This window comes from Streptomyces sp. NPDC030991, from assembly GCF_055571235.1.
The window spans coordinates 1-113,655 of sequence record NZ_JBVIFR010000004.1; the positions used below are offsets into that span (position 1 = coordinate 1).

Here is a 113,655-nt window from a genome sequence, read left to right on the forward strand (position 1 = left end):
CACCGCTGGGCGGTCGTCGGGGACACCTGGAAGCGTTCGGCCGCCTGTCGCAGGGGCCAGCCGTCCTCGACCACGCAGCGGGCCAGGCGAAGGCGTCCGGTCTCGGTCAGGGGTGCATTACGGTGGGGCATGAGGGCCTTCTGCTGGTTGGTGTAGATGTCGCAATCCACACCGAACCCGGAAGGCCCTCACCCGTTCAAGATCCCTAAGCCGAGACCTGCATCACCCGTCCACAACCTCCCGCGGCATTACACCTAGCGGCTCCGGCTCCGGTTCTCGTTCCGGCGGCTCCGGCTCCGGTTTCCTTTCCGGCGGCTCCACTTCGCGGTGCGGCCCGGTCTAGCGGCCGGGCCGTTGCCCGTAGCGGCGCTCGAAGCGCTCCACCCGGCCGGCGGTGTCCAGGACCCGCCGGCTGCCGGTGTGGAAGGGGTGGCTGGCGTCCGAGATCTCGACGTCGACGACGGGGTACGTGTTCCCGTCCTCCCACCGGACGGTCCGCTCGCTCGTCGCCGTGGAGCGGGTGAGAAAGGCGTGGTTCGCGGCGCGGTCGCGGAAGACGACCGGGGCGTAGGCGGGGTGGATGGCGTTGTTCATGGTCAGCGCTCCTCTCGGAAGTCGACGTGCCGGCCGGCGACCGGGTCGTACTTGCGCAGGGTCACGCGGTCGGGGTCGTTCCTGCGGTTCTTGCGGGTCACGTAGGTGTAGCCGGTCCCCGCGGCGGACCTGAGCTTGATCACTGGGCGGAGTTCGTTGCGTGCCATGCAGGCAGTATACGAACATGACTGTCGTTTTCAATAGGGCAGCGGCCCGCACGGCTGAGACATGCGTCACCACCGCCGCCGCCTCGGGTAACGGCTGGTAATTTGCTCCGGCGGCTCAGGACGACAGCAGCGAGTACCGACGTAGGGGGATGTTGTGCGCATCAGGAAACACGTGATCGCGGGCGTCGCGGCCGTGGTGGCGGCGCTGGCCGTGACCGGTTGCAGCAGTGACGGCGGCGACGGGGGCACGGCGAAGGACGACGCGTCGGACAGCGGCTCGCCGTCCTCGGCGGGTCCGACCGGTTCGCCGGGGTCGGCCGGGTCCGGCAAGGACATCGAGGGGATCTGGAGCGCCACCACCGGCGGGCAGGCCGTCGTCCTCGTGGTCGGCGGCGAGCAGGCGTCGCTGAGCACGGGTGACGGACATCTGTGCACCGGGACCGTGACGGGCACGGGCAAGCCCGCGCTGAGCCTCAAGTGCGCGGACGGGGACACCGACCGCACCGCGGGGGCGGTCGAGTCCAACGACGGCACGACCATGAAGGTGTCCTGGGGCGCCGGGACGGACGACACGTTCACGAAGTCCACGGACGGGAAGCTTCCCTCGGGGCTGCCGACGGGCCTGCCCAGCGGGTTGCCGACGGGCTGACCCGCGTCGCTTCGGCACCGCTGACGGGCTGACCTCGGGGCTTCACTTCGGGACTGATGACGGGCTGACCCCCGTCGCTTCGGGCTGCCGACCGGCTGGATCGGCGGGTTGCCGACGGACTGAGCCCGGGTCCTCGCACGTGACGGGCCGCGCGGCCGCTACGAGTCGCGCGGCTCGTCCGGTTTCCGCTCCCCGCCCGCCGTTCCCTCCGCCGTCCCGGCCTCCTCCCTCGGCTTCACCGTCATCGGCGGTACGTCGGTGTCCAGCGCGTCGGAGAGCGCCTCCAGACTCTCCACGAGCATGCCCGCGCCGCGCCGGACGACGCGGTCCGGGACACCCTCGCCATCCCAGGCGTCGAGCGCCTCGCGGACCGGTTTCCAGCCGGGGAGGCGACGTTCGCGGATGGCGCGGGCCCCGTCCCGGGTCGCACCGCGCAAAGCGTCGGCGAGGGCGGCCGCCGCGGGGACGGGGGTGGCGTCCCGCTCGGGGAGGTGGGCCTCCATGAGCATCGCGACGCGGCCCAGGTGGTGCAGGGCGTGCGCGGCGTCGTCGGCGGCGGCGTTGGACAGACCCCGGTGGCGTACGGGTTCGGTGCGGGCCCGGTCCACGGCGTCCTGCCAGGCGATGTGCGCGTCCCGCGCCTTCAGCAGGGCCGCGCGGACGTCGGGGCAGGCCTTGCCCGCCGGGTGGGCGTAATGGTCGACGACCACCGCCGCGTACTCGCCGAGCGCGACGAGCCAGTCCGCGAGGCGGGTGCGCAGGCGCGGTGTCTCCCAGGCCGGGTAGAGCGCGTACGACAGCGTCGCGAGGAGGCCGCCCGCGAGGGTCAGCCCGAGGCGTTCGGGGACCGTCTGGCTCCAGGTCTGGCCGCCCATGCCGAGCAGGAAGACGACGTACGCGGCGACGCACGCCTGGGCGGCGAGCTGACCGGTGCGCATGAGCAGGTACATCAGGCCCGCGCACAGGACGGCGAGGGCGGCGGACAGCTGGGTGCCCGGGTGGGCGAGCTGGACGACGGCGGTGGCCAGGGCGACGCCGACGAGGGTGCCGCCGAAGCGGGCGACGGCGCGTGAGTACGTCTGCGAGAAGTCAGGCCGCATGACCATGACGGCGGACATGGGGGCCCAGTAGCCGTGCCCGAGCGGCAGCAGGTCGCCGATGAGGTATCCGGCGAGGGCGACGGCGGCGACGCGGGTGGCGTGCCGCAGGATCGGCGACCCCGGACGGGCCTCGCGCCGGATGGCCCGCACGGCGACGGGGACCAGCTGGAAGAGGCTGGGGCGGCGCAAGGGGCGACCGGGGTCGGGGGGCGGGGGTTCGGGGGACGGGGTTTCGGGCGGGGGCGCTTCCTCGGCCGAGGGGGCTGTGGGGGTCGAGGCGGTCGTGGGGGTCGAGGCGGTCGCGGGGGCCGAGGGGACTGTAGGGGGCGAGGGGGTCGAGGCAGTCGCGGGGACCGAGGGGGCCGAGGGGGCCGAGGGGGCCGAGGGGACTGTCGGGGGCGAGGGGGTCGAGGCAGTCGCGGGGGCCGAGGAGGTCGCGGGGACCGAGGAGGTCGCGGGGACCGAGGAGGTTGAGGCGGTCGAGGAGGTTGAGGCGGTCGAGGAGGCCGAGGGGGCCGGCGTGCGGCGGCGACGCGGGTGCAGGCGGGTCGGCAGGGGCGGGGAGAGGCGGTCGCGGAGGGCGGGCGGCGCGGTCGGGACGCCGCCCGCCGTCTCCAGTACGTCCTTGAGGAGGGGGCCCAGGCGGGTCGCCGCTCGCTGGGCGGGGCCGGAGAGGATCGCCCCGGTGTCGGGGGTGGTGACGGCGGCGAGCGCGCCCGGCGGGACGGAGACGGGCGTGCCGTGCCGGATGGCGCGGGCCGCGGCGTCCAGGATCGAACCGGCGGCGGCCAGCAGTTCGCGGGCCCGGTCGCGTTCGGGGCCCTCCGCGGGCACGCCGACCGCCGGGTCGGCGAGGGAGGCGAGGACGGGCCTGATCCGCTCGGCCACCCCGCGCGTACCGCGCAGCTGGGCGGGGCGGGTGCGGGCCTGGCGCGGGGTGAGCGCGGCGGCGCTGCGGGCCAGCATCAGCGGCGCCGGGTCGAACTCGGCGACCGGGTCGTGGCGCAGGCGGCGCGCGTAGTCGGCCTCGGCGGCGAGCGCGTCGGCGAGCGCGTCGCGCTGCGCTCCCCAGCGGCGTACCGGGAAGAGGATCACCAGGGCCGCCTGGACCAGGCCGCCGAAGACCATCATCGCCGCGTGGCCCGCCGCCTCGGCGATCGACGTCGGCAGGGTGATGGTGACCAGCATCATCGCCACGTTCGACGACGCGATGATGCCGATGGTCGGGCCCGCCGCCCAGGACAGGCCCGCCAGGAACGTCCAGACGGCGAGCAGTGGCAGGAACAGCAGCAGGTGGGAGCCGGTGAGGTAGCCGACGAAGGTGGAAACGCCGAGGCTCGCGCCGGAGGCGAGGGCCAGTTCGGGCCGGGGCCGCCAACTGCGCTGGAACGTGGCGATCGCCGCCTGGAACCCGCCGAACGCCGAGCCCGCCGCCACCACCGGGCCGAACAGCGCCAGGCTGACGGCGATCACGACGGCCAGGCCGACCGCGCCGCGCAGGGCGATCAGGGGTTCAAGGCGTTTCCGCTCGACGGTCAGGCCCGAGCGGGTGGTGTCCTTCAGCGCCCGGAACCAGCTCACTCCGCCAGAATACGGTCATCTTGCCCATTACCCCGCAATGAGGTCAGACTTCCGCGCCGTCACGGAGGACCAGGGCCAGCAGGCCGGGGAACCGCTCGTCGAACTCGGCGCGCCGCAACCGGTTGAACCGCTTGGGCCCCGCGTCCCGCTGCTCCAGCAGACCGGACTCGCGCAGCACGGAGAAATGCCTGCTCAGGGTCGCTTTGGTGACGGGCACGTCGAAGGTGCCGCACGTACGCTCCCAGTCGCCGGAGCCCGCCAGCTCGCGCACGAGCGCGCGGCGAACCGGGTCGGAGAGCGCGAGCAGCGCCGTCTCCAGGGAGACATCCGCGGGGTCCTTGTGCACGGGCATCGGGCGGTGACTCGCCGCCGCCGTCGCCGTCCGGTCAGTAGGGCTCGCCTGCGTCGCCATGCCGCGGCTCCTTGTCGAGGGTTCGATGCCGTGCGCACACTCACGCCTTACCGAGTGTTTGCTCCACGGCGAACAGCCTATCGGGCTCTCGGACTCTTGGGCTCCCAGTCTCTTGGGCTCTTGGGCCCTTGGGCTCTTGGGCCCTTGGTCCGCTCCCTGCCCTGCCATCGAAAGGCCCTGCCATAAGGGCCGAGACCGGAACCACCCACGGCGTCCACCCTCCCGGCCCTCCCGGCCCTCCCGCCCTACGACGCCCCACGCATCCGAGCCCGCTCCGCCGCGGCAGCGCCCTGCGTCCAGCCCGCCTCGTCCGTGACCCCCCTCATCCGGGTCGTCACCGTCTCGGGGAACATCTCCTCCGCGCGGCCGGTGACCGCGACGTCCCGGGCGGCGAGGACCGGCAGCAACTCACCCTGCTCGTCCGCCACCTGTCCGGTGACCGCGGCGAGGCGGTCGCCGATGCGGTGGGCGTACGCCGCCAGGAACGACTGCCGGAACGTCTTCGTGCGTTTGCGGCCCGCCGCCCGCTGCTCCGCCTCGGCCCGCGTCATGGCGGCGGACGCCTGCACCAGCAGCGACGTATAGAGCACCTCCACCGCTTCCAGGTCAGGATCGAAGCCGACGACCGTCGAGAAGCCGAACGCGCTGTTCCACACGGCGCGGCACCGGTTCGCGCCGGCCACCGCGTCGAGCAGCACCGCCTTCGCCGTCTCGTACGGGGCGTCGACACCGATCCGGCACGCGGCCGGCGCGTCCTTCGCGTGCGTACGGGAGGCGAGCAGCGCCTCGTCGACGGAGTGCCGGGCCATCAGCTCCTGCGCCTTGGCCGACAGCGCCTCGGCCTCCGGCGGGTATCCGGTCGCCTCCGCCTTCGCGAGCAGCGCGCGGATCCGGGCGAGGGCGCGCGGCTCGCCCGCGACGGGCACGGTGACGGACTCCCCCGGCACCGGGCCGACGGGTTCGATCGCGGGCAGCCGCAGCAGCAGCTTGTACAGCTCCAGGGTGGTGGTGGCGGCCGAGAAGCGGTCCTGGCGGGCCTCGTCGGCGGGCAGCTCCGCGAGCTGCCCGGACCAGCGCGGCGGCAGCGCCCCGTACCGGCCGGTCTCCGCGCGGATCAGCCGGGCGGCGAGCCCCGCGTGCTCCGGGGCCAGTTCACGTACGACCATCCGGATCACGTCGGCGGGCTGCCAGCCGCGCTCCCACGCGCGGCGCACGAACTCCCGCCCGCGCAACGCGAGTTCGGCGTCGGCCGACGGGTCGGCCGCGAGCAGGGACGCCCCGGTGTCCAGGTCGCTGTCGGCGGTGAACAGCGCGGCGGCGAAGGCGCGCTCGACCGTACTAGTGCTCATCCGCGTCCCAGACGGCCCGGGCGGCGGTGATGGCGGGCTTGTGGCCGCGGGACCAGTCGGCGAGGCCCTTGATGAGGTGCGTGAGGCTGTGGCCCATCTCCGTCAGCTCGTACTCGACCTGCGGCGGGATCGTCGGGTACACGGTCCGCGTGACCAGCCCGTCCCGTTCCAGACGCCGCACGGTCAGCGTCAGCATGCGCTGCGAGATACCGGTCACCGCGCGCTGCAACTCGCGGAATCGCTTCACTCCTGCGGCGAGTTCGACGACGACGAGCACCGACCACTTGTCGCCGAGCCGGTCCAAGACGTCACGGATCCCGCAGTCGTCATGATCGTCACAGCTGACGACCGGGTCGGGGGTGGTCACCCCAGGCTCGGGGGTGGTCACCCCAGGCTCGGGGGTGGTTACCCCTGGCTCGTGGGTGGTTACCCCTGGCTCGTGGGTGGTTACCCCTGGCTCAGGAGTGGTTACCCCCGTGTGCCCCACTGACATCGAAGTGCCTCCTTACGCGCCCGCCGCCCCGCCTCGACGATGGTCTCAGCATCCACGACGCACCACACGAGGGGGACCTTCCATGCTGCTGGTCACAGGGGCTTCCGGCGAACTGGGCAAGCTGATCGCGGAGCGGCTCGCCGGCCGTGCCGACGTGCTGCTCGGCACGCGCGATCCGGGCGCCGGGGCCGGACGGCGCCGCATCGACTTCGACGCGCCCGACACGCTCGCGCGGGGCTTCGCCGGGGTGGACACGCTCCTGATGATCTCGGCGGGCTACGGCGAGGACGACGAGGTCATCGCGCGGCACGAGGCGGCGATCGCCGCGGCGGAGAAGGCGGGCGTGCGGCACGTCGTCTACACGAGCCTGTCCGGCGACGGCGACCACCTCGCGTACGCCCTGCCGCACCGCTGGACGGAGCGCCGCCTGCGGAAGTCCGCGCTCGACTGGACGGTGCTGCGCAACGGCCTCTACGCCGAGCTGCTCGCCTTCCTCGCGCCACCCGCGGCGGACGGAACAGACAGCGCGGGCGGGGCGAACGCTGTGATCACGGCGCCGCTCGGCACGGGGCGGCTCGCTGCGGTGGCCCGCGACGATCTGGCGGAGGTGGCGGTGCGGGTGGCCCTCGATCCCGGGCGGCACGCGTCCCGCACGTACGAGCTGGTCGGCGAAGTCCCGGCCGGCGGGGCCGAGTTGGCGCAGGCGGCGGGCGTCGCGTACCGGCCGTCCACCCTGGCCGGGGCACGGGCGCGGCTCACGGCGTCCGGGGCGCTCCCGTTCCAGGTGCCGATGCTCGTGGGGACGTACTCGGTGATCGCGGCGGGCTTCATGGACGGCTCGGCCATCGCCGCGCCGGACCGGGGCGCGCTCCGCCAACTCCTGGGCCGCGCCCCGCGTCCGGCGATCGACGCCTACAGGGAGGCCGTCGACTATATGGCGGCCATCAACTCGGCCGCGCTCGCGACCAGTTGATTGTCGGGCGTGGCGTCCTTGGCGGGCTTCGTGGTGAGCACGGACAGGACGACGGGGGCGCCGGAGGGGGTCCAGGCGACGCCGACGTCGTTGGCCGTGCCGTAGGAACCCGTGCCGGTCTTGTCGGCGAGGACCCAGTCGGTGGGCAGACCGGCGCGGAACCGGTCGCCGCTGGTGGTGTTGGCGAGCAGCCATCCCGCGAGCCGGGCCCGGTCGCCGGGGTCCAGGACCCGGCCGAGGACGAGCCGGGCGTACGTGGACCCGATGGCGCGCGGCGTGGTGGTGTCCGTGAGCCGGCCGGGCTCGGCCGAGTTCAGCTCGGGCTCGAAGCGGTCGAGCCGGGTCACCCGGTCCCCGGCCGAGCGGGCGAAGCGGGTCACCGCGGCGGGTCCGCCGAGCCGGTCCAGGAGGAGGTTGGCGGCGGTGTTGTCGCTGTAGGAGATGGCGGCGCCGCACAGCGCGGCGACGGTCATGCCGTGGGCGAGGTTCCGGGGGCGGCCGGTGATGGGGGCGCCGCCCGCCCGGTCGATGTCGGCCTGCGTGTAGTGGATGCGGCGCGCCAGGAAGCGGCCGTCCCGGTCGAGGTCGCGCAGCACCGCGGCGACGGCGAGGGTCTTGAACGTGGAGCAGAGCGGGAAACGTTCGTCCGCCCGGTGTGTGAGCACCGCCCCGGTCCGCAGGTTCTGCGCGAAGACGCCGAGGCGGGCCCCGTGCTCGCGCTCCAGCGCGGCCAGGCGGCGGCCGAGCCCGCCGGTGGCGTACGCGGTACCGGTGGCGGTACCGGCTCCGAGCAGGGCGGTCGCGCCCAGAGCGGTTCCGGTGGTCAGCAGGGTGCGGCGGCTGATACGCAAGACGTTCCGACCTCTTTCGGTGCGGGTGCTGGGGCAACTGGTGCGGCTGGTGCGTCTGGGACGGCTAGTGCGTCTGGGGCGGCTAGTGCGTCTGGGGCGGCTGAGGCGTGCGGTGCCTGAGTGGTCTCTGTGACCGTTTCTGTGCCGTCGAGTGAAACAGGGCCGCCGCCGCCCCGGGCGGTGACCTCGCGATGTGGCCGAAATGTTGGCCGCAGGGAAATGTCAGTGGCGGGTGTGACACTCGGCGATGTGAACGATCGCTGGGCCCTCGCCCCCACCGAGCACGGCGGCGCCGACGTCGTGCCGCTGGGCCCGGACGGGCTGCCCGCCGGTCCGGTGGTCCGGGAGCCCGACCTGGCCGGGGCGGTGCGGAGCCGCCCAGGTGTGGCCCGGTGGGTGTGGCGGGACACGCACGCGGTGTACCCGCGGCTGCTCGCCGCCGGGATCGGGGCCGGGACCGGCGTGGAGCGCGCCTACGACATCGAGGCCGCCGAGAATCTGCTCCTCGCCCACGAGGGACGGCACGGCGAGCCGCGCTCCGCCGCCGCGGCCCTGGCCAGGCTCCGGAACACGCCCGTCCCGCCGGATCCGCCGCCCCGCGTCGCCGAGCCCGGCTCCCAGTCGTCGCTGTTCGAGCCGCGCCCACCCGTGGACGTACCCCTGGCCGATCTCGTCGAGGTCTACGCGGACCAGCAGCGCAGACACGCGGCGACGGCCCTGCCGGACCGGATGCGGCTGCTCACCGCGTCGGAGTCGGCGGGCATGCTGGTGGCCGCCGAGATGCACGCGGCCGGGTTGCCGTGGCGCGCCGACCTGCACCGGGACCTGCTGCACGAACTGCTCGGCGAGCGGTACGCGGGCCGGGGCGAGCCGCGCAGGCTGGCCGAGCTGGCGGACGAGGTGTCGGCGGCGTTCGGCCGGCGGGTCCGCCCCGAGCTGCCCGCGGACGTGGTGAAGGCGTTCGCGGAGGCCGGGTTCAAGATCGCGTCGACCCGGCGCTGGGAGATCAGATCCCTCGACCATCCGGCCGTGCGACCGCTGCTGGAGTACAAGAAGCTGTACCGGATCTACACCGCGCACGGCTGGTCGTGGCTGCAGGACTGGGTGCGGGACGGGCGGTTCAGACCCGAGTACCTGCCGGGCGGCACCGTCTCGGGCCGCTGGACGACGAACGGCGGCGGGGCGTTGCAGATCCCGAAGGTCATCCGCCGCGCGGTCGTCGCCGACCCGGGCTGGCGGCTCGTCGTCGCCGACGCCGCGCAGATGGAGCCGCGGGTGCTCGCCGCGATCTCCCGCGACCCGGCGTTCATGGAGGTCGCGGGCCAGGACGGCGACCTGTACCAGTCGGTCTCGGACCGCGCGTTCGCCGGCGACCGCGGCCAGGCCAAGCTCGCCGTGCTCGGCGCCATGTACGGGCAGACGTCCGGGGACGGCCTGAAGAACCTGGCGCTGCTGCGCCGCCGCTTCCCGAAGGCGGTCGCGTACGTCGACGAGGCCGCCCGGGCCGGTGAGGAGGGCAGGCTCGTGCGCACCTGGCTCGGCCGCACCTGCCCACCGGCCGTGGGCGCGGCCGAGGCGGAGGAGGCGGGCCTGCCGCAGGACGTACCCGACGGCGCGGGCCCGGACGGCGACCCGGCGCAGTCAACCGGGTCCGGCACCCACGGCCACGGCTACGGCGCGTACGGCTACGCGTCGTCGAACTCGCGGGCCCGCGGCCGCTTCACCCGTAACTTCGTGGTGCAGGGCAGCGCCGCGGACTGGACCCTGCTGGTCCTCGCCGCGCTGCGCCAGGCACTCGCCGGGATGGCGGCCGAGCTGGTCTTCTTCCAGCACGACGAGGTGATCGTGCACTGCCCCGAGCACGAGGCACCCCGGGTGAGCGAGGCGATCCGGGAGGCCTCGGAGCTGGCGGGACGCCTGACGTTCGGCGAGACGCCGGTGCGGTTCCCGTTCACGACGGCGGTGGTCGAGTGCTACGCCGATGCCAAGTGACGCGGGGTCGGGCTTCTGGCTGCCGACCTTAGGCCCCTGGCCTTTGGCCGCGGACCTTGGCCGCCAGCCTCCGACCCCCGACCTTCCTACTCCCGGCCTTCCTACTTCTGGCGCCACTTCTCCGAGATCGCGATTTTCCGCAACTCGGCCACGGTGAGGGCAGGTTGGGGTCGGGTGGCGTCGGTCGTCTGCGACCCGGAGTTGAACGCGGACACCACGACCCGGAACCCGTCCGGGCGCATTACGTCGGCGGTCCACATGGCGAGGCCGGAGCCGCCCTTGTCGTCCCCCGAGCCCGTGCGCGTGGCCACGCGCGTGCCGTCCGGCAGCGTCTCGTCGCCCGCTTTGAACAGGTCCTTCGCCACGTCGCCCATGTCGGACTGCACGTTGATCTGGACGAATGACGCGCCCTTGCCGTCGTCGACGACCACGTACGCGTACCCGCCGTCCTCGCCGCCGGTCGCGGTGACCCGCACCCGCTGCGGCAGCAGCGACCTGAGCTTCTTCAGGACCGCCGCCTTGTCGGTGCCCTGCGCGGGCGGCTGCGCGACCGGATCGTCCGGCGCCACGCCGAGCGCCCGCATCACGGGGCGCCACTTGGCCGAGGTGACGAGCGCCTTCAACTGGGGGATGCTCAGCGGCGGTTCCGGCCTGGAGACGGGAGCACCCTTCTGCGCCGCCGCGTTCCACTCCCCCGCGTCGACGGTGTAACCCTCGGCCGTCACCAGGTAAGCGTGCCACCACTTGGTGGGGGCCTCCTTGTTCGGGTACTCGTAGCCGCGCATCAGCAGCAGCCGCGATCCGTCCGCCAGGGTCTCGCGGTCGCACGAGTCGTACGGTACGAACCGCTGGTCGGGGCAGTCGAGTTGCTCCTCGGCCGCGGCCCCGTCCGGGTCCACCGCGCCTACGGTGACGCCGATGGCGCTCTTGCCGTGCCCGTCGTCGTGGACGACGTGCGCGAGCGGTCCGCCCTGGTCAGCGGTACCCCGGCCGCGCCCGGCGCTCACCTTCCCCTGGGGCAGCAGCCCTTCGAGGATGCCGAGGACCTCGTCCCCGCTCAGCTGTCGGCCGCTGCCGCGCGGGCTTTTCTTCCCGTCCGGCGCGGCGGTCGACGCGGCGTTCGACTCGGCGTTCGACGACGCGCCGCTCGGCCGCGCCGCGACGCCGCCCCGCAGATCGGCGGTGCCGCTGTCGAAGGCCCCGGCGGCGTACGACGAGCCGAGCCCGACCACGGCCAGCGCCGCCACACTCCCGGTCACCGCGCCGACCCGTCTGCGCCGCAACCGGCGGCGCCCGCGCAGCACCCCGCCGTCCACCAATGCCCGCCCCTCTGTGGAGAAGCCCTTCCCGGTGCGCCGCAGCGCCACCGAGAGACCGTCCTCGAAACCGTCCCGGCCGTCGTCCGCTCCGGACACCCCGACCACTCCCTTCGGCCTGTACGTATGGTCTGGCTGTGCGCATGAACCGTTAGCGCGCTCGGACTGCTTGTCCGCTCGGGCTGCTTGTCCGCTCGGACTGCTTGTCCGCCCGGGCTGCTTGTCCGCCCGGGCTGCTTGTCCACTCGGACTGCTTGTCCGCTCGGGCTGCTTCGCTTGGTCAGTAGGCGGCGAACTCGGTGACGTTGCCGCCGAGTAGTTCGCGCAGCCGGGCCAGGGCCCGATGGCTGCGGCTGCGCACCGCGCCCGAGCTGAGGTGCAGCGCGTCCGCGGTCTCCTCGATGGACCGGTCCTCCCAGTAGCGCAGGACGACAACGGCCCGGTCCTTCGGCGGCAGTTGGCGCAGTGCGTCGAGGAGCGTCAGCCGCAGGGACGTGTCCCCGGGCCCGGCCACCGCCGACTCGGGAAGATCGTCCGAGGGGCGTTCGCCCGCCGAGCGGCGGCGCTGATGCGCGAGGAAGGCCCGGACCAGCACGGTCTGCGCGTACGCCGCCGGGTTGCCGAGCCGCACCGCGGGCCGCCCCCATACGACGTACATCCGGCCCAGGGTCTCCTGCACCAGGTCCTCGGCGAGATGTGTGTCGCCGCTGGTCAACAGGCACCCGGACCGGTACAGCTGACCTGTGCGCGCCTCGGCGAACTCGCGGAAGGCCCCTTCGAGCGACCGTCTCATCCCCGGTGTCCTCCCCCAGTCGTTCCCCTACACCTGATAGATGCGGCGACCCCGGCGAAATGTTGCACGGGCCCGGGAACGGGCGGACGAACGCGGCACGCGGCACGGGAAACGTGAGTGGCCCCGCTCCCAGGAACTCGTCCAGGAAGCGGGGCCGCCACGACCTCACCGATCTCTCGGCCTGACGTCAGGCCGATGTCAGGCCGACGTCATACCGGTCTCAGTCTCAGTGGTCGTTCCTCAGTGGTCGTTCCTCAGTGGTCGTTGAGGAACTTGTAGTCCTTGCACTCGCCATCGGGCGACCGGCAGAACTTGAAGCCGATGTAGGTGTTCTCCGGCAGGTTGTACGAGCCACCCATCGACGCCTTGCGCGTGTTGGTGTTGCCCTCGCCGCCGACGCTGAACGAGTAGCGCGGGTTCCCGGTCGGGGAACCGACGTACACGTTCATCGTGACACCACGGCCGTCGGCGTCGTTGTCCTTGATCGTTACGACGTCGCCGTTCTCATTGAAGAAGCCGGTTCCGCTCCAGTCGACACCGGGAACGTCTCCCCAGGCATCGCCCGTGCGCATGGTGTGGTCAGCAGCCATGGCGGAGCTGGAGATCCCAAAGACGAGCACAGCGCTCGCGGCGGCTACACCGGCTATACGTGCCAACTTCAAGTGGTTCCCCCTGTTTATGCTTTGCCCTCCGCAAACGCGGAAGTCGGCGCGATCGTAGGTCGCAATGATCACCCGAGGCAACCCGTGCGCCTTACCGCCTGCCGAACGTGAGGTCTCGACGTCGGTCAGCGCATCAATCTGCTGATCACTCATCATGGTGGTCCGTTCTTCGACGCAGAACCTTGAGTCGGCGCCAGGAGTTCCCGATCTCGGCACACTCCGCCGCAACAAGGGCCGTTCATGGACATGCGCTCAACAGCCCGGACCATCGCAACTCTCGCTGCCACAGCAGCACTCGCCGTCTTACCGACATCGCCGGCACACGCCACCGCCGTCGGTTCCACTCCCGTCGCCACCTTCGACTACCAGGTCGGAGGCGTGACCATGAAGGTCCCGACAGGCTGCGTGTTCACCCACATCATCCGCGGCGGCGGCAAGAAGATCACTTATCAGAACGCCGGGGTCGACTGCGGTTTCGTCGGCGCTCTGAACAGCGGCTTCTGCAACTGGCACATCGACTTCACCTACGCGAACACGAACAACAGGACGTACCGCACCTCCAGGGGCAGGACCCACACCGAGTGCAAGATCGACCCGATGCGGAACAACGCGCCGCAGAGACTCCCCCGCTACGGCAAGGCATGCGCTCACCTCGTCGTCAACGGCGTGCGGCGAGTCAGCCAGTGCCACCACATCACCAAGTGAGCCGCACATGACCCCCGATTCCCCACCCCGAGACTCCACCCAAGAAGCGAAACACCACCGCGCCGGCCTCATCGCCTTCGCCATCGGCGCCGCCGCCTCGCTCTTGTTCTTCGCGTTCTGCCCCGGCCTGCCCCACGTCATCGACTGGGGCGCCATCCTCGTCTCCCTCGCCGTCGGCGCCCTCGCACGCTGGGCCTGGCAAGCCCGGACGCGGAGGAGGCACACCAGCGAGGGGTAACTCGGCGCGCCCCCTCCCACAACTGACGCTGCCACGCGCGTAGGCGCCCGCCGAGCCCGTCCCCCTCAAGCCGGACCCGATGTCCAGGCTCGCCTGCACCCCCACAGTCCGGCTGTGCAGGCGAGCCGCTCTAGGGCATCGGCCGCGCCCTACTTGGGAGGCCAGTTGCCGGCGGCCCGGAGGGCCAGGTACTCCTCCGTCGGTGGGTACGTCGGTGCGAAATGCGCCGGTGAGCCGTCATGGGGGACGACGATCAGCGAGCTGAAGGGTGCTTGGGCGAAATCGCCTGTGTCGATGTGCTCCTGGAAGTCGAATCGCACGGTCCAGGCATACGGGAAGTCGTTCGCCGTTTCCGGCAGCATCACCACGGAACCAGCCCGGTCCGGATATGCGACATTCTTCAGGAACTTCTCTGCGGCCGTCACGGCCTCGTCCTTGGTCACCATTTATGGAGTTCCGTATCGGTAGGGAACATGCAATCCGTCGCTGAAGGCATCGGCGTGCGCGGGAGCGCAGGCGGGCAACAGCTCGACGAGCCCGCCGTACACCTCACCGAGCCACTCGGTCGCGCGCTGAGCGGGGCCCGCCAGGCCGGGACTCGTCATCGTTTCGCCTCCCTGCAGGTCAGGCGGCATCGTCCCAGACAGCAGCCAGCGCGCTGATGCGACCCTCGTACTCCAGCGCCTCGCGCCACTCCGGCGGCCAGTACGTGAGCCCGTACCTGGCACCGGCGAACGCGCCTGCCAGCGCGGCGATCGAGTCCGAGTCGCCGGACGAGTGCGCGGCGCGCGCCACCACCCCGCGTGCGTCGCCGCCGCCGACGACAAGGAAGCAGTACAGGGCCGTAGCGAGGGCTTCCTCGGCGATCCATCCGGCGCCGACCGCCTCCGACGGATCACGGCTCACGTCCTTCACGCGCAGGGCGGCAGCAGCGGTGTCGAGAGCGCGCAGGCATTCGTCCCAGCCGAAGGCGATGAAAGCGCGCGGATCAGGGGCGCCGGACCGGGCGGCCAGGTCGCCCAACCACTCCGCGTGGTACGTGTGCCGGGAATCCTGTGCGTAGGTCCGCAGCCTGGGCAGCAGGTCACCGAGTTCACAGCCGTGCGCGAGCAGCCACGTGGCGTGGGCCGTCAGGTCGCTGGCCGCGAGCGCCGTGGGGTGGCCGTGAGTGAGTGCCGCCTGCAACTGTGCGATGCCCGCGCGCTGTTCGGGGCCGAGGCCGGGGACGAGGGCGACAGGCGTGACCCGCATGTTGGCGCCGCAGCCCTTGGAGTCCATGACCGTGGCGTCCTGCCAGCGAATGCCGCGTTCGAGAGCCGCGCATGCGCGGAGACACGTCTGGCCGGGGGCCCTGTTGTTGTCGGGGTCGTGCAGCCAGGCGACGAAATGCTTGCGCAGCGCGGCTTCGACCGTGGCAGGAGTGAGAGCGGTCGCGGCAGTGTTCACCCCACGAGGCCTACGGGCGCCCGGCTCACCGGCACCGGCCTCCACCAGTGCCTCACCGACGGCCAGTGCCATCTGAGTGTCATCAGTCACCCGAACGACGTCGCCCGCGGAAAGCGGCAGCCCCATCCTCTCCCACGGGCCGAACTTGGCGGTAATCTGCGCCATGTTCAAGAACTCAGTGGGATAACCCATGGCGTCACCGATGGCCAGACCGAACAGGGACCCGGCGGCTGTCTTCCAGACGCGCTTCACCGTGGAGTGGCCTGCGAGCGCCTCCAACGCCGCCGAACTCCTCGCCTCGGCGAGAGGGCCCCTGACGATGTGGGTGGACCCGGCAGTGGGCCACTGCTCGATCAGCTCGGACACGGTTTGGGAGGGTGTGAGGCCGCGGGCCTTTCCCGCGTCCAGGCGGAAGGTCCATACCGCCCCGAGGCTCCTGGCGCGTGCGCCTCCCGATGCGAGCGGCGTCCAGTCCGCGGCATCGTCCTCGTCGTTGAACCAGAGGTAGCCGAAGACCTCGCCCTGGTCGTCGGCCAACTCCACGAACTGCACGGGATGGTCCGTGTCGAACGCGTAGCGCGGCGGCCCCCCGGGCACGACGACCCCGGGACTCTCCTCGAAGTGAGGGCTGGTGACCCGCTTGACGAATCGGGGTGCTGCGTCATCGCGCTCAAAGTTCATGTGCCCAGCATCCTCACACTCGCGCGTTGCCGATCGCAATCAGACAAGGCGAAGCCCGGATGCCGGGTCGCAGTGTCGCGGGCGGTCGAAAGCCTGCCCGCCGAACCCCCAGCTGGTCTCGCCAGCTCCATCGCGGCCTGCGCCGTCAGCCTGCACCGTCAGCCTGCGCCGGCCGTCCCTCGTACCCGGGAGTTCTCGTTCCTACCCGCCGTAGTCGCCTGACAGCGCGTCCCACGGTGCGCACGTCGAGGGGCCCTCCGCGCTCATCCGCAGAGGGCCCCTCCATACCGAGAAAAAGCAAAAGCCCCAGATCACGGCGAGTGAGTTCTGGGGCTTCCACAGAGCCGCCTTCGGGATTCGAACCCGAGACCTACGCATTACGAGTGCGTTGCTCTGGCCATCTGAGCTAAGGCGGCGCCGCCGCGCGCACCGGAGTGCGTCAGCAACGTCGCCAATCCTACACGCTCCCCCGGGATGCTCCGCCCACCCTTTTGTCGCCCAGGACAGGCGGCGCCGCCGCGGGCACACCCATCACGAGCAGCGCTTTCCGTCCTTCGGTGGGGTGCCGGTGAGCAGGTACGTGTTGATCGCGCCGTCGATGCAGTCGCTGCCGCGCCCGTACGCCGTATGGCCGTCGCCGTCGTAGGTGAGGAGGTGGCCGGAGGAGAGCTGGCCCGCGAGCGCCTTGGCCCAGGGGTAGGGGGTGGCCGGGTCGCGGAGGGTGCCGACCACCACGATGGGCGCGGCCCCCTCGGCGGTGATGCGGTGCGCCTCGCCCGTCGGCTTCACCGGCCAGGAGGCACAGTTCAGGGAGGACCAGGCCAGGCCCGCGCCGAAGACAGGGGACGCCTTCTCGAAGGAGGGCAGGGCGTCCTCGACCTCCTTCGCGGAGGTGAAGGACGGCGCCTGGTCGAGGCAGTTCACGGCGGCGTTGGCGAACATCAGGTTGGCGTACGTGCCGTCGGGGTCGCGCTCGTAGTAGCTGTCGGAGAGGGCGAGCAGGCCCGCGCCGTCGCCCTTCTTCGTCGCCGAGGTGAGTGCCTGTCGCAGTTGTGGCCAGGCCCCCTCGTCGTACATCGCGGCGATCACGCCGGTCGTCGCGAGGGCTTCGCCGAGCTTGCGGCCGTCGGGGTCGCCGGTGCCGATCGGCGCCCGGTCGAGCTTGGTGAAGAACGACTTCAGCCGCCCGCCCGCCTGGTCCGGGGTGCCGGTGCCGAGGGGGCAGTCGGCGCGGGCCACGCAGTCCTTCGCGAAGGAGGTGAACGCGGTCTCGAACCCGGCGGTCTGCTGCCGGTTCATCTCACGGGCCGGCAGCGACGGGTCCATCGCCCCGTCGAGCACGAGCCGCCCGACGCGCTCCGGGTAGAGGCCCGCGTAGGTCGCGCCGAGGAACGTGCCGTAGGAGGCGCCGACGTAGTTCAGCTTCTCGTCGCCGACAGCGGCGCGCACGAGGTCCATGTCGCGGGCGGCCTCGACGGTGGAGACGTGCGGCAGGATTCGGCGGGAGACCCGGTCGGCGGTCTGGCAGCCGGACGCGAACTTGTCGAAGGCGGCGGTGAGTTGCTTCTGCTCACCGGCGTCGTCCGGGGTGACGTCGGTCTGCGTGTACGTGTCCATCTGCTTGCCGTCGAGGCAGGTGACGGGCGCGCTGCGGGCCACGCCGCGCGGGTCGACGGCCACCATGTCGTAGCCGGCCCGGATCTTCTTCGGGTAGCCGATGCCCGCGTACGACTGGAGGTAGCCGACGGCGGAGCCGCCAGGGCCGCCCGGGTTGACGAGGAGCGAGCCGAGGCGCTTTCCCGGGCCCGTGGCCTTCTTGCGGGAGACCGCGAGGTCGATGTCGCCCGAGGTCGGCTTCTCGTAGTCCAGCGGCGCCTTGAGCGTGGCGCATTCGAAGCCGGGGGCGCCGCACTTGCGCCACTTCAAGGTCTGGCCGTAGTAGGAACTCAACCGCGTCTGGTCGGAGCTGGGCAGCGCGGCGAGCGCGACGTCAGAGGAGGCCGAACTCCCCGGAGAACAGGCCGAGATGCCTGCCAGCAGCAGTCCGGTGGCGGCGGCGAGCAGGGGCGTGCGGGAGCGGGCGGTGAAGAGGTGGCGCCTGAAGTCCATCGAGCGAGCGTAACGCTCCGCGCGCGCCGGGTCACTTTAAGTGCCATGAAGCTCCTGGCGGCTTCCCCCTCGGCGTGGGTACCAGCAAGCTCCTGGCCGCTTCAACGTCGGCCTGGGCACCGCCACGCCCCCGAAGGGCCCTGTGCGCGTCCGCCTACCCGGCGCGCAGTGCCAACGTCATCGCCTCGACCGCGAGCAGCGGAGCCACATTGCGGTCCAGGGCGACCCGGCAGGCCCCGATCGCCTCGATGCGTCTGAGCGTCGACTCCGGTGACGTGTTCCGCGCCAGCCGGTCCAGGGTGTCCTGGATCTCGGTGTTGGCGAGCGCCACCCGCGAGCCGAGCTGAAGGGCGAGCACGTCCCGGTACACGCCGGTCAGCTCGGTGAGCGCCAGATCGAGCGAGTCGCGCTGCGAACGCGTCCGGCGCCGCTTCTGCTTGTCCTCCAGGTCCTTCATGATTCCGGCCGTGCCGCGCGGCATCCGTCCGCCGCTCTGCGCGCCGAGCGCCGCCTTCAGCTCGTCGGTCTCCTTGGTGTCGACCTCCTCGGCGAGCTGCTTGGAGTCCTCCGCCGCCGCGTCGACCAGCTCCTGCGCCGCCTTGAGGCAGCCCCCGACGTCCTCGACGCGCAGCGGCACCTTCAGCACCGCGGCTCTGCGCTCCCGCGCGCGCGGGTCGGTCGCCAGGCGCCGGGCCCGGTCGATGTGGCCCTGAGTGGCGCGGGCGGCGGTGGCGGCGACAGCGGGCTCGATGCCGTCGCGCCGTACGAGCATGTCGGCGACGGCGTCCACGGCGGGGGTGCTCAGGGTCAGCAGACGGCAGCGGGAACGGATCGTGGGCAGCACGTCCTCCACCGAGGGCGCGCACAGCAGCCACACCGTGCGCGGGGCGGGCTCCTCGACGGCCTTCAGCACGGCGTTCGCCGACTTCTCGTTGAGCCGCTCGGCGTCCTCGACGAGGATCACCTGCCAGCGGCCGGTCGCCGGTGACGTGTACGACTTGCGGACGGTGTCGCGCATGTCCTCGGCCAGGATCTGCGTACCGACCGCGGCGACGGTCGAGACGTCGGCGTGCGTGCCGAGCAGGGCGGTGTGGCAGCCGTCACAGAATCCGCAGCCCGGGGCGCCGCCGAGCGCCCTGTCCGGTGACACGCACTGCAACGCCGCGGCGAAGGCGTGCGCGGCGGTGACCCGGCCCGCTCCGGGCGGCCCGGTGAACAGCCAGGCGTGCGTCATCCTCGACCCGGCGGGCGGCGGCGTCCCTGATCCGGCCGCGGTCACCAGGGCGTCCGCGTCCCGCGCGGCCGCGTCCAGCTCCGCGATCGTGCGCTCCTGACCGACCAGGTCGTCCCATACGGCCATGTGGACACCGCCCTTTCTCGTGCTCCCGCCATTGTGCCGGGCGCCACTGACAACACCGTCCGCACCGGGTTGGCTACGCGGATGACTGATCTCCGTATCGAGACCCTGAGCGGCGACCCGGGCGCCGGGGGCGACCGTGCCCTGATCGCCGACTGGCAGCACGTGCACAACACGATCGTGCCGGTCGCCTCGGCGTACCTCTCCCTCGACGACGTCACCGAACGCGCCGGGCGCAACGTCCTGGAGGTCGCCTACGACGGGGATGTCCTCGTGGGCTGCTCCACCGTGCGGGCCCCGCGGGACGGGGTGGCCACGGTGATCTCACGGGTGCTGCCCGAGCACCGCGGGCGCGGATTCGGCAGGGCCCTGTACGAGCGCGGGCTCGGCAAGGCCCGCGCTCTGGGCGCCGAGCACATCGAGACGGTCGTGCTCGGCTCGAACTCGGCGGGGCTGCGTTTCGCGGAACGGGCCGGGTTCACCGAGGAGGTCGACCGGTACCGGCTGGCCGGCGACACGGTGGACTGGGTGGAACTCAGGCTGGCCTGAACTCCACCCAGCCAATCGAAACAGCTACCGCCACGGCCGACTACCGACGCCGCCCCTTCCGGCCCTTGCCGTTGTCGTCGTCCTTGCCCCGCGCCTCGCCCTGAGCGTCGTAAGCAGCGTCGGCGTCGTCAGTGGCGTCGGTCTCGTCGGCCGGTACGCCCAGCAGCTCGTCCGCCAGCGTCGGCAGATCGTCCAGCGGCGTCTCCTCCGCCCAGTCGGGGCGGGGGCGACGGCGCGGTCGGCCCTCCTCGTCGAGCTGCGGCAGCTCCGCCGTACGCTCCGCGCCGCTCTCGGCGGGCGGTGCGGCCTGCTCGTCGCGGAAGTACCCCCGCGGCGCCCTGTCCCTGGGCGCGTCGGAGAACTGCGGCAGGACCGCCGTCTCATCGGCGGCACCGGCCGGCGGCCGCGGCAGCTGTGCCGTCTCCTCGGCGTCCCGCACGGGCGGCAGCACCGCGGTCTCCTCGGCCTCGGACGGCGTCTGCGGCCGCACGATCGGCGTCGGCTGCGTCGTCTCGTTGTCCGGCACGGACGGCACGGACGGCGCGGACGACGCGGACGACGCGGACGGCGCGGACGGCGCAAAAGGCTTCTCCGACGCAGCCGACCCGGCAGCCGCAGCCGACCCGGCAGAGGCACCGGACGCCTCAGGCGCGTTCGGCGCGGCCGGAGCGGCAGGCGCAGTCGGCTTCCGCAGATTCGCGGCCGCGGCGCGCGCGGCCGTACTGGCCCGCGCCACCTGCGCGGCCTGAGCCGCCTGCGCGGCCTGGGCGGCGAGCCGTCGCGCCTCTTCCGCGCGCAGCAGGGCCTCTTCGGCCTTGCGCTGCTTCTCCACACGCCGTTCCTCGGCCTCCGCGCGGAGCCGCGCCTCCTCCTCGGCCTGCTTGCGGCGGCGCTCCTCCTCGACGGCGCGGGCCTGCTCCTCGGCGAGGAGACGGGCCTGCTCGGCCTCGGCCTTGCGGCGGGCCTCCTCGGCGCGCTGCCGGGCCTCCTCCGCCTGGCGCTCGGCCTCGATGCGCTGCGCCTCCTCCAGCTCGCGGCGCTTGCGCTCCTCCTCCTCGGCGCGCAACTTGGCGAGCTGCTCCTGGCGCTCGCGCTCGATCCGCTCTTCCTCGGCCTTGCGCGCGGCCTCTTCCTCGGCCTTGCGCCGCGCCTCTTCCTCGGCGGCCTTGCGGGCCTCTTCCTGCGCCTTGATCTCGGCTTCGGAGAGCGGCAGGAGGACATCGAGACGGTGGCGCAGGACAGTCGTCACGGCCTCCGGCTCCTGGCCCGCGTCGACCACCAGGTAGCGGCCGGGGTCGCCCGCCGCCAGCGTCAGGAAACCGGAGCGCACGCGCGCGTGGAACTCCACCGGCTCCGATTCGAGGCGGTCGGGCGCCTCGGTGAACCGCTCGCGGGCGGTCTCCGGGTCCACGTCGAGCAGCACCGTCAGATGCGGTACGAGCCCGCTGGTGGCCCACCGGTTGATCCGGGCGACCTCGGTCGGCGACAGGTCGCGGCCCGCGCCCTGGTAGGCGACGGACGAGTCGATGTAGCGGTCGGAGATGACGATGGCGCCGCGCTCCAGGGCGGGCCGTACGACGGTGTCGACGTGTTCGGCGCGGTCGGCTGCGTACAGCAGGGCTTCCGCGCGGTGCGAGAGTCCGGCGGAAGAGACGTCCAGCAGGATCGAGCGCAGCCGCTTGCCGACGGGCGTCGCCCCGGGCTCGCGCGTGAGCACGACCTCGTGTCCCTTGCCGCGGATCCACTCGGCGAGCGCTTCCGCCTGCGTCGACTTCCCGGCGCCGTCGCCGCCCTCCAGGGCGATGAAGAAGCCGGTGGCGGCGGGGGCCTGCGCCGGGTCGTTGCCGCCGAGCAGCGCGTCCTTCAGGTCGTGCCGCAGGGGTACGCCGCTGCGGTCGTCGGCCTTGGCGAGGACCAGCGCGGCGACGGGCAGCAGCAGCGCGCCCACCAGCATGAGCGTGAACGCGGCGCCGCCGTGCGCGAAGACGAACTTGCCGTTCTCCACGCGGTGCGGACCGATGAGCGCGGCGAGCACGGGCGCCACCAGGGCGCCGAGCGCGACGCTGACACGTACGACGGCCTGGAGGTGCTCGGTGACGCGGGCCCGCCGGTACTCCTCGCTCTCCTGGTCGAGCAGCGTGTGCCCGGTGTTCGCGGCGATGCCCGCGGTGACACCGGCGACGGTGACGACGAGGATCACGGTGGTCACGTCCGGGACGAGCCCGGCGGCGAGCAGCGCGAGGCCGGTCAGCGCGATGGCGAGGGCGAGCAGGCGGCGCCGGGACAGCGTCGGCAGCACGGTCTGCGCGGTGCGGATGCCGACGACGGTGCCGCCGGTCAGGCCGAGGACGAGCAGGCCGAACGTCACCGGGCCACCGCCCAGGTCCTTGGCGTGCAGCACGGACACGGCGACGGCGGCGGCGATCGCGGCGGCGACGGCGGCGCAGGCGAGGACGAGCAGCGGGATGGCGCCGGTGCGGCCCTTGTCGACGCCGCTGCCGGTCTTCGGGCGGCGCAGCCCTTCGAGCGGCGACCGCGCGCGGGGGGTCTGCGCGCCGGGCAGTTCGAGGAGGAAGACGACGGAGAGCGAGGCGGCGAACAGCCCCGCGCCCACGTAGGAGGCCAGCGCGACCTGGTGCTGCGCGAACCAGTCGACGCCCGCCCCGATCAGGTTCTCGATCAGCGTCACGACGACGAGTACGGCGGCGGCCAGCGGGATCGCCACGAAACCGGTCCGCAGCGAGAGCCGGCGCAGCGCGTCCATGTGGTCCGGCAACGGCCGTACGGCCGCGCCCTCCAGCGGCGGCGCGGGCAGCAGTGACGGCGCCGCGCTCTCCTTGGCGACGGTCCAGAACCGCTCGGCGACCCCGGCGACGAACGCCGTCACGAGGATCAGCGCCGGCGCGTTGTCCGGGGTCCAGTCGATCCACAGCGGCGCGACGATCAGCAGCGCGGCGCGCAGCCCGTCGGCGCCGACCATGGTCCAGCGCCGGTCGAGGGGCCCGCCCGGGGCGGTCAGCGAGGTCAGCGGTCCGAGGAGGACGGCGCCGAACAGCAGCGTCGACAGGATCCGCGCGCCGAACACCGCGGCGACGGCGAAGGCCACACCCCGGTACCCGCCGCCGAACGACCCTTGTGTGATGGCCGCCTGGAGCGCGAGCACGACGAGCACAAGCAGCCCGAGCGCATCACCCACCCCGCCGACGAGCTGCGCGGACCACAGTCGCTTCAACTGAGGTACGCGCAGGAGGGCGCGCACGGCGCGCTCTCGGGAGTCCGCTACCAGGGCGTTGTCTGGGGCCGTGTGGGGGGCCGTTGGCTGCTCGGCACGGGTCATTCGTCCAGCCTATCGGGACGGACCGACAGTCCGGGCGCCCACCCGAACAAATGGACGCCTCCGGGATCGGATCCCGGAGGCGTCCCCTCCACATAAGCCGCGAACCGCCGCCCGCTTCCTGCCTACTGCTCAGCCGGGGCCGTCTTCTTGGCGGGCGCCTTCTTGGCAGCGGTCTTCTTGGCGGTGGTCGTCTTCGCCGCGGTCTTCTTGGCAGCCGTCTTCTTGGCGGGGGCCTTCTTCGCGGGTGCCTTCTTGGCGGCCTTCTTCGCCGTCTTCTTGGCAGGTCCCTTGGCCCGCTTCTCCGCGAGAAGCTCGTAGCCGCGCTCGGGCGTGATCTCCTCCACGGAGTCCCCGGAGCGCAACGTGGCGTTCGTCTCCCCATCGGTGACGTACGCGCCGAAGCGGCCGTCCTTCACCACGACCGGCTGCCCGCTGACCGGGTCCGCGCCGAGCTCCTTCAACGGCGGCTTGGCGGCCGCGCGCCCGCGCTGCTTGGGCTGGGAGTAGATCTCCAGCGCCTCTTCGAGCGTGATGGTGAAGAGCTGGTCCTCGGTCTGCAGCGAGCGGGAGTCCGTGCCCTTCTTCAGGTACGGCCCGTACCGCCCGTTCTGCGCGGTGATCTCGACGCCCTCGGCGTCGGCGCCCACCACGCGCGGCAGCGACATCAGCTTCAAGGCGTCCTCAAGGGTGACCGTGTCGAGGGTCATGGTCTTGAAGAGCGAGGCGGTACGCGGCTTCACCGCGTTCTTGCCGGTCTTCGGGGTGCCCTCGGGGAGCACCTCGGTGACGTACGGGCCGTAACGCCCGTCCTTGGCGATGATCTGGTGGCCGCTGGCCGGGTCGGTGCCCAGCTCGAAGTCGCCGCTCGGCTTGGCGAGCAGTTCCTCGGCGTACTCCACCGAGAGTTCGTCGGGGGCGAGGTCCTCGGGGACGTCGGCCCGCTGGTGGTTCTCGGAGTCGCGCTCGCCGCGCTCGACGTAGGGGCCGTAGCGCCCGACCCGGAGCACGATGTCGTTGCCGACCGGGAAGGACGAGACCTCGCGGGCGTCGATGGCGCCCAGGTCCGTGACGAGCTCCTTGAGGCCGCCGAGGTGGTCGCCGTCCCCGTTGCCCGCGTCGGCCGCGCTGGGGTCGGCGCTCGCGGCGGCACCGCTGTCGGAGGCCGCGGCACCGAAGTAGAAACGCTTCAGCCACGGCACGGACTGTGCCTCGCCCCGCGCGATGCGGTCGAGGTCGTCCTCCATCTTGGCGGTGAAGTCGTAGTCGACGAGCCGCCCGAAGTGCTTCTCCAGGAGGTTGACGACGGCGAACGACAGGAAGGAGGGGACCAGCGCGGTCCCCTTCTTGAAGACGTAGCCACGGTCGAGGATCGTGCCGATGATCGACGCGTACGTCGACGGGCGGCCGATCTCGCGCTCTTCCAGCTCCTTGACCAGCGAGGCCTCGGTGTACCTGGCCGGCGGCTTGGTCGCGTGGCCGTCCACCGAGAGCTCCTCGGCGGAGAGCGGGTCGCCCTCGGTGACCTGCGGAAGGCGCCGCTCGCGGTCGTCCAGCTCCGCGTTCGGGTCGTCGGCGCCCTCGACGTAGGCCTTGAGGAAGCCGTGGAAGGTGATGGTCTTGCCGGACGCGCTGAACTCGGCGTCACGGCCGTCGCTGGAGCGGCCCGCGATCTTCACGGTGACCGAGTTGCCGACCGCGTCCTTCATCTGGGAGGCGACGGTGCGCTTCCAGATCAGCTCGTAGAGCCGGAACTGGTCGCCGGACAGGCCGGTCTCGGCAGGGGTGCGGAAGCGGTCGCCGGAGGGGCGGATCGCCTCGTGCGCCTCCTGCGCGTTCTTGACCTTGCCGGCGTACGTACGCGGCTTGTCCGGCAGGTAGTCGGCGCCGTACAACTGCGTGACCTGGGCACGGGCGGCCGAGACGGCCGTCTCCGACAGCGTCGTGGAGTCCGTACGCATATAGGTGATGAAGCCGTTCTCGTACAGCTTCTGGGCCACCTGCATGGTCGCCTTCGCACCGAAGCCCAGCTTGCGCGAGGCCTCCTGCTGCATCGTCGTCGTACGGAAGGGGGCGTACGGCGAGCGGCGGTACGGCTTGGACTCGACCGAGCGGACGGCGAACGCCGTGTCCTGGAGGGCGGCGGCGAGCGCTCGCGCGTTCGCCTCGTCCAGGTGCAGGGTGTTCGCCGAGTTCCCGCCCTTGATCTGGCCGAGCGAGTCGAAGTCGCGGCCCTGTGCGACACGCTTGCCGTCGACGGCGCTGAGGCGCGCGACGAGCGACGACGGGTCGGAGGGGTCACCGGCGCGGCCGGTCGCGAACGTGCCGGTCAGATCCCAGTACTCGGCGGACCGGAAGGCGATGCGCTCGCGCTCCCGTTCGACGACGAGCCGGGTGGCCACGGACTGGACGCGGCCCGCCGACAGCTTCGGCATGACCTTCTTCCACAGGACCGGCGAGACCTCGTAGCCGTAGAGGCGGTCGAGGATGCGGCGGGTCTCCTGCGCGTCGACCATCCGCTTGTTGAGCTCGCGCGGGTTGGCGACGGCGCTGCGGATCGCGTCCTTGGTGATCTCGTGGAAGACCATCCGGTGGACGGGGACCTTGGGCTTCAGGACCTCCAGGAGGTGCCACGCGATGGCTTCGCCCTCGCGGTCCTCATCGGTGGCCAGGAAGAGCTCGTCGGAGTCCTTCAACAGCTCCTTGAGCTTCTTGACCTGTGCCTTCTTGTCGGCGTTGACGACGTAGATGGGCTGGAAGTCGTTGTCGACGTCCACGCCGAGGCGGCGCACCTCACCGGTGTACTTCTCGGGGACCTCGGCCGCCCCACTGGGGAGGTCGCGGATGTGCCCGACGCTCGCTTCGACGACGTACCCAGGGCCGAGATAGCCCTTGATCGTCTTCGCCTTGGCGGGCGACTCGACGATGACGAGTCGGCGGCCGCCCTGTGCGGTCTCGCTGGTCGGGGACAACTTCGCTCTTCTCTCCGGTCGGCGGTTGAGGCTGTTTTTTTGACGGTGCTCCGTCGGTGACTACAGCGCTGCTGCGGAGTGTGACGGTACCTCCCGCCGGTGTGTCAAACGGGAAAAGCACGCAGCAGCCACTCGGAACGGTAACCCGACTCCTCGTGATCCTGCCCCCGGACCCGGGAGCGGACCCCTCGCCTCCGGGTAGCCACAAGATCACTGTGTGTGCCGCGGGGGGACACGTTCCTGTCACGAAAGTCCCTGTTGTGCCCCGGTCCCGCTCCCTCCCTCCCTTCCCTTATCTGCTCCTGACAAGATGGCGGCACGGCTGGGGGAGCCCGAGGGAAGCCCCGGCTCGTCCCCACCGGCATCCCGACCCAGGAGCAGCTCCATGTCCGACAGCAACCCCTACGGCCAGCAGCCCCCGCAGGAGCAGCCGGGCGCCAACCCGTACGGCTACCCGCAGCAGGGCGCGCAGCCCGGGTACGGCGCCGCTCCGGGCCAGCCCGGTCAGCCGCCCCAGGGCGGCCAGCCCAACTACGGCTACCCGTACCCCGGCTCCGCGCCGGCCGGTGGCGGCTACCCGCCCCAGCCCGGCATGATGCCCGCCGCCTACGACCCGTCGGCGCCGTACGGCTACGACCCCTACGGCCGCCCGTACTCGGACAAGTCGAAGATGACGGCCGGTCTGCTCAACATCTTCCTGGGCACCTTCGGCGTCGGCCGCTTCTACACCGGCCACACGGGCCTGGCCGTCGGCCAGCTCCTCGTCGGCGTGCTGACCTGCGGGATCGGCGGTCTGTGGGGCTTCATCGACGGCATCGTCATGCTCGCCGGCAGCAACACGACCGACGCGCAGGGCCGCATCCTGCGCTCGTAGTGATGGCCGAGCCGCACACCGTCCCCCGCGCCCCGGCCGCGGCGCCCCTCGCGGTGTTCGCCGCCGGGGCCGCCGGGGCCGTGTACCTCTACGGCACGGACCCGCACGAGCCGGGCCACTGGCTGCCCGGCTGCCCGTTCCGCGCGCTCACCGGGCTGCTCTGCCCCGGCTGCGGCGGCACGCGCATGGCGTACGACGTGCTGCACGGCGAGTTCGTCACGGCCTGGCACGACAACGCCCTGCTGCTGGCCGCGTCCCCGTTCGTCCTCTACGCGCTGGGGCGCTGCCTGTACGAGGGGGCGCGCGGGCGCCGGTGGCGGCCCGCTCCGCGCCCCCGTACGCAGGTCGCCCTGCTGAGTGTCGCCGCCCTCTGGGCCGTGCTGCGCAACGTGATCTGACCCCGGGACGACCGGTCCTGATAGCGCGTCAGCCCGGCTCGCGCAAGGTCACGAACGCGCCACGATCGGCGCCCTGTCTCCTGGCACCCGCCCGTCCCCCCTTACGCTTCGGACTCCCGAGGCCACGCCGTGTCCCCACCGGTGCGTCGCTCTCGGATCTTCCGCTCATTGGCCCGGCATCGCCGCGCCGATTTTTCGTCCCTAGGAGCAGCTCCCATGTCCCAGCCCTTCCCCGGCGCCACGCCCGAGGCCCCGTTCGGTGTCGACCCGCAGGGCCGCCCGTTCTCCGACAAGCAGAAGCTGGTCGCCGGCCTGCTCGGTATCTTCCTCGGCTCGTTCGGCGTCGGGCGCTTCTACGTGGGCGACACCAAGACCGGTGTCTGGCAGCTCGTCGTCTCCGTCCTGACCTGCGGCGCCGGCGGCCTGTGGGGCTTCATCGACGGCATCCTGTTCCTCACCAGCAACGACCGCACGGACGCCCAGGGCCGCCTCCTGCGCTGACGCCCCGCGCGCACGCTCCCGTACGGGGACGCACGTAGCCGTACGTTTCTGCACGCGGACGCGTATAGCTGTGCGTCCCTGAACGCGGATGCACGTGGATGCACGTGGATGCACGTGGATGCGCGTAGATGCACGTAGATGTACGTGCCTGTACGCGTCGATGCCCGCCCCGGACCGCTCCGGAGGCGGGCGTCGCCGTGTACGCCGCAGCCGTCACCCCTGCGAGAGACGCTGTCGGTTCACTCCCTCCGCGCGGCCTGCCCCGCCCCACCTGACCCCGCGTCACACCTGGCCGAAGCACCAGGCGGCGAGCGCCAGGCAGCCCAGGCCGGCCGCTCCGGCGACCACCGCCGACGCCACCGGGCGCGCGCCGTACGCCACCGGCTCGCGGTGCGCCGTACGCGCCCCCGTCCACACCACGAGTCCCGCGCCGAACAACGCGAACACCGTGCCCGCGAAGACCGCAGGTGCACTCTCCATCGCCTTGCCTCCCCGACGTCCGGGCAGCTGCCGCCGCCCAGCCCGTGACGCTGGCACGGGAAGCGGAACCCCGGGTGAACTCCCGGGCAGCACAAGGCGAAGAGGAGCTATCTGGGCTGTTCCGCGCGGCCGGCGGGCCGCAGGAAGCCCTGCTCGACCAGCGTCCGGATCTGACCCGGAGTCCGGTCGCGCAACAACACCTGCTCCTCGCCGACCAGTTGGGCGATGGCGTCCAGGATCCGCCCGGCGCTGAGCGTCCCGTCGCACACGCCCGCGAACCCGGCGCCGACCGTGTCCACCTTCGTCGCCCGGCGCATTCCGCGCCCCTGCCGCAGCACGACGTGCTCGGGGTCCTCGGCGCCCGGCAGCCCGACCTGCTCCTGCACGACCTCGCCGACGAGCAGGAACGAGGACTCCAGCAGCGCCGCGTCGTCGTGCGTGCGCAGCCAGTCGATCCGCTCGAAGTGCGCCCGCACCGTCTCGCCGAGCGGCTGTTCGACCGGGTGCGGCCACTCCTCGACGACGATCGAGGGCTCCTCGGAACCGGTCTTCCTGAGCGTGATCCACCCGAACCCGACCGCGGTCACCTTGCGCGCCTCGAACTCGTCGAGCCACGCGTCGTACCGGGCCGCGTACGCCGCCGGGTCCGCACGGTGGTCGCCCGCGTCGCGCAGCCACAGCTCGGCGTACTGCGTGATGTCCTGCACCTCGCGCTGGACGATCCAGGCGTCACAGCCGCGCGGCACCCACGAGCGCAGCCGCTCGGTCCACTCCTCCCCCTCCACGTGCTGCCAGTTGGCCAGGAACTGCGCGTAACCCCCGTCGTTCAGGTGCTCCCCCGCCTCCTGAACGAGCGAGCGGCACAGATCGTCCCCGCCCATCCCGCCGTCGCGGTAGGTGAGCCGCGCGCCGGGGGAGATGACGAAGGGCGGGTTCGACACGATCAGGTCGTACGTCGCGTCGCCCACGGGCCCGTACAGCGACCCCTCGCGGAGCTCGGCGGCGGGCACACCGGACAGCGCGAGGGTGAGCGCGGTGATGTGCAGGGCACGGGGGTTGAGGTCGGTGGCGGTGACCCTGGTGGCGTGCCGCGCCGCGTGCAGCGCCTGGATCCCGGAGCCGGTGCCGAGGTCGAGGGCCGACGCGACGGGCGTACGGACGGTGATGCCGGCGAGCGTGGTGGACGCCCCGCCGACGCCGAGCACGACGCCTTCCTCGTGGCTGCCGATGCCGGCGGCGCCGCCGACCGCGCAGCCGAGGTCGGAGACGATGAACCAGTCCTCGCCGTCGGGCCCGCCGTACGGGCGTACGTCGACGGTGGCGGCGACGGCGGTGGCCGCCCCGTCACCGCTCTCCCGCAGCCACCCGCTCTCCCGGCAGGCGTCGAGGGGCAGCACCCCGGCGACGCGCTCGCGCGGCACGGGCTGTTGCAGCAGGAAGAGCCGGACGAGCGTCTCCAGGGGCGAGTCCCCCCGGGTGGCGCGGAGCGCGGGCACGGTCTCACTGCGGGCGAGCGCCGCGTAGGCGGGCGCGCCGAGCAGTTCGAGCAGCCCGTCCGCGGTGAATTCGGCGGCGAGCAGGGCGTCGCGCAGAGCGGCGGCGACGTCGTCACGGTCAGCGGCGGGCAGGGCGGGGGCAGCGGTAGAACTCACGCCCCCATTGTGACGGCTCCCCGCTCCGCACAGGCGCTGCGCGCGGCAACGCCCTCGGAGCCGCGCGAAAGAGGCGCGGCACCGAGGGCGCCGGAGAAGGTCGGTGTGCCGGTCGGTACTAGGACCCGGACGGTGTGGCGGACGCGCTCTTGCAGCTCTCCTGCTTGGCCATCGCCTTGCCCACGTCCCCCTCCTCCAGGTTCTTCAGGGCGTCACTGCCGGACTGGCTCAGCTTGTCGAGCTCGCCCGCGATGTCCTTGAGGCCCTCGGCGAACTTCGCCTGGTCGCCGGTGTTCAACTTGTCGACCTGCTTCTTCAGGTCGGCGTACGACGTCGAGATCTTGTCCAGCTCCTTGACGGCGTTCTGCTGCTTGGTCTTGCCGTCGTCGACGTTCGGGGCGCCCGCCTTGTCGACGGCGTCACCGATCGCCTTGTACGCGTCGGACATGTCCTGGAACGCCTGCGAGTCCGTCTTCTGGACGTCGGCCGGGGCGCTGTTGTCCGACGTCTCCTTCTGGATCGCGGCGTTGGCCGACTCGATCTTCTTGGCCTGCGGCTGGACCGCGTCGCAGACCTGCTTGGCCCAGGAGTCCAACTTGTCGTTGCCGTCGTCACCACAGCCCGACAAGGCCAGTACCAGTACCGCACCGCCGGACAGTGCGGCTGCGAGCTTCTTGTTCACCGGATCGGTCCCTTCCATGGCTCTCGGCCCCGGAACTTACACGCCGAGCACACGACAATCGCATCTCAGCCGTCCTATAAGACCGCTTTATTCACCTTTAGCAGCCATTTGCACCAAGGGAGAGAAGGCTCACGGAAGAAATGGGCGGACAGCCCGTCAAGAACGGCTGTCCGCCCACCTGTTGCACGTGCCGCTAGGTATTCGCCAGGAGCGCGGCCATCTCCGGGGCCGCTACGTGCGGGACGGCGCCACCGCCGGGTCCGCCGGCTTCGGCACCTGCCCCGCGCCCTGCCCGCCGTCGCCTTCCTCGTCGTCGCCGACCGTGATGCCACGCCGTTTGGAGACGTACACCGCGCCGATGATGACGCCGAACGACACGACGGCGACCACGACCCGCACCAGCACGCTCGCGTCCTCCCCGTAGCTGAACTTGACGACCGCGGGCGCGATGAGCAGCGCGACGAGGTTCATCACCTTCAGCAGCGGGTTGATCGCGGGGCCCGCCGTGTCCTTGAACGGGTCGCCGATCGTGTCACCGATGACGGTCGCCGCATGGGCCTCGCTGCCCTTGCCGCCGTGATGCCCGTCCTCGACGAGCTTCTTCGCGTTGTCCCACGCGCCGCCGGAGTTGGCGAGGAAGACCGCCATCAGTGTTCCGGTGCCGATGGCGCCCGCGAGGTAGGCACCCAGCGCGCCGACGCCGAGGGTGAAGCCGATCGCGATCGGTGCCAGGACGGCGAGCAGCCCGGGCGTGGCGAGCTCCCTGAGCGCGTCCTTGGTGCAGATGTCGACGACGCGCCCGTACTCCGGTTCCTCGGTGTAGTCCATGATCCCGGGGTGCTCGCGGAACTGCCGGCGCACCTCGTAGACCACGGCGCCCGCGGACCGTGACACCGCGTTGATGGCGAGCCCGGAGAAGAGGAACACCACCGCGGCGCCGGCGATGAGCCCCACCAGGTTGTTGGGCTGTGAGATGTCCATCACCAGGTTCATCGGCCCGCCGTCGCCGACTTTCTCGCCCACGTCCCCCGCCGCGGTGAGAATCGCGTCCCGGTACGAGCCGAACAGCGCCGCGGCCGCGAGGACGGCGGTGGCGATGGCGATGCCCTTGGTGATGGCCTTCGTCGTGTTGCCGACGGCGTCCAGATCGGTGAGGACCTGCGCGCCCGACCCCTTTACGTCGCCGGACATCTCGGCGATGCCCTGCGCGTTGTCGGAGACCGGCCCGAAGGTGTCCATCGCGACGATGACGCCGACGGTGGTGAGCAGTCCGGTGCCGGCCAGCGCGACCGCGAACAGCGCCAGCATGATCGACGTGCCGCCGAGCAGGAACGCCCCGTACACGCCGAGCCCGATCAGCACCGCGGTGTAGACCGCCGATTCGAGGCCGAGGGAGATCCCCGCGAGCACGACGGTCGCGGGCCCGGTCAGCGATGTCTTGCCGATGTCCCTGACCGGGCGCCGGGTCGTCTCGGTGAAGTAGCCGGTCAGCTGCTGGATCAGGGCGGCCAGCACGATGCCGATCGCCACGGCGACGACCGCGAGGATCCGCGGATCGCCGTCCTTGGCCTGGATGACCTTGTCGGTGACGCCGTCCAGATCGCCGTACGAGGACGGCAGGTACACGTAGACGGCCACCGCCACCAGGGCGAGCGAGGTCAGCGCGGAGATGAAGAAGCCGCGGTTGATGGCGCTCATCCCGCTGCGGTCGGAGCGCCGGGGTGCGACGGCGAAGATGCCGATCATCGCCGTGACGACCCCGATGGCGGGCACGATCAGGGGGAAGGCGAGCCCGGCGTCGCCGAACGCCGCCTTGCCGAGGATCAACGCGGCGACCAGCGTGACCGCGTAGGACTCGAAGAGGTCGGCGGCCATCCCGGCGCAGTCCCCGACGTTGTCGCCCACGTTGTCGGCGATGGTCGCGGCGTTGCGCGGGTCGTCCTCCGGGATGCCCTTCTCGACCTTTCCGACCAGGTCGGCGCCGACGTCGGCGGCCTTGGTGAAGATGCCGCCGCCGACCCTCATGAACATCGCGATCAGCGCGGCGCCGAGACCGAATCCCTCCAGGACCTTGGGCGCGTCGGCCGCGTAGACGAGCACGACACAGGAGGCGCCGAGCAGACCGAGCCCCACCGTGAACATGCCGACGACGCCGCCCGTGCGGAAAGCGATCTTCATGGCTTTGTGCGAGACGGCGGTGAGATCCTTTTCCGGCTCGCCTTCCGCCGGCGTTGCTTCCCGGGCCGCGGCCGCGACGCGCACATTGCTGCGCACTGCGAGCCACATTCCGATATAGCCGGTGATCGCCGAGAAACCGGCGCCGATCAGGAAGAAGATCGAACGTCCGGCGCGCTGATTCCAGTCGTCGGCGGGAAGCAGCATGAGCAGGAAGAACACCACGACGGCGAATACGCCGAGGGTGCGCAACTGTCGGCCCAGATAGGCTTTCGCGCCTTCCTGGACCGCGGCCGCGATCTTCTTCATGGATTCCGTTCCCTCACCGGCCGCGAGCACCTGGCGCACCAGGACCCCGGCGACGGCGAGCGCCGCGAGCGCGACGACGGCGATGACGATCACGATCAGACGGTTGTCGTCCGTCAGGACTGCGGCTGCGAAGGTAGAGCGCTCCGCCATTCGTCCTCCTTGACGCTTGGGCTGAGCTCAAGATGTGGACGGATTGTAGGTAGCGGAACCTGATCAAAACAGTGCGCGGCAAACGTTGATGTTCTTTCTTCCGCGACGTGGCCAATAAATTCGCTAACACCCACGAGCCATTACCGAAGATCAGCGATCTAGGAATTGAAGATCGCCGGTCCGGGAAATTCGCGTATCGCCGCGTTCTCACACGCATCAGGAAACACAGAAGAGGCCCTGTTCACCACGGGGGCGAACAGGGCCTCGTCAAAGATCAGCACGGGAGCCGGGAGAACGGCTCCGGGGGCTTAAGGAAGCGTCAACGGCACGATCGGCCATGTCATCCGAAGGAGACCGCCGGACTCGTCGGCGGTGACCTCCACATCGTCCACGAGGCCACTGATGACGGCGAGACCCATCTCGTCCTCGCCCTCCGCCTCGAGCTCTTCGCCACCGTGTGCGCCGGGCGTGTCGGGGTCGACGACCGTGCGGGGCGCCTCGTCACCAACCTCGATGGAGAACTGCTTCTCCTCCTCGATCAGCGCGACCCGCACCGGCGCCGAGATGTCGCTGCTCTGGTGCAGCCCCACGGCACGGGTGCACGCCTCACCGACGGCGAGCCTGACCTCGTCGAGGACCGCCTCGTCCACACCCGCCCTGCGCGCCACGGCGGCCGCCACGAGACGGGCCGTCCTGACGTGCTCGGGCAGAGGGCTGAAGCGGAGTTCGACGGTGGCCATGCATCCCCCTCGGACGTACAGGCGTGCTCTCGGGGGACGGACCGGCCAAGGCCCGGCCCCCAACCAAAAACCGGATCAACCGGATCATGGCCGGCCAACCCGGTCCACCGGACCGGGCTGACCAACCTGATCAGCCGGTTCACCCCGCTCAGTCGGACAGACCTGCTCAGGTCTGACCCGATCAGGCGACCAGACCTGCTCAGTCGGTCGCCGCGACGGCTTCCTCGACCGAGGTGTGGATGGGAAACACCTTGGTCAGACCCGTAATCCTGAAGATCTTGAGAATGCGCTCCTGGTTGCAGACCAGGCGCAACGAGCCCTCATGGGCCCGCACACGCTTGAGACCGCCGACCAGCACGCCGAGCCCGGTGGAGTCGAGGAAATCCACGCCCTCCATGTCGACGACAAGGTGGAAACTGCCGTCGTTCACCAGCTCGACCAGCTGTTCGCGCAGCTTGGGCGCGGTATATACATCGATTTCGCCACCGACCTCGACGACCGTACGATCGCCGACGGTACGGGTCGACAGGGACAGGTCCACGGATCCTCCAGCACCTTGCTATCGAGCGGTCGCCCCGCAGGGATACCTCGGCTTGATCCCCGGGACGGTTCGCCAGCCGCGATGGCATTCAATCACTTACCGGCAGGCGTGCACGACGCCTTGGGAGCATTGTCCGTCACGCCAGTGACACACTCGGTGCCGATGGCCAAGAATCACCGACCCGATCGACCCCTGCCGTCCGCTGCCTCCCGCCCCACTCCCAGGGCGGTTCTGGAGCGGCTCGCCTCGGGTCCGAACAGGGCTGCGCGCATCACTCATACGGAGCACTTGCCCCCTCGCCCGGGCCGTCATGCAGTCTGGCCGGATCGGATCCGATCCGAGGTCATCGCGGCGGTGCAGGAAGCGGGCATCGAACACCCCTGGGCCCACCAGGCACGCGCGGCGGAGCACGCCCTGGACGGCGAATCAGTGATCGTCGCCACCGGCACGGCCTCCGGAAAGTCCCTCGCCTACCTGGTCCCGGTCCTGTCGAAACTGCTCGAGGGCTCCGAGGCACCCAACGGGCGCGGCGCGACCGCCCTGTACCTCGCCCCCACGAAGGCCCTGGCCGCGGACCAGTGCCGATCGGTGAAGGAACTTTCACAACCTCTGGGCACGTCGATCCGCCCCGCGGTCTACGACGGGGACACCCCGTTCGAGGAACGCGAGTGGGTACGCCAGTACGGGAACTACGTCCTGACCAACCCCGACATGCTGCACCGCGGGATATTGCCCTCCCACCCGCGCTGGTCCTCCTTCCTGAAAGCCCTCAAGTACGTCGTCATCGACGAGTGCCACACCTACCGCGGCGTCTTCGGCTCGCACGTCGCCCAGGTGCTGCGCCGCCTGCGCCGTCTCTGCGCCCGTTACGGCTCCTCCCCCGTCTTCCTCCTCGCCTCGGCCACAGCGGCCGAACCCGCCGTCGCCGCCGGCCGTCTGACCGGTCTGCCGGTCGTCGAGGTCGCCGACGACGCCTCGCCCCGCGGCGAACTCGTCTTCGCCCTCTGGGAGCCCCCTCTCACCGAGATGCGGGGCGAGAAGGGCGCCCCCGTCCGCCGCACCGCCACCGCCGAGACCGCGGACCTGCTCACCGACCTGACCGTGCAGGGCGTCCGCTCGGTCGCCTTCGTACGCTCCCGCCGGGGCGCCGAGCTGATCTCGGTCATCGCCCAGGAACGCCTCGCCGAGATCGACCGCTCCCTGGTCCGCCGCGTCGCCGCCTACCGCGGTGGCTACCTCTCGGAGGAGCGCCGCGCCCTCGAAGCCGCCCTGCACTCCGGCGAACTCCTCGGTCTCGCCGCCACCACCGCCCTCGAACTCGGCATCGACGTATCAGGACTCGACGCCGTCGTCATCGCCGGCTACCCGGGCACGCGGGCCTCCCTGTGGCAGCAGGCGGGCCGCGCGGGCCGCTCCGGGCAGGGCGCCCTCGCCGTCCTCGTCGCCCGTGACGACCCGCTGGACACCTACCTGGTGCACCACCCCGAAGCCCTCTTCGACCAGCCGGTCGAGTCGACGGTCCTGGACCCCGACAACCCGTACGTACTCGCCCCCCACCTGTGCGCCGCCGCCGCCGAACTACCGCTCACCGACGCCGACCTGGACCTGTTCGGCCCCGCCACGACGGACCTCCTCCCGCAGCTGGAGGCGGCGAGACTGCTGCGCCGCCGGGTGAAGGCCTGGCACTGGACGCGCCGCGAGTCCGCCGCCGACCTCGCCGACATCCGCGGCGAAGGCGGCAACCCCGTCCAGATCGTCGAAGCCGCCACCGGCCGACTCCTCGGCACCGTCGACGCCGGCTCCGCGCACACCACCGTCCACGACGGAGCCGTCCACCTCCACCAGGGCCGCACGTACGTGGTGAAACACCTCGACCTCGACGACGACGTCGCCCTCGTCGAACCCGGAAACCCCACGTACTCCACCACTGCCCGCGACACCACGGCCATCTCCATCCTGGAGACGGACGTCGAAGTCCCCTGGGGCGAAGGCCGGTTGTGCTACGGCTCTGTCGAAGTCACCAACCAGGTCGTCGGCTACCTCCGCCGCCGCCTCATCACCGGCGAAGTCCTGGGCGAGACCAAACTCGACCTCCCCCCTCGCACCCTGCGCACCCGCGCCGTGTGGTGGACGGTCACCGAGGACCAGCTCGACGCCGCCCGCATCAACCCCGAGATCCTCGGCGGCGCCCTGCACGCCGCCGAACACGCCTCCATCGGCATGCTCCCCCTCTTCGCCACGTGCGACCGCTGGGACATCGGCGGCGTCTCGATCCCCCTCCACCCGGACACGCTGCTCCCCACCGTCTTCGTCTACGACGGTCACCCCGGCGGCGCGGGCTTCGCCGAGCGCGCCTTCCACACCGCCAAGGAATGGCTGACCGCCACCCGCGCGGCCATCGCCTCCTGCGAATGCGAGGCCGGCTGCCCCTCCTGCATCCAGTCCCCCAAGTGCGGCAACGGCAACGACCCGTTGCACAAGCGGGGTGCGGTACGGCTCCTTTCGATATTGCTGAAGGGGGCGGAGGCGGACGCGGGGGCCGGGCAGGGCGGGGGGCCGAGCGAGGCACCCGGGGCGGGCCCGAAGCAGGCCGGGGCGCCCGGCAGGGTCTGAGACCGGCGCAGGCGTCCGGGGTGGGTCTGAAGCCACCCGAGGCGCCTCGGGTGGCCTGAGGTCGTCCGAGGCGCCCCAGGGCGGTCTGAGGTCGTCCGAGGCGCCCGGCGGGGTTCTGGGGTCGCCGTAGGGGCCAGGCGAGGACTGAGGCCGCCCCAAGGGCCCGGCGGGGTCTCGGGGTCGGCGCAGGAGCCCGGCGGGGTCGGGGCCGGCGCAGGAGCCCGGCGAGGACTGAGGCCGCCCCAGGAGCCCGGCAGGGTCGGGGCCGGCGCATGGGCCAGGCGAGAGCTGAGGCCGCCCCAGGAGCCCGGCGGGGTCGGGGCCAGCGCAGGAGCCCGGCAGGGTCGGGGCCGGTCATGACGGGGCCCGTGCCCTCGGCGCCGCTTGAGGGTCCCAGGGCCCGGCGGGTTCGCCGGAGCCGGCACGACCGCCGGGCAGAACCGAACCACCGGCCCCTATCGACCCCGCAGGCCCCGCAGCTTCTGCAGGCCCCGCTCGGGCCCTGACCTGTGCCGTGAACGCCCAGGTGCCCGCCGACGCGGTGACGTCGGACACCTCCCCGAACACCGCGCACCGCACGATCGTCGCCCCCTGGGCCCGTGCCACTCGCCCGGCGAGGGCGCACGCGTCCGCTGTTCCCTCCATCCAGTGATCGGCCGCCGCGAGCGCCGCCAGATCGGCGGCGCCGCCCGCGCTGTGCCGTGCCTCGACCGCTCGCCCCAGGGCCAGCACGCCACCGAAGAGCGACCCGATCGCGGCCAGCGCCACCGCCACCCACACCGTCGCGGATCCCCGGTCCGAACCCGCCCGGCCGGGCCACCACCTCCGCCTGCCCCGCCTTTCGCTCAACTTCATGCCTCCCCCACCGTCTCCTCCGCGGCCGCCACGGCTTGCGCGCCGAGTTCGACGCCCAGCGGGCCCGGGCCGGTCGAGCGTGCCCGTACCGTCACCCGCACCAGGTCGCCCTCCCGCCCCACCTCGATCCGCGCGCCCGACGGAGCCGCCTCGCGCGCGGCGATGATCGCGGCCTCCCTCGGCTCCTGCCGGGCCACCGCTCTGGCCCCGGCCCGCGCCGCGTCCACGCATCGGATCTGCGCCGACGCCGCAAGGAGCGTCCAGAGCAGCGCCATCGTGAACGCCACCAGCACCGGCAGCACCACAGCCGCCTCGGCCGTCACCATGCCCCGGTCACGCCGTCGCCCGAGCACCGCCTCAGAACGACCCATGGAGCGCCTTCGCCACCAGGGACTGCAACGCCGACTGCACGACATCGCTCGTCACCACCTGGTAGAGCAGCCCGGCGAAGCCCACCGCCGCGATCAGCCCCACGGCGTACTCGGCGCTGACCATGCCCGCATCCCGGCGTGCCGTCCGCACTGTCCGCACCCAGCGCGCCACTCCTGTGCGCAGCCGCCCGTACGTCCGTTCCCTACGCGTTCCTGACGTCCCCATCACAACCCCTCGATCCCTTTGCCGCACAACGTTGTTCACCCCTCGCCCGTACGGTCGGGCCACACCTCCGGGCGTCGGCTCAACGCCCGCCCAGCACCCCGTCCGCCAGGCCGATCACCACCGGCAGCACACCGATCACGAGGAACGCGGGCAGGAAACACAGCCCCACCGGCGCCGTGATGACCACCGCGGCCCGGCGCGCCACGGCCGTCGCCCGACGCCCGCGCTCGGCTCTGCACTCCGCGGCGAACCGCGCCACGGGGACCGCCGCCGGCGCCCCGGACTCACGCGCCCGCTCCAGCAGCCGGACCAGCGCACCCGCTCCCTGTATCGCGGCCAACTCCCGCCACGCCACCGCCGGTTCACCGCCGAGCCGCACCTGCGCGGCGCCCCGCGCCATGGCCCGACCCACCGGTCCGCCCACCGATTCCCCGACGGCATGCGCGGCTCCCACCGGTTCCGCGCTGGCTGCGACGCATGCCGCCAACAAGTCGGCCAACAGGGGGAGTTGTCGGGCCGCCTCGGCACGCTCGGCAGCGCTCACCGTCGTGGCTGCTCCCGCCCGCGTCTCTCTGCCGTGCCACCAGCGCCACACGACGCCACCGGCGATCGCCCCGACCACCAGCCCGGCGGCGCCGCCGACGAACACGTACCCGGTGCTCACCGCCCCGGCCACCGGAGCCCAACGCCGGACCACCCCGGGCAGTCGCCATGTGCGCGGCCCGGGCCGACCGGGCCGCTCGGCGACCGCCGCCAGTACGAGCCGGACCCGGCGCCGCACTGCCCGCTCCCGCCGGCGCGCTCCGACCTCCCCCACCAACCAGGCCACCAACGCGGCGACACACAGCACTACCCCCAGCCTGTGGAAAACCTCCATCGCCCCTCACTCCCTCGATCCACACATCGCCGCCCTCACGCCTCCGCCCCCCGCACGATCCGCACCGCCCACCACATCCCCGCCGCCTCCAACGCCCCGCCCACCACCAGGCACCCCGCCCCGGCCCCTGTGTGCAGGAGCACCCGCAGCGGATGGGCTCCCAGCGCCGAGCCGAGGAGCAGCCCGAGCGCCGGCAGGCCCGCGAGCATCACCGCGGTCGACCAAGGGCCGGCCAGCTGGGCTCGCAGATCGGCCCGCTGGTCCCGCTCCGCCCGCAACGCCGCCGCCAACCGCTCCAGCCCGGCCGCGAGCCCGGCGCCCCGGTCCACGGCCACCCGCCAACACGCCGCGAGTCCGTGCAGCCCCTCCGCCCCGGGCTGTCCCGCCGCCTCCCGCAGGGCGCCGGACACATCCCCGCCGAACCGGGCCGCCGCCACCACGGCCGCGCTCCCCGCGCCGGGCAACGCGGCCGACTCCCGCACCGCGACGACCAGCGCCTCTCCCGGCTGCCGCCCCGCCCGCACCTCGCCCGCCATCAGCCCGCACAACCGGATCACCGCGTCCCCGCGCCGCTCCCGTTCCCGTCGCGCGTCCCGGGCCCGCCGCACCCGCGCCGCACCCGGCACAGCGCAGACCCCCATCGCGAGCGGCACCAACGAGGCGCCGACGAGCCCGATCACCAGCCCGGCGACCGCACACCCCCATTCGGGCCGCGCCCGGCCCCGCCTCCACCACCGCTCGACCACACACCGCCACCCCGACGCCCTCTCACCCGGCACGACGCCCATCACCGCCCGGGCCCGCCGCACCTCGGCGTCCCGACGCCCGGCGGCCCACAGCACAGCCACCACTCCCAGCACCCCCACGGCCGCTCCCGCCACCACCCCGCTCCTCACGGCGACCGCACCCCCAGCAGCTCCCCGAGCCGCGGCCACCCGTCCCCCGGCACGAACCCCCGTTCGCCCCACTCCAACGCCGGCACCGTCCGCACCCACCCCGCCGCGTCCCGCTCCAGCACATGGACCTGCGCGATCCGACGCCGCCCTGCCCGGTCCCGTACGAGGTGCAGCACCACCGACACCGCGGCCGCCAGCTGGCTGTGCAGCGCCGCGCGGTCGAGCCCCGCCGCCGTCCCCAGCGCCTCCAAGCGGACCGGGACATCGCTCGCCGCATTGGCATGCACGGTCCCGCAACCCCCTTCGTGCCCGGTGTTGAGCGCGGCGAGCAGCGAGACGACCTCGGCTCCGCGCACCTCTCCGACCACGAGCCGGTCGGGGCGCATCCGCAGCGCCTGACGGACCAGGTCCGCCAGCTCGACGGCCCCGGCGCCCTCCTGATTGGCGGGCCGTGCCTCCAGCCGCACCACGTGCGGATGATCCGGCCGCAGCTCGGCGGAGTCCTCGGTCAGCACGATCCGCTCCTGCGGCCCGACCAGGCCGAGCAGCGCGCTCAGCAGCGTCGTCTTCCCGCTGCCCGTACCGCCACTGATCAGGTACGACAGCCGCGCGTCGAGCAGAGCCCGCAGTACCCGGTCGCCGCCCGGCGGCACGGTCCCCGCCGCCATCAGTTCCTCCAGGGTGAAGGCCCGTGGCCGTACGACCCGCAGCGACAGACAGGTGCAGCCCCCCGCGATCGGCGGCAGCACCGCATGGAGCCGGGTCCCGTCGGGCAGCCTCGCGTCCACCCAGGGGCGTGCGTCGTCGAGGCGTCGCCCCACCACGGCCGCGAGCCGCTGTGCCAGCCTCCTCACGGATGCCGCGTTCTCGAAACGCACCCCTGTCAGCTCCAGGGCACCGCCTCGGTCGACCCACACCTGATCCGGCGCCGACACCAGGACGTCCGTCACCGACGCGTCGGCGAGCAGCGGCTCCAGCGGCCCCGCTCCCACCAGTTCGGACCGCAACTGCCCTGCAGCACCCAGCACTTCGGCGTCGCCCAGGATCCGCCCCTGCGCCCGTAGCGCCTCGGCCACCCGGGCGGGCGTCGCCTCCGCCCCGTTCTCCGCGAGCCACTGACGTACCCCGTCCAGCATCCGCGCCCCGACCACGCCGCTCACCCCGCTCACCCCGACCACTCCACACACCCCGCTCACCCCGCTCACCAGCCATCCCCCGCACTCATCTCGAACACCACCCGCATCACAACCACCCCATCCACCTCGGCCACCACCCAGCCACGACTCCGACTCCGACTCCGGTCACTTCGACCACCACCCAGCCACCACTCCGGTCACTTCCACCCCGGCTACCACCCCCGGCCGCACGCTCCATCACCCCGCCACCACTCCGGTCACCCCCCTCATGGCCCCCCGCCCTCCTCCGACCCCGACCCCGACCCCGACCCCGCCGGCAGCCGCCCCCAGAACTCCGCGCAGAACCGCCCCAGCGGCCCCCCTGAGCCGAGCCCCGGCCCCGCGCCCGCCCCTCTGTCCATGGGCAGTTCACCGGCGAGCGGCAGTCCGAGCAGCCGTGCCACCTCGTCCCCGTCGAGCACCCCGGGCCCCGCACCCGGACCCATGCCGGGCACCGGCGCCGTCACCACGCGAAGATCCCGCAGCACCATCCCCACCGCCCCGGCCACCCGCCGGGCAGCCGCGACGGCCCGTAGCTCCGGTGGCACCACGAGCAGGCCCAGGTCGAGCTGGGCCAGCGCCTCGACCGATCCGGCGTCGACCCGGCGCGGGAGGTCCACCACGACGACGCCGCCCCTGCGCCGACCGGCCGCGAGCACCGCCCGTACCGCCTCGGGGGGTACTGCCGCCAGCTCGCCGCGGTCCCAGCTGAGCAACCGCAGATCGTGCAGCCGGGGCAACGACTCCTCCAGCGCGGTGCTGCCGACGCGCCCCCGTGACTGGGCGAACGCCGGCCAGCGCAGGCCGTCCACCGCCTCCCCGCCGAGCAGTACGTCGAGCCCGCCGCCGAGCGGATCCGCGTCGACCAGGAGCGTGCGCCGACCGGCCCGCGCGGCGGTCACCGCCAGCGCGCAGGCCAGGGTCGAGGCTCCGGCGCCGCCTCGGCCGCCGATCACCCCGACGGTCAGCGCGGGTCGTCCCACGCCTTCGGCCACATCCGCGATCCGGTCCATCAGCCACTGCTCGCCGTCGGGCAGCATCAGCACGTGGTCGGCGCCGATCTCCACCGCCCGCTGCCACACCCCGGAATCGTCCTGATCGCGCCCGACGAGGACGACGCCCCGCCGTCGGGCCGCCCCGCGCAGTCGTCCCGCGGCGTCGTCCCCGACCAGCACCAGGGGCGCCGCCTCCCAGCTGCCTCTGTCCGCGGGCGCCCCGTGCCCGACCTCGGGCCGCACACCTGCCGCGGCGCACAGCCGCAACAGGTCGTCGAGCAGCTCCACGTCCTCGGTCACGATCAACGGTGCGCGCCGCACGGCCCGCGCCTCACACGCCACGGCTTCCGCCATGATCCGGCCCCCTTCTCTCCACACAGGCCCGCACCCGCGGGCCGTCCGATCCGTCGCGAAGCCCGGGCACCGAGGCGCCGAATACCAGCCGCCCCGGCACGGCTCGGCCATAACGAACCGGCCATGAACACCGATCCGGACTTCGCGTGTGGAATCACCGTGCAGCGATCCCGTAAATCGTGTGGATCTTGGTCAATAACTGTGGACGCGAGAAGGCTTGTGAATATCCCCATCACTCATACCGGTGACACAGTGAAGTCGGGGCGGAACTGAAGTGGAACCTCCGCAGAGCACCCTCTCGGTCACACAGCGTGACGATCTCGGTGCGCGCCGACTCCCGGCCCGCAGAGCTGGAACCAGCCGGGATCATGGCGAGAAGGCAAGAAAAAAGGACCCGAAAACGGGTCCGGACATGCGACGACCCCCGCCGGGGGGGAGAGCGGGGGTCGTCCCCTCGGTCTGACTCGGGGGGGGAGGAGCCAGACCGGGGTTAGCACGGTCGCGAACGATCCGTGACTTCCATGGTGTACCCGAGAGGCTTCTCAAGCAAACCCACGCGCCACAGCTTACGCCGAATGGTGGGCGCCTATGCTCAAACTCGTGGAAATCCAGTCCTTGAACCACTCCATGCCGCGCACAGCGGCCTTCTTTGACCTGGACAAGACGGTCATCGCTAAGTCGAGCACGCTCACCTTCAGCAAGTCGTTCTACCAAGGCGGGCTGATCAACCGCAGGGCCGTGCTGCGTACCGCGTACGCGCAGTTCGTCTTTCTCGCCGGCGGCGCCGATCACGACCAGATGGAGCGGATGCGCGCGTACCTCTCGGCCCTGTGCCGCGGCTGGAACGTGGAGCAGGTGAAGGAGATCGTCGCCGAGACGCTGCACGATCTGATCGACCCGATCATCTACGACGAGGCGGCGTCCCTCATCGAGGAGCACCACACCGCCGGGCGCGACGTCGTCATCGTCTCGACCTCGGGCGCCGAGGTGGTCGAGCCGATCGGCGGGCTGCTCGGCGCGGACCGGGTGGTGGCCACGCGGATGGTCGTCGGCGCCGACGGCTGCTTCACGGGCGAGGTGGAGTACTACGCGTACGGGCCGACGAAGGCCGAAGCGATCAAGGACCTGGCCCGCACCGAGGGGTACGACCTCGCGCGGTGCTACGCGTACAGCGACTCAGCGACGGACGTGCCGATGCTGAGCGCCGTGGGGCACCCGCACGCGGTCAACCCGGATCGGGCGCTGCGGCGCGAGGCGCTCGCGCGCGAGTGGCCGATTCTCGATTTCCACAAGCCTGTGCGGCTCAAGCAGCGGCTGCCGAACCTCTCCGCCCCGTCGCGTCCGGCCCTGGTCGCCGCGGCCGCCGTGGGTGCCGCGGCGGCCACCGCCGGCTTCGTCTGGTACGCCAGTCGGCGCCGGACGCCGACCGCTTCCCGGTAGGGCCATGGAGCGGTCCAGTGGGGGCCGCCCGTTTTACGACTGTTTGATCGTAAAAGTAAAAAAGCGCATCCAGGGCTTCCGCTTCCCCGAGGGGCGGAGTACAAAGGAGTCAACGGCCCGCGAGACCAAGGACATCCGAGAGGATCACCTTCAACCGCAGTAAGGCCCCACGGACCGAAGCATGAACGCCGGGCACCCACGCGACGTCGACCCGTCGATTACGGGCCAGCCGCACCAGGCCACGGGCAACGTCCCGACCTGATGGGCATATATCGAGGACGCTTGGTAACCCGGCGCGTCATGTTGGCGGCGGTACGAGGACTCGTACCGCCGCACTCTTGTCTCAGAGACTTCCCGGACGTCTCAGGCGGCGCCGCGCTGGAGTGCCTCGCACACCGCGGTCGACTCCCTGACGCCGAACACGACCGCCTTGCCGCAGTGGGCGATCCAGGCCGCCATCCCCTCCGGCGTGCTGGACACATAGCCTTCGAGCGCGGCGGCGTACGCCGCACGCCCCAGCTCCGCGTGGCCCACCTCGGCGGGGCAGATCGACTTCGGGTCGAGACCGCTGCCCACCAGGACGACGCGTTCGGCAGCGCGCGCGACCAAGCCGTTGTGCGAACCGAAGGGGCGCAGTGCCAGCAGTTCGCCGTGGACCACGGCCGCGCTCACCAGGGCCGGCGCCGCGCTCCCCCCGATGATCAGCTGCGAGAGTCCTTCGAGCCGGCCCGCCACCTCGTCCGCGTCCGGCAGCGGAAGCTCGATGAGCGGCTCGTCGACCTGCTCGCCCCGCGTACGCGGGCGCCCGACGGCATCGCCGCGGTCGGCCGCCGCGACCAGGTGCAGCCGCGCGAGCACCCGGAGCGGCGACTGCCGCCAGATGGACAGGAGCTGCCCCGCCTCGGCGGTCAGCCGCAGCGCCGCGCCGACCGTGGGAGCCTCGGCGTCGCCGTCGCCGCCGCTGAAGTCGGTGCGCCTGCGCACCTCTTCGAGCGCCCAGTCGGCGCCGGACAGGGCCGCGCTGCCCCGCGCGCCGCGCAGTGCGGCCTCGGAGGTGACCTCGTTGCTGCGGCGCCGCATGACCCGGTGCCCGTAGACCCGGTCCACGGCCTTGCGCACGGAGTCCACGGAGTCGCTCACGCCGGGCAGCGTGCCGAGCGTGGCAAGGGGATCGGCTGTCGTACTCATGAGTACGACCCTACGGGCCGGGGGCCTCCGCCCCACGAAGGAGTGGTCTTCTTCACGCGCGTGAAGCACGTGACGCGATCACCCCACTACGCTAGGTGAACATGAAGATCGCTTTCGTGGGGAAGGGCGGCAGCGGCAAGACCACGCTGTCCTCGCTCTTCGTCCGTCACCTCGCCACCACCGGATCCCCGGTCATCGCCGTCGACGCCGACATCAACCAGCACCTCGGAGCCGCGCTCGGGCTCGACGAGGACGTCGCCGCCGAACTGCCCGCCATGGGCGCGCGGCTGCCGCTCATCAAGGACTACTTGCGCGGCTCGAACCCGCGGATCGCCTCGGCCGACACGATGATCAAGACGACGCCGCCCGGGGAGGGCTCACGGCTGTTGCGCGTGGGCGAGAACAACCCGGTGTACGACGCCTGTGCGCGGCCCGTGGAACTCGACGGTGGCGCCGTACGTCTGATGGTCACCGGCCCCTTCACCGAGGCCGACCTCGGTGTCGCCTGCTACCACTCCAAGACCGGAGCGGTGGAGCTCTGCCTGAACCACCTGGTCGACGGCAGAGGCGAGTACGTGGTGGTCGACATGACCGCGGGCTCCGACTCCTTCGCCTCGGGCATGTTCACCCGCTTCGACATGACGTTCCTCGTCGCCGAGCCGACCCGCAAGGGGATCTCCGTCTACCGCCAGTACAAGGAGTACGCCCAGGACTTCGGCATCGCCCTGAAGGTCGTGGGCAACAAGGTGCGGGGCGAGGACGACGCCGACCTCGACTTCCTGCGCGCCGAGGTGGGTGACGACCTGCTCGTCACCGTCGGCCAGTCGGACTGGGTGCGCGCCATGGAGAAGGGGAGCCCGCCCCCCTTCGAGCTCCTGGAGGAGGCCGACAGGGACGCTCTGCGGACCCTTCAGGCCGCGGCCGACGCGACGTACGAGGCCCGCGACTGGGAGCGGTACACGCGCCAGATGGTGCACTTCCACCAGAAGAACGCGCAGAGCTGGGGCAACGAGCGGACCGGGGCCGACCTGGTGGCGCAGATCGACCCCGGTTACGTGCTTCAGGAGAGCGTCACGGCGCCCGCCTGACCCCGGATCACGGTTTGGCGGCCCGCGTGCCCGGCGCCCCCTTGGGTGCCGGGGCCGGCTTGTCGTCGAGGAAGGCCGCCCAGCCGTGTTCGGGTGCCTTGCCCACCTCCAGGCCGGTGAGCTTCTCCAGGACCTTCGGGTCCTGCGCGTCGAGCCAGTCGGCGAGCTGCCGGAAGGAGACGCACCGGACCTCGGGCTTGTTGCAGACCGTCTGGACCGTCTGCTCGACGGCGCGCATGTAGACGCCGCCGTTCCAGGACTCGAAGTGGTTCCCGATGATCAGGGGCGCGCGATTGCCGTCGTAGGCGCGCTTGAAGCCCGCGACCAGGCTGTCACGCATCTGGTCGCCCCAGAACTGGCGCTTGCCGGGGTCGCCCTGCGTGGCGCCGCCCGACTGGTTGACCATGAAGTTGTAGTCCATGGTGAGCTGCTCGTAGGAGTGCCCGCGGAAGGGGACGAGCTGCATGGACAGGTCCCACAGGCCGTGCTTCTTCTTGGGCCACAACTGGGTGTTGACGCCGCTGGTGTCGTAGCGGAACCCCATGTCGTGCGCGGCGCGCATGAAGTTCTCCTGGCCTTCGAGGCAGGGAGTGCGGGCGCCGACGAGCTCCTTGTCGTAGTCGAAGGGCAGCGGGTCGGCCTTCTTCAGGCCCGTGTTGGTCTTCCACGCCTTCACGAAGGACTTGGCCTGCTGGATCTCGCTCTTCCACTCGCCCACCGACCACTGGCCGACGCCCCCGTCGCTGCCGCAGAAGTGGCCGTTGAAGTGGGTGCCGATCTCGTTGCCCTCGAGCCAGGCGCCGCGCAGTTGCCGGGCGGTGTCGCGGATTCCCTCGGCGTCGTTGAAGCCGATGTCCGAGCGGCCGGGCGAGTGCTGCGGCGGGTGGTACAGGTCCTTCTTGGCCCCGGGCAGCATGTAGACGCCGCTGAGGAAGTACGTCATGGTCGCGTTGTTCTTCTTGGCGACCTTGCGGAAGTACGAGAACAGCCGCTGGCCGTCCTCGCCCGCGCCGTCCCAGGAGAAGACGACGAACTGCGGCGGTTTCTGGCCGGGTCTGAGCCTTTCGGCTCTCGGCAGATGCGGCTGCTGACCGGTGTACGCGGTCGAGCCGTCCCCGATCAGCCGGACCGCCTTGTGCGGGGCGGCGGGGACGGCTTTTCTCGGGCCGGGGGCGCCGGGGTCGCGTTCGGCGCCCGTGTGACTGTTCGCGCATCCGGCGAGGATCGTGGCGCATGTCGCGGCGGCGCCGATGGCCGCGGTGATCCTCAGGGTGGCGATCCTCTGGGTGGCGGCCATCTTCCGCCCACCTACTTCCTTGGAGTCGGCCTGCAAGACGGTGAATGCCAGAAATGCCCGCTATGCGCGGGTGGCACCGTCAACATCGCACGAGATCTCCGCACGATTTGTACGACAAGCCGACCAATATTCTTATTCACTCCTCGGAGTGAATTCTTACCCCATTTGCCTGATTAATCCCTCCACAACCTTTACTCTGCATTACGATCCATTTACCGAGCGTTGTATTTCATCCCGCCGCTGCACGCCGTGAACCACGGCCGCGATCGACCCCCACCCACCGCTGAGGGGTCCCCCCACATTCCGCGACCGCGCTGCACCCCGGAGGAGACGGGAACATGTCAGCCTGCGTACCCACCCGATCCAGCGACCCCAACCGGACGGACGAGCCGACAGCCGCCGCCCGCAAGGCGCACAGTCCCCCACCGGCGCCCCGCCGCCGCTTCCGCGTCGCGGGCGCCGACCTCTCGGCGTCCATCGCGGTCTTCCTGATCGCTCTCCCCCTGTCCCTCGGCATCGCCCTGGCGACCGGCGCCCCACTGGAGTCGGGGCTCGTCGCCGCCGCGGTCGGCGGGCTCGTCGTCGGCCTGGTGGGCGGCGCACCGCTCCAGGTCAGCGGCCCGGCCGCGGGCCTCACCGTGGTCACCGCCGAGCTGATCCAGCGCTACGGCTGGCGGACCACCTGCGGGATCACCGTCCTCGCGGGCCTCGCCCAACTCGGGCTCGGCTGCCTGCGAGTGGCCCGTACGGCGCTCGCCGTCAGCCCCGCCGTCGTGCACGGCATGCTCGCCGGCATCGGCATCACCATCGCCGTCGCCCAGCTGCACATCGTCCTCGGCGGCACCCCCGAGAGCGCCGTGCTCGACAATCTGGCGTCGCTGCCCGCCCAGCTGGCCGCCGCCCAGCCCGCCGCCTACGGCGTGAGCGCCCTCACCCTCGCCGTCCTCTTCTCCTGGCCGCGCATCCCGGGCCGGGCCGGCCGCATCGCGCGCAAGGTGCCGGCCGCGCTCGTCGCCGTCACCTCAGCGACCGCGGTCACCGCCCTGTTCGGACTGACCCTGCCCAAGGTCGACCTGCCCTCCTGGAGCAGCCACGCGCTGGCCGGGCTCCCGGACGGGCCCGTGCTCGGGATCGCGGCCGCGGTCCTGACGACCACCCTGGTGTGCAGCGTGCAGTCGCTGCTCGGGGCCGTCGCCACCGACAAGCTGGCCTCCTCCCGGACCGACCTGCCGCCCGGGACCCGCCGCTCGAACCTGAACCGGGAACTGCTCGGTCAGGGCACCGCGAACATCGTCTCCGGATCGCTCGGCGGACTGCCCGTCGCCGGGGTCGCGGTGCGCTCGGCGGCCAATGTGAACGCGGGCGCCGTGAGCCGGAACTCCACCATGCTGCACGGCGTTTGGGTAGTGGCGGCCACCCTGCTGCTGGTCCCCGTGCTGGAGCTGATCCCGCTCGCCTCGCTCGCCGCCCTGGTGATGGCGGTCGGCATCCAGATGGTGTCCCTGCACCACATCCGCACGGTCACCCGCCACCGTGAGGTCCTGGTCTACGTCGTGACCACCCTCGGCGTCGTCGTCCTCGGCGTCCTGCAAGGCGTGGGCCTCGGCGTCGCGGTCGCCGTCGCCGTCGCGCTGCACCGCCTCACGCGTACCCGCATCACACACGAGGAGGACGCGCGCGGCACGCACCGTGTGCGCGTACGCGGCCAGTTGACGTTCCTCGCCGTACCTCGGCTCAGCCGGGTGCTGCATCAAGTCCCCCAAGGAGCCACCTGCGTCGTGGAGTTGGACGGATCATTCATGGACCATGCCGCGTACGAGGCGTTGCAGGACTGGGAGAAGTCGCATGCCACCCAGGGCGGTCAGGTCGAACTGACCGGGCGCGGCGGGCAGCGGATCGCCGAGCCCGCCCGTGCGAGCCACTCGTGCTGTCGGCCCTGGACGCCGTGGCGCAATCACCACTGCGACCGGCCCTCCGACCCTGCGCCGGAGACCGCCGCGCCGCGCGGCGGGCATCACCTGGCCAGTGGGATCAGCGCGTTCCAGCGCAACACGGCACCGCTGGTGCGCGACGAGCTCGCGCGGTTGGCGAGAGAGGGGCAGAAGCCCACGCAGCTCTTCCTGACCTGCGCGGACTCACGGCTCGTCACCTCGATGATCACGTCCAGCGGCCCCGGCGACCTCTTCGTCGTACGGAACGTGGGCAATCTCGTCCCCCTGCCCGGTGCCGAGAGCGGGGACGACTCGGTCGCCGCCGCCATCGAGTACGCCGTCGACGTGCTGAAGGTGCAGTCGATCACTGTGTGCGGGCACTCCGGATGCGGGGCCATGCAGGCGCTGTTGAGCAGCCCGCCCGACGGGGCCGGCGCGCTCACCCCGCTCAAGCGGTGGCTGCGGCACGGCGCGCCGAGCCTGGAGCGGCTGTCCGGCACCGGCCTGCCGGGGGCGCGGCTCGCCGGGCGGGCGCCCGCCGACACCGTCGAGCAGCTCTGTCTCACCAACGTCGTACAGCAGTTGGAGCACTTGCGGGCGCACGAGTCGGTGGCCCACGCCGTCGCGCGGGGCGCGCTGGAGCTGCACGGGATGTACTTCCACGTCGGTGAGGCGCAGGCATATCTGCTGGAGGACCTGCCGGAGAGCCCCGATCCCGTCTTCGGACAGGTCACGGCGGCCTCCTTCGACGAGACCGACGGCGCGCGCGCCTGAACCTTCCCTTTCCCTTCCGCGTGGAACAGATGAGAACGTACGGCTCCCGGCTGCTTCGGCCGGGAGCCGTCGACAGGTCTAAACCAATTTGCCGACCCCCCTTGTCACCAGGGGTCGGCGTCTGATGAGCTGTGGTTTGGGACACAACGGGCGCCCGGCAAAGCACCGTAAGGGAGATCTCGTGAGCAACGAAAGCCTGGCCAACCTCTTGAAGGAGGAGCGTCGCTTCGCGCCGCCTGCCGACTTGGCCGCGAACGCCAATGTCACGGCGGAGGCGTACGAGCGGGCCAAGGCTGACCGGCTCGGTTTCTGGGCCGAGCAGGCCCGCCGCCTGAGCTGGGCCACCGAGCCGACCGAGACGCTGGACTGGTCGAACCCGCCGTTCGCGAAGTGGTTCAAGGACGGCAAGCTGAACGTCGCCTACAACTGCGTGGACCGGCATGTGGAGGCCGGCAACGGCGACCGCGTCGCGATCCACTTCGAGGGCGAGCCGGGTGACAGCCGCGCGATCACCTACGCCGAACTCAAGGACGAGGTCGGCCGGGCCGCGAACGCGCTGACCGAATTGGGTGTCCAGGCCGGCGACCGGGTCGCGGTCTACCTGCCGATGATCCCCGAGGCCGTCATCTCGATGCTGGCCTGCGCCCGCATCGGCGCCGCGCACTCGGTGGTCTTCGGCGGCTTCTCCGCCGACGCCATCGCCAAGCGCATCGAGGACGCCGACGCCAAGGTCGTCATCACCTCCGACGGCGGCTACCGCCGCGGCAAGCCCTCGGCCCTCAAGCCCGCCGTCGACGAGGCCGTCAGCCGCGTCGAGGGCGTGGAGAAGGTCCTCGTCGTCCGGCGCACCGGGCAGGACGTCGCCTGGAGCGAGGGCCGCGACGTGTGGTGGCACGACGTCGTCGGCCGCCAGTCGCCGGAGCACGCGCCGCAGGCGTTCGACGCCGAGCAGCCGCTCTTCATCCTCTACACCTCCGGGACCACGGGGAAGCCCAAGGGCATCCTGCACACCTCCGGCGGCTACCTCACCCAGGCGTCCTACACCCACCACGCGGTCTTCGACCTCAAGCCCGAGAGCGACGTGTACTGGTGCACGGCCGACATCGGCTGGGTCACCGGGCACTCCTACATCACCTACGGGCCGCTCTCCAACGGCGCCACCCAGGTCATCTACGAGGGCACCCCGGACACCCCGCACCAGGGCCGGTTCTGGGAGATCGTGCAGAAGTACGGCGTCACCATCCTCTACACGGCGCCGACCGCGATCCGCACGTTCATGAAGTGGGGTGACGACATCCCCGCCAAGTTCGACCTGTCCAGCCTGCGCGTCCTCGGCTCGGTCGGTGAGCCGATCAACCCCGAGGCGTGGATGTGGTACCGCAAGAACATCGGTGCCGACACCTGCCCCATCGTCGACACCTGGTGGCAGACCGAGACCGGCGCCATCATGATCTCGCCGCTCCCGGGCGTCACCGCCACCAAGCCGGGCTCCGCCCAGCGCGCCCTGCCCGGCATCGCGGCCACCGTCGTCGACGACGAGGCGAACGAGGTACCGAACGGCGGCGGCGGCTACCTCGTCCTGACCGAGCCGTGGCCCTCCATGCTGCGCACCATCTGGGGCGACGACCAGCGGTTCATCGACACCTACTGGTCCCGCTTCGAAGGCCGGTACTTCGCCGGGGACGGCGCCAAGAAGGACGAGGACGGCGACATCTGGCTCCTCGGCCGCGTCGACGACGTCATGCTCGTCTCCGGCCACAACATCTCCACCACCGAGGTCGAGTCCGCGCTCGTCTCCCACCCGTCCGTCGCCGAGGCCGCCGTCGTCGGCGCCGCCGACGAGACCACCGGCCAGGCCATCGTCGCCTTCGTCATCCTGCGCTCCACCGCCAACGCCGAGGACCCGGACCTCATGGCCGCCCTGCGCAACCACGTCGGCACCACGCTCGGCCCGATCGCCAAACCCAAGCGCGTCCTGCCCGTCGCCGAACTCCCCAAGACACGGTCCGGCAAGATCATGCGCCGCCTGCTGCGCGACGTCGCGGAGAACCGCGCCGTCGGCGACGTCACCACCCTCGCCGACTCCTCCGTCATGGACCTGATCCAGACCAAGCTGCCCGCGGCACCCAGCGAGGACTGACCCGGCACGGGGGAACGGGCACTCGGCGAGCGCGCCGGGTGCCCGTTTCGTGCGTATCGTGATGATCACCAGGCACGTCCTGCGTACACCCGGTAGGGTGAACGACGCGTCAGGAACGCGTCAGGAAGTCCACAGGGTGCGCCGGGAAGTCTGGTCGGCAGAGTGATCAGCCGTACCCGACCGGAGGTTCCCCCGCGTGAGCGCGCCCCAGAAGAGCGACCGCAAAGCACTCGGCCATCTGTCCCTGCCCGAGCGGAACTTCGTGGCCGAGGCCCTGCGGACCGAGACCGTCGGCGGGATGCTCCTCCTCGTCGCCGCCGTCGCGGCGGTCGTCTGGGCCAATGTCCCGGCGATCAGCCACAGTTACGAGACGGTCCGCGACATCCATGTCGGGCCCGGCGCTCTCGGCCTCGACCTCTCCCTCGAACACTGGGCCGCCGACGGCCTGCTGGCCGTCTTCTTCTTCGTGGCCGGCATCGAACTCAAGCGCGAACTCGTCGCCGGTGACCTGCGCGACCCCAGAGCCGCCGCGCTCCCGGTCGTCGCCGCCGTCTGCGGCATGGCCGCGCCCGCCCTCGTGTACACCCTGGTGAACGTGGTCGGGGGCGGCTCGACGGACGGCTGGGCCGTGCCGACCGCGACCGACATCGCGTTCGCCCTGGCCGTCCTCGCCGTCCTCGGTACGTCGCTGCCGGGCGCCCTGCGCGCCTTCCTGCTGACCCTCGCCGTCGTCGACGACCTCCTGGCCATCCTGATCATCGCGGTCTTCTTCACCGATGAGCTGAACTTCGCCGCGCTCGGCGGCGCCGTCGTCGGCCTCGCCGTCTTCTGGCTGCTGCTGCGCAAGGGCGTACACGGCTGGTACGTCTATGTGCCGCTCGCCCTCGTCATCTGGGGCCTGATGTACAACAGCGGCATCCACGCCACCATCGCCGGTGTCGCCATGGGCCTGATGCTGCGCTGCACCCGACGGGACGGCGCGGAGCACTCTCCGGGCGAGCGCGTCGAGCACCTGGTGCGACCCCTGTCGGCCGGACTGGCGGTGCCGCTGTTCGCCCTGCTCAGCGCCGGTGTGGTGGTGTCGGGCGGCGCGCTGGGCGACGTGTTCGGCAAGCCCGAGACGCTCGGTGTCGTACTCGGTCTCGTCGTCGGCAAGGCCCTCGGCATCTTCGGCGGCACGTGGCTGACGGCCCGTTTCACCAAGGCGTCGCTCTCGCAGGAGCTGGCCTGGCCGGACGTCTTCGCCGTCGCCTCCCTCGCCGGCATCGGCTTCACCGTCTCGCTCCTGATCGGCGAACTCGCCTTCTCCGACGACCCGCTGCTCACCGACGAGGTCAAGGCCGCCGTGCTCATCGGCTCCCTCATCGCGGCCGTCTTCAGCGGCGTACTGCTGAAGACGCGGAACGCGAAGTACCGCTCGCTGTGGGAGGCGGAGGAGCGCGACGAGGACCTCGACGGCGTCCCCGACATCTACGAGAAGGGCGACCCGGACTACCACCTGCGGATGGCCGCGATCCATGAGAAGAAGGCCGCAGAGCATCGAAGGCTTGCCGAAGTGGCGGGCGGGGAAGGCGCCGGGGGCGAGCGTCCGGCATGATCTGACAGCAAGTCCGCACATCCGGAGCATCCACAGCTTCTCAAGGAAATCAGGGAGAAACGCGATGAGCGCACCCGACGGCAGCACGGTCAGCGCGGTCGGCACGGTCGGCGCCGAACGCAGCATCGGCCAGCTGTTCGCCTCGGCGACGACCGAGATGTCCGCACTGGTGCACGATGAGATCGCCCTCGCGAAAGCGCAGCTCAAGCAGGACGTGAAGAAGGGCGCGGTCAGCGGCGGGTCGTTCTCGGCGGCGCTGACAGTGCTGATCTTCTCGCTGCCGATGCTGAGCTTCGCGCTCGCGTACGGCATCAACGCCTGGACCGGCGGGCACAACGGGAACGGCGGCTGGAACCTCGCCTGGTGCTTCCTGCTCTCCTTCGCCGCGAGCGTGCTCTTCGCCGGTCTCCTCGCGCTGATCGGCACCGTCTTCGCCAAGAAGGCCAAGAAGGGCAAGGGCCCGCAGAAGGTCGCCGCGTCGGTCAAGGAGTCGGCGGGCGTACTGCAGAACGCCAAGCCCCACCCGCGCCAGGTGACGCCCGGCGGCCGTGTCCCCGAGGCCATCGAGGCTGTGGGACGCTCGTCTGCATGACGGACCCCGCCACTCCTTCGGCCCAACCGACTTCCTCTGTCGTACGTCGCGGCATCCCCGGTGGAAAAGAGGTGACCCACCGGGACGTCGCGGCCAACGGCGCGCGCTTCCACATCGCGGAGCTGGGTGACGGGCCGCTCGTGCTGCTGCTGCACGGCTTCCCGCAGTTCTGGTGGACGTGGCGGCACCAGCTCGGCGCACTCGCCGACGCCGGGTTCCGGGCCGTGGCCATGGACCTGCGGGGCGTGGGCGGCAGCGACCGAACACCGCGCGGTTACGACCCGGCGAACCTCGCGCTCGACATCACCGGCGTGGTGCGCTCGCTCGGCGAACCGGACGCGGCGCTCGTCGGCCACGACCTCGGCGGCTATCTCGCGTGGACCGCGGCCGTGATGCGGCCCAAGCTGGTGCGCCGGCTCGCCGTGTCGTCGATGCCGCACCCGCGGCGCTGGCGCTCGGCCATGCTGTCGGACGTCAAGCAGACGACCGCCGGCTCATACATCTGGGGGTTCCAGCGGCCCTGGCTGCCGGAGCGTCAACTGGCGGCGGACGGCGGGGCGTTGGCCGGGCAGCTGGTCCGGGACTGGTCCGGTCCGCAGCAGCCCGACGACGAGGCCGTCGAGACGTACCGGCGCGCCATGTCCATCCCGTCGACCCCGCACTGCTCGATCGAGCCGTACCGGTGGATGGTGCGGTCGTTGGCCCGCCCCGACGGCATCCAGTTCAACCGGCGCATGAAGCGGCCGGTCCGGGTCCCGACCCTGCATCTGCACGGCTCGCTCGACCCGGTGATGCGCACGCGGAGCGCCGCGGGGTCCGGCGAGTACGTCGAAGCGCCCTACCGCTGGCGGCTGTTCGACGGCCTCGGCCACTTCCCGCACGAGGAGGATCCGGCCGCCTTCTCCAAGGAACTGGTGAGCTGGCTCCAGGACCCCGAGCCCGATCGGTGAGCCATCGGCGGGCGCCCGGTGTGCCACTGGCGGCCCACCGGTATCCGGGCGGGAACGCCTGTTCTACGAACGGCCAAATGCCCGACGCATACGCCAATTTGGGGGCCATGGGGGCGATTACCGACCATGGGGCCCGGGCACACGTCGGTGTATGGGCTGGACGCACGACTACAGTGACGCAGCACGCAATCGCCGCCCAGCGATGACGCTGGGCTCTCCCCAGAGGGGCGCACCGCAGGAGTACGCGGCGCACGATCCCCGACTGGGCATTCCGCGCATCCTGCGGCGCCGGGCCCGGTGGGTGTCGGCCCGGCTGCGCCACAGCGGGCGCGGCTGACACGTTTCCCGGGCCCTGTCTCCAGGGCCCGACCCGGTACCCGCTCAAGACCCTCGCGGGCGGCTGGGCCTCAGAGCGCGCAGGCGTCCGTGTCCACCTGCTGGACCGCGGTACGGCCCTGGGTGATGTCGGTGTTGATCTCGTCCCTGGTGAGCGCGTAGCCCGTCTGCGAGTTGTCCAGGGACTTGGCGAAGACCACCCCGTAGACCTGGCCGTCCGCGGTCAGGAGCGGCCCGCCCGAGTTGCCCTGCCGGACCGTCGCGTACAGCGAGTAGACGTCGCGCTGGACCTTGCCGCGGTGGTAGATGTCCGGGCCGTCGGCCGTGATGCGGCCACGGACCCGCGCGGGGCGCACGTCGTACGCGCCGTTCTCCGGGAAGCCCGCGACGATCGCGCCGTCGCCGCGCCGTGCGTCCGTGGACGTGAACCGCAGCGGTGGCGCCTTGAGTTGTGGCACGTCCAGGACCGCGATGTCCCGCTTCCAGTCGTAGAGCACGACCTTCGCGTCGTACTTGATGCCCTCGCCGCCGATCTGCACGGTCGGCTCGTCGACGCCGCCGACCACGTGCGCGTTGGTCATCACACGGCGGTCGGAGAAGACGAACCCGGTGCCCTCCACGACCTTGCCGCAACCGGGCGCCTGGCCCACGACCTTGACGATCGAGCGCTTCGCGTTCCGCGCGGCCGCGCTGCCGGCCAGCGCCGGGTCGGGGGGCTGGACCTCGGTGATCGGCTCGTTGGCGAACGGGCTGAAGACCTGGGGGAAACCGTTCTGCGCGAGCGTGGAGGAGAAATCCGCGAACCAGGTGTCGGCCTGGCCGGGCAGCGCCCGCGAGACCCCGAGCAACACCTTCGAGCTGCGGACCTCCGTGCCGAGCGTGGGCAGCGTCGTACCGGCGAGGGCGGAACCTATCAACCAGGCGACCAGGAGCATCGCCCCGACGTTGACGAGGGCGCCGCCCGTCGCGTCGAGCGCGCGGGCCGGGGACCAAATGATGTACCTGCGCAGCTTGTTGCCCAAGTGCGTGGTGAAGGCCTGGCCCACCGAGGCGCAGACGATCACGACGACCACGGCGACGACCGCGGCGGTCGTCGTGACCTGGGCGTCGCTGGTGGCCGCGCCCCAGACGAGGGGCAGTGTGTAGACGGCGACGAGACCGCCGCCCAGGAAGCCGATCACCGACAGGATGCCGACGACGAAGCCCTGGCGGTAGCCCACGATCGCAAACCAGACGGCGGCCGCGAGCAGCAGAATGTCCAGCACGTTCACCGAATTCTGGCCTCGCCTCGCATCGCCGGTTTCCACTTCCGCGCCGGAGTCACGGGGTCGGTCCCCAGGACGGCACGGCACGGGGCCACCCTGTCATGTGCGCCAGTCGAGTGGGACCGTCTTCTCCCGGTCCCAGGGGCGCTCCCACCCCGCGTAGTGCAGGATCCGGTCGATCACACCGGCCGTGAAACCCCAGACCAGGGCGGATTCCACGAGGAACGCGGGGCCCTGGTGGCCGCTCGGATGGACCGTCGTCGCCCGGTTGTCCGGGTCCGTGAGATCCGCCACCGGGACCGTGAAGACGCGGGCCGTCTCCGCCGGGTCGACGGCCTCGACCGGCGTCGGCACCCGCCACCAGCCGAGCACCGGCGTCACCACGAAGCCGCTCACCGGGATGTAGAGCCGCGGCAGCACGCCGAAGAGCTGGACGCCGCTCGGGTCGAGGCCCGTCTCCTCCCACGCCTCCCGCAGCGCGGCGCGCAACGGGCCCTCGGTGTACGGATCACCGTCCTGCGGGTCGAGGGCGCCGCCGGGGAAGGACGGCTGGCCGGCATGGGATCTGAGCGAGCCCGCCCGCTCCATCAACAGCAGCTCGGGGCCGCGGTCGCCGTCGCCGAACAGGACCAGCACCGCGGACTGTCTGCCCGCTCCGTCCTCGGGGGGCAGGAAGCGGCTGAGCTGGTCCCCGCGGAGAGTGCGGGCCGCTTCGGCGACGGGGCTCAGCCAGCCGGGCAGCCCTTCGGTGCGGAGCGCTACGTCGGGGAGGTGCGGGGTGCTGCCGGGCGCGGGGGCAGCGTGCGACATACCCGGGGCGGGCGTGGCGTGCGGGATGCTGCCGGGCGCGGCGCGCGGCGTACCCAGGGCGGGCGGGGTGTTGCCGGGCGCGGGTGTGGCGCGCGGCGTACCCGGGGAGGGCGGGGTGTTGCCGGGCGCGGGCGTGGCGTGCGGCGTACTCGGGGCGGCCGTGGCGTCGCCGCCCCGGGCTGTCCCGTCACCGTCCCCGGCCGTCCCGCCGCTCATCGCATCGATCTCGCTCACGTGCTTCATCTCGCCGCCCCCGTACCCGTCGTGATTCGCCCAACGCCTGACCGCCCCCGTTTCGTTCCGCCACCGCGGCATGTCACCCGGTCGTGTCACCCGGGGTGCCGCCCAGCGGCGGGGCCGGGACACCGCCCGCGTCCAGGTAGGACTGCGGGGGCTTGAGACGCTGGCCGGGGAAGCCGCCCTTCTCGTACTTGAGCAGCTTCTTCGCCTTCTCCGGGTCCGTCTCGCCCTCTCCGTACGCCGGGCAGAGCGGGGCGATCGGGCAGGCCCCGCAGGCCGGTTTGCGGGAGTGGCAGATGCGGCGGCCGTGGAAGATCACGTGATGGCTGAGCATGGTCCACTCGCTCTTCGGGAAGAGCTCGCCGACGGCCTTCTCGACCTTGTCCGGGTCGGTCTCCTCGGTCCACTTCCAGCGGCGGACGAGCCGTCCGAAATGGGTGTCGACAGTGATGCCGGGCCGCCCGAACGCGTTGCCCAACACGACGAAGGCCGTCTTGCGGCCCACTCCGGGCAGCTTGACGAGATCTTCGAGCCGGCCGGGCACCTCGCCCCCGAAGTCCTCGCTCAGCGCCTTGGCAAGGCCCATGATCGACTTCGTCTTGGCCCGGAAGAACCCGGTCGGCCTGATCAGCTCCTCGACCTCTTCGGGGTTGGCCGCTGCCAGGTCCTCGGGGGTCGGGTACTTGGCGAACAGCGCCGGGGTCGTCTGATTGACCCTCAGGTCCGTCGTCTGGGCGGACATCACCGTGGCGAGGACCAGCTGGAACGGGTTCTCGAAGTCCAGCTCCGGGTGTGCGTACGGGTACGTCTCCGCGAGCTCCCGGTTGATCTTCCGCGCCCGGCGGACCAGCGCCGTGCGCGACTCGGGCTTGGCCGAGCCGGTCGCCTTCGGGCCGGTCGCCTTCAAGGCGGTGTCGGCCCCCTTCGTAGCGGAGCCGGTCGCCTTCGTAGCGGAGCCGGTCGCCTTCGGGGCGGAGCTGGTCGCCTTCGTGGCGGAGCCGGTCGCCTTCGTGGCGGAGCCGGTCGCCTTCGTGGCGGGCTTCTTCGCGGGCATGAGCTGGGCGGCCTTTCCCTGTACGGAGACGGTGCGCGGAGTGCGGAGACGGCGCGCGGAGTCGGTGTCCGGGGCCGGTGCGTGAGACGGTCCGGGGCGGAGTCCTGCCGGCCGGGCGGAGATCGTCCCGCCCTGTTCGCCCACAGCGGAATCACGGTCACCCGTCACCGCTCCAGCCCCTTCCGCCTGTGTCGTCACCGGCTTTTTGGACACTCGGCCAGCCTAAAGCCCGACACTGACATTCGCCCCGGAGCCATCGGATCGGCCCCCGATTGGCCCCCTCCCCGTCGGGTTGCGACGCAGGTGCGGCAGACTTGTGTCTGAGTGACTGATCACACTGTTTGGACCGTCCGGCAAAATGGGCGGCGGGAACAACCGTCCCCCGCAGTGCAGGCGACATAGGAGAGAAACTCGTGGACGACGTTCTGCGGCGCGCCCCGCTCTTCGCGGCGCTCGATGACGAGCAGGCCGCGGAGCTCCGCGCCTCCATGAGTGAGGTGACCCTCGCGCGCGGTGATGCCCTGTTTCACGAGGGCGACCCCGGCGACCGCCTCTACGTGGTCACCGAAGGCAAGGTGAAGCTTCACCGCACATCCCCCGACGGCCGCGAGAACATGCTGGCCGTGCTCGGCCCCGGCGAGCTGATCGGCGAGTTGTCGCTCTTCGACCCCGGCCCGCGCACCGCGACCGCCAGCGCGCTGACCGAGGTGAAGCTGCTCGGCCTCGGCCACGGCGACCTCCAGCCGTGGCTGAACGCACGACCCGAGGTGGCCGCCGCCCTGCTGCGCGCCGTCGCCCGGCGTCTGCGCAAGACCAACGACCAGATGTCCGACCTGGTCTTCTCCGACGTGCCGGGCCGTGTGGCCCGCGCGCTGCTCGACCTGTCGCGCCGCTTCGGCGTGCAGTCCGAGGAGGGCATCCACGTCGTGCACGACCTCACGCAGGAAGAGCTGGCCCAGCTGGTCGGCGCCTCCCGCGAGACCGTGAACAAGGCGCTGGCCGACTTCGCGGGCCGTGGCTGGCTCCGCCTGGAGGCCCGCGCGGTGATCCTGCTGGACGTGGAGCGCCTCGCGAAGCGCTCGCGCTGAGTTCCGCGAGGCCGACACGCCTCTTGTACGCGGACGGGTCCCGCCACACCTCGTGGCGGGACCCGTCCGCGTAGAGGCACGGCACGACATGGCGGGGCGTGGCAAGGCACTGCGCGGCATGGCATGGCAAGGCACAGAAATGCCGTGCCCTGCGCGGTACTTCGCTGCACAGTTACCCCATGGCCATCCCCAACCGTGGGCTCGACGCCCACGGACACATCGCGCGCGAGGGTTCTTTGGACCGCGTGACAGAACCGTTCCGCCCCGTCGTGACCGCCGCGCGCGAGCGGCTGCTCGATGTCTTCGGGACCCGTATGACGGGCGCGTACCTGTACGGTTCCGTGCCCCGGGGCACCGCAAGGCCGGGCCGCTCCGACCTCGATCTGCTGCTCACCCTGCGCGCCGAGCCCAGCGAGGCGGACGGGGCCGACGCGGCCGCGCTCGACGAGGCGCTCGACAAGGAGTTCGCGCAGATCGACGGCGCGGGCACGCTGCTGACCGGCCGGGCCACGGTGCTGAGCGAGCTGGAGAGGCACGACCTGGGCTGGTTCGTCGCCTGTCTGTGCACACCGCTGCTCGGCGAGGATCTGGCCGGGCACCTGCCCCGCTACCGGCCCACCTCGCTCCTGGCCCGCGAGACCAACGGCGACCTGTCCCTGGCCCTGCCGCGCTGGCGCGAACGGATCGCCGCGGCCGGCACCGGGGAACTCCCCGGCCTGGAGCGGGGCATCTCCCGCCGCCTCGTCCGGACGGGCTTCACGCTGGTCATGCCCCGCTGGAACGGCTGGACCAGCGATCTCCACGAGATGGCCGAGGCGTTCGGGACGTACTACGCGCGGTGGGCCCGCCCGATGCGCGCGGCGGCCTCTGCGGCGTACGCCCCGACCGGGGACCGCGAGACGCTGCGGACGTACACGGAGGAGATCGGGCCGTGGCTGGCGGCCGAGTACGCGCGCGTGCACGGCATCAAGAACCCGCGTCCCTGAAAGCGCCCTGCCAGGGCCGTCAAGCACCCGCACACCACATCCCCGGAGGGGAAACCGGCATGACGCAGTCCCCGTCACAGTCCGCGACCGATCTGGCCACCCGGTTCGAGGCGGAGCGCGGCCGTCTGCGGTCCGTGGCGTACCGCATGCTCGGTTCGCTGAGCGAGGCGGAGGACGCGGTCCAGGAGAGCTGGCTGCGGTTGCAGCGCGCCGACCCCGAGGCCGCCACCGTACGGAACCTGAGCGGCTGGCTGACCACCGTCGTCGGCCGGATCTGCCTCGACATGCTGCGTACGCGCGCGTCGCGCCGCGAGGACCCCCTCGACCCGGGTACGGCGGAGACCCATGTCCCGGATGTGGTGGTGCGGCCCGCGGACCCGGGCCAGGAGGCCGAACTCGCGGACTCGGTGGGGATCGCACTGCTCGTCGTGCTCGACACGCTCGCGCCGGCCGAGCGGCTCGCGTTCGTGCTGCACGACATGTTCGCGGTGCCGTTCGAGGAGCTCGCGCCGATCGTCGAGCGCACCCCGGCGGCGACCCGGCAGCTGGCCAGCCGGGCGCGGCGCCGGGTGCGGGGCGCCACCGTGCCCGCCCCGACCGATCTGGCCCGGCAGCGCGAGGTCGTCGACGCCTGGCTCGCCGCCACCCGCGCCGGGGACTTCGAGGCGCTGCTCGCGCTCCTCGACCCCGACGTGCTGCTACGGGTCGACGCGGGCCCGGGCACGGCGTCCAAGCTGGTGCGCGGCGCCCTGGAGGTGGCCGGCCAGGCGACGTTCTACGGGCGGATGGTGCCGACGGCGATCCCCGCGTACGTGGGCGACGGCATGGGCATCGTGCAGGCGCCCCGCGGCCAGGTCGTGTCGGTCCTCGCCCTCTCCTTCCGGGACGGCAAGGTCGTCGGCGTCGACATCATCGCCGATCCGCGGCGACTCGCCGCGATGGGCGTCACCTGGCCCCTGGCAGCCCGGGACGACGGCCTCCAAGCCCCTCCGGGCCGGGACGACCGCGCCTAGGGGCCTGGCGTCACGTTCCCTCCCCGCCCCCTCCCCCGCCAGGCGGACGTCAGGCCGACGCCGGATGAGGGTGCCGACAGGACCTAGATCAAACCGTGTTCCCGCAGGTAGTCGAGCTGGGCCAGGACGGAAAGTTCGGCGGCCGGCCACAAGGAGCGGTCCACGTCGGCGTAGACGTGGGCCACGACGTCGGACGCGGCCGCGTACCCGTTCTCGACCGCCGTCTCGACCTGGGCGAGGCGGTGGGCGCGGTGCGCGAGGTAGAACTCGACCGCCCCCTGCGCGTCCTCCAGGACGGGGCCGTGTCCTGGCAGCACCGTGTGCACCCCGTCGTCGACGGTCAGGGACCGCAGGCGGCGCAGCGAGTCGAGGTAGTCGCCGAGGCGGCCGTCCGGGTGGGCGACGACGGTGGTGCCGCGGCCGAGGATCGTGTCGCCGGTCAACACCGCCTGGTCGGCGGGGAGATGGAAGCAGAGCGAGTCGGCGGTGTGCCCGGGGGTCGGCACGACGCGCAGCTCCAGGCCGCCCGTCCGCACGACGTCCCCGGCGGCGAGTCCTTCGTCGCCGAGCCGCAGCGCCGGGTCGAGCGCCCGCACCTTCGTGCCCGTCAGCTCGGCGAACCGGCCCGCGCCCTCGGCGTGGTCGGGGTGCCCGTGGGTGAGCAGGGTCAGGGCGATCCGCTTGCCAGCCTGTTCTGCGGTGGCGATCACGTGCGTCAGGTGGGCGTCGTCCAGCGGGCCTGGATCGATGACGACGGCGAGGTCGCTGTCGGGCTCGGCGACGATCCAGGTGTTGGTGCCGTCGAGGGTCATCGCGGAGGCGTTCGGCGCGAGGACGTTGACGGCGCGGGCGGTGGCGGGGCCGGACAGCACCCCGCCGCGCGGCTGCCCGGGCAGAGCGGCGGCTTCGGTCATCAGCGGGCTCCCCCGGTGCGCGGGTTCGAGGCGGGCGGGTTCGAGGCAGGCCCCTTCGAGGCGGGCCTGTTCGAGGCGGGCCCCTTCGAGGCGGGCGGAATGTGTTTGGTGAACTCCTCGTGCCCCGGCCAGGACAGCACCAGCTCGCCGTCCTCCAGCCGTGCCTGTGCCAGTACGGGGGTCAGGTCGCGCTCCGTCGAACCGGCCAGCGCGCTCTCCACCGACCCGTACGCCGCGAGGGTCCGCAGCGTCGCGATGGTCGGCGGCATCATCGTCAGCTCGCCCTGGTCGTACGCCGACGCGGCCCGCCCGGGGCGGATCCACACGGCGCGGTCGGCCTCCGAGGAGTCGTCGCTGGTGCGCTGGCCCGCGGGGAGCGCGGCCACGAAGAACCAGGTGTCGTAGCGGCGCGGTTCGAACTCGGGGGTGATCCAGCGCGCCCAGGCGCCGAGCAGATCGGAGCGGAGCACGAGCCCGCGGCGCTCCAGGAACGCGGCGAACGACAGGTCACGGCCGATCAGCGCCTGCCGGTCGGCGACCCAGTCGGCGCCCGTCGTGTCGTCGACCACCGTGTCCGGGGTGGGGCCGGCGAGCAGCACGCCCGCCTCCTCGAACGTCTCGCGCACCGCGGCGCAGACGATCGCCTGGGCGTCCTTGTCGGGTACGCCGAGGCGCGCGGCCCACTCCTCGCGCGTCGGCCCGGCCCAGCGGACCTGACGTTCGTCGTCGCGGGGGTCGACACCGCCGCCGGGGTACGCGTACGCGCCGGCGGCGAAGGCCATGGAGGTGCGCCGCCGCAGCATGTGCACCTCGATGCCGTCGGCGCCCGCGGAGCCCGTGGCACCCTCGGCGCCCACAGCCTCCGCAGAACCCGTGGCACCCTCGGAGTCCTCAGCGCCCCCTGAGCCCTCGGCACCTTCGAGTCCGTCGGCGTCCCTGACGAGCATCACCGTCGCGGCGCGCCGGGGCTCGGCCGGCATCAGCGTGCCGGCGGCGAGGGCGCGGATGCGGTCCGGCCACTCGGGGGGATACCACTGCCCGTTTGCCATGGCCGGAGGCTATCCGGTGACGGTCGGATGTTCGAGAGCCCATCCGTCGTCACCGGCACCTCACCCCGTCCTCGCCCTACGCCTCGGTGAGCTCCACCTGGAACTCGACCTCGACCGGCGCGTCCAGCGGCAGCACCGCGACGCCGACGGCGCTGCGCGCGTGCACGCCCTTGTCGCCGAGGACCTCGCCGAGCAGTTCGCTGGCGCCGTTGATGACGCCGGGCTGGCCGGTGAAGTCGGTGGCGGAGGCGACGAACCCGACGACCTTCACCACGCGCGCGATGCGGTCCAGGTCACCGGCGACCGACTTGACCGCGGCCAGTGCGTTCAGCGCGCAGGTGCGGGCCAGCTCCTTGGCCTGCTCGGCGGTGACCTCGTCGCCGACCTTGCCGGTCAGCGGCAGCTTGCCGTCGACCATGGGCAGCTGCCCTGCCGTGTACACGTACACCCCGGACTGCACGGCCGGCTGGTAGGCCGCGACCGGCGGGACGACGGGCGGCAGGGTCAGGCCCAGCGACGCCAGCTTCTCCTCGACGGCGCTCACGCCGCCTTCTCCCTCTTCAGGTACGCGACCAGCTGCTCGGGGTTGTTCGGCCCCGGTACGACCTGCACCAGCTCCCAGCCGTCCTCGCCCCAGGTGTCGAGGATCTGCTTCGTCGCGTGCACGAGGAGCGGCACGGTCACGTATTCCCACTTCTTAGCCATGGGGGCGACTGTATCCGCCATATCCGGGGTCGTCGTTCCGGAGGCTCCTGCGTGATCGGGCCGCTCACTGGTTAGGCTCGAATACGTGAGCAGGCTCCAGGTCGTCAGCGGCAAGGGCGGTACCGGAAAGACCACGGTCGCCGCCGCACTCGCGCTAGCCCTCGCGACCGAGGGCAAGCGCACTCTCCTTGTGGAGGTGGAGGGCAGGCAAGGCATCGCACAGCTCTTCGAGACGGAAGCGCTCCCCTATGAGGAGCGGAAGATCGCCGTCGCCCCGGGCGGCGGGGAGGTGTACGCGCTCGCCATCGATCCCGAGCTGGCGCTGCTCGACTACCTCCAGATGTTCTACAAACTGGGCGGCGCGGGCCGCGCCCTCAAGAAGCTGGGCGCCATCGACTTCGCGACCACGATCGCGCCGGGCCTGCGGGACGTACTCCTGACAGGCAAGGCGTGCGAGGCCGTACGCCGCAAGGACAAGCAGGGCCGATACGCGTACGACCACGTCGTGATGGACGCGCCCCCGACGGGCCGCATCACGCGCTTCCTCAACGTGAACGACGAGGTCGCCGGGCTCGCCAAGATCGGCCCGATACACAACCAGGCGCAGGCGGTCATGCGCGTCCTCAAGTCCCGCGAAACGGCGGTGCACCTGGTGACGCTGCTTGAGGAGATGCCGGTGCAGGAGACCCTCGACGGTCTCGGTGAACTGCGCGCCGCACAGCTCCCGGTCGGGCGGATCATGGTGAACATGGTGCGGCCCGCGCTCCTCGGGGAACCCGCACTGGCACTGAGCCGCGACCCCACGGTCCGGCCCGCCGTCACCGAGGCCCTGGCGGGGGCCGGGCTCGGCGGCGCGAAGAAGCTCGTCGGGCCGCTGCTCACGCAGGCGGAGGAGTACGCGGAGCGGTACGCCCTGGAGGGCGCCCAGCGCGGGCTGCTCACCGAGGCGGGGCTGCCGCTGCACGAACTGCCGTTGCTCACCCAGGGGTTGGACCTGGGGGGCCTGTACAGGCTCACCCGAGAACTGCGACAGCAAGGGATTTAGGGGACCGCTCCGATGACGCTGGATCCTGAGAGCACGCTCGACATCGACCCGCTGCTCGACGACCCGGCCACCCGCATCGTGGTGTGCTGCGGCAGTGGCGGCGTGGGCAAGACGACGACCGCCGCGGCCCTCGGGCTGCGCGCCGCCGAGCGCGGCCGCAAGGTCGTCGTGCTCACCATCGACCCGGCTCGCCGGCTCGCCCAGTCCATGGGCATCGACTCGCTGGACAACACGCCGCGCCGGGTGAAGGACATCGACGCCTCCGGGGACGCGGCGGGCGGCGAGCTGCACGCGATGATGCTCGACATGAAGCGCACCTTCGACGAGATCGTCGAGGCGCACGCGGACAAGGAGCGGGCCCGGGCGATCCTCTCCAACCCCTTCTACCAGTCACTCTCGGCGGGCTTCGCGGGCACGCAGGAGTACATGGCGATGGAGAAGCTGGGCCAGCTCCGCGCCCGCGACGAATGGGACCTCATCGTCGTCGACACCCCTCCCTCGCGCTCCGCGCTCGACTTCCTGGACGCGCCCAAGCGGCTCGGCTCGTTCCTCGACGGGAAGCTGATCCGGGTCCTGATGGCGCCGGCGAAGGTCGGCGGGCGCGCGGGCATGAAGTTCATCAACGTCGGGATGTCGATGATGACGGGGGCGCTCGGCAAGCTGCTCGGCGGTCAACTCCTGCGCGACGTACAGACGTTCGTCGCCGCGATGGACACCATGTTCGGCGGTTTCCGCACCCGCGCCGACGCCACGTACAAGCTGTTGCAGGCGCCCGGGACCGCGTTCCTCGTGGTGGCCGCGCCCGAGCGGGACGCGCTGCGCGAGGCCGCGTACTTCGTGGAGCGCCTGGCCGCGGAGCGGATGCCGCTCGCCGGTCTCGTGCTGAACCGGGTGCACGGCAGCGGCGCCGACGAGCTCTCCGCCGAGCGGGCCCTGGCCGCGGCGGAAAATCTTGAGGAGCGCCGCATTGTGGATCAGACGGACGGGAAGGACACCGTTCGTACGACTCCCACGGCCACTCCCGCGACAGGCTCCCCCGCCGCAGCGGAACCACTGTCCGGTCCCACCGCCGGGCAGCCGGGCGCCGAGCACTCCGACCCGGAGCAGCACCCCACCGCACAGCAGCTGTCCGCGGCGCTGCTGCGTCTGCACGCGGAGCGCATGCAGGTCGTCGCGCGCGAACAGCGCACGCGTGACCGCTTCACCGCGCTGCACCCCGAGGTCGCCGTGACCGAGGTCGCGGCGCTGCCCGGTGACGTACACGACCTGGCAGGTCTCCGGGCCATCGGAGAACGGCTCGCGGCCGGTGACACTCCGGCCGGAGCTGTGTGAGCCGTACGTACTGCCCGGCAGGTGCGGGGCAGTACCAGAGGTGCGGGGCCGGCTAACCGACGGCCGCGTACCTCTCGTACGTCTCGTCGTCCTCAAGCTCAGCGGGCAGCAGGCCCGCGCCACGCTCGTACTCCGTCCGTGCCGTCTCAAGGAGCCGGCGCCATGAGGTGACGGTCGGACGCCTGCGCAACAGCGCGCGCCGCTCCCGCTCCGTCATGCCGCCCCACACGCCGAACTCGACGCGATTGTCCAGCGCGTCCGCCAGGCACTCGGTCCGCACGGGGCATCCCGTGCACACCGCCTTCGCCCGGTTCTGCGCTGCTCCTTGTACGAACAGTTCATCCGGATCGGTAGTGCGGCAGGCCGCCTGCGCACTCCAGTCGACTACCCAGCCCATACCGGCGCCGTCCTCTCCCGAATCGAGGCTCCCCCACGGCGGCAGCGGCATATTCACCGCCGCCAGTTGAGGACGTTACGGAAGGCGGGCACAGCGCAACACCCCCTTCGGGCCCAATCTTGAATGGCCCGAACGGACTATGCGTAAGCGGCAGATCACCCGACGGAGTGACCGGGGGACATGCGTAATAACCCCGGCAAACCAGGACAGTTCACTTGCGCCACAACGGACAGCGCGTGACACACCGGCGGATTCGGACACCTCGCGTACCCTGCGCGGGAAGCCCGCCGGAGGGTACGGAAATGACTACAAGAGGCACACAAAAGATGCCGGGAACGATTCGGGGTCGTCCCACGTCTTGATACGAGACCGCACTGCTGTGACAGTTGAGTGCAGCTTAGGCCAAGGCATATACGGCTGTCCGGAGAATCAGAACGTAGGCTGCCCTGCATGGGAAAGAAGCGCTCGGCCGGTAGTGGCGGCGGACAGTCGCCGGCTCAACAGGCCGCCAAGTTCCTCGGTGTCAGCGTGCTCGCAGGGGCCGTGCTCGCCGGCATCGCACTGCCCGCCGCGGGCGCGCTCGGCCTCGCCGCCAAGGGATCCGTCGAGGGGTTCGACGAGATCCCCGCCAACTTGAAGACGCCGCCGCTGAGTCAGCGCACCACGATCCTGGACAACCAGGGCGGCAAGATCGCGACCGTCTACTCCCGCGACCGCACCGTGGTCCCGCTCTCCGCGATCTCCCCGTACATGCAGAAGGCGCTCGTCGCCATCGAGGACTCCCGCTTCTACGAGCACGGGGCCGTCGACGCGAAGGGCATCCTGCGCGCCATCAACGCCAACGCGCGCGACGGCGGCGTCTCGCAGGGCGCGTCCACCCTCACGCAGCAGTACGTGAAGAACGTCTTCATCGAGGAGGCCGGCGACGACCCGACCAAGGTCGCCCAGGCCACCCAGCAGACGATCGGCCGCAAGGTCCGCGAGCTCAAGTACGCGATCCAGGTCGAGGACGAGCTGGGCAAGAAGAAGATCCTCGCCAACTACCTGAACATCACGTACTTCGGGCAGCAGGCTTACGGCGTCGAGGCTGCCTCCCAGCGCTACTTCTCCAAGCACGCCAAGGACCTGAACGTGCAGGAGTCGGCGCTGCTCGCCGGCATCGTGCAGTCGCCGAGCCGCTACGACCCCGTCAACGACGAGACCGAGGCGACGAAGCGCCGCAATACCGTCCTCCAGCGCATGGCCGAGGTGCACGACATCTCGCAGGCCGACGCCGACAAGGCGAAGAAGACCCCGCTCGGCCTGAAGGTCAGCAGGCCGCAGAACGGGTGCATCACGGCGGTGAAGGGGGCGGCGTTCTTCTGCGACTACGTCCGCGAGGTCTTCCTCACCGACCCGGTCTTCGGCAAGACGAAGGAGGACCGCGCCAAGGTCTGGAACCGCGGCGGGATGACGGTGAAGACCACCCTCGACCCGCAGGCCCAGAACTCGGTGCAGGCCTCCATCAAGGAGAACGTCTACCGGACGGACAAGGTCGCGACGGCGGTCACGCTCGTCGAGCCCGGCACCGGCAAGGTCCTCGGCATGGGCCAGTCGAAGCCGTACGGCACGGACAACGACAAGAACGAGACCGTCCTCAACTACTCGGTCAACGCGGCGTACAACGGCTCGGGGTACGGCTTCCCGACGGGTTCGACGTTCAAGCCGTTCCTGGCGGCGGCGGCGCTCGAACAGGGCACGCCCATCACCCAGGAGTACCCGGCGCCGTTCAGCATGCCGTACCCGAGCAAGGTGCAGACGTGCAGCGGCAAGCCGTGGGTCAACGACGACGGCTACAAGGTGGAGAACGAGAACGAGTCGGAGGTCGGCCCCTATCGCCTCAAGGAGGCGATGGAGAAGTCCATCAACACGTACTTCGTGCAGATGCTCGGCGACGTCGGCATGTGCCCCGTCGTCAAGATGACCGACAAGCTGGGCGTGGTGCAGGGCAACGGCACGAAGGTCGACCAGGTGCCGTCCTCGATGACCCTCGGTTCGACGGGTCTGTCGCCGCTGACGATGGCCTCCGCGTACGCCGCGTTCGCCAACGAGGGCACGTACTGCACGCCGGTCGCCATCGGATCGATCACCGGCCCCGACGGCAAGTCGCTCGGCGTACCGAAGACGCGGTGCTCGCGCGCCATGTCGACGGAGACCGCGGACAAGATCAACACGCTGCTCAGCGGGGTCACCGACTCCGGTACGGGTAAGCAGGCCGGCCTCCAGGACCGGGACAACGCCGGCAAGACCGGTACCACGGACGCCCGCAAGAACGCCTGGTTCGTCGGCTACACGCCGAACATGTCGGGCGCGGTGTGGGTCGGCAGCCCGCTGCAGAACGTCGAGATGACGGACATCACCATCGGTGGCAGGTACCACGACGAGGTCTTCGGCGCCGACACTCCGGGCCCGATCTGGAAGGCGGCCATGGTCGGCGCCCTGTCCGGCAAGCCGTCGCCCGGGTTCAACAAGGTGGACATCCCCGACCTGGACAAGGGCAAGGGCGGGGGCGGGGACCGTGACAACGGCGACGACGGCAAGCCCGGTGGCAACGGTGGGGGTACCGGGGGCGGTGGCACGGGTGGCACCGGTGGTGGTGGCACCGGAGGCGGTGGCGGTGGCGGCGACGACTCGCTGCCCGGCATCTCCATCCCGCCGGGCCTGTTCGGCGGGAACGGCAATGGGGGTGGCCGGGGCCGCTGAGCCTCGGTAACTCGGGGTGCCGGTGCCGATGACTGGCGCCGGCGCCGGTGCCGGCCCCGGGCTTCTCGGGAGAGGCACGCGGGATGTGAGAAGGGGCGCCCCCGGGTGGGGGGCGCCCCCTTTTCATGCTCTGCGGTGCTCTACGGTGCGGTGCTCTGTGATGCTCTGTGATGCTCTGCGGTGCTTGGTGATGCTCTGCGGTGCTTGGTGATGCTCTGCGGTGCTTGGTGTGCGGCGGGGCGCCGCGCCCGGCTCCGTCAGCCGCCGGCCAGCAGCCGCTTCACGGTCGCGGCGACCCGGCCGCCCTCGGCCCGGCCCGCGATCTTCGGGTTGGCGATCTTCATGACCTGGCCCATGGCCCGCGGCCCCTCGGCGCCCGCCGCCTTGGCCTCCTCGACGGCCTGCGCGACGATCTGCTCCAACTCCGCGTCGCTCAGCGGCTGCGGCAGGTAGACGGCCAGGAGCTCCCCCTCGGCCAGTTCACGGGCGGCGGACTCGGCGCGGCCACCCTTCTCGAACGCGTCGGCCGCCTCGCGGCGCTTCTTCGCCTCCTTGGCGATCACCTTCTGCACCTCGTCGTCGGAGAGCTCCCGCTTCTCCTTGCCCGCGACCTCCTGGTTCGTGATCGCGGAGAGGGTCAGCCGCAGCGTCGAGGAGCGCAGCTCATCGCGCTCCTTGATCGCGGCGTTGAGGTCGTCCTGCAGCTTCGACTTGAGCGTGGTCATGCCTTGATTGTCGCAGGTGCGCAGGGCACGGCGCCCGCCGATTTCCGGGCCGCGGCGGGTCTGACACGATGGGCTCATGCGCGTGCGATACGAAGCTCCTCTGCAAACTTCGCTGGCTACTTCGCTGAAGACCCCGCTGAAGGTTTCCTTGAAGGCGACGGCCGGCATCGCCGCGGTGGGTGCCCTCGGAGTGGCCTACGCGGCGGGCTTCGAGGCCCGGTCCTTCCGCCTCCGACGGGTGACGGTCCCCGTCCTGCCGCCGGGTATGCGCCCTCTGCGCGTCCTTCAGGTCTCCGACATCCACATGGTCGGCGGCCAGCGCAAGAAGCAGCGCTGGCTGCGTTCGCTGGCCGGCCTGCGCCCCGACTTCGTCATCAACACGGGCGACAACCTCTCGGACCCCGAGGCCGTCCCGGAGGTCCTGGACGCGCTCGGCCCGCTGATGGAGTTCCCGGGGGCGTACGTCTTCGGCTCGAACGACTACTACGGGCCCAAGTTCCTCAACCCCGCCCGGTACTTGGTGAACAAGACCCGGGGCAAGCACGGCCTGAACGGCAACGCGCCCGCTGTGGGCGTGATCCACAACCCGTGGGAGGGCCTGCGCGACGGGTTCGACGAGGCGGGCTGGCTCAACCTCACCAACACGCGGGGCGTACTGAAGGTGGCCGGCCACGAGATCGGCCTGACCGGCGTGGACGACCCGCACATCAAGCGCGACCGTTACGCGGAGGTGGCGGGCGGCCCGCTGACCGGCCCCGACTTCTCCCTCGGTGTCGTGCACGCGCCGTACCTGCGCGCCCTCGACGCCTTCACCGCCGACGGCTACCCGCTGGTCCTCGCCGGGCACACCCACGGCGGGCAGCTCTGCATCCCCTTCTACGGCGCCCTCGTCACCAACTGCGACCTGGACACCGACCGCGTGAAGGGCCTGTCGACCCACACGGCCGAGGGCAACACGTCGTACCTCCACGTCTCGGCCGGCTGCGGCACCAACCGCTACACCCCGGTCCGCTTCGCGTGCCCCCCGGAAGCCTCGCTCCTCACGCTGACCCCGGCGCCCCGCAACGGCTGACGTCCTTTCGCACCACTCCGCGCGCCGACCTACGGTGGACGGATGATCGACCCGAGCTCCTCCCGTGCCCTCAGGGTCCACGCGGTACCGGCGGAGGCAGTCGTCCCGCCGCGCCGTCGCCCCCTGGCCGCCGTCCTCCGCGCCCTGATCGCGCTGGCGGCGGTCGCGGGCATCGTCATCGACCTGGCGATCAGCGACAGCGCGCTGCGTGTCCTCAGCTACTTCACGATCCAGTCCAACATCCTGGTCGCGGTCGTCCTCGCCCTCGCGGCCCGGCGCGCCTGGACCGGCCGCCCGCCGCTGCCCGCGCTGGTGACGGGCGGCGTCCTCCTGTTCATCTGCATCACGGGCCTCGTCTACCACGTCATCCTGGCCAACGACGCCAGCGGCTTCTCCATGACGGACGACCCCGACCACGCGATGACAGGGGCCCGTCAGGTCTCCAACCAGCTCCTGCACACGGTCACGCCCATCGGCGCCGTCCTCGACTGGCTCCTGCTGACCCGCCCCGGCGCCCTGCGCCTGCGCCACGCGGGCATCTGGCTCGCCTACCCCCTGGCCTACTTCGGCTTCGCCCTCGTCCGCGGCGCGATCATGACGCCGGGCACGCCGGCGCGCTACCCGTACCCGTTCCTGGACGTCGACGCCCACGGCTACGCGGGCGTCCTCGGCAACGCCGTCATCTTCGGCCTGGCCTTCTACGCCCTGGCCCTGCTCCTGGTCACGGCGGACCGCTTCAGGCCGGAGTTCCGGGGCCCCGGAAACCGGATTTCGTCTCAGGCCGCCGGTCCGCTAAAGTAATCGATGTCGCCGCGACCTACAGCACAACTGGAGGAAGCGGAGCAACGACATCGGGGTGTAGCGCAGCTTGGCAGCGCGCTTCGTTCGGGACGAAGAGGTCGTGGGTTCAAATCCCGCCACCCCGACAGCTGAAACACCAGGTGAGGCGCCTACTCTTGAGAGTAGGCGCCTCACCTGTTTCTATGTGTGTCTATCTGCGTGACTACGGCTCCAGATCCCGCCTGAAGATGCCGTCCATGACTACCGCACCAGTCTGGCTCACGGGCCGGATCTGCTTCCGGTAGACCTCCTCGGTCACGGCCGTCCCGGAGTGCCCGGCGAGCCGGGAGATCTCCTCCAGGGGTACGCCACTGTCGGAGAGCAGCGAGACGAAGCTGTGCCGGAGCTCTCGGGGCGTCCACTCGTCGGCATCGATTCCCTCCGCGTCCTTGAGGGCCACCCGGAAGGCACGGCGGACATTGGTCGCATCCAGCGGCTTGCCGACAACCGAGGAGAAGACGAGCCCGTTCTCCTCCCAGTCGTCACCGGCGGCGAGACGCTCCCAGCCCTGGTCCTCGAACCGGGCCCACAGGACCTCCACGCAGCGCGCAGGCAGAGCGAGCGTGCGCCGGGACTTACGCGTCTTGGTGTCCCCGCCACGGCGGACCAACCGCCACACAGCGATGTGCGGAGGTTGCGGCGGATTGGCATCCGGCCTGCCCTTGAGGAACACGTGATCCCAGGTAAGTGCGCGCAGCTCCTCGGTACGGGCCCCGGTCAGCAGGGCAACGACAATGTACGCGTACATCGAGTTCCCCTCAGCGGCCTTGAGCACGGCCTCCGCCTGGACCAAGGTGAGCGCCTTGGAGGGGCGCCCCGGGCGGCCAGCCGGAATGGCGCACAGCTCGACGACGTTGCGCTTCACCTTGTCCCGCGCCATGGCCCGCTTGACCGACCGGTTGAGGCAGGAGTGCAGGCCCTGCAGAGTGCGCGTACTGAGCGTCTGGGCCTTCACCGCCAGCCACCGGTCGACGTCCTCCGCGCTGAGATCGCGCAGCTTGCGCGCCCCCAAGCCCGGGATCACGTGGGGCCGGCTCAGCCCGGTGACGGTCTCGATCGTGCCCTCGTCACGCCCCGCCAGGCCGTACGTGAGCCAGTCGTTCACTGCGTCCGCCACGGTGTAGTTGGTGGGCGCGATGGCAAGCCCGTCCTCGTGATCACGCAACACCTCCTTGAGCTTGTTCTTCGCTTCTGTCTTGGTCCTGCCACTCCCCCGGGTTCGTGCGGACTACCCTGCCGCACAACTTGGCCACTCGTCTGTACGAGTATGCATGCTGAGGTGTACGAGTTCGGAAAGCCTCGCGGGCCGGGTCAGTGTCAGACCCCTCCGGCATGCTCTGCCCAGGCTGACTGCGACCAACGGTCGGGGCACCGTAGAGAAGCGCCCTTCGAAGCGGAAGATAGGAGTGATGCTCGCTGACCTGGATCAGGGCGATCACCTGATTCTTGAGCGGCAAGACGAGAGCCAGGAAGGCGACTGGTACATCCAGGTGCTGTTCCGCGAGAACAACACCTACCAGCTGGAGTACCGAGACGGCGCTCCCGTAGAGCACTACCAGACGCAGACGGTGTCGCAGGAGAAGGCCCTGCAAGCACTCCTCGGCTGGGTGACCGACAAGCCCGCGTGGCGGGAGGACTTCATGTGAACCAACATCGGCCACTGGTTCACTCCGGCCCCTGAGAATGAGGACGATCCGACCCTCTAGGACTGCGCCGCCGCCCATGCGATCAGGTTGCCGGGAGCTGGTACGACAGGACGTATGCGTCCGCCGCCATGACCGTGTCACAGACCTCGACGGCCCGCCCATCGGTGTCGAAGGCGGTACGGACCAGGTGGATGACGGGCACGCCGGAGGCCAGCCGGAGCGTCTTGACCTCGTCCGGCGAGGGCATCCGGGCCCGGATCTCCTCCTCGAAGTGATCCAGGCGGTGGCCGAGTTCTTCGAGGCGGGCGTAGATGCCGCCGGGCCCGGGGTTGGGTTCGGCGATCTGCGTGCCGCGCGCGATGTCGAGGGGGAGGTAGGAGGTGGCGAACTCGACCGGCTTCCCGTCCAGCAGGTATCGGCGCCGGCGGGCAAGCACACGCCGTACGGAACCGAGCCGGGTGGAGATGTCCTGACTGGCCTTCTCCTCCTTCACCTCCAGACTGTCGACCTGGGGATGACTTCCGACCGTGTCCGCCTCGACGATGAACGCGGACTTGCCCTGCTCGCGATGCCGGCGGGCGAATCGGTCGGAGGCGAGCCGCCGTACGGGGGCCGGGGCCGGACGAAGACGCCCTTGCCGTGCTCGGCATGGACGAGTCCTTCGCCCTGAAGGATGGAGAAGGAGTTGCGGACGGTCATCCGGGATACCCCGTAGTGGTCCACTAGCTCCGCCTCGGAGGGCAGCTTCTCGCCCTCGCTGAACCGTCCGCGGTCGATGGCCTCGCGCAGCTGGTCGGCGATCTGCCGGAAGACCGCACGATCACTCGTGGGGTCGAGATCACCGAGTTGGCCGGAGGGAAGAGCAGGGGTCACGGGTGCGCTCCTTTAGATATCTAGACGTGTGGGCGAGTGTTGTTGCTACGGTGGAGAGCCTAGCCATCCGAGAGGGCCGAGGAACGTGAGCACAGAACGCCCCCACTCCGTCAGCGTGGCCGGAGTCGTCGTCGACGACTTGGGCCGGGCCCTCCTGATCCAGCGCCGGGACAACGGCAAGTGGGAGCCCCCGGGCGGTGTCCTCGAACGCGAGGAGACCATCCCCGAAGCTCTGCAACGCGAGGTCCTCGAAGAGACCGGCATCAAGATCGCCCTTCCGGCGACTCTGACCGGCGTCTACAAGAACATGACGGGCCTGATCGTCTCCCTGGTCTTCCGCTGCCAGGCCGCCGACGGCACGCCCACCACCGGCGACGAGACCCGCGCACTGCGCTGGGCCACCCGCGAAGAAGTCTCCGAGCTTGCCGACGAGGCATACGCCATCCGCGTTCTGGACGCGATGGACGCGGCGTCTCCACCTGTCATCCGCGCCCATGACGGCGTGAAACTCGTCTAGCCCGAACCCGCTGCACATGGCGGCCTACCAGCACGAAGGAACTTGTATGCACGAGTATACGGGTACGGCCCGGGTCTGGGGGCTCACTTGCCCAGGTTTCCCGGAAGAGGTCAGCCGGGCCCGCCGCTGGACCCGCGACATCCTGCGCGGATCGCCATGGGCGGAGGACGCCGAGCTGATCGTGAGCGAGCTGAGCGCGAACGCGATCCTGCACACCGCCAGCGGCCAGGACTCGGGCAGCTTCCATCTGGCTCTGGCGGTGTCGGGCCAGGCAACTGCGCTGTCAGTGACGGACGACGGAGGCGCCGGCACGGCCCCGAAGATCGAGCGTCATGACCAGGACGCCGAGCACGGCCGAGGCTTGGGCATGGTCAGCGTGATCGCTCACCGGGTCGTGGTCCACGAGAGCGACGGCGGCCACACGGTCACCGCGGAGCTGTTCACGGATCCGCCCACGGGAGGCCACCCGTGCTGATGGACAAGCCGCAGCGGGGCTACTGGTGCGAGTGCTGGACCGAAGACAGCACCGCGGAGACGCGACCGGTCCTACGGGCCTCCTTCGAGGCGTATTCGGCACCGCAGGCCGACAGATGGGTAGCGGTCGCACTCCGCACGATCTCACCGGCGCTGGATCCCGACGCGTCCCAGGAGGCGTGGGAGTGGCTGTACGACGGCCGCATCGCGACAAGGAGAGCCCTCGTACGCGCCGAGGCATGCACGATGTCAGTCACCCAGGCCGGCACCCGCATCACCTGGATCATCCGGCCAGTGACCTTCCTGCCCCTCGCACACCGCCAGAGCATCGATCTCCCAGCCTGCGCACATGCCTACACGCCGCAATCGCCCCAGCAGGCCGACTGAGTTACAACTTTCTCTACTGGTTCAAGGCGGCTCGCTCCGCTCCCCGTGCGCGGCCCGGCCCCCGGCCGGGCCTGCGCTCCTGTCTCCGCCCCGCTCCAGCCCGGCCGGCGCCCGTGCCGCGCTCATGGCAGTCAGCCGCCTGATGCCAGAGAAGGGGCACGTCGTGGCTGGGGCGGTCGGCTCCACGGCTTTAGCCACCTCCCCGGTCCGGGTCCCGCGTCGAGCAAGATCAGGGGGCCACTCGTGCTAATTGCGGCCAGGCCCAAAGCCTGCCCGAGTTGCCAGTCAGCGTACGGCCCCCTGATCATGCTCGACCCCAGACCGGGCAGGCCACCGACCAAACCCGCTCCGCCGACCGGTGGTCCCCCAACTCATGACCAGCCGGAGCAAGTCCCACATAGACCTACGAGTCTCACCCGCCAAGCCTTAATATGAACACGTGCGAAACGACGCTCAGACCAGCAGTGAGTCGAAAGCAGCCAGCCCGTATTCAACGGGCGGCGGTGGCACTGTGCTGGAGCATCGTTACGGAGCGATCCTCCTCAGTCATCTCCTAACGGGTGACCCTCTAACGGAACTCGGGGATGACGTTTTCCCGCGCCAAATTTTCTTCCAAGCCAGCTCCTTTAGCCCGGTAGATGATCTCGTCGTGACCGGAGAAGCAACAGATGGAACTGACCGCACGGTATCGATAGGAGTAAGGCGCGATCCGTCATTCACACCCAGTGACCAGTCAACAGTCCGCCTTGTCGGCTCCTATCTTCGCCTTCTTAAGCAACATTTTCCGGACGTTAAATCGGGGGCCTGGAGGCTCGCCCTGGTCGTCGCGAGCCCTAATCCGCACGTGCGACAGGTGCGAGAATTGTGCTCGATCGCGAGAGACGTTGTCGATGAAAGTCAATTTCGTGCAGAAGTAGCTCGACCTGGGCGCACGACTCGGAACGTTCGAGACAGACTGAAGCAACTCGACGAGGTAATTGCTGCTGCAGCAAAGGGCGCCGAGATCGACACAACAAAAACGCCCGCGCGGGCGTTGACGTGGCATCTACTGACCGCCCTGCACCTCAGGGAAATTCGCCTAGAAGGAGTCGACGAAACTGACCGAACACAAGCAGTAAGCCGACTAAGGCAAGCAACAGCTGACGGCATGGCGACATATGCAGACAGGCTATTCAGTCGACTATGTGAACTAGTGGGGCGCTATGCTCCGGCTTCAGCAATAAAAGATGAGCCCTCACTTCTGCGCGACCTGCACGGGTTTCCCCTTTTGAAAACCAGTAAGACTTTCCCGTCTACCCTTGATCGAATGCCAAGGCAAACAGGCGACGAATTAATGCAGTCTGATCCACCGGTGCGTTCGAATTACGCATCCCAGGTTCGAAGGATTGCGCCCGACCAATTGTTGGGTCGCCAACATGAGCTTAGGTATCTGGCAGACTTTTGTACGGCTACTGACTCGAAGCCCTATTTGTGGTGGCGGGCGAAAGCGTGGGCTGGCAAGTCAGCGCTACTATCTTCGTTCATTTTGAATCCGCCATCCAACGTTCGGATAGTCTCATTCTTCATCACGGCTCGTCTGGCTGGCCAAGCGGATCGCGTGGCATTTTCCGATGTTGTACTCGAACAACTCCTGGAAATAGTCGGTGAGCCAATGCCTCCGCTGCTCAGTGATGCTACGCGAGAAGCGCATTTGCTCGGCTCGCTGGATCGAGCAGCCAGGATTTGCAAGCATAGGGGCGAGCGGTTAATCCTGGTCGTTGATGGACTCGACGAGGACCAAGGAGTCACTGGGGGACCTGACGCCCATAGCATTGCAGCGATGCTTCCCGCCGATCCCCCAGCGGGTATGCGGGTGATCGTAGCCAGCAGATCCAATCCGCCTATCCCTGCTGACGTACCAGACAACCACCCATTGCGGCGACGGGTGATAGTACGATCGCTAAAGGTTTCTCCTCATGCTGATGTGGTGCGCCAAGACGCAGAACGCGAACTCAAGCGGCTTCTTCACGGAACTGCAGTCGAGCTGGATTTGCTTGGGCTCCTAACAGCTGCCGGGGGCGGACTTTCTGAGGCAGACTTTGCTGAGCTCACAGGTCTATCCGTTTGGGAAATTGAGAGCCATCTCAGTGCCGTATCTGGTCGAACATTCACGTCACGGGCCGCACGCTGGCGCTCCGACACCATCTATGTGATGGGCCATGAAGACCTGCAGCAGCAAGCAACAAAATTTCTCGGAGCAAGACGGCTGGAGTCCTACCGAGAGAGATTGTTTGGTTGGTCGGATGAGTACCGAAGGGGAGGCTGGCCTGCAGATACTCCAGAGTATCTGCTGCGAGGTTACTTCAAGCTTCTGCAGGCCATGGGTGACCAAGCACGTATGCTTTTGTGTGCTACGGACCCGGATCGGCATGACAGAATGCTCGACATTATTGGTGGAGATACCAGTGCGCTCGCCGAGATCACAATAACTCAAGAACTCATCGCCAGTCAGGATCCTCCAGACCTTTTCGCGTTCAGTCGGCTTTCGATTCATCGGGCCAGGCTCTCGGCGCGGAATGACAAAATTCCTGCAACCCTACCTGGAGTCTGGGCTCAACTTGGGCGCCCTGGCCGCGCTGAGGCGTTGGCACGCTCGATCACCGCGCCGTCTCGTCGAGTCCAGGCGCTGGCCGCAGTGGCACGCAAGGTGGCTGCGACTGGGAATCTTGCCCATGCTCGAATAGTAAGCAGCCAAGCCGAACTTGCTCTAGACGATATCGCTGATGAGTACGAGCATGCACATGCCTTGGCCGTAGTAGCGCGTGCAGTCGTGGAGTCTGGAAATTCTAGTCGAGCTGGCATCCTAGTCGGGCGGGCTGAAATAGAAACCAGCTTCCTTACGGACGCATCTCGTCGAGCCCATGCCTCAGTCGCGGTCGCACGTGCCACAGCCTGTCTCGGAAATGTGCACCATGCTAGTAGAATTTCTCAGAGTATTCCCGGCTGGTCTGAACGCGCACTCGCTCTTATGGGAGTCGCCACTGAGCTAGCCCACTCAGGTGATCTCAAATCGAGTCGCAAGATTGCCCAGTCTATTAGGAGCCGCTCTGAGCGCGCACAGGCCCTCGCAGTGGTGGCTCGCGCAGAAAGGGTGGGAGGTACTGAGCAAAGGGCCATTCAAACTGTCGAAATGGCTGAATCGACGGCGCGTGCGATCCGTAATCCGAGCAGACAGGCGTGGACGCTTGTGCCTGTCGCCCAGGCTTACAATGACATCGGACAACATAAGAAGTCCGCCGAAATACTAAAGCACGCCGAGCAGCTTATCGATGGAATTAGCAGAGCATCTGACCGTGAGGATGGCCTGATGGCCATCGCACGCGTGACGGCGATGGCCATCAACCCTGACGGAGCGGAGAGGATCGCTCGAAAAGTTACGAGCTCAGCTCGGCGGGCGAAGGCGCTTGCTGCTCTCGCGTCTGGACTGGCATCGGCCGGCTGCGACCTTCAAGCCGAGCGCATTGCAGGCGAGGCCGAGATCATCGCTCGCTCAATCAGCGGCTCGTCCCAATCTGTCAAAGGACTGGCTGCGCTGGCACAGGCCGTTGCCGCAGCAGGCGATGTCGACCGAGCCGAGCAGATCGCCATTTCAATCTCTGATGCACCCCATCGAGATCGGGCGTTGACCGTTGTCGCAGAGGCTGCTGCACGAGCTGGCGCCCTGAATCGCGCGGTATCAATTGCCGCCTCGATGGCTGACGAACCCCAGCAGGATAAGGCGCTGTCCCTTGTCGCAATGACGGCTGCCGCCATCGGCAACCTTACGCAGGCTAAGGATATTGCTAAGTCGATCCATGAACCCGCGAAGCAAGAAAAGACCCTTGCAGCACTCTCACGGATAAAGCCGAGCTCTACGGAATCAGACAGGGGTGACATAGAGGGAAACCGCGTCGCCAACCCCCCGCAGCCAGCCTTTCCGGAAGAAGTGCGGGCTGAGCTAAGCAGTGGAAATTTCTCCGCTGCAGAGAGAATCGCTTCAACGATCGAGCATCCCTATCGACAATTCAAGGCATCGGTCGCCGTGGCGCACGCTGTAGCGTCGGAAGGTAATATAGATTTGGCTGACAGGTGTGTCAGCTCAATTCACAACGTACCGCTGCGGGCTAAGGCATTTGCATCCGTAGGGGTAATTCTGGTTCAGCTCGGGAATCGGACCGCCGCGAGGAAATTCCTTGATAATGCGGTGAAAATTTCCGAATCCATAGCGAGCCCGACGTACAGGGATCAGGTTTCTGCACACATCGCCCAACAGGTTGCATCTGCAGGGTACCTGGATCGAGCCGAAACCATAGCGCGATCCATCGCTAGATCTCCTATGCAACAAAAAGCCGTATCATCTGTCGCGGTAACGGTGGCCAACTCCGGTGGGCTCGACCAAGCGCAAAAGATCGCCGAATCAATGTTTGCCTCGCAAAGGAAGGCGAAGACGCTTGTCGCCATTGTGCAGGCGGCGGTGGATTCGGACGAGCTAGAGAAGGCGGAAAACGTTGCCCGCTCGGTTACCGAATCCATCTTTCAAGCGCAAGCGTTGAAAATGGTTGCTCAAGCCTTCGCTAATGCCGGGCGAATTCACCATGCCGAAGAAGTTGCGCATTCGATTGGACACCTTCCCGAACGAGCCGCTGCGCTGGCGGCTCTAACATCCGGCTTGACGACTGTCGAAGCGCGCCACCTCCTTGCGCAGGCCCTAATAATCGGGCACTGGCAGATTTGTCTCTCGGCGTTGGTGCGCCATGAACCGGATGTAGTTTCCGTCATGGCGAAAGAGTTCCTTCGGACAACCTCGCGAGCCCTCGCATAGCGAGACTGTGGGAAGGTCCGCACCTCCGAACGTGACCGCGACACCAAATACAGTGTTGGCTGCCACGCTGCAGCGGCCTCTGATCAGACCAGGCCGACTGGCGCATAAGGCGAGCATGGAGGATCAGATGGCTCCTGACATCAACGACGCCAGAGGGGGAGCAACTGGCGACTGTGCTCGGCCATAGCATCAGCCGAAAGCCGCCGGAGGGGGCGCAGAACGAACTCCTTAAAGCGGGTGTCGCAGGTCCGTATCCTGCCGGGGACCAGGGGAACAGCCGGGCCGATCAGGGTCCGTAGCTTTCAGTCCTCACCCACCTGCAACAACACCACAGCGAACTGACCGCCAACCCCTGCAACGACACCATCGAAGGTGTGCCGGGTGACCGGGTTCCATGCCCGTGATCGGGGCGTGAGGTTGGTGATGTTGGTGTACCAAGCGGACTCATAGCCCAGCAGACGGACAACACGTTCCGCCGCTCTACGGGCATGGGTGCGGTCCCGGCGTTCTGAGCTCGGGAACACCAGGTCATCGGCCGCCAGGTAAGTCAGGAGCTCCACTGCGCGCTCAGTCTCGATCTGCACGAGTGCATCGGCGATCTCTGCTGGTGTGTCCGGGCCGACTGCGCCCTCCACTGCATAGTGCTTCCAAGCCTCTTCGGCCTCGGCGGCCACTCGGCGGACGAGTTCCGGAACAGGTCCGTCGGCCTCCTCGACCACACGGCCGAAAACCCCCTCTTCTCGCGCCAAAGAGCCCGTAAGAGCCCGCAGTTCCGCAGCAACGTCCACCGTGCCATTCTCTACTGCATCAACCCAGGCCAGACCATGCCCTTGCCGCACCGTGCGATCGGGCGGTGAGTGTTTAACTGCGTGACAACGCCGACGAACAACGGCGGACGAGCGCGAACGTCTGCGGACCGTCAGCGCAGGTGAGACACACAGCACCCCAAGGCAGCTCCCCCACACAAGTTGCTTCGGGACGAAGAGGTCGTGGGTTCAAATCCCGCCACCCCGACAGCTGAAACACCAGGTCAGGGGCCTGATCCGCATCGCGGGTCGGACCCCTGACCCGTTCCCGGAGATCGTTTGGGAGAAATCTGGGAGAAGATCTTGGTCGGCTTCTCCCGGACGGTCCTGCATCTCGAAGCCAGCGACCAGCAGCCATCACGCGGCTGACCCTGTGCACTCGCCAATCTGTATCCCCAGTGCCCGGCAGCTGAGGCGCCCAGAGACGGGCCGCGGACGCGGTATTCCCTCGCCCCTCCGATCGCACTTATCCTCGCGATCACGCAACCGGGGGGTGGGCATGGCTGCTGAGGCAACAAGCTGGCAGAAGGAACAAGTCAGTCGCGCGTACGTGCATGCCTTAGCAACGCAAGGTGGGTACACGATCTGCGACTGGAACGTGGACAAAGACGGGGTCGACGTCACGCTCCGCTCGCGCGGCCTCATGGTCGATATCCAGCTCAAGTGCACACAGAACCCACGCACCATCAGAAGCGGCTACAGCTTCGACCTGGACATCGAGACCTACGACAAGTTACGTGACCCTGAGCGCTCAGCGCCTGGTCACCTTGCGCTGCTCATAGTCCCACCCGACATCGGCCGCTGGGTGATCCACCAGCCGGATTCGATAGTCCTTGCTTGCCACGGCTACTGGTCCTCCCTGTACGGGATGGGACACGCCCCTGGTGGATCAACTACTGCGATCCACCTTCCTGAGCACCAAGAGCTCAATGTGAAGGCCATGGGGACCATGTTCGATGCTGCGCGACGCATGACCAACAGCGCTGGTCTGGGGTTGAGCTGACATGGCGGACACCACCCCGGACTTCGGGCCCGAAGAGATTCGCAGCTACCTCAAGGTCACCGGCTGGGCCCCGGTATCGGGCGGGGACGTAGCCGAACTCTGGAGACTCCCAGGGCCAGCAGACGAAGTCGTCCTCGTCCCCATGAAGCCCGGCGCACCAGACTTCGCCAAGAGGGCACGGATCCTCGTCCAGGACCTGGCGAGAGTCGGAAGCGAAGACGTTCAAACAGTCCACGACGCCATCGCAACGGTCTACAACGACGTCACTGACCTCCGGGCCTCCCACCCATCAATGAGCGACGGATCAATCCCACTCGAATCCGGGTATGAGCTCTTCGTCTCCGCGAAGCGTCTCCGAGTGGCCTCTGCTGCGGCGACCATCCGACGCCAAGGGCACTTCCGGAACTTCCCGACTCGGGCACGTGACCAGGCAAGGGAAGTCCGCCTGGGCCAGACCCGTCGCGGCTCTTACATCGTGCCCATCATCAGCCAGGCACGCTCCCCCGAGGACGTCTACTCACCCCGGCAGGATCACATCGACGTGCAGATCGAGGAGACTCTCTTTGACCGCCGGGTGACAGCCACGATGTCTCGCGCGCTGGGCGTGCTGGAAGACATGGCGGGCGCCGAACACGCACCCACCGCAAGCGAGATCAACGACTCCATCGGTGAAGGCGTCTCCTACGAGCTATGCCAGGCTCTCGCCAAGGTCGTGAACACAGAGTCCGTCAACGCGCTCGACATTGCTTTCAACTGGTCCCGCGTGGCCGCGCCACCTCCCGGCACGCCAGCCCATGTTGAGTTCAACCGCGAGGCGATCGAGATCGTCGACCTGGTATCCGAACAGCTGAAGACCAAGGTCTACACGCGAGAGCACCTGATCTACGGCGTGGTCACAGACCTCAGTCGCCACCCCGATGACGACACCGGCCGAGTCGGAGTCCAGACGCTCATCCAGCGCCGCAGCCGCACGGTATGGATGGACCTTGCCGACAGGGACTATCACGCAGCCGTGCACTGTCACGATGCCGGAATACCGGTCCGCGTGAGCGGCACGCTGACCAGTCCACCCGGTGGACTCGCCCGCATGGTCGTCACTACCTTCGGCCCTGACCCGTCGCTGGGAGCAGACGACTAACAGCCCAAAGTTGGCGAGGTGGGACTGCCTCAACGACAGTCCCACCCCTCGGCCCAACGCAGCCCTCCGGTCTATCCCCCCGGCCTCAGCAGGCGATCGAGAACTCGAACCGGTGAGCTGGGGCACAGGGCGCGACGCGCATCGAGCGCGGCCTTCCACTGCTCAGTCAAGCCGAGCATGAGGCGCCGGCGCATGCCCGGCGTGACGTGGGCATAGCGCGCCGAGACCGAACCGTCGATGTGGCCCATGCGCTCGTCCATGAGGACCTTTTCGGTGCCGAGGTCCTCCATCATCGTCCGGTGGGTGGGGCGCAGGCCGTTAGGTGTGAGCCCCTTGGCGATGGGAAGCCAGCAGGCGTTCGCCCGAGCAGTAGCTCCTCGCCCCGGGGCCGGGATACCGGGCCACGGTTCGCCGAGGATCGGCACCGGGCGAGCTTCCTGGGGTGCCTTCTTCGGGTACCAGTCGGAGGCCGCCGGGGTGAATAGCCTGGTGGCGAAGCCGTTGCGGCGCCAGTGCGCGGCGTGCTCAGACGTGGCGCCTCCCCGTACGAACCCGAGCTCTTCGACCGCGAGTTCGACACGTACACGGGTGTCCTCGCGTACCCGGTCGGGATGGTTGAGGACGTTGGAGACCGTGCCCGTGGAGACTCCGGCACGGCGGGCGACATCGACGAGCTTCGCGCCCTGGTGGCCGCCGGCGCGCGCCGCACCCTGGCCGCGGAAGACGTAGGTCCTGCCGTGGCAGGGGCATGGTGTCGGCTTCGTGCGGGCGATGTGGTTGAGGACCAGGGCGGACAGCCAGTCCATCGAGTCGATGGTGCGGTAGCTGTCGTCCTCGTCCTTGGGTGGGCAGCGCACCAGTTCGCCCGTGTCCGGTTCATACAGCTGCCACTCGATACGGAGGGCATTGGGCCGGACGAACTCCGTTTCCAGACCGACGATTTCGCCCCACCGATTGCCGGTGTAGCCCTTGAGGACCACGGCCACGAACTCGTCGTCACGTCCGGACAGCAGGGCCGCCCGCTCGACGGTCAGCAGGATGCCGGCGCGCTTGCCTCGACCGCGGCGCCTCGCTGCTGGGTTGGACGTGAGCAGGTCTGACCGGGGCATCCGCGCTGCGGTCCGCTCGCCGGTTGGACCCCGGCACCCGTGACGGAGTGATGAACTTGGATCACTCACGATTCATTCACGCTCACCAAGTGTCGCGGAGCGGGGCTTCGATGGACGCGCACAGCGAGGAGATCACCGTCGAGCAGGCGGCCGAGGACTTCGCGGCCGAGGTAGCCAGATGGCGGGGAGTACGCGGCATGTCCAAGCGGGCATTAGCGCTGGCCATGGGCTTCGACCCGTCCTACGTCAGCCACGTCGAGTCCGGACGCCACAAGCCCACCGAGGCAGTTCGCCCGGCTCGCCGACGAGCATCTGAACGCCGGTAAGGCGATCTGGCGGCGCTGGTGCGACTACGAGCAGGCCCGCACGAGGTCCCGGCGCCCACCGACGGCCCCTCCGGCTCAGCGCAGGCCCGAGCAGCCGTATGCCCGATCTGTTCGCCGCGATGGAACGGATCGGCCGGGTCCACCCCTTCGCTAAGGGCATGGGCATCGCCGACCCACAGATCGGCATCGGCCGCTCCACAGCCGCCGTCCAGCTGGCCTGCTTTACACCGCCCGCATGTGCACCGGATTCGATCCGATCCCCGCCGAGAAGTACCGACAGATCGGCAGGGCCTGGGCATGCGAGCAGTAGCCATCAACTTCAGGGGGGCGAGATACAGGCTCGCGGCCTACCAGCATCGCGGCGTGCTCGGCGCTGCCGAACTCGCCTGCCGCTCCCGCGAGGCGCCGTTATGGGAACCGTAACGTTCCCCTCGAGAAGATGCGTCCGCAGATGCTGCACACCAGCTCGATCCGCAAGCCGCCTCACGCCACCGCATCAATTCGCTCAACACACACATCTCGAATTATCTTCAAGTCAGCCAACGCCTGAACCCGGGCCTCCTCGTGACCGGGCCGCCCGCTGTTCACCTTCTCAACCGCTTCGCCGATTGCGGATATGATCACTTTCGGGGCGAATCGCATACCGAAGACGTAGCCAGTATCCACGCGAGTTCGCAAATCCAACTCCACCACCTCCCAGGCAGCCATAAATTCCGAATTCGCTCCGGCTCCGGACGATTGCTCCAGCGCCCGGATCAGAGCCTGGATGTTCTTGTACGCCTGCGTGCACAACTTGCGGTAGCGGGTCCACATTTTGTGCGTGGCCACCACGGTGGCAACTGCGACAGTGACCGCTAGAGCTGGTAGCACCTTGGTGTAGTCACGAGAAATTGTCGGCAGTACGGCATATAGCAAAATAGCCACACCGCATGCTCCGTTAAAGTTCCCGACCGTCCGGCTGACCATGGCTCGAAGGACACGCCCCTCCAGCCGCTCAAGGAGTCTGTCCTTCGGCTCAAACCAGTGCGCCAAGTAAGGAAAGAGGAGGCAGAAGGCCAGCATCTTCTGCGCGTCCCCGTAGCGGGCGATGAATTGCTCTGGAGCTGCGATGATCCTGTCAGCCACATTGAGCGGATAGAAGGATATCTTGAACGCGATAATCCCCCAGATCACCACCTTCACCTTCTCTCGACGACTCAACCATACGGGCGTATGGAAAGTCGTTGTCAACCACTGACGCAGCCGACTAAGTATGCGGCGTATAGGCTTCGGCGCCCGCAAACCAGGAGAGATCTTTCGCCAGTGACGTCCCGCCACAACAATGAGGGCGATGCTGAAGACAAAGATCACGGCCCCAACGGCCTGGCGCCCCGCCTCATAAAGCTGGTTGCCCCAGAGGTTCAGCACAACCCCAACCGGCAAGAAGGCGAGCTTCCAGTGGGCGCGTACAAGACCAACAGGCCGGTACCAAGTCGACATACCCCCATGCTCCGGCTCAGTCTCGGCGCGGCGGACTGGTTTGATGGAGATCAGAGGTTCGACGTCATGAAGATCTGAGGGGCCAGGGTCAACCGGGTCACTAGAAGTTCGGCGGTTCTGCTCATCAGCCCCACCCCGGGGAGGGGCACGCGACCACTACCATGCCCCGGCATGGACTGGCTGGAGCGCGTCGCGAAGTTGAGGCAGTGGAGCAGGGACGGGGCGCGCGCTCCGCACAAGCCGTTGTTGTTTCTGTATGCCCTCGGGCGGTTTCAGCAGGATGCCGGAGACGCGCTGCGTTACAGCGCGGTCGAGGGGGATCTCAAGCGGCTGCTGGATGAGTACGGTCCGGGCAACAGGACCACTCCCGCCTACCCGTTCCACCACCTGGTGAGCGACGGCGTGTGGGAGGTGCGTACCGAGCGGGGGCCGGGCAGTCCCGGCAGTGGTGTCCGGGAGTTGCGGGGTCTGGGAGCCGCGGGGCGGCTGGCGCCGGAGTTGCGGGGCGCGTTGCGGCGGGATCCTGCGCTGCTCGGCCGGATCGCGCGGGTTCTGCTCGATCTGCACTTCCCGCCCTCGCTCCACGGTGACCTGTGCGAGGCCGTCGGTCTCGATCTGGAGCCGGCGGAGGCCGGGCCGCTCGTCCCCGTACCGAGGAGGCGGCGGGATCCGCGGATGCGGGAGCTGGTTCTGACGGCCTACGAGTACCGGTGCGCCTTCTGCGGCTACGACGGCAGAATCGGCGCGGTGCCGGTCGGGCTGGAGGCGGCACACGTGCGCTGGTGGGCGTTTGGCGGGCCCGACGACGTGGACAACGGTCTGTGCCTGTGTTCGCTGCACCACAAGCTCTTCGACAAGGGCGTCCTCGGCATCGGAGACGGTCACCGCATCCTGGTCTCACAGCGTTTCGTCGGGCACAGCGACGCCGCCCGCGACCACGTCACCGGGCTGGCCGGGCGTCCGCTCATCGGGCCGCAGCCAGGTGTCCGGCCCGTCGCGGCGGATCATCGCTCCTGGCACACCAGCCAGGTCTTCCACGGCGACCCCCGTCCGGCCCCGGCCATCTGACCCGCCCGGCTCCGGCCATCTGATCGTCCTGTCCCGGCCGCTCGATCCGCCCGGCCCCAGTCGCCTGAACACCCCGCCCCGCCATCCGACCCGCCCCCACCACATGCCCACCCGCCGCCCCCACAAGCCCCGCCCCCGGCGCCCCGCCATGTACCCTTGACCTGCAAGCGAAGGGGAGTAGCCCCGCGAACCGGTCGTCGACACACTGGAGCCCTCGGGTTCCCGGTGGCCGGGCTCGGGCCGTTTTGGGCGGTTCGGGTGGGCGAGACCTTCGACCAGGCAGAACGACAGACGCGTAGGGCATACGTGTCTTGGTTGCCGGGTCGAGTGGTCCTCTCCGCGCGGCGGGTGGGTTGCGCGGACCCGGCCCGTACAGAAAGCACCCGCTGATGCACCTCGACCCCCTGGCGATCGTCACCGCTTTCGGGCTGATCTTCCTCTCCGAGCTGCCGGACAAGACCATGTTCGCCTCGCTGGCGATGGGCACCCGGATGAAGCCCCTCTATGTGTGGTTCGGGACGTCCGCCGCCTTCATCGTGCACGTGGCCATCGCGGTCGGCGCCGGATCGCTGCTCGGGCTGCTGCCGGACTGGATCGTGAAGGTCGTCTCGGCGCTGCTCTTCGCCTTCGGCGCCTTCATGCTGCTGCGCGGGGGCGACGACGACGAGGACGACGAGGCCGGGGCCAGGACGGTCACCGGTTTCTGGCCGGTGTTCGGTACCGCGTTCATGGCCGTCTTCATCAGCGAGTGGGGCGATCTGACGCAGATCACCACCGCCAACCTCGCCGCCACCAACGGCACCTGGTCCACCGCCATCGGCTCCGCCGCCGCGCTGATGTCCGTGTCCGCGCTCGCGCTGGTCGCCGGGCGGTTCATCGCCAAGCGGGTGCCGCTGAAGACCGTGCAGCGCGTCGGTGGCGTGTGCATGCTGTTGCTCGCCGTGTGGACGCTGGTGGAGATCTTCGTCTGATCCAGGACCGGAGCGCGGGCGATACCGGCCGGCCCCCTGTCGATACCGGCCGGCCCCTTGTCGATACCGGCCGGCCCCTTGTCGATACAGGAACGTATCGAATACGTTCCTGTATCCGATCTAGGAGGCGCGGATGCCCGCCACCGGCACCAGCACGGCCACCGGCACCGGCACCAGCCCTGTCCCCCTCAGCAAGCGGCGTGCCCGCACGCGGCAGCGGCTGCTCGAAGCCGCGCTGGAGGTCTTCGCCGAGGTGGGGTTCGGGCGGTCCACCGTCGAGCAGGTCTGTGAGCGGGCCGGATTCACCCGGGGTGCCTTCTACTCGAATTTCTCCTCCCTGGACGAGCTGTTTCTCGCCTTGTGGGAGGAGCGGTCGGCGCGGATGCTCGGCGATGTGCGCCGCGCTCTGGCCGACCTCGATCCGGCCGACCCCGAATCCGCCGTGCGGGCCGCGATCGCCGCGACCCCGGTGGACGACGCCTGGTACCGGATCACCGCCGAGTTCACCGTGCACGCCCTGCGCAACCCTGGGCTGCGCCGGGTGATGGCCGCGCGGGAGCAGGCGATCCGGGACGCGATCCTGCCGGTCTTCGTGAGCGCGCTGCGGCGGCTCGGGCGGCGGGTGAGCGACGAGGGCGCCCTGGGGGACGCGCTCGTCGCCGTGCACGACGGCACCACCGTGCAAGTTCTTCTGCAGCCGGACGACGCGGCCGTACGGGCCCGTCGCGAGGCCCTGTTCCGATACGTACTCGACGCCTACAGCACACCCATGGAGAGCGCATGAGCGAGACCAGGGGCACCGGAGACAGTGCCGACGTCATCGTCGTGGGGGCAGGGCTCGCCGGGCTCGTCGCCACCTACGAACTGACGCGTGCGGGCAAGCGCGTCGTCCTCGTCGACCAGGAGAACGAGGCCAACCTCGGCGGTCAGGCGTTCTGGTCGCTCGGCGGTCTGTTCCTCGTCGACAGCCCGGAGCAGCGCCGCATGGGCATCAAGGACAGTTATGAGCTGGCGCTCTCCGACTGGCTCGGCTCCGCCGGTTTCGACCGGGAGCGGGAGGACCGGTGGCCGCGGAAGTGGGCCGAGGCGTACGTGGCCTTCGCGGCCGGGGAGAAGCGCGACTACCTGTACGGGCTCGGCCTGAAGGTCACGCCGAACGTCGGGTGGGCCGAGCGGGGCGCCGGGACCGCGACCGGGCACGGGAACTCGGTGCCGCGCTTCCACCTCACGTGGGGCACGGGCCCCGAGGTCGTGCGGGTGTTCCGGGAGCCGGTGCTCGACGCGGCCGCCCGGGGGCTCGTGACCTTCAGGTACCGCCACCGCGTGGATGAGCTGATCGTGGAGGGCGGGGCGGCGGTCGGGGTGCGCGGGGCGCTGCTCGAACCGTCCGGCGAGGCGCGCGGCGTCGCCTCGTCCCGGGAGACCGCCGGGGACTTCGAACTGCGTGCGCAGGCCGTCGTCGTCACCTCGGGCGGGATCGGCGGCAACCATGAACTGGTCCGGAAGAACTGGCCGGTGGACCGGATGGGGCAGCCGCCCGCGTCGATGGTGACCGGCGTTCCCGCCTACGTCGACGGGCGCATGCTGGAGATCAGCGAGGGGGCCGGTGCCTCGATCGTGAACCGCGATCGCATGTGGCACTACACGGAGGGGCTGAAGAACTGGGACCCGATCTGGCCCGGGCACGGCATCCGGATCATCCCGGGCCCGTCGTCGCTGTGGCTGGACGCGACGGGCAAGCGGCTGCCCGCGCCCCTCTTCCCCGGGCACGACACGCTGGCCACGCTGAAGCACATCACGGCGACCGGGTACGACCACACCTGGTTCGTGCTGACGCGGGCCATCGTGGAGAAGGAGTTCGCGCTCTCCGGGTCCGAGCAGAACCCCGACCTCACCGGCAAGGACCTGAAGCTGGTGCTGCAACGGGTGAAGAAGGGCGCCCCGGGGCCGATCCGGGCGTTCCTGGAGCAGGGCGAGGACTTCGTCGTCCGGCGGGAGCTGAAGGATCTCGTCGCCGGGATGAACGAGCTGACGCCCGCGACGCCGCTGGAGTACGAGCAGGTGGAACGGGAGATCCTGGCCCGTGACCGGGAGGCGGGGAACGGCTACTCCAAGGATCTCCAGCTGATGGCCGTGCGGAACGCGCGCGCGTACTGGCCCGACCGGATCACCCGGGTCGCCAAGCCGCACCGGCTGCTCGACCCGGCGCAGGGGCCGCTGATCGCCGTACGGCTGCACGTGCTGACCCGTAAGACGCTGGGCGGTCTGGAGACGACGCTCGACTCGCAGGTCGTCCGGCCCGACGGGTCCCTCTTCGACGGGCTGTACGCGGCCGGGGAGGTCGCCGGGTTCGGCGGCGGCGGCGTGCACGGCTACAACGCGCTCGAAGGGACCTTCCTCGGCGGCTGCATCTTCTCCGGCCGGGCGGCCGGACGCGCGCTCGCCAGGAGCCTGGCGTGAGCGGGACCGGGGCGGGCGGGGCCGCGGCAGGCGGGGCCGGGGCGGGCGGCGGGCGCGGTACGGCGCTGGTGACCGGGGCCTCGTCGGGGATCGGCGCGGCGGTCGCCGCCGCGCTGGTGCGGCGCGGCTACCGGGTCTACGGCACGAGCCGGAACCCGGAGAAGGTCAACTCCCCGGTCGCCGGGGTGACTTATCTGGCGCTCGACCTCGCCGACGAAGCGAGCGTCGAGGCGTGCGCGGCCGCGGCGGGCGCGGTGGACGTGCTCGTGAACAACGCGGGTGAGTCGCAGAGCGGGCCGTTCGAGGAGCTGCCGATGGACGCGGTCCGGCGGCTGTTCCAGCTCAACGTCTTCGGGGCCGTGCGCCTCAGCCAGCTGCTGCTGCCCGGGATGCGGGAGCGGCGCCGCGGCCGGGTCGTCATGGTCGGCTCGATGCTGGCCAGTTTCCCGCTCGCCTACCGGTCGTCGTACGTCGCGTCGAAGGCCGCGGTCAAGGGGTTCGCGAGTGCGGCGCGGCGCGAGTACACGCCGTACGGGGTCGGCATCACGACCGTCGAGCCTGGCTCCATCGCCACCGGGATCAGCGAGCGCCGCACCCAGTACGTGGGTGAACACTCGCCCTTCCGCGGCGCGTACGACACCATGCTCGCCGCGCTCAACTCCAATGAGGCGAAGGGTATTTCGGCCGAGAAGGTCGCGGCGAAGATCGTCGCCGCGATCGAGGCGCCGCGGCCCAGGCCGCTGTACGCCGTCGGCAGCAACGCGCCGGTGGCGTTCGCGCTGCGGCGGCTGTTGCCGCGGGGGGCCAGTGAGCGGATGGTGGCCCGGCGGCACGGGCTGCGGTAGCGGGGCGCCGCACGGGCGGGTGCCTCAGGGCCTGTCTTTCAGCGCCGCCAGGCGCTGTAGGACAGCACTTCGCCGGTGGTGGCCGAGGTGACCTCCATGCCGAGGACGGTGGCGTCCGCCGGGTCCAGAATCAGCATCCGGCGGACGGCAGCGGCTCGGTCCTCGGCCGCGTACGCCTGTCCCCGGCGGCCCAGCCGGTCGGTGACCGGGCCGGCCGGGCGCAGCCCTTCGGTGTCGGCCAGGAGCCGCGCGAGGGCGGCGGTCTCCTCGGCGCCGAGCGTCCAGTGGTCCAGCAACTCGGCGGTCGCGCGCAGGAGTTGTGGAGCGCCGGGGTTCTTGTCGTGGTGCGGGGCGGACAGGTGGCGGCGCAGGCCCGCGGTGTCGTGCGGCGGTGGCCGGTGGGCCGGACCGGGGACCGGGTTCACGGTGCGCTCCTGGGGGCGGCCCCGGCGGTGTTCGAGCGTCCAGGTGCTGAGGTGCGTGCCCCGGCGCAGGCGCGGGCGGCCGTCGGCCGCGGCTCGTTCCGCGCGGGCGGCGAGTTCGGTGCGGGGTACGGCCGCGGAGGCGGCGCCCGGGTCCAGCGGGGCCGGGGCGGCGGTCGCCGGGGGCGCGGCGGCGTACGAGAGGGCGAGCACGAGGAGCGCGGCGAGCGCGCACACGGCGGCCTCGGCGCGCAGCACGAGGGTGCGGCGGGCCCGGGAGCCGTGCAGGAGCTGGTTGAGAGCGCGCTCGGCGTGGTGGTTCAGGGGGCCGTCGGCGTATCGGGGGCCGCCCGCGGGGACCGGGTCGGCGGCGCGCAGCAGGGCCAGTTCACGGTCGTCCGCGGCGTCGAAGGAGGCATGCGGCGCCGGGGCCGCATCGGGGAAGTCACGCACCGGGACCGCGTCGTAGCTGTCACGCGCCGGGGCCGCGTCGAAGGAATCACGCGCCGGAGCCGCGCCGGGGAAGTCACGCGCCGGGACCGCGTCGTAGGGGTCGCGCGCCGGGGCTGGGTCGAAGGAAGTACGCGCCGGGACCGCGTCGTAGGGGTCGCGCGCCAGGGCTGGGTCGAAGGGGTCAGGCACGGTCGTGGCCTCCTGCGGGCGCGGTCATGTTCATCCGGTCGATCTCGGCGCGCAGTCGGCGCCGGGCGCGGTGCAGCCGCATCGCCGCCGCGTTCCTGCCGCACTCCAGGGCGACGGCCAGCTCGTCGAGCGTGAGCTCCTCCCAGGTGGTGAGGCGGAGCGCTTCCTGGTCGGCGGGGTTGAGACGGGCCAGCGCCTCGTGGACCCAGGCGCCGGGCCGGTCCGCGTCGGGGCCCGGCACGATCTGGCGGCGGTGGGCGCGCTCGTGGTGGCCGATGCGGTCGAGCAGCCGGCGTCTTCGGCCCTGGCCCCGGACGGTGTTGGCGAGGCAGTTGCGGGCGACGGCGTACAGCCAGGGCAGCGGCGTCTCGGGCGGGAGGTCCGAACGCCGCCGCCAGGCTATGGAGAAGACGTCGGCGACCACCTCCTCGACGTCGTGGGCGGCGCCCGGGTCGAGTCGGCGCGCCACGAAGCGGCTGACCGCCCAGTAGTGCGCCCGGTAGGCCGCCGCGAAGGCGTCGTCCGTCGTGCTCATGCTGCGTAGGTGTCCGGCACGGCCCCGATCCTCACAGGCGGGGCGTGTGATCTTTCCGGCGGGTACGGCGGTGAGGCGCGGGGCGCGTCCGGACACGTACGGGGCATGAAGTCCTCGAAGGAGCACCAGTGGGTCACGTGGCTGACCACCACCGACCACAAGACGATCGGCACGCTCTATCTGGTCACGGCGTTCGCGTTCTTCTGCCTGGGCGGCGTGCTGGCGCTGTTCATGCGGGCGGAGCTGGCCAGGCCCGGTCTGCAGATCATGTCCAACGAGCAGTTCAACCAGGCGTTCACGATGCACGGCACGATCATGCTGCTGATGTTCGCGACACCGCTGTTCGCCGGGTTCGCGAACTGGATCATGCCGTTGCAGATCGGGGCGCCGGACGTGGCCTTTCCCCGGCTGAACATGTTCGCGTACTGGCTCTATCTCCTGGGTTCGCTGATCGCGGTGGGCGGGTTCCTCACGCCGCAGGGGGCCGCGGACTTCGGCTGGTTCGCGTACGCGCCGCTCTCCGACGCGGTGCACTCACCCGGGGTCGGCGGCGACATGTGGATCATGGGTCTCGCCCTCTCCGGGTTCGGCACGATCCTCGGCTCGGTCAACTTCATCACGACCATCGTCTGCATGCGGGCGCCCGGCATGACCATGTTCCGCATGCCGATCTTCACGTGGAACGTGCTGCTGACCGGCGTCCTGGTGCTGCTGGCGTTCCCGGTGCTCGCGGCCGCGCTGTTCGCGCTGGAGGCGGACCGGAAGTTCGGGGCGCACATCTTCGACGCGGCGAACGGCGGGCCGCTGCTGTGGCAGCACCTGTTCTGGTTCTTCGGGCACCCGGAGGTCTACATCATCGCGCTGCCGTTCTTCGGGATCATCTCGGAGGTGATCCCCGTCTTCAGCCGGAAGCCGATGTTCGGGTACTCGGGTCTGGTGGGCGCGACCATCGCGATCGCGGGGCTGTCCGTCACCGTGTGGGCGCACCACATGTACGTGACGGGCGGGGTGCTGCTCCCCTTCTTCTCCTTCATGACGTTCCTGATCGCGGTGCCGACCGGCGTGAAGTTCTTCAACTGGATCGGGACGATGTGGCAGGGCTCGCTGTCGTTCGAGACGCCGATGCTCTACGCGGTCGGGTTCCTGGTCACGTTCGCGTTCGGCGGGCTGACGGGGGTGGTGCTGGCGGCGCCGCCGCTGGACTTCCACGTCGGTGAGACCTACTTCGTGGTGGCCCACTTCCATTACGTCATCTTCGGCACGGTCGTCTTCGCGATGTTCTCCGGATTCCACTTCTGGTGGCCGAAGTTCACCGGGAAGATGCTGGACGAGCGGCTCGGGAAGATCACCTTCTGGACGCTGTTCATCGGCTTCCACGGGACGTTTCTGGTGCAGCACTGGCTGGGGGCCGGTGGGATGCTGCGGCGGGTCCCCGACTATCTGGCCGTGGAGGGTCTTGCCGGGCTCAACACGGTCTCGACGATCTTCTCGTTCGTACTGGGGATGTCGTTCCTGCCGTTCCTCTACAACGTGTGGCGGACGGCGCAGTACGGGGTGCCGGTGGGGGTCGACGACCCGTGGGGGTACGGGCGTTCGCTGGAGTGGGCCACGTCGTGCCCGCCGCCGCGCCACAACTTCGTGGCGCTGCCGCGGATCCGGTCGGAGTCCCCGGCGTTCGACCTGCGGCACGCCCCCGCCGCCGTGCCCGAGCCCGAACCGGCGGCGGTGGCGCGGTGATCCGGGAGATCGAGGGCTACCTGATGGTGGAGGCGGCGCGCTCCGAGGGGCGGACCGCGGCCGGGCACTTCGTCGAGCGGCTGCCCTGGCTGACGGAGTCCCAGGCGGCGGAGGTCCGGGAGGCGTACGCCGACGCGTACGTGGGGCTGCGCCGCGAGACCTGGCTGTGGTGCGCCCGGCGCGTGGTGGAGCTGCGCGGGGAGTACGAGCGCCGGTACCGGGGGGTGCGGCGGCGGGTGTGCGGGTGGGTCTGCGCGGGGGTGGCCGTGGGCGTGGCCGTCGTTGCCGTGGTGGCCCGGCGTTGATGTTCCTGGCGGGGGGCGGCCGTGGGCGTGGTGGCCCGGCGTTGATGTTCCTGGCGGGGGGCGGCCGTGGGCGTGGTGGCCCGGCGCCGGCGATCCCGGCGGGGGCGGTCGCGGGACTGGTCGTCGTTGCCGTGGTGGCCCGGCGCTGACCAGCCTCCCGGGGCGGTCGCCCTCAGTCCCCGGCGGGGGAGGACCCCGAGCCGGATGCCGGGCCCGGGCCCGCGGGGCCGTTCGCCGGGTCCTTCGCGCCCGGGCCGGCCCCGCCCCCCGTACCCTTCCTGTCCTCGTGGCCCGGCCACCACGCCGCGTGGCCGATCAGGGCCGTCAGCGCCGGCGTGAAGACCAGGGCCATCACGAACGCCGCGATCACGATGCCGAACGACAGGGCGAAGCCCATCTGGGAGAGGGTGGAGTTGCCGGCCAGCATCAGGGTCGCGAAGGTGCCGGCCAGGATGACGCCCGCGGAGGCGATCGTCGGCCCCGAGTGGCGGACCGCCGTGCCCGCCGCGGTGTGCGGGTCCTTGCCCCGGCGGGCCTCCTCGCGCAGCCGGGACACCATCAGGATGTTGTAGTCCGTGCCGAGCGCGACCACGAACAAGTACATGATCACCGGCAGCATGAACATCAGTCCTGGCTGGCTGCCGATCCGGGTGAAGAGGAAGGACGTCGCGCCCAGCGTCGCGCCGAAGCCGAGCGCCACCGACAGCATCAGGTACCAGGGCGCCACCAGGCTGCGCAGCAGCAGGCCCAGGATGACCATGATGCAGACGGCCGCGACGGGGAAGACCACCGAGTAGTCGCGGTCCACGGCCTTGTTGATGTCGACGTAGACGGCCGTGATGCCGCCGACCGCCGCCCGCGTACCGTCCGGCGCGTGCGCGCGGGCCGCCGGGCGCAGGTCGTCCTTGACGGTGGACATGGCGGCCTCGGAGGCCGGCGGGTCGTCGAGGATCACGCTGTACGCGGCGGCCGTGCCGTCCTCGCTCCGCGTGGCCGCGCCGACCGTCCCCACGCCGTCGGCCCGGGTGAGGGAGCGCCGGAACTCCGCCGTCTGCGCCACGGTCAGCGGGGTGCTCGCCGTGGAGGTCAGATAGACGCTGGTGGGGTCCGTCGTGCCGGCGGGGAAGCCCTTCTCCAGATCGCTCAGGGCGACCATGGACTCCTTCGTCCTGGGCAGCGAGGAGGACGACAGGTCGAAGTTGGGCCGGAAGCCGAGGGCGCCGAGCGCGAGGACTCCCATGACGAGGGCCGAGACCACGGCCCAGACGGCGGGGCGGCGGCCGATCGACGTGCCGAGCCGGGCGAATCCGGTGCCCTGCGGCTCCCGCTGCCAGGACTTGGACGGCCAGAAGACCTTCGTGCCGAGCAGCGAGACCACGGCCGGGACCAGGGTCAGGCCGGCGCACAGGGTCACGAACACGGCGATCGCCAGCGCCGGGCCCATCGACTTGAGCATGCCGAGGGTGGACAGGGCGAGCGCGGCGAAGGCCACGATGACCGCGCCCGCCGCCGAGGTGATGGCCTCCCCGACCCGCGCCACGGCGTGCACCATGGCGGTCCTGGAATCCTCGCCGTCGCGGAGCGCCTCCCGGTACCGGAAGAGGAGGAACAGGATGTAGTCCGTGCCCACGCCGAAGAGGACGACGGTGAGCAGCTGCTGGATCGAGGAGTCCGCCTTCATGTCGAACGCCTTGTTGGCGGCGGCGATGAGGCCGGTGGCCAGAGGTGAGATCAGGCCGATCAGGACTACGGGGAGCAGCGCGATGATGGGGCTGCGGAAGATGATCAGCAGCAGCACGATGATGATGACGACGGTGCCGACGCCGACGAGCATGCCGGCGCGTTCGGACGCGTCGGACTCGTCGAGCGCGGTGGCCGCGGAGCCGGTGACACCGGCTTTCAGGTCCGTTCCTTCGACCTGCTGGCGGAGGGCGCCGCGAAGTGTCTTGACGGCATCCTGTTCGGAGGTGTCGGACGGGTCGGTGAGCTTGGGCATCGCGACGGCCGACGTCTGCACGAGCCGGTTCGGCGACGGCTTGCCGGGCGCCACCGCCTCGACCTTCGGAATGTCCTTGGCCGTCAAGTCCTTGGAGACGCGGATGACTTCGGCGGAGTCGGCCGCGGTCAGCCTCTTGCCGTCGGACCGCTGGAAGACGATCACGGCGCCGATGTTCCGCTGCTGCGGGAACCTCGACTCCTGGATGTCGGAGGCCCTGATCGACTCGTAGGAGCCGGGCAGGAAGCTGGCCTCGTCGGTACTGGAGGTGAGCTTGGGCGCGGACGAGATCACGGCCGCCGCCACGATGACCCAGGCGAGGATCACCCACCACGGCCTGCGGACGACGAAACGACCCAGCGCTGCGAACATGGACCACGCCTCCCGTTGCCCCCGGCTCACCCCGCCAGCCTCACCCGCCCCCCGCTCCTGTGCCACTCGGAGCGGTCGGGGGTGCGGGCGCGGGCCGGATGCCGGATGCTGGTGGCCGGGACTGTCCACCGCGCGTCCGCCACCGGGTGGCACCTACCGCGGGGCTCCTGCCGCGGGGTGCCTGCCGCGGGGCTCCTGCCGCGGGGTGCCTACCGCGAGGCCGACCGGGGGTGCGCGCCCTCGTCGCGGGTCGCGTGCGCCGTCGTGCCGGCCGCGCCGAGCGCGGCGACGGCGAGGGCGCCCGCGACGATCGCGGTGAGCAGGGTCCTGCGGACGCGCACGGGAACCTCACGGCAAGTCGACGGTAAGTTGCTGATTAAGCGGAATTAACTCGGCTTAACTGAGCGCACAATGTAGGGGGTTGGCGGGAGGCGAGGCAAGAGGCGAAACTCACGGGACCCCTCTACGCACGTGAAAGGCGGCGCCGCGCGTCATGCCGGACGAACCACCAGACGAAACAGCGGAGCACGTCGGACGCCGCGTCCTGCGGCTGCGCACCGAACGCGGCCTCACCCAGCGCCAGGTGGCCGAGCCCGCCTACACGCCCGCCTACATCTCCACGCTCGAAGCGGGCCGCGTCCGCCCCTCGGAGTCCGCTCTGCGCCACATCGCGGAGCGCCTCGGCGTCACGTACGAGGAGCTCGCCACCGGCCGGCCGGCGCATCTGGCCACGGACCTGCGGCTCCGGCTCACCGAGGCGCAGCGCGCCCTGGCGACCGGCGCCGCAGCCGAAGCGGCCGGGCTGTACCAGGAGTTGGCCACGGAGGCCGCGGCGCTCGGCCTCGCCACGGAGCACGCCGCGGCCGAACTCGGTCTCGGCGAGTGCGCCCTGGAGACCGGCGAACTCGGCCAGGCCCGCGCCCACTTCGACGTCGCGGACGCCGTACTGACCGGGGCCGGGGCGCCGCTCCCCCAGCGCGCCCCGGTGATCCGGGCCCGCGCCGTCGCCCACTACCTCTCCGGCTCCCTGCGCTACGCCTGCTACCTGCTGGAGTCCGCCCTGGACGAGCTCAACACCGGCGGTCTGCACGACCCGGACGCGCTCGTCCTGCTCTACACCGCGTCCATCGCCCCGTACATGGACATGGGCGCCCACGCGCGCGCGGCGCAGGCCGCCGAACTCGCGCTCGCGCTGGCCCCGCGCGTGGGCGACCCGGCGCTCGTCGCCCAGATGCACCGCTCGGTGGCCCGCACACTGCTCGCCGAGGGGAAGGTCGCGGAGGCCGACGCCTCCCTGACGAAGGCGGCGGAGCTGTACCAACAGCTCCAGATCCGTACGGAGTTGGCGCACTGCCACTGGATGCGCGGCTATGTCCACGCGCAGGCGGGGCGTCTCACCGACGCGGAGGCGCAGTTGCGGACGGCGCGAGACATGCTCTCCGCCAAGCGGGCCGCCCTGTACACGCAACAGGTCGAGGTGGAACTGGCCGACGTGCTGCGCCGGCTCGGCCGTCCGCAGGAGGCGGCAGACCTGCTGCGCTCCCTGCTCGGCGAGATCGGCCCGGAGCGCGGCGCCGTGCACGCGGCGGGCGCGCACCGGCTGCTCGGTCTGATCGCGCAGGAGTCGGACGCCGTGGAGGAGGCGGAGGAGCACTACGTCAACGCTCTCAGCCTGCTCGAACGGGCGGGCGCGGCGGGCGACCTGGCGGACCTGTGCCAGCTGCTCGGTGATCTGTACCGCCGCTCGGGCCGCATCGAGGCGGCCCTCGACACCTACCGGACGGGGCTCGGCCACCGGGCGGCGCCCGGCACGACGACCCTCGGCCCGGCCCCGGCACGGCCGCCTCTGTGACCCTGCTCCCCTTATAGGCGTAGATATATGCGCGGGGTATTCCGGGCCGGGATCGATGGGCGTAGATTCCCCACACCGTCGCCGCTCCGGGGCGATCGGATGAACCGCGTCGGCGCAGCTCATCCTCCCCCTCCCCGCCCCGGCACGCCGACGGACGGCAGGCACAGCTCAGCACAGCGGGAGCACCTGCGTGGCGGACCCGGCCATCCCCTCGGTGGCACGCCCCCGGCCGGGTCACGCCGAACCTGTCGCCTCCCCGGCGGCGCGGGAGACCGGGTTGCCGGAGACCTGTCGCCAGAGACCCGTTGGCCAGAGACGCGTCAGCCAGGGACCGGGTTGTCCACAGGGAAGTTATCCACAGGCTGGGGACCCCGTCAGCGGATGCGCGGTCCGGGCGGGCACTATGGGGCCATGACTGAGAGCATGCCGTCCACGCCGTCCGTACCGGACTGGGAGAAGCGGTTCCGTGCGCCGCGGGTGTCGCTGCCCGACTGGGCGGAGGACGCCCCCGACCGGTCCCTGTTCGTGTCGAACGCGACGGGGACCTACGAGCTGTACGCCTGGGACAGGGCCACCGGCGAGCAGCGCCAGGTGACGGACCGGGCGAACGGGACGACGGACGGCGTGCTCTCCCCCGACGGCGAGTGGATCTGGTGGTTCAGCGACACCGACGGGGACGAGTTCGGCGTGTGGCTGCGCCAGCCGTTCTCCGGCGGCCCCGACACCGAGGCCGTGCCGGGGCTCGCCCCCTCCTACCCCGCGGGGCTCGCGCTCGGCCGCGACGGACGCACCGCCGTGGTCGGCCGCTCCACGGACGAGGACGGCACGACCATCCACGTCGTGCACCCCGGCGCCGCCGGCCCCGTCGAGATCTACCGGCACCGTGAGTCGGCGGGCGTGGGCGACCTCAGCCACGACATGACGCTCGTCGCGATCGAGCACACCGAGCACGGCGACGCGATGCACTCGGCGCTGCGCGTGGTCCGCCTCGACGGTTCGACGGTCGCCGAGCTGGACGACACGAAGGGCGGCGAGGAGGAGCTGGGCCTCGAGGTCCTCGGCTTCGCCCCCGTCGCGGACGACACCCGGCTCCTCGTCGGGCACCAGCGGCGCGGCCGCTGGGAGCCGATGGTCTGGGACGTGGTCTCGGGCGAGGAGACCGGCCTGGCCCTCGACCTGCCGGGCGACGTGTCCGCGGAGTGGTACCCGGACGGTTCGGCGCTGCTGATCGTCCACGAGTTCGAGGCCCGCGCCGATCTGTGGCGCTACGACTTCGCGACGGGCGCGCTCACCGCGGTGGAGACCCCGGCCGGCTCGGTGTCGGGCGCCTCGGCCCGCCCGGACGGCAGCGTCGAGTACCTCTGGTCGTCGGCCGCGGAGCCGCCGGCCGTCCGCTCCACCACGGGCGACGTCGTCCTCGACCCGCCCGGCGCGAAGGCCCCGGCCTCCGTCCCCGTCGAGGACGTCTGGGTGGACGGCCCCGGCGGCCGCGTCCACGCCCTCGTCCAGAAGCCGGCCGGGACCGCGGGCCCCCTGCCCACGGTCTTCGAGATCCACGGCGGCCCCACCTGGCACGACTCGGACGCGTTCGCGGCGGGCCCGGCGGCCTGGGTCGACCACGGGTACGCGGTGGTCCGGGTCAACTACCGCGGCTCGACGGGGTACGGCCGGGAGTGGACCGACGCGCTCAAGCACCGCGTCGGCCTGATCGAGCTGGAGGACATCGCGGCCGTCCGCGAGTGGGCCGTCGCCTCCGGCCTCGCCGACCCCGAGCGCCTGGTCCTCGCCGGCGGCTCCTGGGGCGGCTACCTCACCCTGCTGGGCCTCGGCACCCAGCCCGGCGCGTGGGCGGTGGGCCTGGCTGCGGTGCCGGTCGCGGACTACGTGGCGGCGTACGAGGACGAGATGGAGGCCCTCAAGGCCCTGGACCGCACGCTCTTCGGCGGCTCCCCCGAGGAGGTCCCGGACCGCTTCACGGTCTCCTCGCCGCTCACGTACGTGGACGACGTGGTGGCCCCGGTCTTCATCTCGGCGGGGGTCAACGACCCGCGCTGCCCCATCCGCCAGATCGACAACTACGTGGACCGGCTCGCGGCCCGCGACGCGCCGCACGAGGTGTACCGGTACGACGCGGGGCACGGCTCGCTCGTCGTGGAGGAGCGCATCAAGCAGGTCGGGCTCGAACTGGACTTCGCGAGCCGCCACCTGCCGCCCCGCTCGGCCTGAGGCCGGGCCGGTCCCGCCACCCGGGGGTCGCGGGACCGGCCTTTACATCGGACCCGTACCGTGGAGGGCGTGTACCGGTTCCTGCTGACGCCCCGCTGGTGGGGGATCAACATCTTCGTCCTGCTGGCGGTCCCCGTCTGCGTCTTCATGGGCTCCTGGCAGCTCAGCCGCTTCGACGACCGGGTGCAGGACCACCGGTCCGCGTCCGAGCGGACGGTGGCCAACGAGAAGGCGGCCGCCGAACCCCTCGCCACCCTGCTGCCGGTGGACAAGAACACGTCCGGCAAGCGCGCCGAGGCGACCGGCCGCTACGACAAGCAGCTCCTGGTGCCGGACCGCGACCTCGGCGGGCGCACCGGCTTCTACGTCGTGACCCTGCTGAAGGTCGACGGCACCGGCAAGGCGCTGCCCGTGGTCCGCGGCTGGCTGCCCGGCACGGCGTCCGCCGCGAAGGCTCCCGCGCCGCCGAAGGGCGACGTCAGGGTGGTCGGGGCGCTCCAGGCGTCGGAGTCCGCCGGCTCGGACGGCGTGACCACGGCCGGCGGCCTGCCCTCGGGACAGGTCGGCATGATCAGCGCGGCGTCCCTGGTCAACCTGGTGCCGTACGACGTGTACGACGCGTGGGTCACGCTCGACGACGCCGACGCGAGGATGACGCCGGTCCCGGCCGGGACCCCGCAGGGCAGCGGGCTCGACCTGAAGGCGTTCCAGAACCTGGGCTACACCGGCGAATGGTTCGTCTTCGCGGGCTTCGTACTCTTCATGTGGTTCCGCCTGGTGCGCCGGGAGGCCGAGGCGCTCCGCGACGCGGAACTGGGTCTGGCCGAAGAGACGGCCTAGGACAACCCCAGGGCCGTCCTTCGGGCGCCGCCGGGAAGGGCCGGGCAGGGGCGCGGTCGGGCAGGGTCGCCCTAGGAAGCCGGCAGTACGCCCGTCCGGTACACGGTGCCCGCGCACGCGTCCGGGATGGTCGCGGCGGCGCTCGGCGCCCCGGGCTCCGCCGTGTGCGACACGACCACGCTCCCGTCGGCCGTTTCCTCGCTGCCGGACTGCGCCGAGAGACCCGAGTCGGAGGTGGCCGTCTCCGAGGACGAGTCCGGGCTGCCCGAGGGCGTCGGCGCGGGCGTCTCCCCGCCGCCGGTGCTGCCTCCGGTGCTGCCGCCCGTCGCCGGGCAGGACCCGGTCGGCACCCAGGCGAACCGCACCTCGTAGGCCATGCCGGGCTCCAGGATGAGCTGGCTCGGCTCGGCCGACGGGTCGGGCAGTCCGGTCGCGCGGTCGCCCGCCGTGTGGTCGACGACGCTCACCTTGGTGGGGTCGGCCGCGCCCTCGGCGAGGGTGACCACGCTGCCGGGGCTGTCGACCGTGCAGTTGGCGCCCGAGCCGTTCGACACGCGGAACGAGCCGTAGACCGTGCCGCTGGCGTCGGGCTGGCCGACGGTCGCCACCGGGTTGCTGAGATCGCTCGCGTCGCAGACCGGGGAGCTCGCGGCGGCGGTGGACGCGGGGCCTGGGCCGCCGGTGGCGCCGCCGCCCGCGCCCTTCCCCCTGCCGTCCTTGCCCTTGTCCTTCTTGCCGTCCTTGTCCTTGCCGTCCTTGGCGTGCGAGGGCGAGCCGCCGGGCTCCCGGCCGCCGCCCCCGTCGGACTTGTCGGAGTCGGTCCCGCCGTGGGTGGCCTCGCTGTGTCCCGCTATGGAGGGGCGGTCGCCGGAGGAGCCGGAGTTCGCCACGTGCAGCACCGCGGGCACCGCCATCGCGACGAAGACCCCGGCGGCGACGGCGCCGACGAGGGCCTGCCGCTTGCGGGCCCGGCGGGCGGGCACCGCGCGGCGCAGCCGGTCGAGGGCCTCGTCCGCGGGGTCGATCTCGGCGACGGCCTGGCGCATCATCCGCCGCAGTTCCAGCTCGTCGTCGGCCTCCGCACCGGCCGGACGACGGGGTCCGTCGTTCACAGTCTCGTTCCCAGCGTGCTCGTCCTGCTCGTCCTGCTCATGGTGCCTGAACCGCTTGTCGGGCCCGTGGTTCGAGGGGCTCATGCCGGTGCCTCCATGGCGATGCGCAGGGCCGCGATCCCACGGGACCCGTACGCCTTCACCGACCCCAGTGATATCCCGAGCGCCTCGGCGACCTGAGCCTCCGTCATGTCCGCGAAGTACCGCATGACGAGCACCTCGCGCTGGCGCCGCTGGAGCCCGCGCAGCGCCGCTTTCAGGGCGTCGCGCTCCAGCAGGTCGTACGCGCCCTCCTCGGCGCTCGCCATGTCCGGCATCGGCTTGGTGAGCAGCTTCAGGCCGAGGATGCGCCTGCGCAGCGTCGACCGGGAGAGGTTGACGACGGTCTGGCGCAGATAGGCCAGCGTCTTCTGGGGGTCACGGACGCGTTTGCGCGCGGAGTGGACCCGGATGAACGCCTCCTGGACGACGTCCTCGCAGGAGGCGGTGTCGTCGAGGAGGAGCGCCGCGAGCCCCAACAGGGAGCGGTAGTGGGCGCGGTACGTCTCGGTGAGGTGATCGACTGTCGTGCCTGTCGCCGTCACGTCGTCAACGCCCTGCTGCGCCGGAAGCTGCGCCGGCCGCGCTGCGGGCATGGGGGCGATCACCGGCATGCCACCGGTCGCGCCCCGCCGGGGACGCCGGGTCCCCAGGGGTGCGAGTGATGCGAGAGGGGGCCGCAGCGCCGCGCCTCTCGCCTGTACCACTGTGAAGTCGAGTACCTCTGCCACGCCTGTTGGACACACTTCCCCCCGTCAGGGTTGTACGCGTCCGGCAGCTCATTTGCGAGAGACCTCGCCATCCCCACCGATGACGACCCGTCAAATGCCGACATGCGTACCTGCTCTTCCCCTACGCCCCAATTGCCCACTGCGTTCGGTCGTCCCCGGGGACGACCGCCCCTGAGGACGACGACAGAGACGCTCCCCGCCCTGCGTGCGGTTGCGGGACGGGGAGGGAATCTTCGAACGATTCAGAAGGCCGGTTCACCTGGTGCGGACCAGTGGTGTGGACCACTGGCCTCCACAGAACTTACACAGATCCTACGAGGCAATCCGAATATGGGAAGAGGGTGATCGTCAGACGGACGGCAGGAGAGGCGCAGATCACGCGCGGTGCTCAGACCCCGGTGAATTCGGCGGCGACCAGCTCCGCGATCTGCGCCGTGTTCAGTGCGGCGCCTTTGCGGAGATTGTCCCCGCAGACGAAGAGTTCGAGCCCCGCCGGGTCGTCGAGGGAGCGCCGCACCCGGCCCACCCAGGTCGGATCGGTGCCCACCGCGTCGGCGGGCGTCGGGAACTCACCGGCGGCCGGGTTGTCGAAGAGGACGACACCGGGCGCGGTCGCGAGGATCTCGCGGGCCTTGTCCACGGTGACCTCGCTCTGGAAGCGGGCGTGAACGGTGGCGGAGTGCGTGGTGACGACCGGCACCCGCACACAGGTGACGGCCACCTTGAGGCCGGGCAGCCCGAGGATCTTGCGGGTCTCGTCCCGCACCTTCATCTCCTCCGACGACCAGCCGTCCTCGCGCAACGAACCGGCCCACGGCACCACGTTCAGGGCGACCGGCTCCGGGAAGGGCCCGGTCCGGTCACCGACGGCCCGGCGCACATCGCCCGGGCTCGTCCCCAACTCCGTACCGGCGACGAGGGAGAGCTGGGCGCGGAGTGTCTCGACCCCGGCGCGGCCGGCCCCGCTCACCGCCTGGTAGCTGGAGACCACCAGCTCGCTCAGGCCGAACTCGGCGTGCAGCGCGCCGACGGCCACGATCATCGACAGCGTCGTGCAGTTGGCGCTGGAGATGATGGAACGCGGGCGCACGCGCGCGGCGTGCGGATTGACCTCGGGGACGACGAGCGGCACTTCCGGGTCCATCCGGAAGGCGGCCGAGTTGTCGACGACCACGACGCCCTTGGCCGCGGCGAGGGGCGCCCACTCGGCGGCGACCTCGTCGGGCACATCGAACATGGCGACGTCGACCCCGTCGAAGACGGACTCCGCCAGGGCCAGGACCTCGACCTCCTGGCCGCGCACGGAGAGCTTGCGCCCCGCCGAGCGCGCCGAGGCGACGAGCCGGATCTCACCCCAGACGTCCGCGTGCTGCGACAGGATCTGCAGCAGCACGGCGCCGACGCTCCCGGTCGCTCCCACGACCGCGAGCGTCGGACGCCTTGCGGGGTTCCGGTCCATCAGCGGCCGGTGCCTCCGTAGACCACGGCCTCGTCGGAGTCCGAGTCGAGTCCGAAGGCGGAGTGCACGGCGCGCACCGCCTCGTTCACGTCGTCGGCGCGCGTCACGACGGAGATGCGGATCTCGGAGGTGGAGATCAGCTCGATGTTGACGCCCGCGTCGGTGAGCGCCTCGAAGAACCCGGCCGTGACACCCGGGTTCGTCTTCATGCCGGCGCCCACGAGGGAGATCTTGGCGATCTGGTCGTCGTAGCGCAGCGAGTCGAAGCCGACGCTGGCCCTGATCCGCTCCAGGGCGTCGATGGCCTTGCGGCCCTCGGTCTTGGGGAGCGTGAAGGAGATGTCGGTCAGTCCGGTCGACGCGGCCGACACGTTCTGGACGATCATGTCGAGGTTGATCGCGGCGTCCGCGACGGCGCGGAAGATCTTCGCGGCCTCGCCCGGCTTGTCCGGCACGCCGACGACGGTGACCTTCGCCTCGGAGGTGTCGTGCGCGACACCGGAGATGATCGCCTGTTCCACGGTCTTCTCCCCTTGCTTGTTCTTCGCGATCGGCTCGTTGCTGACCCAGGTGCCCTGGAGTCCGCTGAAGCTGGACCGCACGTGGATCGGGATGTTGTAACGCCGGGCGTACTCCACGCAGCGGTGGAGCAGCACCTTCGACCCGGAGCTCGCGAGCTCCAGCATGTCCTCGAAGGAGATCCAGTCGATCTTCCGCGCCTTCTTCACGACGCGCGGGTCGGCGGTGAAGACACCGTCGACGTCGGTGTAGATCTCGCAGACCTCCGCGTCGAGCGCGGCGGCCAGGGCGACGGCGGTCGTGTCCGACCCACCACGCCCGAGGGTCGTGATGTTCTTGCCCTCCTGGCTGACGCCCTGGAACCCCGCGACGATGGCGATGTTGCCCTCTTCGATGGAGGTCCGGATGCGCCCCGGCGTGACATCGATGATCCGGGCTTTGTTGTGGACCGAGTCGGTGATGACGCCTGCCTGGCTGCCCGTGAACGACTGGGCCTCGTGGCCCAGGTTTTTGATCGCCATGGCCAGCAGGGCCATGGAGATCCGCTCCCCGGCGGTCAGCAGCATGTCGAACTCCCGTCCGGCAGGGATCGGCGATACCTGCTCGGCGAGATCGATCAACTCATCCGTCGTGTCACCCATCGCGGACACCACGACAACCACCTGGTTGCCGTTCTTCTTGGCGTCCACCACGCGCTTGGCGACCCGCTTGATGCCCTCGGCATCGGCTACGGAGGAGCCTCCGTACTTCTGCACGACAAGGCCCACGTGCGCTCCTCGCTCAGTCCGTCTGTCACCACATGTACGTATGCGTACTGCGGTCGGCTCAGTTTAACGAGCGGCCGAAATCCGCCCCGGCTGTGTCGCATCGTGAGATGTCCCGCTCACGAAGTGATCACCGAGTGTTCGGTTGCGGGGTTTCCGGCCGCCCGATCAAGCGCATGCCCGGGCGTCACCGGGGGCAACCGGAAAAGTGGGGCAGGTCACTTGACGGGGCGCAGGCCCAGCGGGCCCGCGATCTCCTCCACCATGACCTGGCCGGCCTCCTCCGCGAGGGCGTCCTCGGTGCGCGCGAGGTCCTCGTCCGTGTCCAGCCCGTCGAGGTCGTCCAGCGGCTGGTTCAGCCGCACGTGCGCCACCAGGGACTGGAGCGCGCGCAGGGTCGCGGAGGCGGTGGAGCCCCAGTTCGAGAAGTACGAGAACTGCCACCACCACAGCGCCTCGCTGACGCGGCCCGCGCGGTAGTGGGCCAGGCCGTGGCGCAGATCGGCGACGACATCGGTCAGGTCGTCGGAGATCCGGGCCGCGACGCGGGGCTTGCGCGGCTCGTACGGGTCGAAGACCTCGGAGTAGACGTCGACCGGTTCGAGCATCGCGGCCAGCCGCTCGCGCATCTCGTCCACGTCCTGCTCCGGGCCGAGGTCCGGCTCGTAGCGCTCATCCGGGACGATGTCCTCGTGCGCGCCGAGCCGGCCGCCCGCGAGCATCAGCTGGGAGACCTCGAGCAGCAGGAACGGGATGGCCGAGTCCGGCTCGTCGCCCTTGGCGATCTCGGTGACCGCGACGATGAAGGACTCGATCTGGTCGGAGATCTGGACCGCGAAGTCGTCCGGATCCGGAGCGGTGGCGTGCAGCGTGGCGTCAGACATCTAGGAGTCGTCTCCCCTCGAAGGCCCGGCCGAGGGTGACCTCGTCCGCGTACTCCAGGTCGCCCCCGACGGGGAGGCCGCTGGCCAGGCGGGTGACCTTCAGGCCCATGGGCTTGATCATGCGGGCGAGGTACGTCGCCGTGGCCTCGCCCTCCAGGTTCGGGTCGGTGGCGAGGATGAGCTCGGTGACCGTCCCGTCGGCGAGGCGGGCGAGCAGCTCCCTTATCCGCAGGTCGTCCGGGCCCACGCCCTCGATCGGGCTGATGGCCCCGCCGAGCACGTGGTACTTGCCGCGGAACTCGCGGGTGCGCTCGATCGCGACGACGTCCTTGGGCTCCTCGACGACACAGACGACGGTGAGGTCGCGGCGCGGGTCACGGCAGATGTTGCACAGCTCCTCCTGCGCCACGTTGCCGCACGTCGCGCAGAACCGGACCTTCGCCTTGACCTCCATCAGGGCCTGGGCGAGGCGCCGTACGTCCGTCGGCTCCGCCTGCAGGATGTGGAAGGCGATCCGCTGCGCGCTCTTGGGACCGACGCCGGGCAGCCTGCCCAACTCGTCGATGAGGTCCTGGACCACGCCTTCGTACACGGCTCGAACGCCTTCCGTAAATGCTGCTCTGGTGCCTGGTACGTACGGTAGTCGGCACCGGTCCTAGAAGGGGAGGCCCGGGATGCCGCTGCCGCCGCCGAGGCCCTGGGTGAGGGGGCCGAGCTTCTGCTGCTGGAGCGTCTGCGCGTTCTCGTTGGCCGCCTGGACCGCCGCGACCACCAGGTCGGCGAGGGTCTCGGTGTCCTCCGGGTCGACCGCTTTCGGGTCGATGACGAGGCCGCGCAGCTCGCCCGAGCCGTTCACCGTCGCCTTGACGAGTCCTCCGCCCGCCTGGCCCTCGACCTCGGTCCGCGCCAGCTCCTCCTGGGCCGTCGCGAGGTCCTGCTGCATCTTCTGGGCCTGCTGGAGCAGCTGCTGCATGTTGGGCTGGCCACCACCGGGGATCACGATCAGCTCCTGTTCCGTCTCGTCACGTCACGTTCGGTACGTCGTCCTGCGGGCGCGTCCGCGGGGGCGCGCCCATGAAACGAGCCTACGTGGTCCGCAAGGCGCTCGCCCTGGCACCCGGCACTGCACTCTTTCGAGTGAGGGGCGCCGCTTTCCTATACCTGATCAAGGCCCACTTCTGAGCGGAAAACCCGTGAAATCGGGCCCTCGGCCACCCATTGGGCGGTAGGAAGATGCTGCACATTCAGCCCCACCCGTCACCAGTCGAGGGAGTGCCGGTGAGTCAGCCGGAGATGCAGCCCGAGGGACCGCCCCAGGAGGGGCGGGGTGAGGGCCGCAGCACCTCGGACGACCTCACGGGGCGCACGTTCCCGCTCGGCGACTGGGGCGAGCCGGCCGAGCGGCTCGACGAGCTGTACCGGTGGGTCGAGCAGGGTGCCCTGCGGACCGCGGGCTGGTACCTCGCCGACCGGGTGTGGAAGCGGCGCGGGGCGCGGGCGATGCGCGGCGGGGCCCTGCTCGGGGCGCTCGCCGCGGGGGTGCTGCCGCTGCTCCAGCTGACCGGCGCGGTGGCCGGGGCCGCGCTCTGGGGGTATCTGGCGCTGCTGCTCGCGGCGGCGTGCGTCGGATGCGACCGCTACTTCGGGCTGACGTCGGGCTGGACGAGGGACGTCGCCACGGCGCAGGCCGTGCAGCGGCGGTTGCAGGTGCTCCAGTTCGACTGGGCGTCGGAGTGCGTCCGTGAGGTGCTCGGCCCGGCCGAGGGCACGGCGAGCGAGGCCGCCGAGCGGTGCCTGTCGGTGCTGCGGCGCTTCTCGGAGGACGTGACCGAGCTGGTGCGCTCCGAGACCGCGGACTGGATGCTGGAGTTCCGCTCCGGGCCCGCGCCGCTGATGACGCAGTCCGCGATCCCGAGCCCGGCCCGGCCGGCGGACCCGCCCCAGGGCCGCTTCCCGCTCCCCCCGGGCGCCCGCCCGAACATGCCGAGGCAGCGGCCGCCCGAGCCGCGGTAGGGGCATAGTGTTCGAGCGGAACACCCGCCTCGAACATCTACCGCCAGCCGAACCCGGGGGACCCCGACCGTGCCCGCTTTCGACGGCCCCGCCGTCACCCGTAACACCCTGCGCCGGCAGATCGCGGACGCGCTGCGCGACGAGATCCTCGCGGGGCGCCTCTCCCCCGGCCAGGAGTTCACGGTCAAGGAGATCGCCGAGGGGTACGGGGTGTCGGCCACCCCGGTGCGCGAGGCGCTGGTCGACCTCACCGCGAAGGGTCTGCTCGACTCCGCCCAGCACCGCGGCTTCCGCGTCCACGAGTACTCCCTCGCGGACTACCGCGCCATGATCGAGGCCCGCAGTCTCGTCGCCGACGGGATCTTCCGCGGCCTGGCCGCGCTCGGCCCGGCCGAACCGCACTCGCCCGCCGCCCTCGCCGGGGTGCGCCGCCGCGGCGAGGAGGCGGCCCGCGCCGCCGGGGCCGGTGACCTGAACGTCCTGATCGGCTACGACCTGCGGTTCTGGCGGGAGCTCTCCGCCCTCTTCGGCAACGCGTACCTCTCCGACTTCTTCCACCGGCTGCGCGTCCAGTCCTGGATGTGCGCGGTCCCGCACCTGCGCCGGGCCGGCGACCTCAGGGGCAGCCTGTGGTCCGGCCACTGCGATCTGGTGGACGCGCTGGCCCGCCAGGACGCCCCGGCCGCGCACGCCATCGTCGCGGCGTACAACGCGGACTCGCTCGGCCTGATCGAGCGCCTCGCGGGTGGTCAGGGGGGCTGAAGGCGGGTACTCACAGGGCAGGAAGGACCGGCGGTACGGGCGGGACGGGCAAGAGGCAGTGGCGACAGGCCGCCGCACATTACCCTGGCCTACGCCCTACGCCGAGTACTCGCCGCGCAACCGGAGTCCTAAGGAGCCCCCTTGGCCTGTGACCTGTGGCTCGTCCCCCTCGTCGACGTGCTGTGCCACAGCCCCGACAACCCGTTCGCGGAAGAACTCGCGCTCTACGACAAGGCGTTGCACGCGGCGGGTCTGCCCGCGGTGCCGGTCTACGCGTACATGCCGGGCCTCTCCGGCGACGTGGCGCCGGTCGCGGGGTTCGACTACGACGCGCTGCACTTCTTGCGCCGGGCCTATCTGCTGCAGATGTGCGGGCTCGCCGTCACGCCGGTGGACGAACTGGGCGGCGACTACGAGCAGTTGCTGGAGATGTTCGAGCCGACGGCGCAGTCCTCGCACCTGGTGTGGCACTACGACCACGCGGGCGCGTACGTTCCCGTGGACTTTCCCGCGCCGCTGTCCAACGACGAACTCCTGGAGGGCGGCGGCCCGTTGGGCTCGTCCCACGCCCTGCTGCGCGAACTGGAGTACGTGGCACCGGCCATCGGGATCGACCCGGCGAACCCGCCGCTGCCGCCGACCCCGCCCCCGGCGCCGACCGCCCTGGAGGAGCCGGCCGCGCCCGTCCCCGCGGGCGAGGGCCCCT

Annotated in this window: 101 protein-coding genes, 2 tRNA genes and 3 pseudogenes (1 of these 106 only partly in view); 48 read left to right on the plus strand and 58 right to left on the minus strand. The window is 70.6% G+C overall.

The genetic code is table 11. From position 1 onward, the window contains the following. The 3 genes and pseudogenes from ACZ45E_RS08690 to rpmG form a co-directional block, all read right to left on the minus strand. Positions 1 to 131 (minus strand): annotated as a pseudogene (locus ACZ45E_RS08690) (IS481 family transposase); the annotation flags it as partial. A 208-nt stretch (positions 132 to 339) separates the two neighbouring features. After that, the gene (locus ACZ45E_RS08695; RefSeq protein WP_468218277.1) at positions 340 to 594 is read right to left on the minus strand and encodes a type B 50S ribosomal protein L31; all 255 of its coding nucleotides are present in this window, start codon (positions 592 to 594) and stop codon (positions 340 to 342) included. 2 nt (positions 595 to 596) lie between these two features. Beyond that, positions 597 to 761: a 50S ribosomal protein L33 gene (gene rpmG, locus ACZ45E_RS08700; protein ID WP_382769287.1), complete on the minus strand. Its 165-nt coding sequence runs from the start codon at positions 759 to 761 to the stop codon at positions 597 to 599. Positions 762 to 915: 154 nt separating this feature from the next. On the opposite strand from rpmG, the gene ACZ45E_RS08705 reads away from it, so the two are divergent. After that, positions 916 to 1,410 (plus strand): hypothetical protein, encoded by a 495-nt coding sequence (locus ACZ45E_RS08705; protein WP_468218280.1) that lies wholly within the window; start codon positions 916 to 918, stop codon positions 1,408 to 1,410. A gap of 158 nt (positions 1,411 to 1,568) precedes the next feature. Here ACZ45E_RS08705 and ACZ45E_RS08710 read toward each other — a convergent pair whose 3' ends face one another. From ACZ45E_RS08710 to ACZ45E_RS08725, 4 genes are all read right to left on the minus strand, one after another. Beyond that, entirely contained in the window at positions 1,569 to 4,091 is a 2,523-nt protein-coding gene (locus ACZ45E_RS08710; protein WP_468218282.1) for an FUSC family protein, read from the minus strand. A gap of 43 nt (positions 4,092 to 4,134) precedes the next feature. Next, positions 4,135 to 4,503, minus strand: coding sequence for an ArsR/SmtB family transcription factor (locus ACZ45E_RS08715; protein WP_468218283.1), 369 nt, complete (start codon positions 4,501 to 4,503; stop codon positions 4,135 to 4,137). 245 nt (positions 4,504 to 4,748) lie between these two features. Then, positions 4,749 to 5,852 (minus strand): DUF2786 domain-containing protein, encoded by a 1,104-nt coding sequence (locus tag ACZ45E_RS08720; RefSeq protein ID WP_468218286.1) that lies wholly within the window; start codon positions 5,850 to 5,852, stop codon positions 4,749 to 4,751. Next, entirely contained in the window at positions 5,842 to 6,240 is a 399-nt protein-coding gene (locus ACZ45E_RS08725; protein WP_468218288.1) for a winged helix-turn-helix transcriptional regulator, read from the minus strand. The genes ACZ45E_RS08720 and ACZ45E_RS08725 overlap by 11 nt, the downstream gene beginning before the upstream one ends. Positions 6,241 to 6,427: 187 nt before the next feature. Between ACZ45E_RS08725 and ACZ45E_RS08730 the strand changes: the two genes are divergently transcribed. Continuing rightward, positions 6,428 to 7,318, plus strand: coding sequence for an NAD(P)H-binding protein (locus ACZ45E_RS08730; RefSeq protein WP_468218290.1), 891 nt, complete (start codon positions 6,428 to 6,430; stop codon positions 7,316 to 7,318). Here ACZ45E_RS08730 and bla read toward each other — a convergent pair. Next, complete coding sequence (bla, locus tag ACZ45E_RS08735; RefSeq protein WP_468218292.1) at positions 7,276 to 8,169, minus strand: class A beta-lactamase; 894 nt, start codon at positions 8,167 to 8,169, stop codon at positions 7,276 to 7,278. The genes ACZ45E_RS08730 and bla overlap by 43 nt on opposite strands. Positions 8,170 to 8,418: 249 nt before the next feature. Between bla and ACZ45E_RS08740 the strand changes: the two genes are divergently transcribed. Further along, the gene (locus tag ACZ45E_RS08740) at positions 8,419 to 10,161 is read left to right on the plus strand and encodes a bifunctional 3'-5' exonuclease/DNA polymerase (RefSeq protein WP_468218293.1); all 1,743 of its coding nucleotides are present in this window, start codon (positions 8,419 to 8,421) and stop codon (positions 10,159 to 10,161) included. Between the two features lie 101 nt (positions 10,162 to 10,262). On the opposite strand, the gene ACZ45E_RS08745 is transcribed toward ACZ45E_RS08740, so the two are convergent. The 3 genes from ACZ45E_RS08745 to ACZ45E_RS08755 form a co-directional block, all read right to left on the minus strand. After that, entirely contained in the window at positions 10,263 to 11,576 is a 1,314-nt protein-coding gene (locus ACZ45E_RS08745; protein WP_468218295.1) for a hypothetical protein, read from the minus strand. Between the two features lie 181 nt (positions 11,577 to 11,757). Continuing rightward, positions 11,758 to 12,270: a SigE family RNA polymerase sigma factor gene (locus tag ACZ45E_RS08750; protein WP_468218297.1), complete on the minus strand. Its 513-nt coding sequence runs from the start codon at positions 12,268 to 12,270 to the stop codon at positions 11,758 to 11,760. A gap of 254 nt (positions 12,271 to 12,524) precedes the next feature. Continuing rightward, positions 12,525 to 13,085 carry a hypothetical protein gene (locus ACZ45E_RS08755; RefSeq protein ID WP_468218300.1) on the minus strand — a complete coding sequence of 187 codons (561 nt, stop codon included), beginning with the start codon at positions 13,083 to 13,085 and terminating at the stop codon, positions 12,525 to 12,527. A 231-nt stretch (positions 13,086 to 13,316) separates the two neighbouring features. Here ACZ45E_RS08755 and ACZ45E_RS08760 point away from each other — a divergent pair, with 231 nt between their 5' ends. Next, positions 13,317 to 13,637: a hypothetical protein gene (locus ACZ45E_RS08760; protein WP_468218301.1), complete on the plus strand. Its 321-nt coding sequence runs from the start codon at positions 13,317 to 13,319 to the stop codon at positions 13,635 to 13,637. Between the two features lie 7 nt (positions 13,638 to 13,644). After that, positions 13,645 to 13,875: a hypothetical protein gene (locus ACZ45E_RS08765; protein WP_468218303.1), complete on the plus strand. Its 231-nt coding sequence runs from the start codon at positions 13,645 to 13,647 to the stop codon at positions 13,873 to 13,875. 149 nt (positions 13,876 to 14,024) lie between these two features. Here ACZ45E_RS08765 and ACZ45E_RS08770 read toward each other — a convergent pair whose 3' ends face one another. The 5 genes from ACZ45E_RS08770 to ACZ45E_RS08790 all read right to left on the minus strand — a co-directional run bounded on the left by ACZ45E_RS08770 (position 14,025) and on the right by ACZ45E_RS08790 (position 19,471). Then, the gene (locus ACZ45E_RS08770; protein ID WP_468218305.1) at positions 14,025 to 14,321 is read right to left on the minus strand and encodes a YrhB domain-containing protein; all 297 of its coding nucleotides are present in this window, start codon (positions 14,319 to 14,321) and stop codon (positions 14,025 to 14,027) included. A 178-nt stretch (positions 14,322 to 14,499) separates the two neighbouring features. Further along, the gene (locus ACZ45E_RS08775; RefSeq protein WP_468219180.1) at positions 14,500 to 15,600 is read right to left on the minus strand and encodes an ADP-ribosylglycohydrolase family protein; all 1,101 of its coding nucleotides are present in this window, start codon (positions 15,598 to 15,600) and stop codon (positions 14,500 to 14,502) included. A 744-nt stretch (positions 15,601 to 16,344) separates the two neighbouring features. Next, positions 16,345 to 16,418 (minus strand) — tRNA-Thr (locus tag ACZ45E_RS08780). Positions 16,419 to 16,533: 115 nt separating this feature from the next. Next, positions 16,534 to 18,111, minus strand: a complete 1,578-nt coding sequence (locus ACZ45E_RS08785; RefSeq protein WP_468218307.1) for an alpha/beta hydrolase — start codon at positions 18,109 to 18,111, stop codon at positions 16,534 to 16,536. Positions 18,112 to 18,265: 154 nt separating this feature from the next. Next, positions 18,266 to 19,471, minus strand: coding sequence for a DNA polymerase III subunit delta' (locus tag ACZ45E_RS08790; RefSeq protein WP_468218308.1), 1,206 nt, complete (start codon positions 19,469 to 19,471; stop codon positions 18,266 to 18,268). Positions 19,472 to 19,552: 81 nt separating this feature from the next. Between ACZ45E_RS08790 and ACZ45E_RS08795 the strand changes: the two genes are divergently transcribed. Beyond that, positions 19,553 to 20,017: a GNAT family N-acetyltransferase gene (locus ACZ45E_RS08795; RefSeq protein WP_468218310.1), complete on the plus strand. Its 465-nt coding sequence runs from the start codon at positions 19,553 to 19,555 to the stop codon at positions 20,015 to 20,017. Positions 20,018 to 20,057: 40 nt separating this feature from the next. Here the strand turns inward: ACZ45E_RS08795 and tmk are convergent, their stop codons facing one another. Next, positions 20,058 to 23,354 (minus strand): dTMP kinase, encoded by a 3,297-nt coding sequence (gene tmk / locus ACZ45E_RS08800; protein ID WP_468218312.1) that lies wholly within the window; start codon positions 23,352 to 23,354, stop codon positions 20,058 to 20,060. A 122-nt stretch (positions 23,355 to 23,476) separates the two neighbouring features. After that, a complete protein-coding gene (topA, locus tag ACZ45E_RS08805) occupies positions 23,477 to 26,323 on the minus strand; it encodes a type I DNA topoisomerase (protein ID WP_468218313.1) in 2,847 nt (948 codons plus the stop codon). Positions 26,324 to 26,708: 385 nt separating this feature from the next. Here topA and ACZ45E_RS08810 point away from each other — a divergent pair, with 385 nt between their 5' ends. From ACZ45E_RS08810 to ACZ45E_RS08820, 3 genes are all read left to right on the plus strand, one after another. Then, the gene (locus ACZ45E_RS08810; RefSeq protein ID WP_468218316.1) at positions 26,709 to 27,197 is read left to right on the plus strand and encodes a TM2 domain-containing protein; all 489 of its coding nucleotides are present in this window, start codon (positions 26,709 to 26,711) and stop codon (positions 27,195 to 27,197) included. A 2-nt stretch (positions 27,198 to 27,199) separates the two neighbouring features. Continuing rightward, on the plus strand, positions 27,200 to 27,595 hold the full coding sequence (locus tag ACZ45E_RS08815; RefSeq protein ID WP_468218317.1) for a DUF2752 domain-containing protein: 396 nt from the start codon (positions 27,200 to 27,202) through the stop codon (positions 27,593 to 27,595). A 216-nt stretch (positions 27,596 to 27,811) separates the two neighbouring features. Then, on the plus strand, positions 27,812 to 28,096 hold the full coding sequence (locus tag ACZ45E_RS08820) for a TM2 domain-containing protein (protein ID WP_468218318.1): 285 nt from the start codon (positions 27,812 to 27,814) through the stop codon (positions 28,094 to 28,096). 282 nt (positions 28,097 to 28,378) lie between these two features. Here ACZ45E_RS08820 and ACZ45E_RS08825 read toward each other — a convergent pair whose 3' ends face one another. From ACZ45E_RS08825 to bldG, 6 genes are all read right to left on the minus strand, one after another. Continuing rightward, complete coding sequence (locus ACZ45E_RS08825) at positions 28,379 to 28,576, minus strand: hypothetical protein (protein ID WP_468218320.1); 198 nt, start codon at positions 28,574 to 28,576, stop codon at positions 28,379 to 28,381. 107 nt (positions 28,577 to 28,683) lie between these two features. Then, the gene (locus tag ACZ45E_RS08830; protein WP_468218322.1) at positions 28,684 to 30,228 is read right to left on the minus strand and encodes a DUF7059 domain-containing protein; all 1,545 of its coding nucleotides are present in this window, start codon (positions 30,226 to 30,228) and stop codon (positions 28,684 to 28,686) included. A gap of 118 nt (positions 30,229 to 30,346) precedes the next feature. Further along, complete coding sequence (locus ACZ45E_RS08835; protein WP_468218324.1) at positions 30,347 to 30,928, minus strand: small secreted protein; 582 nt, start codon at positions 30,926 to 30,928, stop codon at positions 30,347 to 30,349. Positions 30,929 to 31,141: 213 nt separating this feature from the next. Further along, the gene (locus tag ACZ45E_RS08840) at positions 31,142 to 33,544 is read right to left on the minus strand and encodes a sodium-translocating pyrophosphatase (RefSeq protein WP_468218325.1); all 2,403 of its coding nucleotides are present in this window, start codon (positions 33,542 to 33,544) and stop codon (positions 31,142 to 31,144) included. A gap of 308 nt (positions 33,545 to 33,852) precedes the next feature. Next, positions 33,853 to 34,284 (minus strand): ATP-binding protein, encoded by a 432-nt coding sequence (locus ACZ45E_RS08845; RefSeq protein ID WP_468218327.1) that lies wholly within the window; start codon positions 34,282 to 34,284, stop codon positions 33,853 to 33,855. Positions 34,285 to 34,483: 199 nt separating this feature from the next. Beyond that, positions 34,484 to 34,825 carry an anti-sigma factor antagonist BldG gene (gene bldG / locus ACZ45E_RS08850; RefSeq protein ID WP_003975386.1) on the minus strand — a complete coding sequence of 114 codons (342 nt, stop codon included), beginning with the start codon at positions 34,823 to 34,825 and terminating at the stop codon, positions 34,484 to 34,486. Positions 34,826 to 34,906: 81 nt separating this feature from the next. Here bldG and ACZ45E_RS08855 point away from each other — a divergent pair, with 81 nt between their 5' ends. Then, positions 34,907 to 37,438 carry a DEAD/DEAH box helicase gene (locus ACZ45E_RS08855; protein ID WP_468218329.1) on the plus strand — a complete coding sequence of 844 codons (2,532 nt, stop codon included), beginning with the start codon at positions 34,907 to 34,909 and terminating at the stop codon, positions 37,436 to 37,438. Positions 37,439 to 37,792: 354 nt separating this feature from the next. Here ACZ45E_RS08855 and ACZ45E_RS08860 read toward each other — a convergent pair whose 3' ends face one another. The 7 genes from ACZ45E_RS08860 to ssd all read right to left on the minus strand — a co-directional run bounded on the left by ACZ45E_RS08860 (position 37,793) and on the right by ssd (position 43,187). Next, positions 37,793 to 38,293, minus strand: a complete 501-nt coding sequence (locus tag ACZ45E_RS08860; RefSeq protein WP_468218330.1) for an Rv3654c family TadE-like protein — start codon at positions 38,291 to 38,293, stop codon at positions 37,793 to 37,795. Next, positions 38,290 to 38,664: a TadE family type IV pilus minor pilin gene (locus ACZ45E_RS08865; protein WP_468218333.1), complete on the minus strand. Its 375-nt coding sequence runs from the start codon at positions 38,662 to 38,664 to the stop codon at positions 38,290 to 38,292. The genes ACZ45E_RS08860 and ACZ45E_RS08865 overlap by 4 nt, the downstream gene beginning before the upstream one ends. Continuing rightward, positions 38,651 to 38,788: a DUF4244 domain-containing protein gene (locus ACZ45E_RS08870; protein ID WP_404159480.1), complete on the minus strand. Its 138-nt coding sequence runs from the start codon at positions 38,786 to 38,788 to the stop codon at positions 38,651 to 38,653. The genes ACZ45E_RS08865 and ACZ45E_RS08870 overlap by 14 nt, the downstream gene beginning before the upstream one ends. 181 nt (positions 38,789 to 38,969) lie before the next feature. Beyond that, positions 38,970 to 39,767 (minus strand): type II secretion system F family protein, encoded by a 798-nt coding sequence (locus tag ACZ45E_RS08875; RefSeq protein ID WP_468218335.1) that lies wholly within the window; start codon positions 39,765 to 39,767, stop codon positions 38,970 to 38,972. Between the two features lie 35 nt (positions 39,768 to 39,802). Then, positions 39,803 to 40,648, minus strand: a complete 846-nt coding sequence (locus ACZ45E_RS08880; RefSeq protein ID WP_468218336.1) for a type II secretion system F family protein — start codon at positions 40,646 to 40,648, stop codon at positions 39,803 to 39,805. 11 nt (positions 40,649 to 40,659) lie between these two features. Further along, positions 40,660 to 41,823 (minus strand): TadA family conjugal transfer-associated ATPase, encoded by a 1,164-nt coding sequence (locus tag ACZ45E_RS08885; RefSeq protein WP_468219183.1) that lies wholly within the window; start codon positions 41,821 to 41,823, stop codon positions 40,660 to 40,662. A gap of 242 nt (positions 41,824 to 42,065) precedes the next feature. Beyond that, the gene (gene ssd / locus ACZ45E_RS08890; RefSeq protein WP_468218339.1) at positions 42,066 to 43,187 is read right to left on the minus strand and encodes a septum site-determining protein Ssd; all 1,122 of its coding nucleotides are present in this window, start codon (positions 43,185 to 43,187) and stop codon (positions 42,066 to 42,068) included. 588 nt (positions 43,188 to 43,775) lie between these two features. Here ssd and ACZ45E_RS08895 point away from each other — a divergent pair. Then, positions 43,776 to 44,627, plus strand: coding sequence for an HAD family hydrolase (locus tag ACZ45E_RS08895; RefSeq protein ID WP_468218341.1), 852 nt, complete (start codon positions 43,776 to 43,778; stop codon positions 44,625 to 44,627). Positions 44,628 to 44,990: 363 nt separating this feature from the next. Here the strand turns inward: ACZ45E_RS08895 and ACZ45E_RS08900 are convergent, their stop codons facing one another. Further along, positions 44,991 to 45,815 carry a Fic family protein gene (locus tag ACZ45E_RS08900; RefSeq protein WP_468218343.1) on the minus strand — a complete coding sequence of 275 codons (825 nt, stop codon included), beginning with the start codon at positions 45,813 to 45,815 and terminating at the stop codon, positions 44,991 to 44,993. A 101-nt stretch (positions 45,816 to 45,916) separates the two neighbouring features. Between ACZ45E_RS08900 and ACZ45E_RS08905 the strand changes: the two genes are divergently transcribed. Next, complete coding sequence (locus tag ACZ45E_RS08905; protein WP_468218345.1) at positions 45,917 to 46,903, plus strand: ATP-binding protein; 987 nt, start codon at positions 45,917 to 45,919, stop codon at positions 46,901 to 46,903. A 7-nt stretch (positions 46,904 to 46,910) separates the two neighbouring features. Here ACZ45E_RS08905 and ACZ45E_RS08910 read toward each other — a convergent pair whose 3' ends face one another. Next, the gene (locus tag ACZ45E_RS08910; protein ID WP_468218347.1) at positions 46,911 to 48,200 is read right to left on the minus strand and encodes a polysaccharide deacetylase family protein; all 1,290 of its coding nucleotides are present in this window, start codon (positions 48,198 to 48,200) and stop codon (positions 46,911 to 46,913) included. A 338-nt stretch (positions 48,201 to 48,538) separates the two neighbouring features. On the opposite strand from ACZ45E_RS08910, the gene ACZ45E_RS08915 reads away from it, so the two are divergent. From ACZ45E_RS08915 to ACZ45E_RS08940, 6 genes are all read left to right on the plus strand, one after another. Beyond that, positions 48,539 to 50,905, plus strand: a complete 2,367-nt coding sequence (locus ACZ45E_RS08915) for a SulP family inorganic anion transporter (protein ID WP_468218349.1) — start codon at positions 48,539 to 48,541, stop codon at positions 50,903 to 50,905. 124 nt (positions 50,906 to 51,029) lie between these two features. Further along, on the plus strand, positions 51,030 to 53,045 hold the full coding sequence (gene acs / locus ACZ45E_RS08920; protein ID WP_468218351.1) for an acetate--CoA ligase: 2,016 nt from the start codon (positions 51,030 to 51,032) through the stop codon (positions 53,043 to 53,045). Between the two features lie 196 nt (positions 53,046 to 53,241). Next, positions 53,242 to 54,642, plus strand: a complete 1,401-nt coding sequence (gene nhaA / locus ACZ45E_RS08925; RefSeq protein ID WP_468218353.1) for a Na+/H+ antiporter NhaA — start codon at positions 53,242 to 53,244, stop codon at positions 54,640 to 54,642. A 64-nt stretch (positions 54,643 to 54,706) separates the two neighbouring features. Beyond that, positions 54,707 to 55,234 carry a phage holin family protein gene (locus ACZ45E_RS08930; RefSeq protein WP_468218356.1) on the plus strand — a complete coding sequence of 176 codons (528 nt, stop codon included), beginning with the start codon at positions 54,707 to 54,709 and terminating at the stop codon, positions 55,232 to 55,234. Beyond that, positions 55,231 to 56,184, plus strand: coding sequence for an alpha/beta fold hydrolase (locus ACZ45E_RS08935; RefSeq protein ID WP_468218357.1), 954 nt, complete (start codon positions 55,231 to 55,233; stop codon positions 56,182 to 56,184). The genes ACZ45E_RS08930 and ACZ45E_RS08935 overlap by 4 nt, the downstream gene beginning before the upstream one ends. A gap of 151 nt (positions 56,185 to 56,335) precedes the next feature. Then, positions 56,336 to 56,521 carry a hypothetical protein gene (locus ACZ45E_RS08940; protein ID WP_404220096.1) on the plus strand — a complete coding sequence of 62 codons (186 nt, stop codon included), beginning with the start codon at positions 56,336 to 56,338 and terminating at the stop codon, positions 56,519 to 56,521. 70 nt (positions 56,522 to 56,591) lie between these two features. Here ACZ45E_RS08940 and ACZ45E_RS08945 read toward each other — a convergent pair whose 3' ends face one another. From ACZ45E_RS08945 to nth, 3 genes are all read right to left on the minus strand, one after another. Next, positions 56,592 to 57,791 (minus strand): MarP family serine protease, encoded by a 1,200-nt coding sequence (locus ACZ45E_RS08945; protein ID WP_468218359.1) that lies wholly within the window; start codon positions 57,789 to 57,791, stop codon positions 56,592 to 56,594. A gap of 93 nt (positions 57,792 to 57,884) precedes the next feature. Further along, entirely contained in the window at positions 57,885 to 58,595 is a 711-nt protein-coding gene (locus ACZ45E_RS08950) for an NUDIX hydrolase (RefSeq protein WP_468219185.1), read from the minus strand. Positions 58,596 to 58,911: 316 nt separating this feature from the next. Then, entirely contained in the window at positions 58,912 to 59,889 is a 978-nt protein-coding gene (gene nth / locus ACZ45E_RS08955) for an endonuclease III (protein WP_468218362.1), read from the minus strand. 413 nt (positions 59,890 to 60,302) lie between these two features. On the opposite strand from nth, the gene ACZ45E_RS08960 reads away from it, so the two are divergent. The 3 genes from ACZ45E_RS08960 to ACZ45E_RS08970 all read left to right on the plus strand — a co-directional run bounded on the left by ACZ45E_RS08960 (position 60,303) and on the right by ACZ45E_RS08970 (position 62,976). Beyond that, on the plus strand, positions 60,303 to 60,977 hold the full coding sequence (locus tag ACZ45E_RS08960) for a Crp/Fnr family transcriptional regulator (protein WP_016642758.1): 675 nt from the start codon (positions 60,303 to 60,305) through the stop codon (positions 60,975 to 60,977). Between the two features lie 179 nt (positions 60,978 to 61,156). Beyond that, positions 61,157 to 61,963 carry a nucleotidyltransferase domain-containing protein gene (locus ACZ45E_RS08965; protein WP_468218363.1) on the plus strand — a complete coding sequence of 269 codons (807 nt, stop codon included), beginning with the start codon at positions 61,157 to 61,159 and terminating at the stop codon, positions 61,961 to 61,963. A gap of 59 nt (positions 61,964 to 62,022) precedes the next feature. Next, on the plus strand, positions 62,023 to 62,976 hold the full coding sequence (locus tag ACZ45E_RS08970) for a sigma-70 family RNA polymerase sigma factor (protein WP_468218364.1): 954 nt from the start codon (positions 62,023 to 62,025) through the stop codon (positions 62,974 to 62,976). 83 nt (positions 62,977 to 63,059) lie between these two features. On the opposite strand, the gene ACZ45E_RS08975 is transcribed toward ACZ45E_RS08970, so the two are convergent. The 4 genes from ACZ45E_RS08975 to ACZ45E_RS08990 all read right to left on the minus strand — a co-directional run bounded on the left by ACZ45E_RS08975 (position 63,060) and on the right by ACZ45E_RS08990 (position 65,644). Beyond that, positions 63,060 to 63,890 carry an MBL fold metallo-hydrolase gene (locus ACZ45E_RS08975; protein WP_468218367.1) on the minus strand — a complete coding sequence of 277 codons (831 nt, stop codon included), beginning with the start codon at positions 63,888 to 63,890 and terminating at the stop codon, positions 63,060 to 63,062. Continuing rightward, positions 63,890 to 64,939: an NUDIX hydrolase gene (locus tag ACZ45E_RS08980; protein ID WP_468218368.1), complete on the minus strand. Its 1,050-nt coding sequence runs from the start codon at positions 64,937 to 64,939 to the stop codon at positions 63,890 to 63,892. Before ACZ45E_RS08980 ends, ACZ45E_RS08975 begins: the two co-directional genes overlap by 1 nt. Before the next feature lie 76 nt (positions 64,940 to 65,015). Next, positions 65,016 to 65,483, minus strand: coding sequence for a RidA family protein (locus tag ACZ45E_RS08985; RefSeq protein WP_468218370.1), 468 nt, complete (start codon positions 65,481 to 65,483; stop codon positions 65,016 to 65,018). Then, positions 65,480 to 65,644, minus strand: coding sequence for a DUF4177 domain-containing protein (locus ACZ45E_RS08990; protein WP_468218373.1), 165 nt, complete (start codon positions 65,642 to 65,644; stop codon positions 65,480 to 65,482). The genes ACZ45E_RS08985 and ACZ45E_RS08990 overlap by 4 nt, the downstream gene beginning before the upstream one ends. Positions 65,645 to 65,729: 85 nt before the next feature. On the opposite strand from ACZ45E_RS08990, the gene bagA reads away from it, so the two are divergent. Next, the gene (gene bagA, locus ACZ45E_RS08995; protein WP_468218374.1) at positions 65,730 to 66,689 is read left to right on the plus strand and encodes an ATPase BagA; all 960 of its coding nucleotides are present in this window, start codon (positions 65,730 to 65,732) and stop codon (positions 66,687 to 66,689) included. 12 nt (positions 66,690 to 66,701) lie between these two features. After that, entirely contained in the window at positions 66,702 to 68,021 is a 1,320-nt protein-coding gene (gene bagB / locus ACZ45E_RS09000; RefSeq protein ID WP_468218376.1) for an ATPase BagB, read from the plus strand. A gap of 52 nt (positions 68,022 to 68,073) precedes the next feature. On the opposite strand, the gene ACZ45E_RS09005 is transcribed toward bagB, so the two are convergent. Beyond that, complete coding sequence (locus ACZ45E_RS09005; protein WP_363192615.1) at positions 68,074 to 68,418, minus strand: WhiB family transcriptional regulator; 345 nt, start codon at positions 68,416 to 68,418, stop codon at positions 68,074 to 68,076. A 450-nt stretch (positions 68,419 to 68,868) separates the two neighbouring features. Between ACZ45E_RS09005 and ACZ45E_RS09010 the strand changes: the two genes are divergently transcribed. Further along, a complete protein-coding gene (locus tag ACZ45E_RS09010; protein WP_468218379.1) occupies positions 68,869 to 71,160 on the plus strand; it encodes a transglycosylase domain-containing protein in 2,292 nt (763 codons plus the stop codon). Positions 71,161 to 71,417: 257 nt separating this feature from the next. Here ACZ45E_RS09010 and ACZ45E_RS09015 read toward each other — a convergent pair whose 3' ends face one another. Continuing rightward, a complete protein-coding gene (locus tag ACZ45E_RS09015; protein ID WP_468218381.1) occupies positions 71,418 to 71,885 on the minus strand; it encodes a GatB/YqeY domain-containing protein in 468 nt (155 codons plus the stop codon). 190 nt (positions 71,886 to 72,075) lie between these two features. On the opposite strand from ACZ45E_RS09015, the gene ACZ45E_RS09020 reads away from it, so the two are divergent. From ACZ45E_RS09020 to ACZ45E_RS09030, 3 genes are all read left to right on the plus strand, one after another. Next, entirely contained in the window at positions 72,076 to 72,957 is an 882-nt protein-coding gene (locus ACZ45E_RS09020; protein ID WP_468219187.1) for a metallophosphoesterase, read from the plus strand. A 42-nt stretch (positions 72,958 to 72,999) separates the two neighbouring features. After that, positions 73,000 to 73,758: a Pr6Pr family membrane protein gene (locus ACZ45E_RS09025; protein WP_468218383.1), complete on the plus strand. Its 759-nt coding sequence runs from the start codon at positions 73,000 to 73,002 to the stop codon at positions 73,756 to 73,758. A 51-nt stretch (positions 73,759 to 73,809) separates the two neighbouring features. Continuing rightward, a tRNA-Pro gene (locus ACZ45E_RS09030) sits at positions 73,810 to 73,883 on the plus strand. Between the two features lie 77 nt (positions 73,884 to 73,960). Here ACZ45E_RS09030 and ACZ45E_RS09035 read toward each other — a convergent pair. Further along, a complete protein-coding gene (locus ACZ45E_RS09035) occupies positions 73,961 to 74,965 on the minus strand; it encodes a tyrosine-type recombinase/integrase (RefSeq protein WP_468218385.1) in 1,005 nt (334 codons plus the stop codon). A 241-nt stretch (positions 74,966 to 75,206) separates the two neighbouring features. On the opposite strand from ACZ45E_RS09035, the gene ACZ45E_RS09040 reads away from it, so the two are divergent. Then, complete coding sequence (locus ACZ45E_RS09040; RefSeq protein WP_468218387.1) at positions 75,207 to 75,443, plus strand: hypothetical protein; 237 nt, start codon at positions 75,207 to 75,209, stop codon at positions 75,441 to 75,443. 82 nt (positions 75,444 to 75,525) lie between these two features. On the opposite strand, the pseudogene ACZ45E_RS09045 reads toward ACZ45E_RS09040, so the two are convergent. After that, a pseudogene (locus tag ACZ45E_RS09045) lies at positions 75,526 to 76,316 on the minus strand (GntR family transcriptional regulator). Positions 76,317 to 76,401: 85 nt separating this feature from the next. On the opposite strand from ACZ45E_RS09045, the gene ACZ45E_RS09050 reads away from it, so the two are divergent. The 4 genes from ACZ45E_RS09050 (at position 76,402) to ACZ45E_RS09065 (ending at position 82,534) form a co-directional block, all read left to right on the plus strand. Further along, positions 76,402 to 76,833 (plus strand): NUDIX hydrolase, encoded by a 432-nt coding sequence (locus ACZ45E_RS09050; RefSeq protein ID WP_468218389.1) that lies wholly within the window; start codon positions 76,402 to 76,404, stop codon positions 76,831 to 76,833. Positions 76,834 to 76,879: 46 nt separating this feature from the next. Further along, positions 76,880 to 77,308: an ATP-binding protein gene (locus tag ACZ45E_RS09055; RefSeq protein ID WP_468218392.1), complete on the plus strand. Its 429-nt coding sequence runs from the start codon at positions 76,880 to 76,882 to the stop codon at positions 77,306 to 77,308. Beyond that, positions 77,308 to 77,694: a hypothetical protein gene (locus ACZ45E_RS09060; RefSeq protein WP_468219189.1), complete on the plus strand. Its 387-nt coding sequence runs from the start codon at positions 77,308 to 77,310 to the stop codon at positions 77,692 to 77,694. Before ACZ45E_RS09055 ends, ACZ45E_RS09060 begins: the two co-directional genes overlap by 1 nt. 3,169 nt (positions 77,695 to 80,863) lie before the next feature. Continuing rightward, complete coding sequence (locus ACZ45E_RS09065) at positions 80,864 to 82,534, plus strand: hypothetical protein (RefSeq protein WP_468218394.1); 1,671 nt, start codon at positions 80,864 to 80,866, stop codon at positions 82,532 to 82,534. 302 nt (positions 82,535 to 82,836) lie between these two features. On the opposite strand, the gene ACZ45E_RS09070 is transcribed toward ACZ45E_RS09065, so the two are convergent. Next, on the minus strand, positions 82,837 to 83,322 hold the full coding sequence (locus tag ACZ45E_RS09070; RefSeq protein WP_468218396.1) for a hypothetical protein: 486 nt from the start codon (positions 83,320 to 83,322) through the stop codon (positions 82,837 to 82,839). Positions 83,323 to 83,839: 517 nt separating this feature from the next. On the opposite strand from ACZ45E_RS09070, the gene ACZ45E_RS09075 reads away from it, so the two are divergent. Further along, a complete protein-coding gene (locus tag ACZ45E_RS09075; RefSeq protein ID WP_468218397.1) occupies positions 83,840 to 84,343 on the plus strand; it encodes a DUF4365 domain-containing protein in 504 nt (167 codons plus the stop codon). 1 nt (position 84,344) lies between these two features. After that, on the plus strand, positions 84,345 to 85,481 hold the full coding sequence (locus ACZ45E_RS09080) for a hypothetical protein (RefSeq protein ID WP_468218399.1): 1,137 nt from the start codon (positions 84,345 to 84,347) through the stop codon (positions 85,479 to 85,481). 71 nt (positions 85,482 to 85,552) lie between these two features. Here ACZ45E_RS09080 and ACZ45E_RS09085 read toward each other — a convergent pair. Continuing rightward, positions 85,553 to 86,575: pseudogene (locus ACZ45E_RS09085) on the minus strand (LacI family DNA-binding transcriptional regulator); the annotation flags it as partial. Positions 86,576 to 86,700: 125 nt separating this feature from the next. Between ACZ45E_RS09085 and ACZ45E_RS09090 the strand changes: the two are divergent. Next, the gene (locus ACZ45E_RS09090; RefSeq protein WP_468218401.1) at positions 86,701 to 86,916 is read left to right on the plus strand and encodes a helix-turn-helix domain-containing protein; all 216 of its coding nucleotides are present in this window, start codon (positions 86,701 to 86,703) and stop codon (positions 86,914 to 86,916) included. A 483-nt stretch (positions 86,917 to 87,399) separates the two neighbouring features. On the opposite strand, the gene ACZ45E_RS09095 is transcribed toward ACZ45E_RS09090, so the two are convergent. Next, positions 87,400 to 88,395: a hypothetical protein gene (locus ACZ45E_RS09095; protein ID WP_468218403.1), complete on the minus strand. Its 996-nt coding sequence runs from the start codon at positions 88,393 to 88,395 to the stop codon at positions 87,400 to 87,402. A gap of 171 nt (positions 88,396 to 88,566) precedes the next feature. On the opposite strand from ACZ45E_RS09095, the gene ACZ45E_RS09100 reads away from it, so the two are divergent. From ACZ45E_RS09100 to ACZ45E_RS09120, 5 genes are all read left to right on the plus strand, one after another. Then, entirely contained in the window at positions 88,567 to 89,463 is an 897-nt protein-coding gene (locus tag ACZ45E_RS09100; protein WP_468218405.1) for a phosphorothioated DNA-binding restriction endonuclease, read from the plus strand. Between the two features lie 389 nt (positions 89,464 to 89,852). Continuing rightward, positions 89,853 to 90,434, plus strand: coding sequence for a TMEM165/GDT1 family protein (locus tag ACZ45E_RS09105; protein WP_468218407.1), 582 nt, complete (start codon positions 89,853 to 89,855; stop codon positions 90,432 to 90,434). Positions 90,435 to 90,567: 133 nt separating this feature from the next. Continuing rightward, a complete protein-coding gene (locus ACZ45E_RS09110) occupies positions 90,568 to 91,218 on the plus strand; it encodes a TetR/AcrR family transcriptional regulator (RefSeq protein ID WP_468218410.1) in 651 nt (216 codons plus the stop codon). Beyond that, positions 91,215 to 92,894 (plus strand): FAD-binding dehydrogenase, encoded by a 1,680-nt coding sequence (locus ACZ45E_RS09115; RefSeq protein WP_468218412.1) that lies wholly within the window; start codon positions 91,215 to 91,217, stop codon positions 92,892 to 92,894. The genes ACZ45E_RS09110 and ACZ45E_RS09115 overlap by 4 nt, the downstream gene beginning before the upstream one ends. Further along, complete coding sequence (locus ACZ45E_RS09120; protein WP_468218415.1) at positions 92,891 to 93,739, plus strand: SDR family oxidoreductase; 849 nt, start codon at positions 92,891 to 92,893, stop codon at positions 93,737 to 93,739. Before ACZ45E_RS09115 ends, ACZ45E_RS09120 begins: the two co-directional genes overlap by 4 nt. Positions 93,740 to 93,777: 38 nt before the next feature. Here the strand turns inward: ACZ45E_RS09120 and ACZ45E_RS09125 are convergent, their stop codons facing one another. Both ACZ45E_RS09125 and ACZ45E_RS09130 read right to left on the minus strand, forming a co-directional pair. Further along, positions 93,778 to 94,803, minus strand: coding sequence for a CU044_5270 family protein (locus ACZ45E_RS09125; RefSeq protein WP_468218417.1), 1,026 nt, complete (start codon positions 94,801 to 94,803; stop codon positions 93,778 to 93,780). Beyond that, entirely contained in the window at positions 94,796 to 95,338 is a 543-nt protein-coding gene (locus tag ACZ45E_RS09130) for an RNA polymerase sigma factor (RefSeq protein ID WP_468218418.1), read from the minus strand. Before ACZ45E_RS09130 ends, ACZ45E_RS09125 begins: the two co-directional genes overlap by 8 nt. 105 nt (positions 95,339 to 95,443) lie before the next feature. Between ACZ45E_RS09130 and ctaD the strand changes: the two genes are divergently transcribed. Both ctaD and ACZ45E_RS09140 read left to right on the plus strand, forming a co-directional pair. Further along, positions 95,444 to 97,075 (plus strand): aa3-type cytochrome oxidase subunit I, encoded by a 1,632-nt coding sequence (ctaD, locus tag ACZ45E_RS09135; protein ID WP_468218420.1) that lies wholly within the window; start codon positions 95,444 to 95,446, stop codon positions 97,073 to 97,075. Continuing rightward, positions 97,072 to 97,380, plus strand: a complete 309-nt coding sequence (locus ACZ45E_RS09140; RefSeq protein ID WP_468218422.1) for a hypothetical protein — start codon at positions 97,072 to 97,074, stop codon at positions 97,378 to 97,380. Before ctaD ends, ACZ45E_RS09140 begins: the two co-directional genes overlap by 4 nt. Before the next feature lie 172 nt (positions 97,381 to 97,552). Here the strand turns inward: ACZ45E_RS09140 and ACZ45E_RS09145 are convergent, their stop codons facing one another. Next, positions 97,553 to 99,748, minus strand: a complete 2,196-nt coding sequence (locus tag ACZ45E_RS09145) for an MMPL family transporter (RefSeq protein ID WP_468218424.1) — start codon at positions 99,746 to 99,748, stop codon at positions 97,553 to 97,555. A 209-nt stretch (positions 99,749 to 99,957) separates the two neighbouring features. Beyond that, complete coding sequence (locus tag ACZ45E_RS09150) at positions 99,958 to 100,089, minus strand: hypothetical protein (RefSeq protein ID WP_468218426.1); 132 nt, start codon at positions 100,087 to 100,089, stop codon at positions 99,958 to 99,960. Positions 100,090 to 100,241: 152 nt separating this feature from the next. On the opposite strand from ACZ45E_RS09150, the gene ACZ45E_RS09155 reads away from it, so the two are divergent. The 3 genes from ACZ45E_RS09155 to ACZ45E_RS09165 all read left to right on the plus strand — a co-directional run bounded on the left by ACZ45E_RS09155 (position 100,242) and on the right by ACZ45E_RS09165 (position 104,666). Beyond that, a complete protein-coding gene (locus ACZ45E_RS09155) occupies positions 100,242 to 101,600 on the plus strand; it encodes a helix-turn-helix domain-containing protein (RefSeq protein WP_468218428.1) in 1,359 nt (452 codons plus the stop codon). A 411-nt stretch (positions 101,601 to 102,011) separates the two neighbouring features. Continuing rightward, the gene (locus ACZ45E_RS09160; RefSeq protein ID WP_468218429.1) at positions 102,012 to 103,826 is read left to right on the plus strand and encodes a S9 family peptidase; all 1,815 of its coding nucleotides are present in this window, start codon (positions 102,012 to 102,014) and stop codon (positions 103,824 to 103,826) included. 69 nt (positions 103,827 to 103,895) lie between these two features. Further along, positions 103,896 to 104,666 carry an SURF1 family protein gene (locus ACZ45E_RS09165; RefSeq protein WP_468218432.1) on the plus strand — a complete coding sequence of 257 codons (771 nt, stop codon included), beginning with the start codon at positions 103,896 to 103,898 and terminating at the stop codon, positions 104,664 to 104,666. Positions 104,667 to 104,737: 71 nt separating this feature from the next. Here the strand turns inward: ACZ45E_RS09165 and ACZ45E_RS09170 are convergent, their stop codons facing one another. The 7 genes from ACZ45E_RS09170 to ACZ45E_RS09200 form a co-directional block, all read right to left on the minus strand. Beyond that, positions 104,738 to 105,862, minus strand: a complete 1,125-nt coding sequence (locus tag ACZ45E_RS09170; RefSeq protein WP_468218434.1) for a hypothetical protein — start codon at positions 105,860 to 105,862, stop codon at positions 104,738 to 104,740. After that, the gene (locus ACZ45E_RS09175; RefSeq protein WP_468218435.1) at positions 105,859 to 106,548 is read right to left on the minus strand and encodes a SigE family RNA polymerase sigma factor; all 690 of its coding nucleotides are present in this window, start codon (positions 106,546 to 106,548) and stop codon (positions 105,859 to 105,861) included. Before ACZ45E_RS09175 ends, ACZ45E_RS09170 begins: the two co-directional genes overlap by 4 nt. Positions 106,549 to 106,936: 388 nt before the next feature. Beyond that, on the minus strand, positions 106,937 to 108,007 hold the full coding sequence (locus tag ACZ45E_RS09180) for an aspartate-semialdehyde dehydrogenase (RefSeq protein ID WP_468218438.1): 1,071 nt from the start codon (positions 108,005 to 108,007) through the stop codon (positions 106,937 to 106,939). Continuing rightward, positions 108,007 to 109,293: an aspartate kinase gene (locus tag ACZ45E_RS09185; protein ID WP_468218440.1), complete on the minus strand. Its 1,287-nt coding sequence runs from the start codon at positions 109,291 to 109,293 to the stop codon at positions 108,007 to 108,009. Before ACZ45E_RS09185 ends, ACZ45E_RS09180 begins: the two co-directional genes overlap by 1 nt. 215 nt (positions 109,294 to 109,508) lie before the next feature. After that, positions 109,509 to 110,174: a DUF5063 domain-containing protein gene (locus ACZ45E_RS09190; protein WP_468218442.1), complete on the minus strand. Its 666-nt coding sequence runs from the start codon at positions 110,172 to 110,174 to the stop codon at positions 109,509 to 109,511. Beyond that, positions 110,167 to 110,766, minus strand: a complete 600-nt coding sequence (gene recR, locus ACZ45E_RS09195) for a recombination mediator RecR (RefSeq protein ID WP_468218444.1) — start codon at positions 110,764 to 110,766, stop codon at positions 110,167 to 110,169. The genes ACZ45E_RS09190 and recR overlap by 8 nt, the downstream gene beginning before the upstream one ends. A 63-nt stretch (positions 110,767 to 110,829) precedes the next feature. After that, positions 110,830 to 111,174 carry a YbaB/EbfC family nucleoid-associated protein gene (locus ACZ45E_RS09200; RefSeq protein ID WP_404220167.1) on the minus strand — a complete coding sequence of 115 codons (345 nt, stop codon included), beginning with the start codon at positions 111,172 to 111,174 and terminating at the stop codon, positions 110,830 to 110,832. 278 nt (positions 111,175 to 111,452) lie between these two features. Between ACZ45E_RS09200 and ACZ45E_RS09205 the strand changes: the two genes are divergently transcribed. From ACZ45E_RS09205 to ACZ45E_RS09215, 3 genes are all read left to right on the plus strand, one after another. Beyond that, a complete protein-coding gene (locus ACZ45E_RS09205) occupies positions 111,453 to 112,187 on the plus strand; it encodes an SLATT domain-containing protein (RefSeq protein ID WP_468218447.1) in 735 nt (244 codons plus the stop codon). A gap of 69 nt (positions 112,188 to 112,256) precedes the next feature. Beyond that, positions 112,257 to 112,949, plus strand: a complete 693-nt coding sequence (locus ACZ45E_RS09210) for a GntR family transcriptional regulator (RefSeq protein ID WP_468218450.1) — start codon at positions 112,257 to 112,259, stop codon at positions 112,947 to 112,949. Between the two features lie 141 nt (positions 112,950 to 113,090). Continuing rightward, on the plus strand, positions 113,091 to 113,655 hold the 5' portion of the coding sequence (locus tag ACZ45E_RS09215) for a hypothetical protein (protein ID WP_468218452.1). It continues 86 nt past the right edge of the window; only the first 565 of its 651 coding nucleotides appear in the window; it begins with the start codon at positions 113,091 to 113,093; its stop codon lies beyond the right edge, outside the window.

Coding starts and splice junctions, on each gene's coding strand:
- ACZ45E_RS08695 (WP_468218277.1), bottom strand. CDS start 594: ATGAACAACGCCATCCACCCCGCCTACGCCCCGGTCGTCTTCCGCGAC.
- rpmG (WP_382769287.1), bottom strand. CDS start 761: ATGGCACGCAACGAACTCCGCCCAGTGATCAAGCTCAGGTCCGCCGCG.
- ACZ45E_RS08715 (WP_468218283.1), bottom strand. CDS start 4,503: ATGGCGACGCAGGCGAGCCCTACTGACCGGACGGCGACGGCGGCGGCG.
- ACZ45E_RS08720 (WP_468218286.1), bottom strand. CDS start 5,852: ATGAGCACTAGTACGGTCGAGCGCGCCTTCGCCGCCGCGCTGTTCACC.
- ACZ45E_RS08730 (WP_468218290.1), top strand. CDS start 6,428: ATGCTGCTGGTCACAGGGGCTTCCGGCGAACTGGGCAAGCTGATCGCG.
- ACZ45E_RS08750 (WP_468218297.1), bottom strand. CDS start 12,270: ATGAGACGGTCGCTCGAAGGGGCCTTCCGCGAGTTCGCCGAGGCGCGC.
- ACZ45E_RS08755 (WP_468218300.1), bottom strand. CDS start 13,085: ATGAGTGATCAGCAGATTGATGCGCTGACCGACGTCGAGACCTCACGT.
- ACZ45E_RS08760 (WP_468218301.1), top strand. CDS start 13,317: ATGAAGGTCCCGACAGGCTGCGTGTTCACCCACATCATCCGCGGCGGC.
- ACZ45E_RS08765 (WP_468218303.1), top strand. CDS start 13,645: ATGACCCCCGATTCCCCACCCCGAGACTCCACCCAAGAAGCGAAACAC.
- ACZ45E_RS08770 (WP_468218305.1), bottom strand. CDS start 14,321: ATGGTGACCAAGGACGAGGCCGTGACGGCCGCAGAGAAGTTCCTGAAG.
- ACZ45E_RS08785 (WP_468218307.1), bottom strand. CDS start 18,111: ATGGACTTCAGGCGCCACCTCTTCACCGCCCGCTCCCGCACGCCCCTG.
- ACZ45E_RS08790 (WP_468218308.1), bottom strand. CDS start 19,471: ATGGCCGTATGGGACGACCTGGTCGGTCAGGAGCGCACGATCGCGGAG.
- ACZ45E_RS08795 (WP_468218310.1), top strand. CDS start 19,553: ATGACTGATCTCCGTATCGAGACCCTGAGCGGCGACCCGGGCGCCGGG.
- tmk (WP_468218312.1), bottom strand. CDS start 23,354: ATGACCCGTGCCGAGCAGCCAACGGCCCCCCACACGGCCCCAGACAAC.
- ACZ45E_RS08810 (WP_468218316.1), top strand. CDS start 26,709: ATGTCCGACAGCAACCCCTACGGCCAGCAGCCCCCGCAGGAGCAGCCG.
- ACZ45E_RS08815 (WP_468218317.1), top strand. CDS start 27,200: ATGGCCGAGCCGCACACCGTCCCCCGCGCCCCGGCCGCGGCGCCCCTC.
- ACZ45E_RS08820 (WP_468218318.1), top strand. CDS start 27,812: ATGTCCCAGCCCTTCCCCGGCGCCACGCCCGAGGCCCCGTTCGGTGTC.
- ACZ45E_RS08825 (WP_468218320.1), bottom strand. CDS start 28,576: ATGGAGAGTGCACCTGCGGTCTTCGCGGGCACGGTGTTCGCGTTGTTC.
- ACZ45E_RS08835 (WP_468218324.1), bottom strand. CDS start 30,928: ATGGAAGGGACCGATCCGGTGAACAAGAAGCTCGCAGCCGCACTGTCC.
- ACZ45E_RS08840 (WP_468218325.1), bottom strand. CDS start 33,544: ATGGCGGAGCGCTCTACCTTCGCAGCCGCAGTCCTGACGGACGACAAC.
- ACZ45E_RS08845 (WP_468218327.1), bottom strand. CDS start 34,284: ATGGCCACCGTCGAACTCCGCTTCAGCCCTCTGCCCGAGCACGTCAGG.
- ACZ45E_RS08855 (WP_468218329.1), top strand. CDS start 34,907: ATGGCATTCAATCACTTACCGGCAGGCGTGCACGACGCCTTGGGAGCA.
- ACZ45E_RS08860 (WP_468218330.1), bottom strand. CDS start 38,293: ATGAAGTTGAGCGAAAGGCGGGGCAGGCGGAGGTGGTGGCCCGGCCGG.
- ACZ45E_RS08865 (WP_468218333.1), bottom strand. CDS start 38,664: ATGGGTCGTTCTGAGGCGGTGCTCGGGCGACGGCGTGACCGGGGCATG.
- ACZ45E_RS08870 (WP_404159480.1), bottom strand. CDS start 38,788: ATGGTCAGCGCCGAGTACGCCGTGGGGCTGATCGCGGCGGTGGGCTTC.
- ACZ45E_RS08875 (WP_468218335.1), bottom strand. CDS start 39,767: ATGGAGGTTTTCCACAGGCTGGGGGTAGTGCTGTGTGTCGCCGCGTTG.
- ssd (WP_468218339.1), bottom strand. CDS start 43,187: ATGGCGGAAGCCGTGGCGTGTGAGGCGCGGGCCGTGCGGCGCGCACCG.
- ACZ45E_RS08895 (WP_468218341.1), top strand. CDS start 43,776: ATGCTCAAACTCGTGGAAATCCAGTCCTTGAACCACTCCATGCCGCGC.
- ACZ45E_RS08900 (WP_468218343.1), bottom strand. CDS start 45,815: ATGAGTACGACAGCCGATCCCCTTGCCACGCTCGGCACGCTGCCCGGC.
- ACZ45E_RS08905 (WP_468218345.1), top strand. CDS start 45,917: ATGAAGATCGCTTTCGTGGGGAAGGGCGGCAGCGGCAAGACCACGCTG.
- ACZ45E_RS08910 (WP_468218347.1), bottom strand. CDS start 48,200: ATGGCCGCCACCCAGAGGATCGCCACCCTGAGGATCACCGCGGCCATC.
- ACZ45E_RS08915 (WP_468218349.1), top strand. CDS start 48,539: ATGTCAGCCTGCGTACCCACCCGATCCAGCGACCCCAACCGGACGGAC.
- acs (WP_468218351.1), top strand. CDS start 51,030: ATGAGCTGTGGTTTGGGACACAACGGGCGCCCGGCAAAGCACCGTAAG.
- ACZ45E_RS08930 (WP_468218356.1), top strand. CDS start 54,707: ATGAGCGCACCCGACGGCAGCACGGTCAGCGCGGTCGGCACGGTCGGC.
- ACZ45E_RS08935 (WP_468218357.1), top strand. CDS start 55,231: ATGACGGACCCCGCCACTCCTTCGGCCCAACCGACTTCCTCTGTCGTA.
- ACZ45E_RS08940 (WP_404220096.1), top strand. CDS start 56,336: ATGGGCTGGACGCACGACTACAGTGACGCAGCACGCAATCGCCGCCCA.
- ACZ45E_RS08950 (WP_468219185.1), bottom strand. CDS start 58,595: ATGTCGCACGCTGCCCCCGCGCCCGGCAGCACCCCGCACCTCCCCGAC.
- nth (WP_468218362.1), bottom strand. CDS start 59,889: ATGCCCGCGAAGAAGCCCGCCACGAAGGCGACCGGCTCCGCCACGAAG.
- ACZ45E_RS08965 (WP_468218363.1), top strand. CDS start 61,157: ATGGCCATCCCCAACCGTGGGCTCGACGCCCACGGACACATCGCGCGC.
- ACZ45E_RS08970 (WP_468218364.1), top strand. CDS start 62,023: ATGACGCAGTCCCCGTCACAGTCCGCGACCGATCTGGCCACCCGGTTC.
- ACZ45E_RS08975 (WP_468218367.1), bottom strand. CDS start 63,890: ATGACCGAAGCCGCCGCTCTGCCCGGGCAGCCGCGCGGCGGGGTGCTG.
- ACZ45E_RS08980 (WP_468218368.1), bottom strand. CDS start 64,939: ATGGCAAACGGGCAGTGGTATCCCCCCGAGTGGCCGGACCGCATCCGC.
- ACZ45E_RS08990 (WP_468218373.1), bottom strand. CDS start 65,644: ATGGCTAAGAAGTGGGAATACGTGACCGTGCCGCTCCTCGTGCACGCG.
- bagB (WP_468218376.1), top strand. CDS start 66,702: ATGACGCTGGATCCTGAGAGCACGCTCGACATCGACCCGCTGCTCGAC.
- ACZ45E_RS09005 (WP_363192615.1), bottom strand. CDS start 68,418: ATGGGCTGGGTAGTCGACTGGAGTGCGCAGGCGGCCTGCCGCACTACC.
- ACZ45E_RS09010 (WP_468218379.1), top strand. CDS start 68,869: ATGGGAAAGAAGCGCTCGGCCGGTAGTGGCGGCGGACAGTCGCCGGCT.
- ACZ45E_RS09015 (WP_468218381.1), bottom strand. CDS start 71,885: ATGACCACGCTCAAGTCGAAGCTGCAGGACGACCTCAACGCCGCGATC.
- ACZ45E_RS09025 (WP_468218383.1), top strand. CDS start 73,000: ATGATCGACCCGAGCTCCTCCCGTGCCCTCAGGGTCCACGCGGTACCG.
- ACZ45E_RS09040 (WP_468218387.1), top strand. CDS start 75,207: ATGCTCGCTGACCTGGATCAGGGCGATCACCTGATTCTTGAGCGGCAA.
- ACZ45E_RS09055 (WP_468218392.1), top strand. CDS start 76,880: ATGCACGAGTATACGGGTACGGCCCGGGTCTGGGGGCTCACTTGCCCA.
- ACZ45E_RS09060 (WP_468219189.1), top strand. CDS start 77,308: ATGGACAAGCCGCAGCGGGGCTACTGGTGCGAGTGCTGGACCGAAGAC.
- ACZ45E_RS09065 (WP_468218394.1), top strand. CDS start 80,864: ATGGCTGAATCGACGGCGCGTGCGATCCGTAATCCGAGCAGACAGGCG.
- ACZ45E_RS09075 (WP_468218397.1), top strand. CDS start 83,840: ATGGCTGCTGAGGCAACAAGCTGGCAGAAGGAACAAGTCAGTCGCGCG.
- ACZ45E_RS09080 (WP_468218399.1), top strand. CDS start 84,345: ATGGCGGACACCACCCCGGACTTCGGGCCCGAAGAGATTCGCAGCTAC.
- ACZ45E_RS09090 (WP_468218401.1), top strand. CDS start 86,701: ATGGACGCGCACAGCGAGGAGATCACCGTCGAGCAGGCGGCCGAGGAC.
- ACZ45E_RS09095 (WP_468218403.1), bottom strand. CDS start 88,395: ATGTCGACTTGGTACCGGCCTGTTGGTCTTGTACGCGCCCACTGGAAG.
- ACZ45E_RS09100 (WP_468218405.1), top strand. CDS start 88,567: ATGGACTGGCTGGAGCGCGTCGCGAAGTTGAGGCAGTGGAGCAGGGAC.
- ACZ45E_RS09105 (WP_468218407.1), top strand. CDS start 89,853: ATGCACCTCGACCCCCTGGCGATCGTCACCGCTTTCGGGCTGATCTTC.
- ACZ45E_RS09110 (WP_468218410.1), top strand. CDS start 90,568: ATGCCCGCCACCGGCACCAGCACGGCCACCGGCACCGGCACCAGCCCT.
- ACZ45E_RS09115 (WP_468218412.1), top strand. CDS start 91,215: ATGAGCGAGACCAGGGGCACCGGAGACAGTGCCGACGTCATCGTCGTG.
- ACZ45E_RS09130 (WP_468218418.1), bottom strand. CDS start 95,338: ATGAGCACGACGGACGACGCCTTCGCGGCGGCCTACCGGGCGCACTAC.
- ctaD (WP_468218420.1), top strand. CDS start 95,444: ATGAAGTCCTCGAAGGAGCACCAGTGGGTCACGTGGCTGACCACCACC.
- ACZ45E_RS09145 (WP_468218424.1), bottom strand. CDS start 99,748: ATGTTCGCAGCGCTGGGTCGTTTCGTCGTCCGCAGGCCGTGGTGGGTG.
- ACZ45E_RS09155 (WP_468218428.1), top strand. CDS start 100,242: ATGCCGGACGAACCACCAGACGAAACAGCGGAGCACGTCGGACGCCGC.
- ACZ45E_RS09160 (WP_468218429.1), top strand. CDS start 102,012: ATGACTGAGAGCATGCCGTCCACGCCGTCCGTACCGGACTGGGAGAAG.
- ACZ45E_RS09170 (WP_468218434.1), bottom strand. CDS start 105,862: ATGAGCCCCTCGAACCACGGGCCCGACAAGCGGTTCAGGCACCATGAG.
- ACZ45E_RS09180 (WP_468218438.1), bottom strand. CDS start 108,007: ATGGACCGGAACCCCGCAAGGCGTCCGACGCTCGCGGTCGTGGGAGCG.
- ACZ45E_RS09190 (WP_468218442.1), bottom strand. CDS start 110,174: ATGTCTGACGCCACGCTGCACGCCACCGCTCCGGATCCGGACGACTTC.